Here is a 115,343-nt window from a genome sequence, read left to right on the forward strand (position 1 = left end):
GCAAATGGTCGTGGTACGCACGAATACCATAACGTGATGGATCGTATCGATATCATTACAGGTACGCTAGGTAAAGCAATGGGCGGTGCATCAGGCGGTTACACAGCAGGTAAAAAAGAGGTGATTGACTGGTTACGTCAGCGTTCACGTCCGTACTTGTTCTCTAACTCAGTCGCACCTGCCATTGTGTCTGCGTCTAACCGTGTTATCGATCTATTAGCAGAAAGCGGTGAGCTTCGTGATCGCCTATGGGAAAACTCAGCACACTTCCGTAAACGTATGACAGAAGCTGGCTTTACCATGGCAGGCGCTGATCATGCGATCATTCCAATCATGCTAGGTGATGCAAAAGTCGCAGCAGAATTTGCTGAACGTGCGCTTGCTAAAGGTATTTACGTGATTGGTTTCTCTTTCCCTGTGGTACCAAAAGGTCAAGCACGTATTCGTACTCAAATGTCTGCGGCACATTCTCTTGAGCAACTTGATAAAGCTATCGATGCATTTATCGAAGTGGGCAAAGAGATGGGCATCATCTAATTAATTTAGATTTCACGCTCTTTGCTCGTTAAAACAGACAAAGGTTATATCGCTACCACTGCATGGGTGAACACCAAAATAACAAATCTCAGTGGTAGCTAGGACGCTGAAAAGCACGTTGTATCCAAAGAAAAAAGCGAATGACATAATGAAAATTAAAGCTCTTTCTAAACTAAAGCCTGAACAAGGCATCTGGATGACTGAAGTAGACAAGCCTGAAATGGGTCACAATGATCTACTTATTCGTATTAAGAAAACCGCTATTTGTGGTACTGACGTTCATATCTATAACTGGGACGAATGGTCACAAAAAACGATTCCTGTACCTATGGTTGTAGGTCATGAGTACGTAGGTGAAGTGGTTGATATGGGTCAGGAAGTGCGTGGCTTTAATGTTGGCGATCGCGTTTCTGGTGAAGGTCATATTACCTGTGGTCACTGCCGTAACTGTCGTGGTGGTCGTACTCACTTATGTCGTAACACTATCGGTGTGGGTGTAAACCGTGAAGGTGCATTTGCGGAATACCTTGTGATCCCAGCATTTAACGCCTTCAAAATTCCTGATGATATTTCAGATGATGTCGCGTCTATTTTCGACCCGTTTGGTAATGCAGTACACACAGCACTTTCATTCGATTTAGTGGGTGAAGATGTATTGATCACAGGTGCTGGCCCAATTGGTATTATGGCTGCGGCTGTAGCAAAACACGTGGGTGCACGTCACGTAGTGATCACGGATGTGAACGAATACCGCTTAGATCTTGCCCGTGAAATGGGTGTAACTCGTGCTGTTAACGTTTCAAAAGAAAATCTTACCGATGTTATGGCAGAGCTTGGCATGAAAGAAGGCTTTGATGTTGGTATGGAAATGTCGGGTAATCCGGCTGCCTTCAACAGCATGCTATCAAGCATGAATCACGGCGGTAAAATTGCACTGTTAGGTATTCCACCATCAGACATGGCAATTGATTGGAACCAAGTGATCTTCAAAGGTTTGATCATCAAGGGCATCTATGGCCGTGAAATGTTTGAAACTTGGTACAAGATGGCAACATTGATCCAATCAGGTTTAGATCTTACACCAATTATCACTCACCACTACAAGATTGATGACTTCCAACAGGGCTTTGATGTAATGCGCTCAGGACAGTCAGGCAAAGTGATCCTTGATTGGGAATAATAGCCTAGCCATTTTGCTCGCTTTCTAAAATAGCGAGACATAAACGAAAAAAAGCTGCACAGCCATGTGCAGCTTAAATCGAACATCGAATATACGTCATTATTATTTATCAGCTTATTTTTTATAAGCTTGGAATTGGATCCGGATTGCCATCAGGATCGTTGTTTACGTAACCACTCACGTAATAGCTATTGATGATTGCTAAACCACAGAAGTGTGGTGCAGCCATTGACGTCCCGCTAAGCGTTGTTGTACCACCGCCTGTTTTGGTTGATAAAATACTTACACCTGGAAGAGCAAACTCAACGACAGAACCGTAATTAGAGAAGGTCGCAAAATTGTTGTAACGGTCAAACGCTGAAATGGTGTAAACGTTAGGGTGGGTTGTACTTGCTGGGGTATAGTTTTGCGCATCATCGGCACTGTTACCAGCTGCAATAGCGAAGATTATACCTTTACTTGCTGCTGCTTTAATTGCTGAATCTAAAGCACTTGAGAAACCTTGAGCACCTAAACTCATGTTGGCACAATCACCGTAGTTACCATGTTGGTAAACATGATCGACACCTGCAATCACACCTTCGATAGTACCGCTACCTGTATCTGAAAGAACTTTAATTGGTACAACCGTAGCACCTGCTGCTACGCCAACAACATCATAACCATCCAGTTTTGCAGCAATCGTACCTGCGACATGAGTACCATGTCCGTTACCGTCTTCAGTTGTATTGGTACCAACAAAACTTGCACCACGAGATACATCAACATTTAAGTCAGGGTGCGTGCTATCAATACCTGTATCAATGACCCATGCAGTACCGTAATCAACAACTTGGTGACCGACACGCTGTACACCCCAAGGCACGACTTCAGGATCACGTACTGGTTCCGGCTCGGTGGCTCTGGTTCAGGGGTTGGTTCTGGCTCCGGCTCAGGTGTTGTACCACCGTCTTTATTTTTCCCGCCTTTACCATAACCACCTTTTTCTTTGTCAGGGCCTTTTGGTTTATCAGGACGAGCAACAAGAGAGACAGGAAGATTTTTTTCGATATGAGATATATCAGGGAAGCGTTCTTGTAATTGTTTTAGTGCTGCTTCTGGAAGATTAATCGACATACCTTTAATAGCATGTGTGTAATTATGGCGAATTTTACCTTTACTGCTCAGTATAGCTTTTGCAATCTCTGAACGTTTGTGCTCAGTAATATTGTCATCAAATTGGATGATGTATTGGTTATGAGTAGAAACAGAAATAGGGTTGGCTGATAGAGGTGCTGAAATTGAAGCGACTAATGCAGCTGTAAATACAGTGATACGATTCATTTTTCATTGTCCAGTAAAATTAATATTGTGAAGCTCATCACAGTAGACCGAGGGTGTTTAAATTTAATTTCAAAAAAACGGAAAAAATTAGAAAAAAAAGTTATTTTTTGTAGGTGGCTGAATTAAAAACAGAATAAATCGTAAGTTTTTTGAAATAAATTCGATTTTAAAGCCAATTTCAAACATGAATGTTGTTTTAAATCTGAGAATAAAATGCTAGGTGTGGTTAGAGTATGTGGGTTGAGCCATGAGGGCGAACTGCTGCGTTGTAAAGGGCGGTAAAGCGATCAGCTAGCCGCTGTGTCGATTAATAAAACCGCATAAAATAGCGAATGAAGTAAATTGTTTATCAGTTATTGAAGCCTGCCTTTATACTTATAGCAATCCCATAAATCTCCGTTAGGAATGCTAATGCAAGAACAACAACAGAATGCTCAACCTGCTAAAAAAGAAAAAGAATTAACCCTAGAGCAACGACTATTACAGAACAACCCACTTCATGGTTTAAGCCTAGAGAAAATGCTAACTGAGCTTGTTGAACACTATGGTTGGGAGATCTTAGACACGGCAATGCGTTTTAACTGCTTCAATACCAAACCATCGATTGCCAGCAGTGTGAAATACCTGAAAAAAACACAGTGGGCGAGAGAGAAATTAGAGGCATTCTACCTTTCTCGTTTCAAACGCATGCCGCGACCAACAGCAGCAGAACGTGAAATTCCGCCTCGTATGCGTACTTTTGCTGATGGTATTGTGCCACGTGAACCAATGGAATTAACCGTTGATTCTATTCTAGCTTCTCAAGCAAAAGCAGCGTCAGCATACAAAGAGCGTGCATCCCGAGGTCGCAGTAATAGTCGTGGTGGTCATCAACGTAGTGGTAGCCGTCCACCACGTCGATAATCGACGTACAAAACAGTAAGTTTGTTTGAATAAAGAAAACGCCTTATTACTTTGATAATAAAATCAGTAATAAGGCGTTGTTGTATTTATTAGTAACGTTTAAAACAAATGACCGTTTAAATTAATCGTTTGTTAATACGGTTGCGATGCGAGAACAAACAGGAATATTAGTGGCATCTAAGCCTGGTTCAGTGTTGTGGAAATCAAATGCCAATTTCACATCAGGACCAAACACAAGACAGTGAGTAGAGCCACCAAAGTGGAACATACCTAATTCATCACCTTTATCTAGGTGTTGACCTTCTTTAACCGTGATTTCGCAAGATGATACTTCAGCCATACCCACAGCGATAAAGCACATTAAACCAATATTAGGATTATCAGATTCAATGAAGATAATCGCACGTGTTGCCACAGCGGTTAAAAATGGTTGTGAATTGTTTGGTGCACTGTCATCGGCACCATCAGGGTTACCAAAACCTTGGTACTGGTTACCCAAGTAGTAAGAGCCATTCACAATGTAGGCTTTTTTCACAGTACCGCTTATAGGACTATTCCAGCGGTGATAGCTCAATGCACTTAAGAATGCTTGATATACCGTACCACCAACAAATTGCTTCGCGAGTGGATCAAAGTCCATTATGTTTTGTAGTGAATAAGGTTGACCTTTAAGCCAGAACTCTGCACTTTCAGCCACATTCTCGACCACTTGAAGTGGGGCAGATTCACAGGCGTTAGCAATAATATTGTCGCCTTCAGCAATGGGACGAACACCTTTTACGAATTCACGAGTGAAAAAGTCATCCCAAGATTTAAAGCCATAATACTTATCACTAGGATCACATTGGAAAAAGTGCTCAAACGGCAATGCTTTTAATGCAGGATCGGAGGTTGCTTGGCAAGCGACACCAACCATTTCACGTTGCGCAGTAGGATTTAACCAGCCCAATACCTTAGGCGTACGGTTTAAATCATCGGTAACCAATACATAACGAGAATCTTGGCTTTCCAAGAATGTTGACCAGTAAGTTAGGATCTTCTTAATTTGTTGATTAACTAACGTATTAGAAAAGAAAGTATAACCGGCAGGTGTAGCCATTGGCCAATCGAGCAGGGCATTGATCGGAAAACCAATTAAACCACATGGGTTAAGCTCACCGGTTTGCGGATCAGTGTACTCAGTGCATTCAGGTGCTTGAGTCATAATTGCGTTTAGCAGCACAATAAACTCATCAAACGATAGCACTTCAGGTGTGCCTAATGGGGTGAACTCTTTTTGGTTGCCAGCGTAGCTAAACATTCGCTCTGCAAGCTCTTTGAGTGTTTCATCGTTATCAACCAGATCTTTAAACTCTTGAACAGGTTTAACAAGATCAGTCGGATTTTGAGTGGCGTGTGCTTTCAAATGCTGAATCCAAGCATTTACATGTGCTTTGCTTTTTGGAAGCCAATTGCCGAAAGAATGCATATCCATAATAACTCTTTATTTATTCATCAATGTGATGCGATTGACTATACGCTTCGGCCTAAGTTAATCATCATACAAATATTTGAAATCAAATTGCATTAATCCATACTCTGAATTTTTGAACCTAACGGAAGCAATTAGTTAACCTGAAACTGGTTACAATTTAGTTAGTAATTAGAGGTGATGTAAGTCACGGAATCTGATATACTCCGCGCCAATTTAGAGGAAAGTCGCTTGTAGTAAGCGGCTTTTTTAATGCTTGATATCTACATCAAAATTGGAACAGTACATTGATTTCAACAGCTAACATCACAATGCAATTTGGCGACAAGCCATTGTTTGAAAACATCTCAGTTAAATTCGGTGAAGGTAACCGTTACGGTCTTATCGGCGCGAATGGCTGCGGTAAGTCGACATTCATGAAAATTCTGGGTGGCGAATTAGAACAGTCTGCAGGTACTGTTTCAAAAGATCCTAACGAGCGCATGGCGAAACTAGGTCAGGATCAGTTCGCATTTGAAGAGTACACAGTTGTTGATACCGTTATCATGGGTCACAAAGAACTGTGGAAAGTAAAAGAAGAGCGTGACCGCATTTACGCTATGCCAGAAATGTCTGAAGAAGACGGCATGCGTGTTGCTGATCTAGAAGTAGAATTTGCAGAAATGGACGGCTACTCAGCAGAAGCACGTGCAGGTGAATTACTACTAGGTCTTGGTATTCCTGAAGAGCAACACTTCGGTCTAATGAGCGCTGTTGCACCGGGTCTTAAAGTACGTGTTCTTCTTGCACAGGTACTGTTCGCTGATCCAGACATCATGCTACTTGACGAACCGACGAACAACTTGGACATTCACACCATTGCATGGCTTGAGCAAGTTCTACTTGAGCGCAACTGTACAATGATCATCATCTCGCACGACCGTCACTTCCTAAACAGCGTATGTACTCACATGGCTGACTTGGACTACGGTGCGCTTCGTCTATTCCCAGGTAACTACGACGAATACATGATGGCAGCAGAAGCTGCGCGTGAACGTCTACTTGCAGACAATGCGAAGAAGAAAGCACAAATGGCTGAACTACAAACGTTCGTAAGCCGCTTCTCTGCAAACGCATCAAAAGCAAAACAAGCGACATCTCGTCAGAAGCAACTTGATAAGATCCAGCTAGAAGAAGTGAAAGCATCTAGCCGTCAATCTCCATTCATTCGTTTCGATCAGGAAAAAGAACTGTTCCGTAACGCACTTGAAGTGGAAGGTCTAAAACAAGGTTACGGTGAAAACATCCTGATCAACGGTGTTAACCTGCTTGTTGAAGTGGGTGAGCGCATTGCGATCATCGGTGAGAACGGTATCGGTAAATCAACATTCCTAAACACCCTAGCAGGTGCAATGGAGCCGATGGCGGGTATGGTTAAGTGGTCTGAAAACAATAACATTGGTTTCTACGCACAGGATCACAGCGCTGATTTCGCAGAAGACATGACACTACTAGACTGGATGGGTCAGTGGAAGAAAGATGGCGACGACGAGCAAGTTGTTCGCGGTATCTTAGGTCGTATGTTGTTCTCTCAAAACGACATCAAGAAGTCTGTAAAAGTGATTTCTGGTGGTGAGCAAGGTCGTATGCTGTTTGGTAAGCTAATCATGCAACGTCCTAACATCCTACTAATGGATGAGCCAACCAACCACATGGATATGGAATCTATCGAATCACTTAACCTTGCACTAGAAAACTTCAAGGGTACATTGATGTTCGTATCTCACGACCGTCAGTTCGTATCTTCGATTGCAACACGCATTATCGAAATCACCAAAGACGGTGTTGAAGATTTCCGTGGTACTTACGACGAGTACATTGCGAAGAAAGGCCTAGTGGGATAAGGTCGTTGATTCAACGAGCTAACGCTTAAAAGATAATGAAAAGCCGCCTTCACATAGGGCGGCTTTTTTACAGATAATGCCGAGCTAAACAGCCAATAAAAATTAGGTTAATAGCAATAAGGAAATACGATGAAAATTTGGGTTGATGCTGATGCTTGCCCTAACGTGGTAAAAGAAATCTTATTTCGTGCCGCAGACAGAACCAAAGTAAATGTTACGCTGGTGGCAAACCAATATATTCGAGTACCGCCATCACCGTTTATTCGCTCGACACAAGTAGAGCAAGGCTTTGATGTGGCAGATAACTACATCGTACAACAAGCCGAAGCAGGGGATTTAATCATTACCGCCGATATTCCACTGGCTGATGAAGTGATCACCAAAGGCGCACATGCCTTAAACCCTCGTGGTGAAATGTATACCAAAGATACCATTAAGCAGCGCTTACAAATGCGTGACTTCATGGAAACCATGCGCAGCAGTGGGGTACAAACAGGTGGCCCTGCACCACTTAGCCAAGCGGATCGCCAAAACTTCGCTAACAAACTGGATGCGTTTTTAGCCAAGAACCACAAGCCACAATAATCCTTAAAAATGGAGATGAACGCTGTTTTTTCTCCATTTTTTATTCTCCATTTCCTTTCTTTACTACACCTGTTATTTCTATTTCAATTTAGGCGAAATGCTTTTGTTTGCTGGTAATGAAATTGACTGTGTATTTATCCAGTTATAATGGAAAGCGTAAATTTTGCCGATTAAGTCTCGTTTTTAATCAGAAAATTTTCTTAATTATCTCAGCAGGTGTTTTTAACCTATTGATATTAAATAGCCAATTTTGTTGTTTGTGTATTTAATCCGACGGACAAAATACCATTCTTACTTTTACCAAAGAAAACATATCGATTGAATGTGATTTTTTGCGACTAACACTATGAAACGTAGTGCTTTTATTTGGTAAAATGTTGAATATTTACAGTATTAATAAAGCGTAAAAGTAAGAATGCTTATTAATATACTGTTAGAAAGTTTAGGAAAATATGGTGTTAGAATTAAGAAAGTCGGTGATATCAGAAGCCAGGGCTTTTGTTGAAATGGAGTGTTCTTATGATACAAAAGGCTTTGTTATTCCTTATTCACTAGAAAAGCACGCAAGTCTAATAGAGAGCAATGACGTAATTTATCTGTCTTTGTACTACGAAAACGAGTTGTCAGGCTTCATAATTTTGTCGCAAGAAAGCCAAGATGTCGTTGAGTTCAGGAGAATTGTTGTTGCTTCCAAAGGAAAGGGTCTTGGTCAACTCGCAATTAAAGAGATGGAACAGTATTGTGCGGAAAACTTAAACTGTTCAAAAGTCTGGTTAGATGTATTCGAATCAAACTCAAGAGGAATATATATTTATAAAAAGCTGGGCTATACGCAATTTAAAGAAGCGTTCTATGAAGGTAAGAAATTGTTATTCATGGAAAAAACGTTCTAACAAAGCGTTTAAGGCAGATTCGCAACGCATGGCATTCTCAGTTCAAATTGAGTTTTGTGTTTACGGCATAATGGGTAAGGCTATGTGGAGGCGTTGCTCACTACTTAACGCGGCGTTAGAAGCCTAAGGAAATTTATGTCTTCATCTGAAATAATGGATCTCTTAAAGAAAACACAAGAGATCGCACAAGAAAAATATGGTATCACAAATATTCTACAGCCCGGAGTAATAAAAGAGCTGATAATGGCTGAGATCCTTGGTCACAACTTAGTTCCTCAAAAAGATCTCCCAGATGCTCAAGATTGCGAGGGGGGTTATTACGAGTATTTAGCTAGTATTCGTCGTGTTAATGTAAAAACGAATAGAGGTTGTAGCTTTCAAATGGATAGAGTTACAAGTGACAATCTAAAGCGGGTTACTCGAAACGAAGCGTTTTACTTTGGAATATTCAAAACGCATTTAGAGATAGAGCAGGTATGGCGTGTTGAGATTCCTGTCGTATTGACTGAAGTTAAGCGTCAACTCAATAACTGCAAGAATAATATTGCACATATTAATTTTTTACTTAAATGGCTAGAAGCTAACGGTTCGCTAGTATACCCATCGGCTTCTAACAAATTGCTTAAGAGTGACGGCTAACTTTTGGCATTTTTGGTTCGGTTAGCTTCAGTGATTACGGTGGCTTTACTTTGGTTTCGTAGCGTTAGCCGCACCTTAGCAAGGCGTTAGAAGTATGGGGAAATTATGCAACTTAAAGATACAGTGCGAGATTGGGGCGGTTTTGAAGAACTCGTTGAAGATTTACACAAATCGGAAGGTTTGAATGTGCAGCGAGATGTGACCTTAACTGGTAAATCTGGTGCGACACGTCAAATTGATGTTCTAATCGAACATAAGCAAGGCCCTTACGAATATCGTACTCTTGTCGAGTGCAAATATTGGAACAAAAAAGTTGAACGAGCCAATATCGATGTACTCTATGCGGGGATGCAGGATCTAAATGCAGCCAAAGGCGTCTTTTTTACGACAGTTGGTTATCAGTCAGGAGCAGAAACTTATGCAAAGTCGATGGGAATATCGATCTTTGTTGTTCGAGAATTAACTGACGAGGAGTGGGGCCTACCAGGAAAAGTAATAGATTTTTATTTACAGGTAGTCAGGAAATCTATTGTTAAAATTGAGCCTTTTGAAACTAAAGTTTCATTTGCAGAATTCTGCGTAGACAGAAGTAATCCCGGTATATCGCTTGAATTTACCGAGAATAATGACCGTTCTAAAAATGTTTTAATATCGAAGCACAAAGAGAAACATAAAACCTTTGAATCTCTCATGGAGCATGTAGCAGAAGAAGCCGTCCATAGATACCAAAAGGAGCCCTTACTCATAAATGGCGGTGAAGAGTGCACTAGATACATAATGACGAAAGTGAATGTTCCATTCTCTGATGAACTTCAGGTGTTCAATAAGGATAAGATCTTTTTCTTACCTAAACTAGAAATGGATGTTGCATTAAAAGTGACGCAGTCACAAATTCAAATAGATCGCAGTTCAAATTATCGTTACGCACTTGCTGTAGTGGATTGTGTAAATGAACAAGCTTTTTATGCAACCCGAGCACAGGATTCGGAATTTTCGGATTGGAGGCAACTGAAAACAGCTTCTGAACCTAGTTCTGAACATCTTGTAAATGGGAGCATAATGACTGTAGCAATAAAAGGCTTTTTCCCACCAGATGAAGTGAGTCAATTAGTGCCCACGCAGGTAAACTTCTAACAAATAAGGATATGTGTCGCGAAGCCGACACCTATCCGAAGTGTTGGACAAGCCCAAGCCACCTTATATAAGTAAATATTGGAAATAGCATGAAGGGTGATGACAAAAAGCAGTCGAGCGTTATCCTTGGTGTGAACCAATAACTTTAATACTCTGATTTATAATAAAATCCTCTTTAGTTCTGCAGCGTGAAAGCCATTATCCTTATTATTGAACGTCGATTATCTGGGTCGAAATATTCCCGTTAATTGCATGACATGTTGGCAGCAGGAGCAAAAGGGTTGGGCTTTTATACATACCGTTTTATTTGTTGAGGGCAACGTCAGTTGCCCGGCTAACATGAACATAAATTGGATAGCTTGAAGCCGCTTCTTTTCATGTCCTCGCAACAAACCATAATCACGTACTCGTCGAAACCCTTTTGGTAACACATGCTGCAATATCTACTGCCAATAACCTTGAAGGATACGCTTAAAGAAAAACTGTAAGCCATTGCGATCAATTTTCACGGTACTACATGGATGTGTTGAGTTGTTGGACAAAATACCTTTTCTGAAGGTCGGTAGTTAACGTGTCTGATGATGTATCCGGCTGCTGAGTAATGCGATGTACAGCACGACTATAAGCATCAATCATAGCGGGACATTTACCTTGCAAGGTGAGATAGGTAAGGTGTTGTTCATAAGAATAATCTGAACGATGTATATATGATAAATATTTTTAGAAAGTTGTATTTACAATAGTTTAAGGTGTGTTTTTTCACTTTACTGCACAGTAGCTTCATTTTATAAACTATTTCACAGGGACTTTTAATACTTGGTTATTTGTATGCAAATCGGTTTTAGTGTTTAAGGTAAAAATTTTTAGTTAAGTGGTATAGCGTTATCGCCCGTTAGCAAAGCGTTATGTATTTATCGAAATTTCAAAAGAGGTGAAAATTGAACTTAGTTGAGTCTAGTACTGAAGTCATAGAAAATGCGCGAGAATTTAATAAGATAGCTAAAGGGAATTGCATTGCTTATGACCGTTTTTCTCAGTTCTTCCATTGGTATTATTTTCCAGAACTTGGCTTATTTGCTCCAAGTAAATTTATTGGATACAAAAATACAACAGTTTCGAACTACGTTGGTAAAGGGCATGGTGGAGAGACTCAAGCTGTCTTGAATAAGTGGTTTTCTAAGTTAGATGAGACATCGGAAGAGTACAAATTTGCTTCTGATGAACTACAAAAGTTTTCTGCTAAAATTGGAAAAAAGTTATCAGCAAAAGTGTTTAATGGAACTGGTGGTATTTATTTACTTTCCAGCCATATTAATCTTTCTTTATATCCAGATGAGACTAATGATGCTGAATACAAAGAGGGTAAGGTAAAGCAAGTTACTATTAATGCTATCGAACGTAATCCCGAAGCTCGTCGGAAATGCATTGAATATTATGGCGCCGTGTGTAACTCATGTGGTTTTAACTTTTCGAAAAAATACGGGGCAGAGTTAGGTTCAGGTTTTATCCATGTTCATCACGTATTGGATTTAGCTCTTGTTGGGAAAGAGTATATCGTTGATCCTATAAATGATCTTCGTCCACTTTGCCCGAATTGTCACGCAATGGTTCATAGAACAAAGCCAGCAATGCACCCAGATCAGTTAAGAGAAATTATCAAAAATCAAATAACAAATAACAAATAACAAATAACAAATAAGGATATGTGTTGCGTAGCCGAGAACTATCGAAGTGTTGGATAAGCCCAAGCCACCTTATATAAGTAAATATTGGAAATATCATGAAGGTTGATGCCAAAAAGAAGTCGAGCGTTATTATTGTGGTGAACTAATAATATTAACGTTATGATTTATAATAAAATCTTCTTTAATTCTGAAGAGTGAATGCCATATCATTTTACGTCAGTTATCTGGGGCGAAAAATTTCTACTAATTGCATGATATGTTGATACTATGGATAAAATTATTTTCTTTATTATTGATTTCACAAAGAAAAAACTATTTTTTGCTAAGTTGGGACTGATGCTTTTATTTTGAGTCATGCTATTTGCCTGCATATTGATTTAATACATCAAGCATGGCTAAGACCATGCGATGAGGTAGAGGGAGACCATTTCATCATCTTGATGCAGTTTTATGTAAACCAGTAAACCAAGGAGAGGCTTAAATTGAATATAGTAGAAAAATACCTAGTTAGTTCAGTATTAGAACATTTTGAGTTATGGGATATTGATACACAAAATAAGTTGTCTTCATTACTATTAAGTATTGAACAAAAAGGACTTGAATCTGGCGTGGGTATTGATGCTAGAGTTGGCCAAAATGCACATTCAGCACAATTGAAGTTTGGTAAATATGTACCAAAGAAGCAGGGAAGATGGTTTTTTTCAATAAATACGACTCCTAAGTCATTTAATATATCAATCCCTGACCGAAGTGATTTAACGATAGATTTTCATGAGGATTTTAAATTAGATATTTTAAGTGGTAAAACAGGAAGCCATATAGTAATTGCCTCTACAGATGCTGCACTTCAACCTGTAGATATTTATCTTAGTGTGATCTCTGAATTCTTGAATTGGGTAGAACAATCAATTATTCAAGGGAAAATCAAACTTGATAAGCGATACCCATATTATCCTCAGTATAATCCGCAATAGCTTTACATCGAAAGGATGCATTCATCTGGTTGAGCAATATAGTTTAGAAGCTTACTTCGAGGTAATTTTTTACGGCTAATATTCTTTCCTTTATGATTGATTTCAAAAAGAAAGAAAATACTTTTTGCTAAGTCGATACCGATGATTTTATTCTGAGCCATGGTCTTTACCTGCACATTGATTGAATATATCAAGCATGGCTCAAGACCATGCGAAGAGGTAGAGGGAGACCATCTCATCACCTTAATGCGGCGTTAGGTTTGCCAAATTACTTCTGAACTCAAACTTTTTAAAAAGTTGTACATTGCTTTATGTTGTACTTGCACATAACTTTCTACAGAAAAGGAATTTAAATTGGCGACACAATTACCACTGAAAATGGCATATCCATACCTACAAAGGCATGGCGTAAATATTAATTATATTAAAGAACTTAACACAGACGCTTGGACTAAAAAAAGTTATTCCTCATCTGTAAGACGTGGTTACGTTATTCGAGAGTTAGTCAAACTACACATGCTAGAACAATTTATATCAGAGCACTGGAATCAGGATTCAAGTAAAACAGTACGTTCAAGTGTTGAGCGATATCTAAGAATAGCAAATGAATTTGATGGCATTAAAAAGTAACAAACCTAACAAATAAGGATATGTGTCGCGAAGCCGACACCTATCCGAAGTGTTGGACAAGCCCAAGCCACCTTATATAAGTAAATATTGGAAATAGCATGAAGGGTGATGACAAAAAGCAGTCGAGCGTTATCCTTGGTGTGAACCAATAACTTTAACACTCTGATTTGTAATAAAATCCTCTTTATTTCTGAAGCGTGAAAGTTATTATCCTTATTATTGAACGGTAGCGGGACGTTTACCTTGCAAGGTGAAATGGATAAGGTGTTGTTCATAAAGATAATATGAACAATGTTGCTGTGCTTTATTCATGATAAATACTCCTTTTGGGAAAGGTGTATTTACCGTAGTTGAGGTTATGGGTTTTAATCTGAATTTGCCAAAAGTAATCCATTGGCTTACACTTCAACTATGCATACAATCGTTGAATTACCCGAATATAAGAAACGAGTTGAGAAACTCCTTTCTGAAGACGAGAACAAACAAATCATCAGCTACTTAGCTGAGCACCCGAAAGCAGGTGTGCTAATGCAAGGTACAGGTGGAGTTCGTAAGCTAAGGTGGGCAAAAGAGGGCGGTGGTAAAAGTGGTGGTGTGAGAGTTATTTATTACTACCATAGTGAAGAAATTCCACTGTTCATGCTTTCTCTATTTGGTAAAAATGAGAAAGCAAACCTATCTAAAGCTGAATGTAATGTTCTTAGTAAACTAACAAAAATACTTGCAGACAGTTACAGGAGGCAATCATGACTAATGCATTTGAAAGTATCCAGCAAGGTCTAATGGAAGCCATAGAATTTGCCGATGGTGAAACTAAAGAGGCTACTGTTCATAAGTTTGCCCCTGTTGACGTTAAAGCTGTACGTAATAATGTCGCAATGACACAAGCTGAGTTTGCATCTACTTTTGGTATCAGTCTTGGCACATTACGTCATTGGGAACGAGGAGACAGAACTCCAAGAGGTCCAGCATTAGTGCTACTTAATGTGCTAGCTAAAGACCCTCAAGCAGTGATCAGGGCTCTTGCGTAACCAAATACTGTCGCGAAGCCGACACCTATCCGAAGTGTTGGACAACCCCAAGCCACCTATTGGCATGATATATCAAATAAAAAAGCAGCAATGAATAATCCTCATTGCTGCTTTTTTGTTTTCAACATATTAGCTTGTTTATTCGCTACAATTCTTTTTTGGAATTTTCACTAACACTTGAAACTGTCCATTGGCTAATTGGTTTATTGATAGTTCGTATTCGTTAATTTTGCAGATGTTATCAACGATAGATAAACCTAAACCATAGCGATCGTTATTGGAGCGAGAATTGTCATGCTGAAATAACGGTTGCACCAGTTTATTCACTTCGTGCTCAGAGTAATTAACAGGGGATTGATTGGTGATAGTGAACATTACATGTTGAGTATCATCATTAATCGCAATATTAATAGCAGTACTTGGCACACTGTAAAAAAGTGCGTTATCTAATAAATTAGTGATAATGGTTTTTAAACAAAATTCGTCCGCAATAATAGGTTGCTGAAGTGTATTATTTAAAACTACACGCTGTTTAATATCGTCATATTTAAAGTTTAAATCGTGAATCACGGTACTTAATAAGGTTGTGATTTCAATCGGTACTTTATAAATAGAAAGCGAATGAGAAGTGCGTTGTAGTAATAATAGGTTCTCTACAATGACTTTCATTCGGTTCGATATTTGGAGAATGTCCGAAGTGAAGGTTTTTGCTAATCGTTCATCATCAGGAAAACGTTGATGTACTTCGGTAAGGGTGATGATTTCAGCAATAGGGGTTTTAATTTCATGGGCGATATCTGAGGTGATACGCTTTTCGTTATCGACCATGTTACGGTTGGTTTCGAGGAAATTATTAAGCTCGTTGCGGATCAAATCCACTTCAATATAAGAAGATGCTGATTGTTTAAAGCTGAATGTTTTACTTTGGCGTTGTTGTTTATCTTCGTTAAAGACTTTGATTTGATTGTTTAGGTTCTCAAGAGGATCAAGCCCTTTATTAACAATCGTTTTAGCTACCACTCGCATAATGATCATGGAAAGTAAAAAACTACCAACCAGCAAAATATCAAGAATGCCTGTGACTTTATCAAGCCCTGTCGTGGATGCATAAATAGTTAAATAAATAGGAGTTGGCTTTTGATCTTTAGGTTTTGCTAAGTATGAATATAAGAATGCCTTGCCGACTTCTCGGTTAGGTAAGGTTACATCGACAATTTGATAGCTATTTAGTGGTAACTTCTTATGCAGCAAATTGATATTGGGATAATCACTCAGGGAGTTGGAGCGATAAATAACGTCATCATTTTTCCAGATCTGATAATAAGCGTAATCTTTATCGCTGCTAATGGCATCAGCAAAGGCTTGGATATTGGTGATGGTTTTAAATTGCCCTGCTTGCTCTTGGATCTCTAACTCAAATTGCTCTTGTACCCAATTATCGACACTAAAATCAACAAAGGTAAAAACAATAATAATAAACAAGCCAAATACCGCACTGATGGCGTTAATAAGGTTGTTTTTAATTGAACGTGTTTTTGTCATGTTTAATTCTCGATGTAGTAACCAAAACCACGTTTGTTTTTGATCGGCAGTACCGCATCAATTTTCTTGGCTTTTTTTCGCATGGTGGAGATATGCACTTCGATAGTATTCTTCGCAATGTAATCGAAGTTATTCGCAATATTATCGCTTATCATGCTGGTAGTGAGGATTTGACCTCGATGAGTAAACAAGTAATCGACAATCTTGAACTCATTGGGCGTTAGCTCTAAATCATGGCTACCGTAGAACAGGGTTTTCTTATTGGGATCTAAGATAAAACCATCAATTTCAATGGTATTGGTGATATTAATGGCTTGGCAACGACGTGAAATCGCCAGTACACGGGCATGGAGTTCGTCAAAGGAAAACGGCTTGGTAACGTAGTCGTCAGCGCCTTGCAGTAAGCCATCAATCCGATCTTGGCTGTGGGTTTTCGCAGAAAGAATAATAATGCGGGTTTCAATGCCTGTTTGACGGAGTTTATTTAAGATCGTCATACCATCAACGCCCGGTAGCATCAGATCTAAAATAATAATGTCGTATTGATTATTTAACGCTAGGCTGAGCCCCTCATCGCCATTTTCAGCTTCATCGGTAGTAAAACCTAAATTATTAAAACCTACTGCTAAGCTGCGACGTAATGCCGATGAATCTTCGATAATTAATATCTTCATGGAGAGCTCAAAAAAAATGTATACCTATAAGAGATTATAAGTATACATTAATTTCGATTGTTAATTCAGGTGTTTATGCTGCAACTTGACAGCTTGTCGTGATGTCTAGCTTAGGATTGATCACTTTTGATTTCACACCGTACAAGCTGAGTAGGCTAGGGAACAGGTTATCCTGTGATAGCTCTGGTTGATTTTCTTTCTTCTCTAAACACGTTTTGTTGATCCCTTTTGCTTGAGCGTATTGGTTTGGTAACCATAATAGCCAAGGTACGTGTTTTTGCTCTTTAGGCGCAATTGAGAAAGGGGCTCCATGAAGGTAGAAACCGTTCTCGCCTAATGATTCACCGTGATCCGACATATATAACAAGGCAACGTTATATTTATCTTTTTTGGCTTTCAGCATTTTGATCATTTGCTCTGTTACGTAGTCGGTGTACAGAATGGTGTTGTCGTACACGTTTTTAATTTCTTTATCGCTACAGTTTTCAATGTCACTACGGTTACAAGACGGTTTAAATTTGTCGAATGCAGCAGGGTAGCGTTTGAAATACGTTGGGCCATGGCTGCCAATTAAATGCAGTACTAAGAGCTTATTTTTATCGTCTTTGTTTATGAAGGCTTGGGCTTTATCTAACATTACGCCATCGTAACAGCTAGTGCCATTACAGAACTTGTTATGCTGTGATGGATCTGTCGCCTCATAATTAACACGATCAGCCACGCCTTTAGAGCCGCCATCGTTATCAAGCCATAACACTTCAGCACCTGCACGATGAATAATATCAACCGCATTATCCTGTGAGTACGCACGCTCTTGGTTGTAGTGTGCTCGGGTTAAATTAGAGAACATACAAGGCACTGAAAGCGCAGTGTAAGTACCGCAAGATTCGACGTTTTTAAACGATATGATGCCTTCATTTTTGGTGTACGGATTGGTATCACGATCGTAGCCGTTATAAGCATAGTTATAGGTACGTGCGGTTTCACCTAACAGCATAACGAATAAGGTCGGTTTATTATTCTCTGTTGGTTTTAGCTTGGCATCCAAACCTTGTTGTTTAAACGGTAGTGGCTTGTAGATGAACTTTTTATATAAGTATTTACCACTCGCATATACATGGCCGGGAATGATCATACGGTTTAAGAAGTGGTTGTTTCGACCAACTGCCGCATAGGTTTTAAAGGTGGTTAAACCCACAAGCAAAATAGCTGTGCAAGCGATACCTAATAACGCAATACGAGAAACGATATCTTTAACAAAAGAATCTCGTTTGTTGATTTTTACCATGGCAATCCAAATGCTTGGCACGATACCAAAGAAAATCACATACATGATGGAAGTGGCATTGAGGTAAGAAAATGCTTCATCTGAATTAGTTTCAAAAATACTTTCAATGACCGCATTGTTAAACAGAGTGTGGTAATTCACTTCTGCATATAACGCCATGGATGAGGTAATGGTTAAGAAAATCATTACAGGCTTAAAAATATATGGCCAGCACAGTGCAGTAAAGATAATGATGAACGCTGCCATCAATACAATTGGTGCTGTGTAAGGGAATAACACATTAGATACTGACTGGCTTAAATCGAAAATTTTAGCCAAGATCGGGTAGTTAAAACATAGGGTGAAGTAGGCTGACATCACCAAGATGAAGGTGGTCATCTTAATTTGAAAAATCTGGCGCATTATTGGCTCTTCTTAGGTATTGAATAGCCATATCATCGGGTTTGTAACTTAAGGCTTACTTAAGATCCCTAATAATATTGTTATTAGGAATAGAAATATTAAACCAGCTATTCAACAAAACTGATTATGAACGCACTGGCGTTTTTCATATGATTAAAGAAAAAAGCAGTATAACTATGAACATCTATCTTGTTGAACAAAGCTCACTCACCATGCCTCTTTATGACTTTTTAGACGGAGTTTCTGACAAGTTACGTTTGGCGATTTTTAATAAATTCACCTCATATCAAACTCACGGTGATGTGTACCACTGCAAGCATTTGAAGATGCTCAATGCTAGAATTTGGAAATATAAAGGGGCGATTTTTAAACTGCGTGTTGATAGTGGAAATGAATCAGCGAGAGTGCTGTTTATTAAACACAATCACGATCTTGTGATCTTACATGCCTTTTTAAAATCTACCCGAAAAACACCAAAGAAAGATGCTCACCAAGCCATTGCCGTCCTCCAACAAGTGGATGAATTAAACAAAGTGGTTTGGTTTATCTAAGCTGTTTCTTTGTGAGAATATTCTCTTTATTTAATGCTCAGTGGTAACTCAAGGCTATGATAATCATCTAGTTTGTTGTGGTTATTCATGTTATACAAGAGTCAGATTAGATAAACGAGTAAAGGGATCACGAAGTTATGTCTAGTAAGAAAATGGATACCGCATTAGTGAGTGCAGGACGAAAGAAAAAATATACTCACGGTGCGGTCAATAGCGTTATTCAACGTGCATCATCCTTGGTTTTCGACACGGTTGCAGATAAAAAACACGCCATTAAGAACCGTGCCAAAGGGGAATTGTTTTATGGTCGTCGTGGCACGTTAACTCACTTTGCGCTTCAAGATGCGATGGTCGAACTCGAAGGTGGTGCTGGCTGTTATTTATACCCATGTGGTGCGGCGGCAGTATCTAACAGTATTTTAGCCTTTGTTGCATCGGGCGATCATGTCTTGATGACAGGTGCTGCGTATGAGCCTACTCAAGATTTTTGTAACGTGGTACTAAAAGGCTTAGGTGTCAGCACCACTTATTACGATCCGTTGATTGGTGAGGGGATTGCGGCACTGGTTCAGCCGAATACCAAGGTGGTTTTCCTTGAATCACCAAGCTCTATCACGATGGAAGTGCAAGACATTCCTGCGATTGTAAAAGCAGTACGCGCGGTGAATCCTGATGCTGTGATCATCATGGATAACACATGGGCGGCAGGGGTGTTATTTAAAGCACTCGATCATGGTGTTGATATTTCTGTTCAAGCAGGTACGAAATACATTGTAGGTCATTCAGATGCCATGATTGGTACTGCGGTAAGTAATGAACGCTGTTGGGATCAACTACGTGAACGTTCATACTTAATGGGGCAAATGGTGGATGCGGATACTGCTTATGTAGCGGCTCGTGGTTTACGTACTATGGGTGTTCGTTTAAAACAGCATCATGAAAGCAGCATTAAAATCGCCCAATGGTTAGCTGAACGCCCAGAAGTGGCACAAGTTAATCACCCTGCATTACCTAGCTGTAAAGGGCATGAATTCTTTGTTCGTGATTTTGCGGGTAGCTGTGGCTTGTTTTCGTTTGTCTTGAATAAACGTTTATCGAATGAAGAGGTTGCGAGCTTCCTCGATCATTTTGAGCATTTCAGTATGGCGTATTCATGGGGCGGTTATGAGTCTCTGATATTGGCAAGCCAGCCTGAAGAGCTAAACCGTATTCGCCCAGCAGGCAAAGTTGATTTTGATGGTACGCTTATTCGTGTTCATATTGGCTTAGAAGATTGTGATGATCTTATTGAAGATCTTGCTAACGGGCTTAGCCGAATTGCGTAATTAATTGGGCTACTTGTTTGGTTTAAAGAAATAGCGCCTCTCAATAAGGGAGGCGCTATTTTTTATTAGTTATTCAACATTATACAGCTCATAATCACCCATTTGAACGATGCCATAACCTTTACACATGGTGCGTATTTGAGAATCATCCATCCATGGAGCATCAAATTCATAAATCACACAATCAGTTAATGTCTCACCTTTAAAATCGTAAGTTGTTTTTGCAAGTAATGTGAAATAAGTGACTGTTTTTATATCACTTTCTGAATTGGTTAGATTACTATCACTATGTTCAGTATATTTTCTTTTTACGACACTAAAATCAGAAAGTACTTGTCCAATTTTTGCTGAGTTTGATGTATTGAGAACTATGGTATCGGTCGCTTTATAAGATGTTGGTACATCGCCCCAATAGTTTTCGCTTTCTGTGGTTTTTTGATTATCTTTGGTTTCGCTCCATTTAATAAAAAACTTTAATGCACCATTTTTATATTCGTCTTCTTGGTACTCTCGACCTGTTTCATCGTAGTGAAAACTAAATATAAAGTCGTCTGTTGCGTATTTATGTTTTAGTTGAACAAGCTTTTTTTCGGTTGGTTGATAGGCTTTATAGTTAATTAGATCATCATCTTGTGTAACAAACTTCCCCGTATTATCAATAACGGTTTTGCCGTTTATTTTTATATCACCATACACATCTAATGATGCAGCTGATAGGTTAAATGAAGCGACTGTAATTAATGAAGAGATAGCCAAAGTTAACGTTGTTTTAAACATAATGATTTCCTCATTTAATAATTAGATTGCCTTTAATGGTCAGATCTTTATTTAAAACAAATGTTTCTCCGTCACCGATATCTAAGGTATAGGTTTGACCTTCCTCGATAACTGGGGTTTGTTCGATTGCTTTAATAAAATCTTCTGCCGAAGTGAATGTTTTTTCTGGGGCATCTTTATCAGTGGGTTCGGTATTAACATCAGAGGAATCTGAACCGTTACAACCCAGTAATAAGAGGGCGGAGCTAAGTAGTATGGTCTTGAGATATTTCATATTAACCTCTCGTATTTTACTTAGAGGTCAAACCATATTCCCTTATAAATAATATGGAATAGTTATAATGGGTGAGCGATATATCGCTTCCATAATTACTATTAATCTATATGGTAATTGCAATAAAATGCTTTTATTGATCTCATTTTATCTTAAATAGATCACTAGTTATTTTAATATTGAGAGTAATTAGTATTAGCAATATTTAGTGTTCACAATTAGCTAATAGAGCGAACACTAAATAATTAATAAGAATGGAATGATTAAGACGAACAACTAATTTCTAGCTCTTTGCCCCATTTAGGCGGTAGATCAGCAAGATCCTCAAAGTCAGGATGTTCATCAAATGGATCATGTAAAATTGTTAATAGATTCTCCACTAATGTGAAATCACCTTGCTCTGCGCTATCAATAGCGAGTTGGGCTAAATAATTACGAAGAATGTATTTAGGGTTACTTTTGAGCATTAATGCCAACCTTTGTTTATCATCGATATTTTCAACCCGCTTTTTATAAGCTTGCAGCCACTTATCGACGGCAGTTGTATTTGTGGTGAGGTTTGAAAAGCGCACTGCTGAGGTAGGTAATTCTGCTTGCGCAATCGTTGAAAGAGTGCGGAAGAATAGGGTGTAATCCATGCCGTTTTGTTTCAGTAAATCAAATAACTGTTGGAACAGTTCAGTATCTTGTTCTTGGCTATCAAACAGCCCTAATTTATTACGCATTAACTTGCTATAGCTAATTTGTAATTGATGTTGATAAATTTCCAACGCATTTTCTATATCGGCTTTATCAATAATAGGTACTAGGGCATAGCCTAATGCGGATAAGTTCCATAACCCAATTGATGGCTGTTGGTTAAAAGCGTAACGTCCTGAATAATCTGAATGGTTACAAATAAAGCCGGGGTTGTAGTCGTCTAAGAACCCATAAGGCCCGTAATCAAAGGTTAAGCCTAAAATAGACATGTTGTCGGTATTCATAACCCCATGCGCAAATCCAACCGCTTGCCAATGAGCAATCATCTCTGAGGTGTTACTACAGATCTGCTCAAACATCGCAGCATACGGCTTTTCAGCTTGTTGTAATTCTGGGAAGTGATGTTGAATCACATAATCGGCAAGTAATGTAAGTTGTTCATGTTGCTGGGTATAGAACAGATATTCAAAGTGTCCAAAACGTAAATGGCTTTCTGCTACCCGAATAAGAGTCGCACTGAACTCTTGTTTTTCTCGATAAACAGGGGTGTCGCTACCTATCACGGCAAGGGCATAAGTAGTAGGGATGCCTAAACCTGCCATAGCGGCACTGGCTAAATATTCTCGAATACTTGAACGAATCACCGCACGTCCATCACCCATGCGTGAATAAGGGGTCAGTCCTGAACCTTTTAAATGCAAATCCCACTTTTTTCCTTGGCTGGTTTGTACTTCACCTAATAATAAGCCTCGACCATCACCTAAATCTGGGTTGTATTGTCCGAATTGATGCCCTGTGTATTTCATCGCAATCGGAGCAAACCCAGCTAGCGTGTCATTACCACTAAAGATATTAATAAAATCGCTATGGTTAAGGATATTAACATCGAGCTCTAACTGTTTAGCGACATCAGGGTTAATGCTGATCAAATAAGGGTTCGTTAGTGGTTGTGGGGTAACAAAGGTGCCAAATAAACGTGGAAGTTGGCTATAGGTGTTATTAAAGACAAGCTGATCTAGGGATTTCATAGCAATCGTATCTGATGGGTTTACGGAATATTATAGAGTGGCTCAACGATTATAGTTAAGTACTTACATGACTTACATTGTTAAGCATGAACTGCATCGAGTGACGCTATCGCTCAATAGAATAGTAAGTTGCTAACTAATATGATTCCTCGTTCATTTATACCGATTGAATATTGAAAGGGATCATGATGATTAGCACAAGGAACATGCTTTTATTGAGTACCTCATTAGCCATGTTTGGCTGTGGTGGTGGCGATGGTGGAGACTCGAAGCCTCAAGCTAAAGCGGCAGATGATATATATACTTATGCAAATAAGAGTGTGGTTATCTCGTCATATCATCTGGATCCTAATGGTGACATCGTTGATGTTGTTTGGCAGCAATCGCCAAGTGATAACACGGCTGTTGAACTAAAGAAAGTGAACAGCAGTGCTATTTTTACTGTGCCTGATATTCAAGATGATGAAGTGTTTAACTTCACCGTAACGGTAACCGATAACGATGGTGAAACCGCATCCGATTCAATTAGTGTTTATGCTAAACCTGCCGAAAAATCTTTATCTCTCTCTTTTGTTGGCTTAGGTGATACAAAGAAAGTCACTAATCAAAAAACCGTTACGCTAACTGGTAATGTTGTATCTGATCATGAAATTAAACAGATCCTAGTAACAAACGGGAGAACTAGTTTATCGACCAATGCTGAAATTGATGAGATGTGGTCAGCTACCCTTGATTTAGATGAAGGTAAAAACGAAATCACGGTAATGGCATTAACAGCGGATGAAGCACAGGTTGAGATTGTATCAACGATCAATTATCACCCTGCAATGGACTTCACTACGCCGTTAACATTAAGCCAAAGTTCTTTTGTATTAAATGAAGATGCCGCTACGGTTTATGCTCAGATTGGTACCTCAAATGATAAAGATCCTCAGATCACCTTGCTCGGTGCAGGGACTAATTTAGATGAAAGTGCCGATGGCATTGATGATGATGGTATTTATGCAGGCTCTTTTACTTTTAATCCAACCAAGGAAGGTAAGTTCTGTTATCAAGCACAAGTGTCTGATAGCGAAGGTAATGAATATACATCTGAACCTGCTTGTATTTGGGTGTCTGAAAAATATACCTCAGAGCAGGTAACGAAATCAGTTGATATTGCAGACAGCGTTGAAAGTTGGCTAGATGCCCAACTTGCGCAAGGTAAAGATATTCATGCTTCTGCAAAAGAGGTAGTTGAGCAACTCAACGTTCATAAAGATGTGGGTGCTGCGGGTTATACCTATGAAGGTGGCATTTGGTGGGTAAATGAAGACGGTATTTTAGGACTACATAATCCATTGGTTGAAGATTCAAAATCAGCAGGTCGTGGCGGTGTTATCGCACCAACGCCTGTGGTGAAAGCGTCGTTTGAAACTCGCTATTATGATGATGTGATCAACAATCAGCCATCGGCTTATTCCTCTGTATCTGAACCAAACCGCATTCAAAGTTCAAAAGCGGTGATCATCAGCCCATTTATCAATAATCCTGACGTATCTGAGTTTAATAACTTCTTTAATACGGATGATTACTATGGGGTTTGGAAAACCATTAAAGATAGCCAGTCTTGTAAATTATCGCCAGACAGTGAGTTTGTGAATAATGAAACGGTTGGAGTATCGCTAGATAGCTTTAAAGATTTCAGTACCTTTGGTTATATTCATTTTTCTACTCACGGCAATAATTACTTTAATGGTTTATTTAAAATCTGGGATGAAAAGTGGGGACCAAGTGATTTCTTAAAAGGGTATTTATCGGTATCTGGTTTATATACTGGGATTGTTTTACCTAAAAATGAAGATGGCACTTATAACTTAGAAGGTTATGAAAGCGATCTTTACATGAAACGTTTAGCGATTGGTGCTGGTGGTTCGTTAATTATTCTTCCTTCGTTCTTTGAGCATTATCTTACAACGATGCCTAAGAGCTTAGTGGTGCTGTCTGCTTGTCGCTCTGTTTATAACAACTCATTAGCTAATGTCTTTTTATCTAAAGGCGCAGGTGCTGTGATTGGTTATGATGATTATGTGTTATCAAGCTATGCTAAAAATACTACCAACGCCATTATTAAAGATATGCTTGATAATGACTCAACCCTTAAACAAGCCTTTGATACAGCAGTGAATAAACACGGTAAGAGTGATAACAGTGACGATGAAGCATTTCTGCGTATGCGTGGCGCAGAAGATTTGAAACTATCGAGTGGTTCATTCGAAAACCTGAGTTTTGAACAAGGTCAATTAAATGCGTGGGCGAAAAAAGGCGATGGTCGCATTATTACCAACCTTGGTGGCACAACACCCCTTGATGGTAAATTTGTTGGTGTAGTATCAACAGGCTTAGGTTACACCACTGAGCTTGGTAGTATCGAACAATCAGCGTGTATTGATAAAAACGTTACGACTTTAAGCTTTGATTGGAAGTTCTATTCTGAAGAATTTTTAGAGTTTTGTAATACGGGCTATGACGACTCATTCACCTTAACCTTGTGTGAGTCGGGTACTGATAACTGTTCAAGGTTTGAAACCAGTGTAAATAAATTGTGTGAGAATAAAGATGCGCTGATTGAATCAGATGTGACGTTTGATAAAGGCGGTGTTTATAATACGCAGTGGATCAAAGAGCAGTTAGATATTTCAGCCCTTGCCAATAAACGTGTAAATCTAAAAATTGAGGCAGTCGATAAGGGTGATGAAATTTATGATAGTGCAATATTGATTGATAACATCGTTGTTGAATAACGAAATGTAGGTGCGCTGATGTTGAAAGTGTTTTCTGCAAGCGCACCATTATTATTTTTATTGATGCTGACCTACGGTTGTAATGTGAAATCTGATGTGGTTTACCAGTCAGATCATGTTGGTAAAGTCACGTATCATTATAAAGATAATGATGGTTGTGACTTAAAAGAAGTCGATAAGAATATTGCGCTGTTTTATCAACAAATAGAGCGTAGAGAATTAGTGCCATTGAAGGCGATTTACCAAGAGGATGATCCCTTTATTCAAGAATTGACTACATTGCCATCGATTAGTATTCATAAAGATAAAGCTGAATGGTATATCCCGTTAGCACCATCGAGTAAATGGATCTACGTTAAATCGAAAGGCACTATCAATGTGTTTGCTTACCCTGAGAGTTTGAAAACACTCTGTAAATAAAAAAATGTCGTTAGTGGAAATAATTACCACTAACGACATTTTTATTTAGCTAAACATTTAATTAAAAACAACGTCTTCTGTTTTGGTGATGTGTACACCTAACCGTGCCATTTTCTCGATAAATGCTTTTGCTTGCTGCTCGAAACCAGCAACAGGGCTGGTGGTATCAACTAACAGCGTAAGCTTTCTGAACTCATCTTGGGTTAACTTCTCAACCATTTGCTCAACAGTGCTAGCAACACAGTGTGATAACGCTTGTCCTGAAATCAATACGTGATCGTTTTGTTTAACCAACTCAACTAGTTGTGGATCAAACTGGGTATTCTTATCATCAGCAAGTGGGTATTCTGCTTCACAGCCACCATAGTGCTCAGTGTGTGGGTTTTCGCCTTTTGAAATACTGATATGTTGCGTATTTGTCTGTCGTTCCCAGCTTTGAATCGCAGTCTGAATGGGTTCAACAATATTGTGTCCAGCTGTGCCCATTACACAGTGGGTTGGCCAAATAATAAGGCTGTATTTACCAGCTTGCTCTAGAGATTGGGTGTAAGCAAGCACATGATCACGAAGCTCTGGCTTTGTTGGTTGCCATACATCATCAACAATGTCTTGGTGGCTAATTAAGGTGAAAGGTGCTGGGTGTTCGCCAGCTTGATTCTGCCAATAAATGCCATGAGCAATGTCGTATTCGTTATGACTATCTAGCGTTACTACAATCGAATTGATGTGCTGTTGATGTTTTTTGATAAAGTTTGCCAGTCTTTGAGCATCATTCCATGCGCCAGGGACAGGCAGAGCAGGGGCGATAGTCTTTTCTGGTTGTTCTGAACCTAAGGTGAATTGTTCGTTAACTGGAACATCATAGAAGTCATATTGCGGATCAATGATGAGTAACGACGTCATTGGTTGACGCATTGCATGCTCCTTTATGCTTTGGGGACTTGACACAATAATGAATAAATCATGAGAAAGAATTGCGCTAAATATACGTGGATGAGCGTTAATTGAAAAGAATTATCATCAACATCATAATCAATAAACGTAACTATTTAATTCAGTAATATTTAATCTATTAGTTATTGATACTATTAACTAAAAATTATTTTTTAAAATTCTATCTTGTTAATAAAAATCTAAAAAGGCAATTTGTCATACAAATATTTTCAAGGTATTAGAAATGAAAAATGACCAAATTTTCCAAAACATTTTAGATTTTGCTGATGTGAAAATTAATGGTGATCGACCATGGGATATCCAAATTCACAATGAAGCTGTTTTCGATCGGGTATTAAAAGATGGCTCATTAGGCTTTGGTGAAAGCTACATGGACGGTTTGTGGGATTGTGATGCGATTGATGAAATGATCTCCCGTGTTTTACATGCTGGTATTGAAGATAAGCTGGCAACCACCACTAAAATTCAGCTGGGTTTGAAGGCAGGGGCATCAAAGCTAAAGCATCTGTTTAACCCACAAAGTGTTGAGCGTGTTACGAAAGATGTGCCTTTCCACTACGACTTAGGTAATGATTTGTTTGAAGCTATGCTTGATCCTCGAATGACATATACCTGTGCTTACTGGAAAGACAGCGATGATCTTAAATCAGCACAAGAAGCTAAGTTAGATTTAGTCTGCCGTAAAATGGGCTTGCAACCGGGTATGCGATTATTAGATATCGGTTGTGGCTGGGGCAGTTTCATGATGTTTGCTGCTGAAAAATACGGTGTAATTTGTGATGGTTTAACACTATCAAAAGAGCAAGCCGCATTAGGTCAAGCTCGCGCTGATGAAAAAGGCTTACCGGTTAACTTTATTCTTCAAGACTACCGTTTATATAATCCAGTACAGCCTTATGATCGTGTGGTATCAATCGGTATGATGGAGCATGTAGGCCCTGAAAACTATGAAGATTATTTTAAAGCTGCTTATAGCTTCTTAGCCGACGACGGTATTTTTCTACTCCATACCATTGGTAGTCCAAAATCAAAATCTGCTACCGATCCATGGATTGATAAGTACATTTTCCCGAATGGTGTGATCCCATCAATGGCGCAAATTGGTGCATCAGCAGAAGATTATTTCAACATTGAAGATGTACAAAATATTGGTCCTGATTACGACAAAACGTTAGTGGCGTGGAACGAGAATTTTGAGGCGGCTTGGCCTAAATTAGCGGATAAATATGGTGAGCGTTTCTATCGTATGTGGCGTTACTATTTATTATCTTGCGCTGGGGCATTCCGTTGTCGTGATTTGAATGTATGGCAGTTTGGTTTAACTAAAAAAGGAGCTGAGTTACCTGTTTCTGTTCGTGCTGCTTAATTTAGTTGAATAGGTAAGTTAATTTAATCATCATAAAATCAGTTACATAAGTAAAATAAAAAGCTCACCGTTACAACAAGATAACGGTGAGCTTTTTGCTATGCGGTTTTCGCCGGAGGTGGGGTATCAACAATCACTTTCTTGCTCGATGATGATTTCTTTTCTTGTGGCAGAATAGGCTCAATATCAACGATTTTTGAACGGCTCATGATAATCTTCCAACGTTGAATACGTACGGTTTTATCTTCGTCGGTTTCTTTGGTGATCAAGTTAATTAAATGACGTTTTTCAACTGACTCTTTAGTGACTTGACCATCATTGAGTTGATACAAACGTTGCGAGCCTTTTTCCATTAATGCCGCGACGTTACGTAAATCTAAAATGATAGACTCACGAGTTTGTTCATAACCACTTAAAAACTTGGTTGGCGACATACGGGTTGTGCTCTTGTAATGAAGAATCGTTTCTTCACGGTGAGACACCTTGTGCTTACGAGTTTTACGAATATCAGGCGGTAAACTGTCGTAACTGATGTATTCCAGCCATTCCAATTGGCGACCAATTAAATGGCTGGTGTTAGCATCAAAGAACTGCTTACGCCAACGGGCTTTGCCTTTACGCAGCCAACGCCATAACATACTTTTTAAGTCGTCTTTAAACACTTCACGAGCAGCGTAGATCAGTGATAGCACCAAGATAAAGGATGCGGTGATATCACCTAGCATACCGCGTGCTTTGATCAGCATTAATGTCACGAAAATCATCACGATACCCGCTGCTGCACCGGTTACGATTTTGCGTGTACTTTTACCCAATTCAATGGTCTTTTCACTCATGGTGACAGGGTATTCAATCAAGCGACGTAATAAGCGCATCTTGTTCGACATACGCGTGGGATCTTCCATCGCCTTTGCCGAATTATAGTTGTGCTTTATACGATGCTGAGATTCTGATTCACAGATCTCTAATAGCATCGCTTTGATGGCGTTGTAGTCGTTACCACGAGGTAGGTGAGCCACAAGCTGTAAAAAACGTTGCTCAGTAAACCAAGATAGGTAGTTATCAATGTTTTCGTAGTATTTAAGAAGCTTCTTATCACTTGGAATATTTCGGCGTAAACGCTTTAAAATGCGCACCGAAATATTGGCTGATTCTTCAATATCTTCAAACGAAAGATCACCATTTTGGTTCAACAGATCCTGAGTGGTTTTCTCAAGTGCTAACGCATACTGATAAGCATATAAGCTCAAACTTAAACGATACTGTTCAATGGATAGTTTGCCACGGCTGGCGAGTCGACTATGAACTAGTGGTAGGTGGTTTACATCACTGAAATAAGTACGCTTTCCTTGAATGGCACTATGATAGAACTCTTCTTCAGAGATGATATTGGCGTTTAAACCAAGTTCACCTGGGATGAAGATATACATATCGAGCTGCCGATTGGTTGTTTCTTGAATAACATGGGATATTTTGAGTTTATGCCCATCTTTTTTATCGACAGTGATCACTTTAGCGATGTCCTCCACAGGATCTTGCAGTTACTAGGTATAAAAGCGTGTTTTTATTAATTTTAGAATATATGTGCAATAAATATTACTGTTAACGATGCAACTGAGCATTGATAGCATGAAAAATCGTCAAATAAATGCAGATAGGTCAGGCGTTGTGAATCAACATCACGTATAATGCAGCCATCTAAGCATAATGCGTGCATTATAGCTTATTGATTAGTTAGATATAGTTAATTAATCGTCATAGCTAGAAAATTGATTGATAAAGATATTGAACCAGCAACACCTTGTACGTGTTGTTGCCTATGCAGAGAGTACCTGATACATGATTAGAATTGGACAATACAACACACTAGAAGTCGTCAAGCTAGTAGACTTTGGCGTATTTCTTGATGGTGGTGAAGACTTCGGTAATATCCTATTACCAAAGAACTCTGTTCCAGCAGGTACTGAGTTAGGCGACAAGCTAAACGTATTTATCTACTTCGATTCAAACGATGAAATCATCGCAACAACGGATGAACCTTACGCAAAAGTGGGTGATTTCGCTAAACTGCGTGTTGTTGGTGTAACTAACATTGGTGCGTTCGTGGATTGGGGTTTAAGCAAAGATTTGCTTATTCCATTTAGTGAACAACGTCGTCGTTTAGAAGAAGGCCAAGAAGTGGTTATTCACGTTTACACCGATAAAGCATCGGGTCGTATCGTGGGTACAACCAAGTTCAACCGTTTCCTAGACAAAACACCGGCGACTTACAAAGTTGGCGAAGAAGTTAAAGTGATCATCGCTGAAATCACCGATCTTGGTTACAAGGCAGTGGTTAACGGTAAGCACTGGGGCTTATTATTCAAAACTGAATCTTTCGGTAAGCTATTTATCGGTAAAGAGCTAAAAGCTTACATTAAAGAAATTCGTCCAGATGGCAAAATCAACTTATCACTTCAGAAGAAGGGTAAAGAGCGTGTTGACGATCTAGCCGACAAGATCCTAACGTCACTAGAGCGCAAAGGCGGTTTCATTCCTGTAAGTGACAAGTCTAGCCCAGACGAGATCTTCCAAGTGTTCCGTACTAGTAAGGCGACCTTTAAGAAAACGATTGGTGGCTTGTACAAGAAAGGTCTGATCGTGATTGAGCGTGAAGGTATCCGCTTAAACGACAACGACTAATATTAGCTTGATAATCTTGAGTTAAAGAAAAACCGACACACGCTGTCGGTTTTTTTATATCTAAACGGATAGAGAAAGGGTAAACCAAGAGGGAAAATAGCAGATTAGTCTTTCGACTTTAATGCTTTTTCAAACTTAGTCATGTTCCAGCCAATTAATACCTGATCACCCACACGTAATACAGGCACAGAGCGTGCGCCTGTACTGTTAAATTCCTTTCTTCCTTTTGGGGAACTTATATCCACTAAGCGGTAGTTATAGCCCTTGCTTGCCATATATTGTTGAGCATCTTTACAGTTTGAGCAGCTTTTTTGACTGAATAAGACAATACGTTTCATTGGGTTGTTTCTTTTATTTTAATATTTGCCGTAACTCTAACATAAATGAGATGGAAGATAGTAATGACAGAACAGTAGTTACAAGCGGACTAAATTAAACAAGTTTTGAAGCCAGTTTACTTTTTCTTATCAGCAATAAAGAGGTGATACGGCAAAGGAATAGGTGAAAACCTCGTAAGTTATAGATTGTTTTGCAAATGCGTATGTCATTTTGCTTAAAATGGCAGCACTTGCGTGCTCGTTTAATATCCGTATTTTTGCGATTTTATTGCTTTAAAGCAAATTATTATTTTTATATGGAAATTATTATAGGTAATTTATTACTATCTTATTGATATTTAATGCGTGTGTTTTGTTTTTAGCTCAAATTACTTAGGTTGTAAGATTAAGTTGTAACAACTGCGCTACAAGGTGATATTGATTGGATTTTTTATGTAAATACAATGCAACCCTCTTTTGGGTAACAACAAAATTTCATTCAATGATTGCTCTATTAGGTATATTTGTTCTACTTCTTATCGCGTTTCTTATTTCAACAGATAAAAAGCGTATCCCTGTAAAGATGGTTAGCATTGCATTTGCACTGCAAGTGCTATTTGCGTTGATCGTGCTTTACATTCCTGCTGGTAAGTCAGCACTACAAGCAGTAAGTAACGGTGTTACTTATGTCACTGATTACGGTAAAGATGGCTTATCATTTTTATTCGGTGGCTTAGCAACAGGCAGTATCGGTTTTGTATTTGCTGTTAACGTACTAGGTATTATCATCTTCTTCTCTGCACTGATTTCTATGCTGTATCACGTAGGTATTATGCAGAAAGTGGTAAATGTGTTCGGTGGCGGCTTACAACGTATTCTAGGTACAGGTCGTGCAGAATCACTATCAGCAGGGGCGAACATCTTTGTTGGTATGTCAGAAGTGCCACTAGTGATCAAACCGTACCTAAAATCAATGGATGATTCTCAACTGTTTGCTGTGATGACATGTGGCTTAGCCTCGGTTGCAGGCTCTACTATGGTCGGTTACGCAGCAGTAGGTGTAGATTTGAATTACCTGATTGCAGCAGCATTTATGTCAGCACCAGCAGGCTTATTGATGTCGAAAATCATTATGCCACCAAGCGACAAAAAGCTATCTGCTGATGAAATCACTAGCGTTGAGATTCCTAAAGCAACCAACGTAGTAGAAGCGTTAGCTGATGGTGCGATGTCAGGTCTACGTATGGCTGTGACTATCGGTGCAACCTTGATTGCATTCATTAGTGTGATTGCACTGTTTAATGGTCTATTAGGTGATATCGGTGAGTTCTTTGGCATTCAAGGTTTAACATTCCAAATGCTAATTGGTTACCTGTTTGCACCTGTTGCATTATTGCTGGGTATTCCAATGAGTGAGGCGGTAACGGCTGGCTCATTGATTGGTCAGAAAGTTGTAATGAACGAATTTGTAGCTTTCATTGACATGATGAAAGTAAAAGATGCGCTATCACCACATTCATTAGCTGTTGTTACTTTTGCACTGTGTGGTTTTGCTAACATCACGACACTAGCAATTCTAATTGGTGGTATGGGAAGCCTAATTCCTGAGCGCCGTCCATTCATTGCGAAATACGGTATCCGTGCCGTTGCTGCTGGTGTACTAGCAAACCTAATGAGCGCAGCGATCGTTAGCATTATCTTGTTAATGTAATAACGTTTCACTGAACATAAAAAAGAAAGCCGACTGAGCACTTAGTGACAGTCGGCTTTTTGCTATTTAGATTTCGCCAGATTTTATTTTAGATTGAGCTTGCGAGACCGTTTCTTTACCAAATAACAGCTCTAACATGGTATTGATAAGATTACTTAATACCTTCTTCTTTAAATCGTTTGGTTATACGTTGTTGAATTTTAGGACCCAGTTTCTTACCAAATTCCTGTCCAACTAACATGCCTTCTTGATTGATAAGTGGCATTACTCGAATTAACTTTTTACCAAATTCTGTATCGTTAATTTCAATCATTTTTCGCAGTTCATCTTCTGTAAAATGCTTACTGTAGATTGGGTACATCATGGTTCTAAAACTGTCGTTAATGACAAACTCCTCATCCATGATGGTGCTGATCTCTTCCTCTACAATATCAAACGCTTTGGGATTAATGTCGGGCTTAGATTGTTTTAAGATCACCGTCATTTGTTGAGTAAACAGATCGGAGTATTGCTTACCAACAGCAACGGCTGATTGTCCTGTTTGCGCGAGTAGCTTATCAATCAGTAGCTTTTTCGATACTGGAATGTCGTCTGTGGTAGCGGAGACATTAAATGACAGCGCAAGTAAGGTTGCTGCTATGATCTTTTTACTAAACATGTTCATCCCTTGATTTCTATTTGAATTAGGATGTTGTAGCAAAAAAACACTCGAGATATAAATTTGGGACTGAGTTGTGTGAATCAGATCGGCTGGGGATGTAAAGTGCGGGTAGGTAAGTGGTGACGAATAAAAAGAATGACCGCTGTATATACTACTTAGTCGTATATACAGCGGGAAATATCAGTTAGCGCAAACAGAACAACTTGGTTGCTTCATTAGCTTCATTTCACGCCAGCTCATTGATAACGCATCTAGCATTAACAGTTTGCCTGTGAGTGGTGTACCCATGTTAGCTATGACTTTAATTGCTTCCATCGCTTGTACTGCACCAACAATACCAACTACTGGTGACATAATGCCAGCTTCAACACAGCTTAAGGTTTGTTGACCAAATAGGGCACTTAAACACTGATAACAAGGCTCGTTATCTTGGTACGCATATACACTGATTTGACCTTCCATACGGATCGCAGCACCAGAGATCAGTGGTGTTTTGGTTTTAAAACATAGGCGGTTAAGTTGATTACGGGTATCAACGTTATCGCTACAATCCAAAACAATATCGTGGCTTTCAATCAGTGGCAGCAGTTCTTCATCAGATAAGCGTTTAGCAATGGTATCAACCGAAATATAAGGGTTGATACGGCATAATGCTGCTTTGGCTGAATCGACCTTTAACATGCCAACGGTCGCATCGTGATGAAGCACTTGGCGTTGAAGGTTTGAAACCTCAACCTTGTCATCATCAATTAAGGTTAATTTACCTACACCAGCGGCTGCTAAATATTGGGTTGAAGCACAACCTAAGCCGCCAGCACCAAGTACCAACATCGATGAGGCTTTTAACGCTTCTTGGCCGTCAAAATCAAACTGACGCAAAATGATCTGGCGGTTATAACGCAGCATTTCATCATCAGTCAGTTCAACGTTATTCGTATTATCTGTTGTCATCTGAAATACCGCTTCTTAGTACAGCGTGTGGTTGAAGATTTCGATAGTCACATCTTCACCTGCTTGTACACGACCACGTTCTTGCTCTAATACCACAAAACAGTTTGCTAGGTGCATGGAACTAAACGCACCAGAGCCTTGATTACCTGTAGTAGCCACTTCAAATTGACCTTCAGCGTTAATGCTGTAAATACCACGTTGGAAATCAGTACGACCCGGACGTTTCTTAAATAGGGTAGTCGCTTTGGCTTTTACACGTACTGGTGGTTGGTATTGGCTGTTACCAGCAAGTTTTGCCAACATTGGCTGTACTAATTGATATAACGTTAGCATTGCAGAGACAGGGTTGCCCGGTAGACCACAGAACCATGCGTTGTTGATTTTACCAAACGCAAAAGGTTTACCCGGTTTCATCGCAATCTTCCAGAAACCGATTTGACCTTCTTGATCTAAAATATCTTTGGTGTAATCCGCTTCACCTACGCTCACGCCACCAGAAGTGATTAATACATCAGCTTCTGTTGAACCTTTAAGGAAAGCGTCACGCAGTTTTTCAGGGCAATCAGGAATAATGCCAAGATCGAGTACTTCACAGCCGAACTTTTCCAATAGCGCACGAATACCGTAACGGTTGCTGTCGTAGATCTGACCTGCTTCTAATGTTTCACCAACAGGACGTAATTCATCACCTGTTGAGAAGAACGCCACTTTTGGTCGGTGAAATGCTTCAACGTGTGCAATACCCAATGATGCTAACAGCGGCATTTCACGAGCAGTTAAACGTGTACCTGTTACTAGCACTGTTTCACCAAGGCTGACATCGTCACCAATAGGGCGTACGTTATCGTTCGCTTTTGGTTTGATATTAAACGTGACGTTATCGCCATCAACAGCCGTTTCTTCTTGCATAATCACGGTATCAGTACCTGCTGGCATTTCAGCACCGGTCATAATACGAATACATTGGCCAGCTTGGCATTCACCTTCAAATGGAATACCTGCAAAAGATTTACCTGCTAACACTAGCGTATCTGTGCTTGCTAAATCTTCAGCACGTAGGGCGTAACCATCCATTGCGGAGTTAGCGAAAGGCGGCACATTAATTGGTGAAAGAATATCTTGTGCTAGCACTAATCCCATCGCATCTGCTAATGCAACCGTTGACGTTTTAGTTAAAGGTGAAACTTGCTCAAGAATGTTATTAATTGCAGTTTCAACGGGCATAAGGCCTGGTACGTCGCAGCATCCCATAGTGGTATCCATCTTTTTATAGTTGAATCATAGTGGCTCTGGATTACTATCAATAGTCATAGATAGAAATATTAATAATACTTCAGAGCCCAGAGAAAATAGTATCTTTCATTATATTACCCTTTCTTACTAAGGGCTGTAAGAGATTGATTATGCCAAAATTAGACCAATTGGACTAATCCCTATTAAATGGGAGGTGTAATTATTTCCATTTGGGGGTATTCTTCGTATGTTTTTAGCGCTGGCGAGCGAAAACAGGCTTGTTTTATGGCATTTCAGCCTGTGCCAGTTGGAGGAAAAGAATGACAGCATTAAGTGAATCTGCAGTACTAGTCCGTGATGCATTAGCAGCCCGTGGTCTTGAAACCCCAATGGTTGAACAGGTTGTTAGCCGCGAAGAGAAAAAAGAAAAGATTGAATACCACATGCGTGAGATCTTATCGTTACTCGCACTAGATCTGACGGATGATAGCTTGGTTGAAACCCCGCACCGTATTGCGAAAATGTACGTTGATGAAGTGTTTTCTGGCCTAGATTACGCAAACTTTCCAAAAATCACGGTTATTGAAAATAAAATGAACTGTGATGAGATGGTGCGTGTTAAAGATATTACGCTAACCAGTACTTGTGAACACCACTTAGTAACTATAGATGGTAAAGCAACCGTTGCTTATATTCCTCGTGGTAAGATCATCGGTCTATCTAAAATCAACCGTATTGTTCGCTTCTTTGCGCAGCGTCCACAGGTTCAAGAGCGTTTAACACAGCAAGTATTAGTTGCGTTGCAAACCTTACTTGAAAGCGATGACGTTGCTGTCACCATTGATGCAACGCATTACTGCGTGAAAGCGCGCGGTGTTATGGATGCAACCAGTGTAACAACAACGACGGCACTGGGTGGTATTTTTAAGAAGAACCCAGCGACACGTGCTGAGTTTTTAAATGGAATTCGTTAATTACTAATTTGAAATGAATGAGTTGTTGAATTTTAAAACAAAAATAGACAATTTTATTAGTAATTAAGTAAAAATGCTGGTCGATGATTGACTGGCATTTTTTTTATCTCATACTGAGGCTGCCGTCATCTTTTTGACTTGATTAATAAAGGTCGCACATGGATTTAATTAAGCTTTCCCGTATTAGCATGAAACATTTAATCACCTTACATGTGATGCTAGATACTTTAAGTGTGACAGCCTGTGCAGAGCGACTCTGTGTCAGCCCATCTTCGGTGAGTAAAACTCTAAGTCAATTGCGTGATAACTTAAATGATGAGTTATTTTATCGTCATGGTAATAAGTTGATCTCAACGCCATTAGCACGTCGGTTAGGCCCAACGGTGCATCAAATGATCAGTGATATGAACCAGATCATGACTAAAGAAGCGTTTCAGCCTGAAGACTATGAGGGGAGTTTTTCACTGGCGATGCGTGAAAGTACCTTTGAGCTCATTGCTCGCGGTTTGCATTCCCATGTTTTAAAACAAGCACCAAATGTACGATTAGATATTTGGTCTAAAGACAGCATTGGTTTTGATGGCTTAACGAAAGGGATGCTGGATTTTGTGATTCTTCCCCATGATTTAAGCCAGCCGCCGTTAATGCAAAATAATTTGGTATGGCAAACCCTGTTTACTGATGAAATGATTTGTTTGATGGCACACGATCATCCGTTGGTGGATAAAGAGCTAACGGTAGAAGATTACTTAAATTGTGGTCATATCGGGATTTTAGATAGCGACTTGAGTGTGCCATTTTTTGAAATGCAATTAGCTCAACAACATAGAAAACGTAAAGTTGTTGTCAATGTGGCTGACTTTGGTGGGGCAGCAACTATGTGCCATAACAGTGATTTATTGTTTACTTGTTCCCACCGTTGGGCAAATACGGCATTGCAATCGAAAGCACTGATTCAAAAAACGTTACCATTTAACTATGGCAAAGTAGCATATAGCCTTGTTTGGCATCAGCCGAGTATGAATGATCCTGCTGTGCGTTGGCTGCATCAACAGATCCTCGACTTTTGTGGTGTAGTACCTGATGTGGAAATGAACACGCAATAAGCTTACGAAGTTATCACGCTCTACTGACAATCACTTTTTTGCGGTCATTATCCTTTAGCAAATCGCAAGGAGGAAATAACCGTGAAGGGATTGAGTTTCTTACTGTTAATAGGGCTGATAACAAGCACGAATAGTTACGCAATATCAAAATTCACATTTGCCCAGCAGACATGGATGAACCGATCATTGTTTTGTTTACAGCAAATAAATGGTTATCTTGAAGGTAAGGAAAGGTTAGATCCTATGGTGGCATACGCGGTGCGTGATTTTGATAAAGAGCGGCAAAATATCATGTTATTGCGGAAAATTTTGCATACACCTTCCGCTGAATCCCTTCGGCAATATTGTGAATACCATCAGCAGGTAGATTATCCATCGTCTTAATCGCTGATAATTTAGTATGTTGCTGTATATAAAAAGTCGCAGTATGAGGCTATCCATACCGCGACTCTCGAAAAGACAATTGTTATTAGTACATCGCAGGTAATACGATATTTTTTACTCCGTGTTGTGCTAACTTATTGTGGAAATTATCGATTTCTTCTTTGCTACATTCATCCCAGCTAAGTGCCTCACCTGTAACACCATGGTGTCTAAATGCGTTAAGCTTTATTTTTACGCTGCCCGAAAATGGGCGTAAGTAATGAGACACTTGCTCGATATGTTCGAGGAAATCCGTTTTATCTGGAATATGAAGCAACCTTATCTCATGTAATTTATTATGAGAATGCAGGAAGTTGATGGCTTCAAATACACGATGGTTACTTCTGTTCGTTAACCAATGATGGGTTTCATCATGCCATGCTTTGAGATCAATCATCGCCCCATCTAAATAAGGTAATAAGTGTTTCCAGCCAGTTGTGCCTAAACTACCATTACTGTCGATCATACAGGTTAAGTGTTTTAATGAAGCTGTAGTTTTAACCAATCTAAACAGTGCGACAATAAAGGGTAAGTTCAGCGATGCTTCACCACCTGAGACCGTAATACCATTAATGAAAAGTCGATTTTCTTGGATCTTTTCAATTAGCTGCGAAACTGAAATAGATTCTGTTTTAGGGCTTGCTTGTTTAGGGCATACCTCAATGCATTTATCGCATTCTGTACATGCTGCTTTATTCCAGATCACTTTCGGTTTGTTATCAATGTACTTTGTTTGAAGTGCCTGTGTAGGGCAGTGTTCTACACAGGCAGTACAATGATTACATACCCCAATGGTTTGAGGATTATGACAGTTTTTACAGTTGTAATTACATCCTTGAAAAAAGATAACCATTCGGTTGCCAGGTCCATCTACGCATGAAAAATTTAGAATTTTACTGATAGAGGCTGAAATCATTGTTTAAACTCTTACTTATTACCGACTAGTTGTTCAAATTTCGGCATTTGCTCGTGGCTTAATACCCTTGGCAGGCGCTGTAAAATGGCGGTTTGCTCACTGGCTTCTGAACCTAACCATGTGGTGTTGGTTCGTGAGCCTTGTTGTTTAAGTTTGGCGACATCTGAAAGTTTGATCATATAGCCTGTCACACGTACTAAATCATTGGAATGCACGTTGGCCGTAAACTCTCTAAAGCCCATATTTAATGCACCTTGGCATAATGCAACCATGGCTTGCGGGTTTTGTTTTACTGTTTCATCAATGGTCAGAATGTCACTGATCCCTGATAGGTAGTATTTATGGTGTGCTGCCAGTGCTTTTACGTGAGTGACTGGATCAGGCTCACTGCCATAAGGGATACGAATACCTGGGGTCACGTCTTGATCGCAGCTAATTCCACCTTGTGAATGCAGTAATGCACGTTGTTTATAACCGTATTTCACTGGTGTATTCGTCACAATGTCACTTAGTAATTCGGTAATTGCTAATGCTAACGTGTTTGCTGCTGCACTATGACCATATTGTTCAGTTGAACCTGACTTTTCTAATAGCAGGTTAACGGCTTCAGCCATGCCATAAATACCAAACATTGGAGCAAAACGGGCTTCTTCAATTAAACCTTCTTGTACTAAGAAGCTATTAAAGAAATTCGATTCTTCATGTAAGAAAGCTGAACGAGCGTCAATAAGGCCAAAGGTTAATTGGCAGTAGTGAGGCAGCACTTGCGTTAAGAAATCATCTACATCCAATGCTTTTTTCGCTGCTTCTTTTAAATTCAAACGTACTAATGTATTCGCGCCACCAGCAAGAGGAAGTGAGTTATAACAACTCACAATGCCAAACCCTTGCTCACCAAAGGTATCTTTAAACATTGGATAATTTGCAATGTGTGGCTTGCTGCATTCACAAATGTTTTTACAAGCTTGCTCTAGTAATGATGCAGGTGTGATGTCTGCGTCATACATAAAGGTCAAATTTGGTGCGACTTGTTTAAGTTCAGCATCAATTTTTAAAATTGTACGACAGATAATATTGTCAGTAGGACCAATATTGGCATGCATGAAGGCATCAGGTAGGGTGCGATCAAGCATGATCCAGAAGTTTCTTAATTTCTTATAAATGCTTGCTTCATCTTCATTGTTAACAAATGGTAACAATAAATCATCAAGCTGCCCGATATAGACAGGATAATTAGTGACTGACGGAACATGGTGATAAATAATTGTCAGTGCATTTAATGCGTCGTCCAAATCTTTTGCAGGCTCTAGCTCTAAATAGCTCGAACCATGCTGAAGGTATTTTGCATAGTCTGGTAGCACGTAACGAGGTTTGAAAGGAGCGTTACTTTCAAACATGTCACAGATAATGCCTTCATCTTTAGCTAGCAAAATTTCGTCACTTACAGACATATAGTCTACAATTGCTTCAGCTTCTAAGGAGAGAAACAGGTTTTTTTGTTTAGGACTCAATGTAGGTGAAGTAATAATCTGTTTGATTTTTAATTGTGATGACATTGCTCGTAACCGTACTTGTTATTGTATGGCGGCACTTTAGTCGAGATATGTTATTTCCAGAAGTGAAAAAGAATTAATATAGCTTTTCCAAAAAGGAAAACATAAGTAGAAGGATAATTAGTATGAAAAAGTGGGCATTATTATTATCAGTTGTTGGTATGACGGCAGCGTTAGCTGGCTGTAATAAAGAAGAACCAAAACAGCCGGAGCAACCAAAAAAAGAAGCCGTTGGTATGGCGAATCCAGCTTCTGTTTACTGTGAAAAGCAGGGTGGCAAACTTGAGATTAAAAAAGAAGAAAAAGGTGAGGTAGGGTATTGTCATCTTGCTGATGGTAAAGTGGTTGAAGAGTGGGAATACTACCGCGAAAACAACAAGTAAGTTCGTTTTTTGAACAATGCTGAAAGTAAGCTCTCGATAAAACGTCGAATAACTCGCAGTATTTAATATTTTAGATAAATGGTGTTTTTATGAACACCATTTTTAATCGTTATGTTTTATCTTTAAAAATCAATGTTTTATTTTTTATGATTTGAGCTCATTCAACATAAAAAATCTTGATACGGGATAATTAATATTTAAAGTTGCGTTATTTGAATTGTATCGAAATCAAAAATTTGTCTAAATATACAGTTATCGGCTTTATTAAAGACGATATCGTTTATGTACCGTATGTATGAGCGTTACTTGTCAATGTGCGTTTGGTTATTGAAATACGGATATCAGTCTTCTTTTATTAGATAAGGATCGCTTTGAAGATGTTAAATCCTCAGCGTGTTGGCACTCAACGCTTAAGTAAGCTTCTTGCTTTATCTCTGATTCTTCCAGGTAGTGCATATGCAGTTGAATTGGCAACACCTGTAGCACCACATAACTATGTTCAAGTTACTGGACCAGAAGCAGACTCAGTAGTACTTCCTCCTGTAAATGATAGAGAGGCTCCTGTTAGTGCAGGCACTGTTGATTGGTCTTCTTTGAATAACCAAAGTGTATTAAGTACAAGAACGCTATGTGCTGATGCGGTAAGCAAAGTGTGTTTCAAGCCACAAATTGAGCAAGCTTATGCTGAAAATAAGTTCTACCCAATTTGGCATGATAAAGCGCTACGCGATGAATTTGAGCTACAACTAAAAGCGGTTGCTGATACAAAGATGCTACCTGGTTTAGCACAGCGTATCTCTGAAATGGATAAGCTAGAAAGCGAGCATAACGATCAAGCTTACGATCTGTTAGCGACTGATACTTACTATGTGTATCGTGCATTTCAAAACTACATTGCGACCCACCGTAATGTATTGTTCCTATCAAAACCTGTGCAAATGAGCAGGGTGATGACAGATTACGCAACAGGCGTAGATGCTTACCCAATGTCTATGGGTAAGCTTGAACAATTCCGTCCTGGTTACATTTCATTTAAACCAACGATGGAAATGATCGCTAAGTTCCAAAGCCTTCCTGCACATACATTAAAAGCATCTGACTTTACTCGAGTTTACCGTAAAGGTGACACAATGCCTCATGGTCACGAGTTGGTGAAAGTGCTTTATACGTTAGGTGATATGGATCAAGCGCACTATGAACACTTATCTCATCAAGCGAAAATCACCAATACTGGGGCTGTTTTTGAAAGCTTAAAGGCATTCCAAAAGCGTCACGGTTTAGCAAGTGATGGTATTATTGGTTCTGCAACTGTTCAGCAGTTAGTGATGCCATATAACGAGATCGCTCGTCGATTAGCTTTAAACACATTACGTGTGGCGACGTTAAACAAACATGTAGAAGGTCGTCCTCATATTTGGGTAAACATTCCTAACTACAAGCTAGAAGTGTACGATAAAGGCAACGTTGTATTTGAATCTAAAGTGATTGTTGGTCGTGACACTCGCCCAACAAACTTATTCTCATCTTCAATCACAACGATGGTGGTGAACCCTTACTGGAACGTACCAATTACGATCAAACAGCATGATGTGATCCCTAAGGTTAAACGTAATATTAGTTATTTAAAGCAGCATAATATGCAGATCTTAAATAGCTGGCGTGATCGCACAGTGATTAATCCAACTAGCATTAATTGGTTAGCAGTTAATCCAAAAACGTTCCCACATGAGTTCCAGCAAGGCCCTGGTCCACACAACTCATTAGGTCGTGTTAAGTTCTTAATGCCTAACGATTACGCTATTTTCCTACATGATACGCCAGCTCGTGGTCTATTTAGTAAAACTAAGCGTGATTTAAGCTCTGGCTGTGTGCGTGTTGAGCGAGCTTATGACTTAGCAAACTATGTGATTGACTACCAAAACCGTGGCAATATTCCACCGTTTAAGAAAATGCTAGATGCAGAAAAACAAAAGACGATCAGCTTATCTAAGCGCATTGATGTAGATTTTGTTTATCTAACAGCTTGGGTTGATCATGATGGTATGGTGCAAATGCGCGAAGATATTTACGGTTATGATTCACCAAGCCCAAAACCAATTAAAAACAAATTCATCACAATGAAAGACTTTAAACATTAATTTGTTGAAGTAGTAAGAAGCCAGCACTAGATTGCTGGCTTTTTTGTATACAAAATCAGTGATATTCGTCAATCCGCGTAATTTATTTTACGTTTAAACTATTTATCATAAGGTTTGCTAGGTACTATTGAGCTGCCTGTAATCGATAACAAAGAAGGTGAATGTGTTAAAAGCTATTTTTCTTGATATGGATGAAACTTTATGTGCCACTTCTTTGGCTGATAAACATGCCGTAGCACAATTAAAGTTATATGTTGCGGATTTATACCCACAGTTAGATGCTGATCTTTTCTTAGAACGTTACGTTGCAGGGGTATATAAAAAGTTAAATGATGAATTACCGCAGCTAGTTCCGCTTTTAAATGATGAATTGTATTTCCGTCAGAATTTGATCATTGTATTGTTTAAAGAGCAGGGTATTGATTTACCTTTTGACTCTGCTGTTGCGATCCAAGCGTGTTTTGATGAGACAAGAATGGCAGGGTTTGATTTCTTCCCTGGTATGAAAGACGCGCTGGTGGCACTACGTAAAACATATAAGCTGGTAGTGATCACTAATGGTCCAGTGTTCTCGCAGCATCCTAAGCTAGCGACGACAGAAATGCAGCAGTATGTCGATCATATCATTGTGGGTGGGGAAGAGCCTGAAGAGAAACCGGCATTAAGTATTTTTGAGAAAGCGCTAGACTTAGTGGGATGTAAACCTCATGAAGCGATCCATATGGGCGACTCATTAGCCGCTGACATTGCCGGTGCAAATAATGCAGGTATTAAGAGTATTTGGGTTGATACGCAAAAAGAAGCGGATCACCAGCAGCTAACTTACGTTAAGCCTGATTTTATTGTTAGTAACCCTGTTGAGTTAACAGAGATTGTTGCTTCATTAGCTTAATTCAGCGTTCAGCCTAGAGATACAAAAACGCCACAGTGAACTGTGGCGTTTTTTTATGGCTGATTAGTTTTGATGATCAGCACTTGGTTCTTCATCATTACGTGTTTTCCATAATGATGCACCAATAGCGATTGAGATAGTCAGAACAATCACACATAGTGAAACCGCTGTTGGGATCGCCCATGCAGTGCCTACCAATAGCATTTTCAAACCAATGAAGCTTAGAATGAATGCTAGTGCTACACGTAGGTAGCAGAAGCGCGTTAGCATACCTTCAAGAACGAAGTACAGTGAACGTAAGCCAAGTAGGGCAAACACGTTAGCTGTAAATACTAAGAACGGTTCACGAGTAACTGCAAAGATTGCTGGGATAGAGTCTAAAGCAAACATTACGTCGGTTAATGCAATAACAGCAACAACAACTAATAGTGGTGTTGCTAACCAGCCTTTATCACTTTTCACGAACATTTTATGATCGTGGTAATCATCAGTGACCTTGAAGAAACGCTTAACGATACGTACAGGAAGTGCATCAGAGAAATCTTCTTGCTCTTCTTCGTCTTCTTTCCATAGTTTAAAGCCAGTGTATAAAAGGAATGCTGCGAAGATGTACATCACCCAGTGGAAGTCTTCAAGTAGCTGTGCACCCACAGCAATCATACCGCCACGAAGCAATAGCGCACCAACAACACCCAGCATTAATACGCGTGGACGTAGACGCTCTGGTACCATGAATTGACCAAAGATCAGCGCAAATACAAATAAGTTATCAACACTTAATGATTTCTCTAATAGATAACCCGTTACAAAAGCGGTTGCCGCTTTAGTGTTGCTGTAAGTGCTTTCTGGCGCCATTAATTGCCAGTTGAAGTAAATAAACACAGCAAATAAGAAGGCGAGTAGAACCCAAAATACACTCCAAATTGCTGCTTTCTTTATTGATACTTTGCCGCCACGGGTTTGATATAGATCTAATGCAAACATTAACACTGTTAAAACAGCGAACCCTTCGTAACTAAAAAGGCTCATAGAATTTCTCCTAAAAATCGACCTTGGGTAATAACCTTTGCAGTACAACACAAACTGTATTGGTGATTTATGAATATGATCGATACACCAATAGCAAGAGGATGATATAGCTTTACAACAAAGGTTATCGCATAGGGATTAAAAACGCGGAAGGCATGGTAAAAGGGTGTTTCACAATAAACCTCACGCGCATTAAAAAACTCAAGCAAGGTGCTTGAGTCTATTTACACTTACAGTGCAAGCGATAATGGCATTGGTCTCGTCAAAATGGTGCATTGAATATAAATACAAATCCATTCACGGCTGCCGGAAGCGTTGACTTCGAGATGACGACAGGCGAACAATTGTGACTACTCCCCAAAACGTGGCAATTCTAGACCTCTAGAGACAAACTTTCCAGTCGTTTTTTTAAAATAATACTTTCTAAAGCAGTTATATATAAATACAACGTTTTTAATTTATTTTATGTTATTAATAAATTTATAAATGCGTTTTATTCTTAATAAATAGAGCAGATTGCGAAAAATTGTTTAAGGGATATTTTTGATTGTTAAAACGGGAGAGTTTCCTTGCTAGGAATAAAACTATATAAGTTATGCATAATAGCAATTTTACGTGATAAATATTGGTTTTAATTCTGTTAATTAATTGTTTTTTATCTGTTTTTTGTAATGTTAAAACAGAAAAATGGTGTGACATTCTTCACAAATGCAATTGCGATTATTTAGCTTGATAGAAAACTAGACGTATAGTCGTAACGACAAGGATTAATGATTGATGTTACGTTCCTACCTAAGGATAGTTATGGAAACAGTACTTAATACATCAGAGCAAGAACTAATCATATTTGATTATACGCATTTTCTCTCTCTTCTATGCCGCCAGAAATGGACGTTTATTGATTTTATTCAAAGCCTTGTGCCGTCTTTTGAGATGAATATCACTACCAATATTTCATCGAAAATAAGCCCAGCAGAAAAGCTACATAAAGAAGCGTTAAAGGTACTTTCAAGTAGCGCAAGTGATACACAGAATATTATTCGTTTATTATTTTTATCACGAAATGAAGGTATCCAATGTTTTGTGCTGCTATTACCATTCGCCTTGGAATCTGAGCAGATCAATTTAATTGAAAGAAAAGGGAAATGTACAATAGAAAAACAAAATGAAAATGGAGAAAGATTACTCATTAAACTTGAATGAGTGTATTTACAAAGAAGGTGCAAGAATACACCTTCTTTGCTCACAATTAATTACCAGAATAGCCAAGCAAACAGTGTTAAGAACACAATACATAGAATATTTAAGTAAATACCAATTCGCATCATTTCCTGCTGCTTGATATGTCCGGTACTAAATACGATCGCATTTGGTGGTGTCGCAACGGGTAGCATAAATGCACACGATGCCGCGATTGCAATTAATGCCGATAAAATCACAGGCGATACTCCTAGCGCTTCTGCAACGGTTGCAAAAACAGGAATAAGTAGCGCAGCACTTGCGGTGTTACTAGCAAACTCAGTTAAGAAAACCACAAAGATAGCTACTATAAAGATAGTCAGCAATAACCCTGCTTGGTTGAGAAATCCACTCAGTTCTTGAGCGAGAAAAACACTGGTGCCTGTCGCTTTTAATACGTTACTTAAACAAATACCCCCACCAAATAAGATAAGTACACCCCAGTCGGTTGATTTTTGAATATCTTTCCATTCCACGACTCGTGAAGCACACAATAATACAATGGCACTTAGCGCAACAACGCTGTCAAACTTTGCAAAGCCACCTAAATAAGCATTAATTGGTTTACTGAAGATCCAACATGTAACGGTCAATAAAAAGATAGCGAGTGTAAGTAGTTTGCCGTTTGTCCATGTAATAGGGGTATGATCGATTTCAAACTGATGGTCTAGGTTGGGTTTTAATAATACATATAATAATCCAACGGTAAGAGGTAACAGTAGTAAGCTAACAGGTACACCAAATGCCATCCATTCAGTAAAGTTAAGTCCAGCTTCTGCTGCTGCAATTGCATTGGGTGGACTACCGACAATCGTTGCAATACCGCCAATACTGGCACAGTAAGCAATACCCAATAAGGTAAAGACATAAGTACTATGTCCTGTTTTATTGTTTACTTTACTTAATACGCCAAGCACTAATGGCAACATCATCGCTGTTGTGGCGGTATTGCTGATCCACATTGAAAGGCCAGCAGTAACACCAAATAACATTAAGACTGCAACTGACATTTTTCCTTTAGCTGCAACTAGTACTTTATCTGCAATTACTTGATCTAATTGTTGTTTATGCAGAGCTGCAGCGAGTGCAAATCCACCTAAAAATAGAAAAATAATAGGGTTAGAGAAATTCGCTAATGCTTGCGGTGTTTTAAAAATACCAAAAAATATCGCGAGTAATGGAACAAGAATGGCGGTTACGCTGACGTGCAATGCTTCAGTTAACCAAAGTACGGCGATAAAGCTCAGAATACTGAGCCCGAGATTGATATTTTCCTCAAAAGGTAGGGTGTTAAGTAGGGTAGCAAACAAGAGTATGTCTGCGATGATAATGAGACTGTTACGATTTAAGAGCCATTGCCTTATTGTTATTGTTAGTGCAGTCATAGCCTTTCTCCGATAGTAAAAAGCATTTTAAAATGAGCATCAAATTGCGTAAACACTATAAGAGTAAGTGGTTAATAAGTGTGTGATTAATGTATATAAATGGTTAATTTTTGTTGAGAAATAAAAGTGTAATGGTTATGCCGATTGATGTTGAGATATAGCATTTAAACCAATGGATAATAATAAAATTATTATCTTATTAATGCATATTTACGATACATGCTCATTTTCTACTTTGATCTTTAAAATAAATCACTACGTAACTTATTAACTTATTGTTATTAATGGTAATAAGTTAACCCTGTAAAAATTCGCAGTGCAAATAAAGTTTTATTACCCTAGTTGAATATGATACTGTTTAGTGACAAAAAGTTGACGTTAAAGTCTCGTAAAAATGGCGTTAAGAATATGGCTGGGAAGCAAACAATCAGTAAAAGTGTAAAGCTTAATAAGAAAATTAAAGCAGATGCATTGCAGCATATAAAAACGGTTAAAAATCGGTTTATATCGACAATGAACACGAAAAAGGAATAGTAAAAAGCCAGCACTAAGCTGGCTTTGTTATGTTATGGGGAATTTAATTTTGGCTTGGTGTTGCGCTAGAAGTACTGCTACTGGCTGATGGTGCTAATGGAGCAACTGAGGTGATTGATGATGTTGGCTCAGAAACATTCTCAACTGGATCTTCAGGCTTCACAATGGGTACTTTGGGGCCTAAGAACTTTGGCTGAACATTTAGAATAAACAGATCACTCATCGCTTTTACTCGAGCCAGTACTTCTCGAATACGGATCTTTAGCTGGGCTGTACCGTTAGGTTCATGAACAGCTAGGCATATCGCTTTAATTTTGTAACTGTCAGCAATAAACAGCGCACGTTCGCAATGAAATTGTTGAGTAATAATTGTGAAGTTATCGGCATCAAATACTTCTTTTGCACGCACAACAGAATCAAGCGTACGAAAGCCTGCATAATCTAATGCGATTTTATCATCAGGAATACCTGCTTTTAATAAGTCACGTTTCATTGTCCATGGCTCGTTATATGAGCGATGGGCGTTATCGCCACTTAATAAGAAGTAATCAATTTTACCTTGTTTGTATAAATCAAGGGCTGCCGTAATACGGTATTCATAATACGGGTTTAATGTTTTAGCTATATATTTACTTGTTCCAAGAACCAAGCCGACAGAATGCTTAGGTACCGCAGAGATATCATGATAAATACGATCGGATGTACGGGCTGATATCCAGCGATCTAATAACAGTAGTGATGAGACAAATAAGATACAGATAACTGCAGAGATACGGATCAAATTTAGCAGTTTCATAATCATCCAAAAAATACAAAGTTCCTGATATTTATCTTACCTTAATCAATCAATAAAATGTCTATTAATTAAGAGTCTAATGTCTGCGTTTTGTCATTTTATAGTGCTGTCGTTTAAATAATATTCAACGAAAACAAGTAATAAAACGCATCGCTGTTTTTATAGTCAAAAAAAGAGGTACCGATATCGGCACCTCTTAATTATTACGAACGATAAATTAGAATGATGTACGTTTATAGCGACGGTATTCTGATTTCCAGAAATTCGCGTCAATCTTCTCACGAATACGCTCATCTGAATTTTTCGGTGCTTTATGTTGCTCTACTGCCTTTTTCGCAACAGCAAAAGCAATCTTACGTGATACTTTCTGAATATCTTCTAATGGTGGAAGAAGAGGGCCGTGACCGTGAATTGCAAGTGGTGAACATTCAGCAAGTGCACGACTACTTTCCATTAGCATTTCGTTGGTTACACGACGCGCATTAATAGAAAGTACGCCCAAACCAATACCTGGGAAAATGTAGCTGTTATTACATTGCGCGATTGGGTAAGTTTTGCCTTCGTAAATAACAGGGTCAAATGGTGAACCAGTTGCTACGAGTGCATTACCATCTGTCCAGCGGATCAAATCAAACGGTGTTGCTTCAACACGACTAGTTGGGTTTGATAGTGGGAAAATGATCGGACGCTCACAGTGTGCGTACATTTCACGGATCACTTCTTCGCTGAATAATCCTGGAACGCCAGAAACACCAATTAAGATGGTTGGCTTAGCATTACGCATAACATCAAGCAGTGAAATGTTATTGTCAGCCACATCCCATTCAGCTAGTTGTTCTTTCTTCTGAACCAGTGCCTGCTGGAAGTTAAGTAGATTTGGCATTTCATCGATCAATAAGCCCCAACGGTCAACCATGAAGACTTGGCTGCGTGCTTGTGCATCAGAAATACCTTCAGACACCATTTGGGCAATGATTGCTTCTGCAATACCACAACCTGCAGAGCCTGCGCCAAGGAAAGTGACTCGCTGTTCAGACAGTTTGCTGCCTGCCGCTTTACATGCTGCAAGTAGAGAGCCAACAGTTACTGCTGCTGTACCTTGAATGTCATCGTTAAAGCAACATACTTTGTCTTTGTAACGCTCTAGCAATGGCATTGCGTTCTTTTGGGCAAAGTCTTCAAATTGAATTAACGCTTCAGGCCAACGCTGTTTAACCGCTTGGATAAAGTCATCGACAAACGCATCATATTCTTTACCGGTAATACGAGTATGACGCCAGCCCATGTACATAGGATCAGAAAGACGTTGTGGGTTGTTGGTACCTACATCAAGCACAACAGGTAAAGTGTAAGCAGGGCTAATACCACCACAAGCGGTGTATAGCGATAGCTTACCAATTGGAATACCCATACCACCGATACCTTGGTCACCTAAACCAAGAATACGTTCGCCATCTGTGACAACGATAACTTTAACGTTTTGACGAGATGCATTGTTTAGCATGTCTTCAATACGATCACGGTTCGGGTAAGAGATAAACAGACCACGACCACGACGGTAGATATTTGAGAAATCTTCACATGCAGAGCCAACCGTTGGCGTGTAGATAATTGGCATCATTTCAGTGATGTGGTTTTCAACTAAACGGTAGAACAGTGTTTCGTTAGTATCTTGGATATTACGTAGATAGATGTGCTTATCCATGTCGTTATCAAACTTAAGGTATTGTTGATAAGCACGTTCAGTTTGTTCTTCGATTGATTCAATAGCTTCAGGAAGAAGCCCTTCAAGGTTAAAGAACATACGTTCTTCGACAGAGAATGCACTACCTTTGTTGAGAAGTGGTGTTTCAAGCAGTGCAGGACCTGCATAGGGGATATATAAAGGTCTTTTATCGTTGTTCATGCAAATAACTCTGTAGCTAGAAGGATAAAGGAGAAAACAAGCGATGGTTTTCAATCAGGTGCTAATGCTAGAACTTCGAGGATAAGAATACAAAGGGTATGATCACTTATTTAGATAAAGCGGCAGAATTTTTTTAGTATTTTTTGATTATTGGCTTATCGTTCGAGTTATTTACTGGAAATGATTACAACGGTTAGTGTTTCGTTTTTATATCAGTTGTCTGGTAGGTATTAAAAAGCCATGCGGTATAACACAGCATGGCTTTGTAAAATTGAGCTAAAAATAAACAAATAGTCGTTATTCGTTTATTTTAAATTAATAGTGCCAAGGGAACTTACTGAAGTCTTGGTCACGTTTTTCTAGGAATGCATCACGACCTTCTTGTGCTTCGGCTGTACCGTAAGCTAGGCGAGTGGCTTCACCAGCAAACAGTTGCTGACCAACCAAACCATCATCTGGTAAGTTGAAACCGTACTTCAGCATACGCATTGCTGTTGGTGACTTACTGTTGATTTCTTTACCCCAACGAAGCGCTTCTTCTTCTAGTTCAAAGTGATCAACAACCTTGTTTACCATGCCCATTTCGTAAGCTTCTTGTGCGCTGTAGTTAAAACCACAGAAGAAGATTTCACGAGCACGTTTTTGGCCGATCATTTTCGCTAGGTATGCAGAGCCGTAACCTGAGTCGAATGATGCAACATCAGGATCGGTTTGCTTAAATACCGCATGCTCTTTTGATGCAAGAGTTAAATCACACACAACGTGTAGGCTATGACCACCACCAACAGCCCAACCAGGCACGACTGCGATAACCACTTTAGGCATGAAGCGGATCAGTCGTTGAACTTCAAGAATATGAAGACGACCCATACGTGCAACATCAGCAGTACCAGCTTCTTCACCTTCATATTTGTAACCATCTTTACCACGGATACGCTGATCACCACCTGATGAGAATGACCATTGACCTTTGTGAGAAGGACCATTACCTGTTAACAGTACACAACCTACATCAGACCATTGGCGTGCGTGATCTAATGCAGTGAATAGCTCGTCAACTGTTTTAGGGCGAAATGCATTTAAGCAGTCAGGACGATTAATCGCGATACGTACTGTTGGCTGATTTTTCGCGCGGTGGTAAGTAATATCTTCGAAATCAAAGCCTTCAACTTCGTCCCAAAGCTCAGGATTAAAAATGGTTTTCGTTGTCATGTGGCGTAGCCTCCATAAGTTAATGATGTAAGGCTAGGGCGTTATATCAAAAAGTCAATTTTTCGATGAAATAACCTTAACTAACTATCGAAAAATAACGTAAGTTGGTGACAGATTAGGCAATTATAAAACTTGTGTTATTTCATCATTGATCAAATGGCTTTTTCTCCTGACAACAAAACAAAACCTTGCCACAATGAACCCGAATTCACTACTCACAGACGCATTATGTTGAAAGTATTACCAATCGATAGTATCGAGCAGCCATTTAAAACCTTATTACGTAACGATCATATTGTGGTTGAAGCAGAAACGGGCTCGGGAAAGTCAACACGCTTACCATTATGGGCATCATCCCAAGGTAAAGTGCTGGTGGTTGAGCCTCGTCGTGTGGCTTGTACTTCATTGGCTGAATATTTAGCAACAGATGAAGCGAATCCTGAACAGATATCAGTGGGTTATGCGATTCGTTTTGAGCAGCATTTTGATGAAAATACCCAAATTATTTTTGCAACACCCGGTGTGGCGCTGCGTTGGTTAAGTGAAGGGGTGTTAGCTGTGTTCGCTACAGTGATCATTGATGAATTCCATGAACGACGTTGGGATACTGACTTGTTACTGGCACTACTTAAACAGCAACAATCGCATCGTTTGGTGATCACCTCTGCAACCATTGATAGTCAGCGATTAGTTGATTATTTATCGGCAAAGCATCTGCACGCGAAAGGGCGTAACTTTGCCGTTACTGTGATTAATCAATCTGCAGACAGTCGTGATATGCCAGATATTATGAATATCGACAAGCGCATTTCTCGTTTAGTGAGTGAGCATATTGATACTCAGCAAGATATTTTGATTTTCTTACCGGGGCGAAAAGAAATTTCAGCCACGCAAAGTGCGTTGAAACAAACGTTTAGTGATCAAGTTACTGCTGGGCTGTTAGATATTATTCCATTGCATGCGTCAGTAACCGATGATGAACGTAAACGGGCTTTAACCGAAAGTGATAAGCAACGCATTATTGTTGCGACCAATGTCGCTGAAACGTCAGTGACGATTCCCGGTGTTACGTTGATCATTGATTCTGGATTAGAGCGCCGCACCCACCAGCGTAATGGACGCACGGTTTTAGCTCTGCATGCGATTTCCAAAGCGAGTTCAGAGCAGCGAAAAGGGCGAGCTGGGCGTGTCACTGACGGAATGTGCATTCGTCTGTATGGCAAAGCTGCTGCTCTTGAGTTAATTACTCCGCCTGAACTTCAACGTGAAGAGTTGGTGGAAGCCTATCTCGCCTCACTTTGCTGTGGGGCTAAATTTAGCCAATTGCCATTTATTGATCCATTGCCAGAGAAAACCCTTACTGCTGCAAAACAAGCGTTATTAGCAATGCGAGCTATGACAGAAGATGAGGTTATTACGGATTATGGGCGTTGTTTATACCAGTTACCAATAGATACCTTGTTTGCCCATTTAATAACGGCAATGACAACACGAACTGATAAAGAAGCGATGGTGGATTTAGCGGCTGCGCTGTCTATTCCGCAGCGTTTATGGCAGCCGCCACGTAATGAAGAAACACTTGAAAAGTTATATCAATGGTTGGGTAATAGCTTTTGTGATGCGACAGCCTTAGTCAAAATGGTGAGAGCTGATGAGTTACCGGAATGGTTAACGGTTGATGACAATATGCTTGCCGAAGCACGATTGTTGTCAGTACAAATGCGTGAAATTTTAGACTTACCAGAGCTTTCAGTCACAAGTCGATTTAAGCGTGAGCAATGGCAAAATGCCGTCATTCAGGCAGTACCAGAACTGGTTTTTGTTCGTCGGGAAAAACGTCAGCAAGCCATGAGCAACGGTATAGTGGAAGTGAGTAGTGCGAAAGATTCCCTGATTGATTGTAAAGTCGAAGATAGTCAGTTATCGCAAGCCATGCTGGTATTTGATCAATTTGCTTTGCCGGGGCGAGGGGTAAAACAAAACCGTATTTTAGCAACATGTAACTCTCCCGTGACAATGTCACAAATAATCACTGCTGAACTAGGTGACATCGTCCAAGGGGATACAGTTGAGCAAAGTGACGGTACATTTAAAACGGCAATGCATCGTATTTATGCTGGACGCGTTATTGATGTTCAATGGACACAACCCGAAGGGCAGTCTGCACGATCAGCGATTGTGGACATGTTACTTGCTGGTGAAGTCATGCCTGAATTAGCTCCTCGTATTATTGCTGATATTTCACAGTGGAATTTGTATTTGGCACTAGGGTTATATAACGCTGATTTTGTGAAGCGTCAGCCTGAGCCTGTTGATATTACTCAGTGGTTAACAGATCAAATTGATGATTTAGGCATTGAGCAGATTGATGACTTAGCGTTATTCGAGCCTAGTGACTTTCTCTTTGATGGGATCCCTGAGTGGGAGAGACAAGAGTTTGATGAGCTGTACCCAAGGGAAGTCAAACTGACAGATTTAGTGATGGCGATTGAATACGATATTCTACGCAAGTTGGTAGTAGCTAATCATATTCAAGGAAGTCGTAAAGCGGATCCGAAACGCTGGGAGTTGCCACGTTGGCAAGGCTGGCGGATCAAATATAAAAAAGCCAGTCGTGTGATTGATATTAAATAAGTTAATCCGTAATGATGATGCCATCGGGTGTGGTTGCGACAATTGTTTGATAGAACAACAGGTTGGCATTATTGTCGTACGCTTGGATCAAAATATGTTTCATTGTGCCTGTGACTCTAATGGTGCCGTTAAAATTTCCATTTAGTATGCTGCCTGAGACTAACAAACTGCCTGCTATCGGTGAAATATCACCATTTTCAAACTCGGTAAAGTCAGAGTAGATCGTGAGCTTTAGGATAGCTTTTGTTGTTAAGTCGATTTTGATGCTCATATCGTAAGAGGTATTTAAATCAAAATCGTCAGGAATATCGAGATCACCAAAGTCATTATCGTTGTTGTCATCTGAACGTGGTGGTGTAGGATTTTCAGGTTCAGGTTCAGGTTCAGGTTCAGGTTCAGGTTCAGGTTCAGGTTCAGGTTCAGGTTCAGGTTCAGGTTCAGGTTCAGGTTCAGGCGGAATAACGGGATCTTGAGTCTCCGGAACTACAATGACTACTTCGTCTTCGATGTTTGCCTGTGAGCTGTTAGAGCTGTCATTAGTTTCTGAATCAGTATCTGGAATAGAAGGTAGCTGAACAGGGGATTCTGATATTTCAGCGCCATTAGTATTATCTGGTTGAACAAGGTCTGTAGTCTGAGGCTGATTTGTTTGTGTTGAATCGCTTTTACAGCCAAGTAAAAGTATGTTGAAAGTTAAGCTAATAGTCAGAAGCGTAATGGTTTTCATAGTTAAAAGAAAATCGGCTTATTACTGATTCTTTCTAATTGAAAGTGTATAAGCCGATTTCTATTATTTCCTGTTAGTTGCTAATAGTAATACCGTCGGCATTAACGCTCACAACTGTTTGGAAAGGTTCTTTATTTGGGTCTTGGTACCATGCCTCAATCAGTACATTTTTCAATGTCCCTGTTGCTGCAATGACGCCATTAAAGTCGCCATTAGCGATTTGCCCTGAGATGATCTTACTACCTGCAATCGGTGTAATAGAGCCATCATCCGCTACTGTAAAGTCACCGTATACGCTTAAGCTCATTGGTTCAGTGGTATCCAGATCAATACTGATAGGCATATCGTAAGTTGTACTTAAGTCGAAATCATCAGGGATAACTAAATCCTCAAATTTCGCTGTGCTGTCACCTGCATCTCCAGTACCACCTGTTACCTGATCATCGACATTTTGATCAGGATTAGGCACGGCTTGCTGTGGTGTGTCTGTGTTGGTGTTGCCATCATCACCACCGCCACCACCACAACCTAATAATAGAGCGGCAGTAAAAAGTGTTAGGTATAAACTTTTCATTTTTAATACTCCTCTCCATTATTCAAAGAGTTTGCTGACAACGGCATTTGCACGTAGATACCAGTCGGTATTACTTACACCACCAGATGTTGCGAAAGTTTCAAGATCAGGGTAAGCCGTTAGGATATTAGTACCTTCATTTGGGTGATCCCATGGGGTATCAACTACAATGGCCCAAGGAACACCGTTAGCGTTGTGGTAAGTGTCACAGTTAACTCCCGGACAATCACCATCTACGTAAACAGATGTGTCATCGTCAGTACCAAAGTAGGTGGTATTGGCTTTACTAGTGACATCATAGTTTTTCAAGTGGATTTCAACTGCACGACCATCTGTTGCTCGCGTACCGTCACCATGGTCGATTCCTGGTGTACCGAAGATAAATGGATTCAACGGCATGCTTGGCGCACTTGCTGAAGTAATAGGCGTGGTGAATGGAATACTTGCTTCAAATTGGAATTGATCGACTGCGTCGCTTGAACAGCCTGTCCATACACGATAGTACGCACCTAAACCACCTGAACAAGCAGGTGCTGAAATCTCATTTTTTAGGTTTTCAGAAATAATCACTACGGCATCAGTCGTACCGGATTCTAGAATTTGCGTAAAATGTTTAGTTACGCCGTTAACGACGAGTTTTGTTCTTGATGAATCTACAGCACCGGTTGCTATACCATCAATTTTCACGGCAAAGCCGTTAGCGAAGTCCGCACCATATGCACGTAAATTACCGTAGATATCGTAACGTAATATATCACCATTGGTATCTGTAACTTTATCTACACGGTAGTACATCGCAACATCGTTGAAGTCGAAGTCACCTTGTTGTGGCCAGTCATCTTCATACACTAGGGTTACCCAAGAGTTGGATGATGGGTACCAGTTATGCGTTACTGCTTGCGCATCGACTGTGATCTGATGATCCTCTACCTCACCGTAGGAAACACCACCATAAGAGAGTGCTCCAGCATCTTTTGCTATACGGAAACGCGCCCAAATTTGTCCTGTAGTTGCATCATCAGGTACACGAACTTTAAGCATATGCGTTGCTGGTGTTACACCGTCACCACCATTGAGTAGAAGATCCGTAATAGTATGCTCGGTAGATTCATCAAACACACCATTGTTATTCCAGTCAATCCAGACATTGACATAACCAGGGGCAGAACCACCGACTAGAACTTGAATTAGTGCATCTGAACCTTGTTTGAAGTTCGCTGGGAATGAAATACCATCCTCATCATTTGGTGTGCCATCGGCATCATCCGAACTTGGTGAAACTAAAGCATCACCTTCTGTATCGATTTCACTACCGAAGAAGTAGTTGACTTCTGATACGTTGTAGTGACGCGCACCATTGGCTGCAAGAGAAGTTTTATAGGTATCAGGTGCATCACCAAAGTCAGTGTTTGCTGCCAGAATAGGTGCATTAGCACAACGAGCACCATCATTGGTGCCAGAAACTGGACCTGCTGAATATTGAACTGCGGTAGCATCAATACTTGCTAGGTTACTGATATCAATTTGGAACACTAAACCATCTTGGTTTCGGCTGAGGTACAAATAACCATTGGCATCAAAATATTGTGCACCGAAGGTTGAAGAGCCGGTAATGCCTGTGTCACCAATTTCAGTGAAGGTTGCTGACGAGTTATAGTTGCTGATCTCATAGAGTTTCTTAGTACTATTATCAACAGCAAATAATCGACCAGAACCATCTGGATGGAACGCCATATCAGTAAGGCCGAGAGATGCATTACCACCAGTCATCACTTGGGTTGCCACCAGGGTGGTTAAGTCGATCTCGTACATACCTGTACCAGATTTGTAGACGTAGTATTTGTTATTGAATACATCACCCGTTGGGAAGGTGGTTGAGCCGGGTAGACCTGTAACGGAGACGTTTTCATGTTGGAAAAGTTGATTGACACGAACAACTGTAAAGTTGGTGTTATCAAAACCATAAATGTAGTCATCTGTTTCGTTATAACCTACCGCATTAATAGAGGAGGTCATTGGATCAGAAGCTTGATAGAAACCAGATGATAAATCTACTTTATATACCGTTGATGGATTACCTTGGAATAGGAATGCATCACTAGGACACCCACCATTATCGGTAAATGGGTGCGGTATTATGCTGTATGCCGAGGTAGAAACTAAGGCTAACGAGCATGCTAGTAAAGAGTGTCGTAAACACTTCATATCTTTGCCTCACTCAGTTAAAAATACTCATGGACATTCATTGCGTCGTTCATCATTGACAAAATGTACAAGTTTCAAGCCAACAAATATTTAATAAGGCAGTAATGTAAGTGTTTATAACTATATGAATAATCAATGAATTGATAAATATATTATTTCAGCGATTGTTGCATATAGCTATATCTATAAAAATAAGAATGATATTAAAAATAATTGTTAGACAGGTATGTCAGTATTTTCATGCCTATCTCAAATACAATAAAGGCACACGTAACGGAATATGTTACAGGTGCCTCCTTGTTTATAGTCTTCATATGTAACAAGACTATTTAAAATTGCCTATTAAATGATTGCTCTATTTGTCTAGTAAAATATATAGGTGCGTATATTAGTATATGGTTTAGCTTGCACTCTATATAAAGAGTAGGTGCAGATATTAGATCTATCAAGAAACTTAGAGAAAAGAAAAGAGCTAAAAATTAGCTCTTTTAAGTGATTAAATCATGGCGTCTTTAGCGGTAATTTTTGCTTTAATAAATGCGGAATGGTCCAGATATATCAACTCTGATACTTGGCGTATTACTGCTTCTTCTTGTGGATCAATGACACCATCAGCATAGGCAACTTTCCACATTGCTTCAATAAGTTGATAGCGTTCAGACTGCTCAAGTGATCGTAGTTTGTTCGTAAAATCGTACAAAGAAACAGAAGAATCACTTTGTTGTTGCGCCTTGGTTAATAAGTCACTTGCAGCGACCTCGTTAATATCGAGCAATTTCATTAACAAGTGTTGTTTAGCTATCTCTTCTCTTGGATCTTGTTCATGATCGGCACTGGCAACTTCACATAATAAAGAAGCCATTGCTAAGTGCAGGGTTGGGGTATCAACAGCATCACCGCAACTTGTATCGTTTACTAATTGTCGGAATAGTGTCCGTAAAGATTTGAACATTATTAGCCTTATTATTTTAGTTATTTCTACATTAATAATTTAATAATATTTTTATTTAATCAAGTATGAAATTGACAATATTGAATTACATAAGTGTGATTTATTTAATTGTCATTATTAATTTATATCCATTTTTTCGATAAAAAAGCACTAGTTGCAAAATTAACACACCAAATAATAGGCCACAGAAAATAAAAAATGCCCAATGATATTGTGCGCCAGGAATTCCGCCTAAGTTAACGCCTAATAATCCTGTTAGAAAGCCTAACGGTAGGAATATTGTGGTAATTAATGAGAGAAAATATAATCGCTGATTCAAGGCTTCAGATTGTAAACTCATTAGTTCTTCTTGTGTCACGTTCGCACGTTCACGAATGGCATTTAAGTCATCTAAGACATGGATGAGCTTTTCATTCACTTCATGGATTTTCTGTTTATCAGAAAGACTTAACAATGGGGTATCAATGGTAAGCAGTTTAGCAATAGCATCACGTTGCGGGGTGACATAACGGCGAAGATAAACCGTTTCACGTCGAAGCACGGCAATGTTATTACGTAAATTTTCGTCACTGTTGTTCATCACTTGATCTTCAAGTGCCGTCAGTCTGTCATCTAATGTGTCGATGACTTCCATCTTATTGCTGGTTAAGTGATCACATAGGCATAAGATGAATGCCCCAATGGTTTTTGGTCCAAAGCCGCCAACGATATGTGCAGAGACACGATCTAAAGCGCGAACAGGGCGATCAGATGTCGTGATAATCATATTCTTGGTGTAGTAACCACGAATGGAAACCATTTCTGCTGGTACGTCAGAAGGTGTATTAGATTCGATATCGATCCCACGTAATGAAAGAAAGAAGCCTTCTTTGGTTTGATTTAGGCGTGGGCGAATACGGCGTGTAGTGAGTGCATCTTTTTCGATGTCAGGTAGAGCACTGCTTTGGATCCACGCAAGGGCATCTGGGTCGGTATAGTTGAGATGTAACCACAGCAAGCCATCATTACTACTCCATTGATTAATGTGTTCTAGCGTTAAAGGCTTTGATGCTTTGGTGGCATCAAGTTGGTAACTATAGATAAAGCCGTTTTTCATAGATCACCTGTTCCTCTAACAATATACGTGTAAGCAATAACTATCTAATGGTTATTAGCTTAACTGATATAAGCCTTTGTTAGAAAAAAATTCTAATAATCTGCTTGTTTTTACAGGTTTTGTTTACTTTTTAGACTGAAATTGACCACGGAACTGTCGAGGTGTAAAGCGACTCCACGCTTTAAAGCGAGTACTAAAGTTGGTGGGGTTAGGGTAGCCACATAAATCACTGATATGTTGAATAGACCAGTTTGTAGTGGTTAATAAACCTGCTGCATGCTCCATTCTAATTTGTGTTAAATGTGCGATCGGGCTTTGCTGAAAATATTGCTGACATAAACGATGAAAGTGAGGTTCAGAACAAGGGTACATTTTTGCTAAGTCACTTACTTGCCAAGGATGGTGAAGCTGACTTTTGGTTTGTTGAAAGACATGCTCTAAGCGAGTGAGGGCTTTAGGGGCATATGATGTAGAACGATTTTCTACCAATAAGCAAATTTGTTCCGTAATACTTCGGCATAATGCATCCCCTAAAGGATAACGAAAGCTTAAGGCATCATTTAAACAGGTGATAGTTTTAAATAGTAAATCACAAGATTGTGATTCATTGTAATAAATATCATGAGGCAAGCTTTTATCCCAATGACTATTACTTTCAAGCATTACCCATGCAACATCCCATTCTAATGCTTCGTTATCTTCTGGATTGATAATAAAGCAGTTCTCTTGTGCTGGTGGAATATAAATAACACTGCCAGCTTCAAGTGGCCACTCTTTCTCTGGGGTTTTTATTAACCCTTTTCCTTTTGTGGTATAGAGCAACATATACATTTCAGGATTGCGTCGGTAAATACTGAACGCTTCTTTGCCGTAATTTATGCCACATTGAAGGATTTTGTGTCTTTCCAATTCGATTGATTGGAGCTGATCAATAATGATGGATTGGCATAATGGCGAAATTGTAAAAGTTTCTATATTACCCATAGTCAGCCTGTTAAATAAAAAGTTGATAGTTTGGCAAAGGTTTTTGATGGCTTAGAATAAACGTCTTTTAACAAGGCTAGGTATGATCACTCTCACACTAAAACAAATACATAGGTGGCGATCATGCAACAGTGGCGAAGCTCAGTAGATAAAACATTTTGGCAAAAAACATGGCGTTTAGCTTTGCCTGTATCGTTACAGTCAATGTTATTTGCAGTTCTTGGTTTAGTAGACGTTATTATGGTGTCACAACTGGGTGAGGCACAGGTAGCAGCGGTCGGTATTGGTAACCGAATTGTATTTTTCAATTTCCTATTGATTGTGGGTGTTAGCGGTGCTGTAGGTGTATTAGCTGCGCAATATTTTGGCGCAGGAAAAATGGAAGGGGTAAGACGTACCTTGTTGCAATCTTGGGTATGCGCCATTTTATTAACTTTACCTTTTGCCGTTGTGTATCGTGTCTTTCCAGAGCAGATTGTCTCACTGGTCAGTGATGATCCAAGCTTTGTGAAACACGCCCATGATTATTTATACATATCGGGCTGGACAATTGTTTTTGTTGCCATTGTTGTTCCGTTGGAATCTGCATTACGTGCCATCGGTGAGGCTAAGATGCCTACTTATGTTGGGCTGTTGGCAGTGGTTGTTAATGCTGTTTTAAATGCATTACTTATCTTTGGGTTATACGGTTTTCCTGAAATGGGGTTAGCAGGGGCTGCATTAGGTACAACTATTTCACGTGCAGCACAAACAGCGGTTTTACTTGTGATCACCTATATCAGTTATAAAAAAGTATTACCTAAAGCTGAAGATATTGAGCCAGCACGAACACCTAAAGCACGAAAACGTTATTTTACTGTAGCCTGGCCAATGATCATTCATGATGGTGCGTGGGCAATGGGTGTGCTGGTGTATAGCATTATCTTTGCCAAATTAGGAGTGACAGAGCTGGCAATTATCAGTTTGTTATCTCCAATCGAAGGAGTCTTGATTTCTGCTTTCTTTGGTTTTTCAGTGGCAGCAGCAACCATTCTTGGTCATGAGTTAGGGGCGGAAAACTATCAACGGGCGTTTCATCAATCATGGTCATTTCTCGTTATCAGTGTATCGATAGCGTTCATTATGGGCGTTTCGATTTGGTTCTCTAGTGGGCTGGTGGGAGAGTGGTTAGCAAAAGCCAATACACCTAATTTGGATCTGTCACTCAATGTGACGTTGGTTTTAGCATTAGGCATGTTTTTAAAAGTGTTTAATATGGTAGGCATTGGTGGTGTATTGCGTAGCGGTGGCGACATTAAATACAGCATCTTTATCGATATATTTGGTCAATGGGGCATTGGTATTCCTTTAGCGATATTAACTGGGCTGGTGCTTGGGTGGCCATTACACTGGGTTCTAATCTCAATTTTAGCTGAAGAAGTGGTAAAAGTAGGGCTCACAACCTATCGTATCTATGGTCGAAAGTGGTTGAAGAACTTAGTCAATGAGGATGAAGAAGCAATAGCGGCTTAACATTAATTGTTCTGAAATTTGCTCACATATTGAGGCCTCGAACTTGTTATTTATTGACTAAGTTTGAGGCTTTCACCTCTTTACTTACCATAATTAGCGTAAATTTATCCATTCTTTTCCATCTTGGACTTAATGCCCATCATTACACCCTAGTAATTGTCTTTTAAGCTGCTCTCACACCGTTTCAATTGTGATAGAATTAACAAAAATTTCGAATTGCCAAGTGATACTGAGCAAGTTTTCATCATGATGTTCTCGGTATCCATTAGTCATTGAAAAGACAGGAATTACATTGAGTCAGTCGAATAATACTCAAGCAGACGTGTTGAATAATGAAAAAACATTAAAGTCTGCGATAAAAGATTGCATGATGCGCGATCAGTTTCGTCTACACAAACGTGTACAGGGCGCATCAAAGATTAAAAATGAAAAATCCAAGCATGCGGTATTTGATGAGATTGCAGTAGATATTGCGAAATCAATGCAAACCGTTGAGCGTCGTCGCACCCAGCGTCCAAAAATCATTTACCCAGCACAGCTGCCAGTAAGCCAAAAGAAAGATGAAATTGCACAAGCGATTTTAAATAACCAAGTGGTGATCGTGGCGGGTGAAACAGGTTCTGGTAAAACGACCCAGTTACCTAAAATCTGTTTAGAGATCGGTCGTGGTACCCACGGCATGATTGGTCATACTCAGCCTCGTCGTCTTGCTGCACGCTCTGTTGCTTCTCGTATTGCAGAAGAAATGGAATGTGAAATGGGTTCACACGTAGGTTATAAAGTACGATTTAACGATCAAGTTTCAGAGCATAGCCATGTGAAGTTGATGACAGACGGTATTCTGCTGGCTGAAATTCAACACGATCGCTACTTAAATCAGTACGATACCATTATTATCGATGAAGCCCACGAACGTAGCCTAAACATCGATTTCATCATGGGTTACTTGCGTGAGTTATTACCGAAGCGCCCTGATTTAAAAGTTATCATTACTTCGGCAACCATCGATCCTGAGCGTTTCTCAAAACACTTTAACAATGCGCCCATTATTGAAGTGTCTGGCCGTACTTACCCTGTAGAAGTACGTTACCGCCCAGTGGTTGAAGACGGTGATGATACCGATCGTGACCAATTAGATGCGATTTTTGATGCGGTTGATGAACTGTGCGATGAAGGTGAAGGCGATATCCTGATCTTCATGAACGGTGAGCGTGAAATTCGTGATACAGCAGATGCGTTAGAAAAACGTAAGCTGCGTAATACTGAAATTTTGCCACTGTACGCACGTTTGTCGGCAGGTGAGCAGAATAGGGTATTCCAATCGCACTCAGGTCGTCGCATTGTCCTTTCGACTAACGTGGCTGAAACCTCGCTTACAGTTCCGGGTATTAAATACGTTATCGATCCGGGTACGGCACGTATTAGCCGTTATAGCTACCGTACAAAAGTACAGCGTCTTCCTATTGAGCCGATTTCACAAGCAAGTGCTAATCAGCGTATGGGGCGTTGTGGTCGTGTTCAAGAAGGTATCTGTATTCGTCTTTACTCTGAGGAAGATTTCTTATCGCGCCCAGAGTTTACTGATCCTGAAATTCTGCGTACCAACCTTGCGTCTGTTATTTTACAAATGACCTCCATTGGCTTGGGTGATATCCAAGCCTTTCCATTTGTAGAAGCACCGGATAACCGTAACATTCAAGATGGTATTCGCCTGCTTGAAGAGTTGGGAGCCATTAACCCGAAAGCGACGGATCCACGTAAGCGTCTATCGCCAATGGGTCGACAGCTAGCACGTTTACCGATTGATCCTCGTTTAGCACGTATGGTGTTAGAAGCACCTAAGCATGGTGCGTTACGTGAAGTGATGATCATTGCGGCAGGTTTGTCGATCCAAGATCCCCGTGAGCGTCCATCTGATAAGCAACAACAATCGGATGAGAAGCACCGTCGTTTTAATGACAAAGACTCTGATTTTATTGCGTTTGTAAACCTATGGGATTACATCCAAGAGCAGCAAAAAGAGCTGTCAAATAATCAGTTCCGCCGTTTGTGTAAGAAAGATTACCTAAACTACTTACGTATCCGTGAATGGCAAGATATCTACTTCCAAATCAACCAAGTGATCAAAGAGCTTGAGTTGAAACTCAACGGTAACGAAGCTGGTTACGACAGTATTCATATTTCGCTACTAAGCGGTTTGCTTTCTCACATTGGTATGAAAGACCAAGAGAAAAACGAATACCAAGGCGCACGTAATGCACGTTTTAACATCTTCCCTGGATCGGGCATTTTCAAGAAACAACCGAAATGGGTGATGGCTGCTGAGCTGGTGGAAACATCACGTTTATGGGCACGTGTTGCAGCGAAAATCCAACCTGAGTGGGTTGAGCCATTAGCGGGTCACTTGATCAAACGTAGTTATAGCGAACCGCATTGGGAGAAAAAATCCGCTGCTGTTCATGCGTTTGAAAAAGTAACCCTATACGGGATTCCAGTCGTTGCTAAACGTAAAGTGAATTACGGCAGTATTGATCCAACCTTATCTCGTGAGATCTTTATCCGATCTGCATTGGTAGAAGGAGATTGGGAGACACGCCATAAGTTCTATCATCAAAACCGTAAACTATTGCGTGAAGTCGAAGAGTTAGAGCATAAATCCCGTCGTCGTGACATTCTGATCGATGATGATGAGTTGTTTAACTTCTACGATCAGCGTATTGGCTTAAAAGCAACGTCAGGCCGCCACTTTGATACGTGGTGGAAACAAGCATCAAAAGAAAACCCAGAGTTATTAAACTTTGAGCGTGAAATGCTGTTCCGTGGTGATGCAAGCCATGTTACTGATTTGGATTATCCAAACTTCTGGTATCAAGGTAACTTGAAGCTAAAACTAAGCTACCAGTTTGAACCGGGTGAAGATAACGATGGTGTGACCGTACATGTACCATTGGCTATTTTGAACCAAGTTCAGCCTGATGGTTTTGATTGGCAGATCCCAGGGTTACGTCATGAACTGATTGTGGCACTGATCAAATCATTACCAAAGCCGTTACGTCGTAACTTTGTGCCAGCACCAAACTACGCCGATGCGTTCTTAGCACGTGTTAAGCCAATGGAAGCGCCATTGCTAGATTCCTTAGAAAAAGAATTAAAGCGCATGAGTGGCGTGACAATTGTGCGTGAAGATTGGAACTTAGATCAGATCCCTGATCACTTGCGCATTACTTATCGTGCAGTGGATCACCGTAATCGTAAGTTACGTGAAAGCAAAGATATCTATGGCCTGAAAGATAACTTGAAAGAGAAGGTTCAAGAGACGTTATCGCAAGTTGCTGATGATGATATCGAGCAAGATGGTTTGAAAACGTGGAGCTTTGGTGCGCTACCTGAGCGTTACCAACAGAAACGTGGTGGCTTTGAAGTTAAAGCGTATCCTGCGCTGGTGGATAATAAAGACTCTGTTGGTATCAAACTGTTTGAAACCGAAGAGCAGCAACATAATGCGATGCAAGCCGGTCAACGTCGTTTGATTCTGCTTAATGTACCATCGCCTATTAAGTATCTGCATTCAAACTTACCGAACAAATCGAAACTAGGTTTGTACTTCAACCCGTATGGTCGTGTACTGGATCTTATCGATGACTGTATTGCTTGCGGTGTTGATAAGCTGATTGAAGAAAAAGGCGGTTTAGCATGGCAGCCTGAGTCATTTGAAGCACTGAAAGAGTTTGTTCGTGCAGAGCTTGGCGACACGGTAGTAGATATTGCTAAACAAGTTGAAGCGATTTTAACAACGGCATTTAATATCAGTAAGCGTTTGAAAGGTCGTATTGATTTGAATATGGCGTTTGCGATGTCAGATATCAAAGCGCAAATTGAAGGTTTGATCTTCAAAGGCTTTGCCACGGAATGTGGTTGGAAACGTCTGCCAGACATTCTTCGTTACATGCGTGCTATTGAGCGTCGAATGGAAAAACTGCCAATCGATCCAAACAAAGACCGTGTGCATATCCTGAAGATTGAATCAGTGGTGAATGACTACAAAGAGCTACTGAATAAGATCCCGAAAGGGCAACCAGTGCCAGATAAGGTAAAAGAGATCCGTTGGATGATTGAAGAGCTTCGTGTGAGCTACTTTGCGCAACAATTGGGTACGCCATATCCAGTATCTGATAAGCGTGTGCGCAACGCGATTAATGAGTGTTAACTAGTACGCATTAAATCAATGAAAGCCGACAGTGTGAAAGCACTGTCGGCTTTTTTATACATTAAATTTAGTAATTGCTGTTTTTATTATAAATATTTCATATAACAGCTTGAGGTGGTGACAAAAAAATGACACTATAACCATTGTTAGCTTTATGTGAATTTTAGGTTCTAGATTTGTTTTGATAAAGAGATTTAAAAGCTATAGAAATCACATTTTTTTGTTTTTTGAACTAAACAGGGACTGTTTCTTCAATGAAATCTATTGTTGTCACTAATGTAAGTAAAATACTGTCAATTTCTGGTCATGTTGAATTACATAAAGATACGGGGAACACTCCAGTTACAGAGTTGCAAATGCTCTCTGTTGGGGATGTCTTAATATTTAGTGACAATGCAATACTATCGATTGAACATTTGGATGGCACGATTGCTCAGCTACCTAGCTTAGAATTAGAACTAGCAGATGATCAAGTAGACGCGGAAATAGCGAGCTTACAATCGTTGATTGCATCTGGTGAAGATCCTACACAAGTTGCAGAAGCATCAGCTGCTGGTATCTCAATTAGTGGCAATAGTGGTGGCTTTGGTTTTACAAGCGTTGAGCGAAATGCCAAAGAAGTTATCGCTCAAGCTGGATATGATACAACTGAGCTTAATCAACGCCCAGCAGCTGCATCATTCGAAAAAACGACAAATTATTCATTATCTTCTCCTTCCGCCCCTCAATCTCCTAAAGATAAAAATGACAGTAAAGTCAATAAATTGCCTAATGCCGTTAACGATCAAGTGAAAGTTGATGAAGACGGACGTATCACACTCGATCTTACTAAAAATGATAATGATGCTGATGGCAGTTTTAAAATCACAGCCATTGCAAGTATTGAGCTTACAGGGAAAGAGCAAATAATTTCTATTGATAATGGGCAAATTGAAATATCAGCAGAAGGTAATATTGTTTTTGTACCAGACACAAATTTTAACGGCGATGTGAGTTTTGACTACACCATTACTGACGATGATGGTGCAAGTGCGACAGCAACCGTGGCGATAACTGTAAAACCTGTCAATGATGCGCCTGAATTTATAGATGATAACAACAATCCTGCTAGTGGAAATATCACAGCAGAGACCGAAGAAGATATTCCTGTTAGTGGTCAGCTAATGGCAACAGATGCCGATGGTGATGAGCTTAACTTTGCACTTGCAGATGATTCTCTACCAAGTAATGGCTTAGTCAATGTGAACAAGGATGGGTCTTGGGAATACACACCTACTACAGACTTTAATGGTGAAGATAGCTTCGATGTAATAGTGAATGACGGCAAGGGTGGTACCGATACCATCACTGTCAATATCACGGTCAAGCCCGCAAATGTTGATCCTGTAATTGTTGATAACAACGGTGCGCCATTGGGTGACAGCATTACTGTGACCACAGATGAAGACGTTAAAGTGGGTGGCAAGTTATCAGCTACCGATGCCGATGGTGATACGTTGACCTTTACTCAATCAACGGATCCAAAAGATGGCACCGTGACGGTAGATGCCAACGGCAACTGGACATACGATCCGAACACGAACTTTAATGGTGATGACAGCTTTACTGTCACCGTGAGTGATGGCAAAGGTGGTACCGATACCATCAGCGTGAATATCACGGTTAATCCTATTAATGATGCGCCAGTATTGGTTGATGCGAACAATCAACCATTGGGTGAAAGCATTGCGGTCACTACCGATGAAGAAGTCAAAGTGGGTGGCAAGTTATCAGCCACTGATGCCGATGGTGATACGTTGACCTTTACTCAATCAACGGATCCAAAAGATGGCAAAGTCACCGTAGATAGCAATGGTAACTGGGCATACGACCCGAACCCCGATTTCCACGGTAATGACAGCTTTACTGTCACCGTGAGTGATGGCAAAGGTGGTACCGATACTATCACCGTGAATATCACGGTTAATCCTGCGAACGATAACCCTGTGATTGTTGATAACAACGGTGCACCATTGGGTGAAAGCATTGCGGTTACCACCGATGAAGAAGTCAAAGTGGGTGGCAAGTTATCAGCCACTGATGCCGATGGCGATGAACTGACATTTACTCAATCGAGTGATCCAAAAAATGGCACCGTAACAGTAGATGCCAATGGCAACTGGACATACGATCCGAACACGAACTTTAATGGTGATGACAGCTTTACCGTCACCGTGAGTGATGGCAAAGGTGGTACCGATACTATCACCGTGAATATCACGGTTAATCCTGCGAACGATAACCCTGTGATTGTTGATAACAACGGTGCACCATTGGGTGACAGCATTACTGTGACCACAGATGAAGAAGTCACAGTGGGTGGCAAGTTATCAGCCACTGATGCCGATGGCGATGAACTGACGTTTACTCAATCAACGGATCCAAAAGATGGCAAAGTCACCGTAGATAGCAATGGTAACTGGACATACGACCCGAATCCCGATTTCCACGGTAGTGACAGCTTTACTGTCACCGTGAGTGATGGCAAAGGTGGTACCGATACTATCACCGTGAATATCACGGTTAATCCTGCGAACGATAACCCTGTGATTGTTGATAACAACGGTGCACCATTGGGTGACAGCATTGCGGTTACCACCGATGAAGAAGTCAAAGTGGGTGGCAAGTTATCAGCCACTGATGCCGATGGCGATGAACTGACATTTACTCAATCGAGTGATCCAAAAAATGGCACCGTAACAGTAGATGCCAATGGCAACTGGACATACGATCCGAACACGAACTTTAATGGTGATGACAGCTTTACTGTCACCGTGAGTGATGGCAAAGGTGGTACCGATACCATCAGCGTGAATATCACGGTTAATCCTATTAATGATGCGCCAGTATTGGTTGATGCGAACAATCAACCATTGGGTGAAAGCATTGCGGTCACTACCTATGAAGAAGTCAAAGTGGGTGGCAAGTTATCAGCCACTGATGCCGATGGTGATACGTTGACCTTTACTCAATCAACGGATCCAAAAGATGGCAAAGTCACCGTAGATAGCAATGGTAACTGGGCATACGACCCGAACCCCGATTTCCACGGTAATGACAGCTTTACTGTCACCGTGAGTGATGGCAAAGGTGGTACCGATACTATCACCGTGAATATCACGGTTAATCCTGCGAACGATAACCCTGTGATTGTTGATAACAACGGTGCACCATTGGGTGAAAGCATTGCGGTTACCACCGATGAAGAAGTCAAAGTGGGTGGCAAGTTATCAGCCACTGATGCCGATGGCGATGAACTGACATTTACTCAATCGAGTGATCCAAAAAATGGCACCGTAACAGTAGATGCCAATGGCAACTGGACATACGATCCGAACACGAACTTTAATGGTGATGACAGCTTTACCGTCACCGTGAGTGATGGCAAAGGTGGTACCGATACTATCACCGTGAATATCACGGTGACTCCTATTAACGATAACCCTGTGATTGTTGATAACAGCGAGAATAAGACGCCGCTGGGTGACAGCATTACTGTGACCACAGATGAAGAAGTCACAGTGGGTGGCAAGTTATCAGCCACTGATGCCGATGGTGATGCGTTGACGTTTACTCAATCAACGGATCCAAAAGATGGCAAAGTCACCGTAGATAGCAATGGTAACTGGACATACGACCCGAATCCCGATTTCCACGGTAATGACAAATTTGATGTTATCGTCAGTGATGGCAAAGGTGGTACCGATACCATCACCGTCAATATCACGGTGAATCCTGTTAATGATGCGCCAGTATTGGTTTATGCGAACAATCAACCATTGGGTGACAGCATTGCGGTCACTACCGATGAAGACGTTAAAGTGAGTGGCAAGTTATCAGCCACAGATGCCGATGGCGATGAACTGACATTTACTCAATCAACGGATCCAAAAGATGGCAAAGTCACCGTAGATAGCAATGGTAACTGGACATACGACCCGACCCCCGATTTCCACGGTAATGATAAATTTGATGTTATCGTCAGTGATGGCAAAGGTGGTACCGATACCATCACCGTCAATATCACGGTGAATCCTGTTAATGATGCGCCAGTATTGGTTGATGCGAACAATCAACCATTGGGTGAAAGCATTGCGGTCACTACCGATGAAGAAGTCAAAGTGGGTGGCAAGTTATCAGCCACTGATGCCGATGGCGATGAACTGACATTTACTCAATCGAGTGATCCAAAAAATGGCACCGTAACAGTAGATGCCAATGGCAACTGGACATACGATCCGAACACGAACTTTAATGGTGATGACAGCTTTACCGTCACCGTGAGTGATGGCAAAGGTGGTACCGATACTATCACCGTGAATATCACGGTTAATCCTGCGAACGATAACCCTGTGATTGTTGATAACAGCGAGAATAAGACACCGCTGGGTGACAGCATTACTGTGACCACAGATGAAGAAGTCACAGTGGGTGGCAAGTTATCAGCTACTGATGCCGATGGCGATACGTTGACGTTTACTCAATCAAGTGATCCCAAAAATGGCACCGTGACGGTAGATGCCAACGGCAACTGGGCATACACCCCGAACACGAGCTTTAATGGTGATGACAGCTTTACCGTCACAGTGAATGACGGCAAGGGTGGTACCGATACCATCACCGTCAATATCACGGTGAATCCTGTTAATGATGCGCCAGTATTGGTTGATGCGAACAATCAACCATTGGGTGAAAGCATTGCGGTTACCACCGATGAAGAAGTCAAAGTGGGTGGCAAGTTATCAGCCACTGATGCCGATGGCGATGAACTGACATTTACTCAATCGAGTGATCCAAAAAATGGCACCGTAACAGTAGATGCCAATGGCAACTGGACATACGACCCGAACCCCGATTTCCACGGTAATGACAAATTTGATGTTATCGTCAGTGATGGCAAAGGTGGTACCGATACTATCACCGTGAATATCACGGTTAATCCTGCGAACGATAACCCTGTGATTGTTGATAACAACGGTGCGCCATTGGGTGAAAGCATTGTGGTTACCACCGATGAAGAAGTCAAAGTGGGCGGCAAGTTATCAGCCACTGATGCCGATGGCGATACGTTGACATTTACTCAATCAACGGATCCAAAAGATGGCAAAGTCACCGTAGATAGCAATGGTAACTGGACATACGACCCGACCCCCGATTTCCACGGTAATGATAAATTTGATGTTATCGTCAGTGATGGCAAAGGTGGTACCGATACCATCACCGTCAATATCACGGTGAATCCTATTAATGATGCGCCAGTGATTGTTGATAACAACGGTGCGCCATTGGGTGAAAGCATTGTGGTTACCACCGATGAAGAAGTCAAAGTGGGCGGCAAGTTATCAGCCACTGATGCCGATGGCGATACGTTGACATTTACTCAATCAACGGATCCAAAAGATGGCAAAGTCACCGTAGATAGCAATGGCAACTGGACATACGATCCGAACACGAACTTTAATGGTGATGACAGCTTTACTGTCACCGTGAGTGATGGCAAAGGTGGTACCGATACCATCACCGTCAATATCACGGTGAATCCTATTAATGATGCGCCAGTGATTGTTGATAACAGCGAGAATAAGACGCCGCTGGGTGACAGCATTGCGGTCACTACAGATGAAGACGTTAAAGTGAGTGGCAAGTTATCAGCCACTGATGCCGATGGTGATACGTTGACCTTTACTCAATCAACGGATCCAAAAGATGGCAAAGTCACCGTAGATAGCAATGGTAACTGGACATACGACCCGAATCCCGATTTCCACGGTAATGACAAATTTGATGTTATCGTCAGTGATGGCAAAGGTGGGACAGATACCATCACTGTCAATATCACGGTGAATCCTATTAACGATAACCCTGTGATTGTTGATAACAGCGAGAATAAGACGCCGCTGGGTGACAGCATTGCGGTCACTACAGATGAAGACGTTAAAGTGAGTGGTAAGTTATCAGCCACTGATGCCGATGGTGATACGTTGACCTTTACTCAATCAACGGATCCAAAAGATGGCAAAGTCACCGTAGATAGCAATGGTAACTGGACATACGACCCGAACCCCGATTTCCACGGTAATGATAAATTTGATGTTATCGTCAGTGATGGCAAAGGTGGGACAGATACCATCACCGTCAATATCACGGTGAATCCTATTAATGATGCGCCAGTGATTGTTGATAACAACGGTGCGCCATTGGGTGAAAGCATTGTGGTTACCACCGATGAAGAAGTCAAAGTGGGCGGCAAGTTATCAGCCACTGATGCCGATGGCGATGAACTGACATTTACTCAATCGAGTGATCCAAAAAATGGCACCGTAACAGTAGATGCCAATGGCAACTGGACATACGATCCGAACACGAACTTTAATGGTGATGACAGCTTTACCGTCACCGTGAGTGATGGCAAGGGTGGTACCGATATCATCACTGTCAATATCACGGTGAATCCTATTAATGATAGCCCTGTGATTGTTGATAACAGCGAGAATAAGACGCCGCTGGGTGACAGCATTACTGTGACCACAGATGAAGAAGTCACAGTGGGTGGCAAGTTATCAGCTACCGATGCCGATGGCGATACGTTGACGTTTACTCAATCAACGGATCCAAAAGATGGCAAAGTCACCGTAGATAGCAATGGTAACTGGACATATGACCCGAACCCCGATTTCCACGGTAATGATAAATTTGATGTTATCGTCAGTGATGGCAAAGGTGGTACAGATACCATCACGATTAATGTGGTAGTCATAGCTGTAGCCGATCCAATTCTTGTATCAGTAAATATATCGTCTGAACCAATCTATAGTTCAGGTGGTAAATATGAAGATGGAAAGGATTATATTGATTGGGGAACAGTTGAAAAAGAGTATGGCGATAATGCCAAAACATTAACTGATACTACTGATGACCCTTTTAAGAATACTTTAGATACTGGAAGTTATGCTTATCGTGGAATGGAAGGATCTGATAGCATTAGGATAACTTCACAAGGTGATAATGTTTTAGTTGGTGAAGATGGGATTATCGGTAATTCAACAATTGATGGTAGTCCGATGACTGGTCTAGTTAACGATACATTAACAGCCGGAGCTGGTAACGATATTTTAATGGGTGAGCAAGGCGATGATTCATTATACGGTGCAGCAGGAGTAGATACTGCGGTTTATGCTGGAAATTTCGCTGATTACGATATTACTAAGCCTATAGAAACACCAGGATCATCGATATTTTTTGAAGTAACAGATAAACGAATAACAAGTGGCGAAAATGTATATGCACGTGAAGGTTCTGATGATCTCTACAATATAGAACGCCTCCAATTTGCAGATGGGACATATTATTGGGATGGTGGTAGCTGGGTTAAAGAGCAACCAACATATACCTATTCAATCGATATTAATGTCCGACTAACTGATCTTGATGGCAGTGAAACGATTACTCAAATCGTACTATCAGGCTTACCACAAGGTAGTGTGTTATCTGGTCTTCCTGATGGCGTCCAAATATATGATGCTGATGCGAATGTCATAAATGCTGTTGGTGCTGATGGCGTAATTGTATTAACTCGTGAGTCAGGATTATGGAACGCTTCAGATACACAGGTCTCGCTTTCAGGTGTACAAATTAAAGTACCAGCAGAGCTGGCTAACGACATTGAATTAAAAGTAACCACAACGGGTGAGGAAAGCAGTAATCAGAGTCAAAGTTCAGGCTTTGATAGCGTAACCATTGATCCAAGTATTAATGTTGTTAGTGGAACAGAAACTGATAATAACCTTCAAGGTAAAATTGGTCTTGATATTTTAAAAGGGTTATCAGGCAATGATGCATTATTCGGTAGTGACGGTAACGATACCTTAAATGGCGGCGAAGGAAATGATCTACTGATTGGTGGTCAAGGAAATGATGTATTAATTGGTGGATCTGGTGTTGATACGTTTGCTTGGGATCTAAGCGAGTCTATTAATGATATTGATACTATTCAAGATTTTAATTTAACCGAAGATAAATTAAATCTCAGTGATTTATTAAAAGATGCTACAGCAGAGACATTAGATGATTATTTATCTATTTCACAAAATGGTGAAGATAGTGTGATCTCGATAAAAACAAATACAGAAGATTCCGTTAATATTATTCTTGAAAATATTGACTCAGGGAATTTAAAGAATAACTTTGGTATTATTACGAATAATTTAATAAATAATGATAATGGTAAAATCATCTTAGATGATCAGTTATCAAATAATATTCCAATAGATAAACCAATGGTTATTCAATCTCAACAAGAAGAAACTAACGGATAATATAAAATAGGAATAAAGGATATTCCTGTTAATTATAATAAAAATAACAAGGATGTATAACACGTGATATCCACACCTGATGAAAAGCAGGAATACTGGCGTATTCCTGCTTCAGTTAAAACAATAGAAGATCCTTTATTAGATAGTCTCGTTATATTATCGGAATATTATGGTAATCCTTGTTCTGGCGAGGCATTAACGGCAGGTTTACCTCTCGATAGCGCGTGGTTAACGCCTGAAATATTTCCTCAGGCCGCTGCGCGTGCAGGTTTAACTGCCAAGTTACTACGTAAGTCACTATTTGAGATGACATCGTTAGTATTACCTTGTGTTTTATTATTGAGAGATAAACGTGCTTGTATTTTGCGGGAAATAGATGAAGTCAATAATCGTGCAGTGATCCAATTTCCAGAGCATAGTGGTGAGTTGGAAGTTGCATTAGAAGAATTAGATGCAAACTACACGGGTTATTGTTTCTTTATAAAAAAGCAATATCGAGGTGATAGTAGCATTGATGTTCATCAGCATGTTAACCATGGTCATTGGCTCTGGAACATGGTTAAAGATGCGAGTCCGATTTATCGTGATGTGCTGATAGCATCGATATTAGTTAATATCTTTGCACTCATATCTCCATTATTTATGATGAATGTGTACGATAAAATTGTACCGAATTTAGCTTTTGAATCACTATGGGTATTAGCCAGTGGAGCATCTCTGGCTTTTTGTTTTGATTTTCTTATGCGTCATATTCGAGGTTATTTAATCGATTTGGCAGGCAAGAAAATTGATATTGTTATTTCTTCTAGGTTATTTGAAAAAGCAATTGGTATCCCGTTATCAAAACGCGCACCTTCCGTTGGAGGCATGGCCAAACAATTAGGTGAGTTTGATAGTATTCGAGATATGCTTACTTCCGCAACGATCACGACATTAATCGATTTGCCGTTTGCGTTATTATTCTTAGTGATTATTTATTTTGTCGCTGGTGATCTTGCTCTTATTCCACTGTTTTTTGGATTATTAATTATTGGCTATACCTTAATAGTACAACCTAAATTAAAAGTAGCAGTGGAAGAGTCAAATAAGTTCGCTGCTTTAAAACATGGCCATTTAATAGAAAGTTTAGCTGCGATAGAAGCGATTAAATCAAACAGTGCTGAAGGGATAATGCAACGTCATTGGCAGCAGATGATCGCACATACGGCTAATTGGCAATTAAAAGTGAAAAAGATAGCTAACTCTGTTTCTTATTTCGCTACTTTTATGACTCAATTAACAGCAATTGGCGTGGTGATTTTAGGCGTATATCGTGTTTCTACTGTTGATATCTCGATGGGTGGGATTATTGCGGCTGTGATGTTATCAAGCCGTGTAGTGTCTCCAATGGCACAGCTAGCGAATTTATTAACACGGACCAATCAAACAGTAAGCGCACTGCGACAGCTTGATCAGTTGATGAAGGAAGAAGGTGAGTTTGAAGATAAAGCGCACTTGATCAGCCGTCATCGATTAAAAGGAGCGATTAAAGCTGAAAATTTACAATTTACTTATCCTAATCAAAAAAAGCTGACGATTTCTCCAACAAATTTTTCAATTAAGCCGGGCGAGAAAATTGCGATCCTTGGTAAAAATGGTTCAGGTAAAACCTCATTAGCGAAATTGTTAGCGGGTTTATATCAACCTACTGAGGGGAACTTACGCTTTGATGGTGTTGATAGTGGGCAGATCCACCCTGCTGATTTACGAAGAAATATTGGCTATATGCCACAAGATATTACCCTGATCCATGGCACCATCCGTGACAATATCATGTTTGGCACGCGTCAAGTTACTGAGCATCAATTACTACGCGCTGTGCAGTTTTCTGGTGTGAGTCATTTTACTGACCGTGATAGTGAAGGTTTAGATAAACAGGTGGGGGAATCTGGACATTCTTTATCCCGTGGTCAGCGTCAAGCTGTCGCATTAGCACAAGCAATTTTAAATGATCCTCCTATTTTATTAATGGATGAGCCAACGGCTAGCATGGATGCCCATGCTGAAAATCGTTTTATCCAGTCGATGCAGCGCGTTGCTCAAAATCGTACGTTATTGTTGATCACCCACAAAATGTCATTACTGCCATTAGTTGATCGCATAATTGTCGTTGATAACGGTCAGATCATTTTAGATGGAAAGCGCGATAAGGTTTTGAATCAACTACGCCAAGGTGTATCGGGAGGGCAAAATGAGTAAGCCGTTTTCCAAGCATGATCAAGACATGATGGATGATGTCTACAGTGCAATGATGATCGATTCACCAGCTAAACATCGTTACATGGTTTGGGCGCTATTTTTGATGGTGGTGTGCTTCATTGTGTGGGCGTGTTTTGCACAATTGGAGCAAGTCACTCGTGGCTCAGGCAAGGTGATCCCTTCCTCACAAGTGCAAGTGATCCAAAGCTATGACGGTGGCATGTTACAAGCATTATATGTTGAAGAGGGAATGACGGTAACGAAAGGTCAGCCATTAGTCCGTATTGATGATACTCGATTTCGTTCTGATCTTGCGCAGCAAGAAGATGAAGAGGATAGCTTAAATGCCAATATCATACGCTTTCGTCATGAACTCAAAAGCATTGAAATTGGCGATGAAACTAAGGATTGGAAAAAACAGGTAAGGATCAATATTACACCTCTGACTTTTACTACTGAATTAGAGCAAAAAGAACCAGAGTTGATTGTTCGTCAGAAAGCGGAATATCAAGGGCGTTTAGAAGAGCTAGATAATCAATTAGCGATCTTAGCTCGTCAGATAGTGCAAAAACAACAGGAAAGTCATTCATTAGTTTCTCGCATTAGTACCTTAAAAAGCAGCTTAAGGTTGATTAATAAAGAAATGGTCATGACTAAGCCGTTGGCTAAAAAAGGGATTGTATCGGAAGTCGATTTATTACAACTAGAGCGCAAGGTAAACGAAACGAAAGGTGAACTTTCTGCGCTATACGCTGAACAGCCAAAAGTAAAAGCCGCTTTGGATGAAGCGATTTTAAAACGTCGTGAAGCGGTATTGAATTACAACAAAGATGTACGTGCGCAATTAAATGAAATGACAGCTAGATTATCTCGCCTCACTGAAGCACAGGTAGGTTCGCAAGATAAAGTAGATAAAGCGGTATTACATTCGCCAGTAAATGGCACGATCAAAACCATCAATATCACCACGATAGGTGGAGTAGTGAAGCCGGGTGAAGCGATTTTAGACATTGTACCAACAGAAGATAATTTGTTGATTGAAGCTAAAGTTCAGCCGAAAGACATTGCCTTTTTGCATCCCGGTTTACCGGCGATCGTGAAAGTCACCGCTTACGATTTTACACGTTATGGTGGTTTAGATGGGACGGTAGTGAATATCAGTGCTGATACATCACAAGATGAGGAAGGTAATAGTTACTACTTAGTAAAAGTAAGAACATCACATTCCTATTTAACTAAATCAGATCAGACTCAAATGCCGATTATACCCGGGATGTTGACGTCTGTTGATGTCATAACCGGTAAACGAACCGTACTGGAATACATATTAAACCCGATTTTAAGGGCTAAAGAAATGGCGCTAAGAGAGCGCTAATTAATGATAAAGAGAGGGAGACTCGTTCATGCGTAATGGGCTAGGCAATAGTATTAAGAGAAGTTTAGTGGCAGCAGTCGTTGTTTCGACGTTATATCCAGCAGTGGCGATGAGCCAAACATTGGAACAAGCGGTTGCAACTACACTTGATACTAATCCTGAGTTACAACAAGCATTGAGCCGTTTTAAAGTTCGTGAAGAGCAGGCAAATCAGGTATTTGGTGATTATTTACCGACGGTTGATTTAACGGCTGGCTATGGTTGGAAACAAAGTTCCACACCGCAAAGTCGGTTACAAAAAGATGGTATGGTGGATTCAGAAGTACCTGAAGTTGGTTTGAGTATTCGACAAACATTATTTAATGGCTTTGCAACAGGAAACGAGTTGTCACGTTTAAACCATGAAGCCCAAGCTGAGCAATGGAAATTGTTTGGAACAGCTGAAGATATTGCGCTCTCAGTGGTGAAAGTTTACATCAATTATTTAGTTGAAGAACAAATTGTGGTGTTAGCTCAAAAGAATGTAGATAAGCATCAAATCTTGTTTGATCAAATTAAAGAGAAAACCGAGTCAGGTTTGGGATCAACCGCAGATCTCTCACAAAGTAAAGGTCGACTAGCTCGCGCTTATTCAAATTTGATGTCAGCTGAAAATAATGCTGCTGATGCTCGAAGTGAATTTATTCGTGTAGTAAATGAAGCACCAGTGGATGTGATAGCCCCTATGGTCGATCACGATATGATCCCGCCAACGTTGGAACAAGCCATTACGATTGCTGAGAAAAATCATCCAATCATCAAATCAGCCAATAGCGATATAGATGCGGCTCGTTCTGAACGAAAAGCAGCTAAGTCCAATTACTATCCTGAAATCACATTAGAGCTCGGTGGGCAATGGTCTGATGAAAAGTTTGATTATACCAATGCGTTAGAAGGAGAGGATAAAGAGTTACAAGCAGCAATTCAGATGCGTTATAACCTGTTTAATGGTGGTAAGGATGCCTCACGTGTTCGTGAAGCTGCCTATAAAATTAACGAAGCGAAAGGGGTACAACAAAATACTTTTCGTGACGTTAAAGATGGCACAACACTCGCTTGGAATGCTAATTCATTCCTAGGTAAACAAAAAGACTATATTCGAACCCATGTCGAGGCATCAAAAGAGACTCAATCTGCTTATGAGCATCAATTTAGACTTGGTCAACGTTCATTACTTGATTTGTTGGACTCTGAAAATGAATTATTTGAGGCACGTAAAAGCTATTTACGTACAGAATTTGATGAGTTGCTTTCACAATATCGTATTTTACATGCGACAGGTCAGCTACTTTCTTCGTTACGTGTAACTACGCCAGAAAGTTGGAATGTTGGTTCGGATAGCCAAGGAGAGGCAAAATAATGAAAACCATAGTGACGCTAAGTACATTAATTTTGGTATCTACGGTGCTGACCGGATGTGCGACACCAGAAAGCCCAACATCTGTTATTACAGAGCAGAAATACGATCTTCGTGATCTTGATGGTGATGGTGTTATTGAAGCCCGTGATCAATGTCCAAATAGTATTGCTGGCTCTAAAGTGAATAATGTGGGTTGTGGACAGGAGAAAGAAATCGCACAACGCATTGAGCTGAAATTAAACTTCGCTAATAACTCAGCAGTGATTGAACCTAAATATGAATCAGAAATTGAAGCAATTGCTGACTTTATGCACCAACATCCAGATTCCGCTGTGACGATTGAAGGACATAGCAGCAAGGTTGGGAGTTATGAGTTGAATATGGCTTTATCACAAAATCGAGCAGAAGCAGTCGTGAATATGTTAACAGAAACATTTTCAGTTGATGCAAATCGTTTAAAGGCAGTAGGTTATGGATATTCACGTCCGATTGATGATAGTGAAAGTGAGTTAGCTGCAGAACGAAATAGGCGTGTCATTGCAGCTGTTTCAGGAACAGATAAAACCATTGATATGAAGTGGGATATCTATTCAGTACCTGAGCAATAAAAATAAAAAGGAGCTAATTAGCTCCTTTTTTAATGTGGTTACAACGAGAATTAACGTTCCCAGTATGCTTCTTCTAAGCAGTCTTCACGCTCTGGTAGGCCATGAGATAGGCGCGGAGCATGTTGGATCAACACTTCGTAACTTACACGGTTTGAGTACTGACAAATCTGTGAGAAAGACGAGTACGATAAGAAGTTCGCTGTATGCTTCGCAGAGTTCGGTACATTGATCTTATGGAAGCGGTTAGCTGACATATCGTGTAGTAGGGCAGAAAGAGCGGCATCACCTGCACCGTTAGTGTTTTTGATCTCAACTGGGCCACCAAGGTATGGTGCAATGTGAGAGTAAACACGGATTGGGTTTTCACACTCGTTTTTCGCCATCGGACGGCTGAATTCGTATTTGTTGAATTCAGGGATCTTACCTGGAAGTAAAGGCAGAGTAGATTCACGTTTAAGTTCATCTTCTGTGTAACCTGCCATATATAGACCAGCAGGGCCAGCAGTACAAAGCACCATATCAACCCAATCAAGCGCTTTATCAGCAGCTGTTAGTGGGTCTTTTTCACCTGTTAATGCTTCCGCTTCTTCTTCGTTCATCGCAACACACGTTACGTGTTCTTTTAGAAACTCAATCCACCATTCGCGCTTATCTTCGATAACGTATTTAGTACCCATAGTCAGTACCACTGGCACATTGTATTTTTTCGCGTATTCGATAGCTTTAAGTGCAGCATCTTTCATTGGGTCTGTTGGTTTACCACGAACGAGGTAAGTTGACAGCACAAGTGCAGAGGCTTTTTTGAATGCAGATTCAGGAATACTTTCAGGGCGAAGTTGGTTCATTTGACCTTCGTTAATTGCGAAAGTACGTTCACCATCAGCACTGATCAGTGTGTAGCAACGACCGATAGGGCCATTGACTGGTTGTAGGTAATCTAAATCCATACGGCTAGAGGTGTTACATAAATAGCGGTATGCGTATGAACCGATTTTTAGATCTTGGCTCATTACACCAAGAAGAATAGATTTGTCATCGGCTAATACAGAGTAGTTGTGCAATGTATTACCAATGGTATCGCCAGGGTATTCGTGGCTGATCAGTTTGCGATCTTTCAGTTCTTTATAAAGCAACTCGGCTTTATCTTCATCGAGAACAACTGATTGTCCCTTAGTGAGCGCATGTCTGGCTAAGAAGTCATCGTCAACGCGTGCTTCAATATCAACAATGGTTTGACCTACGCCAATTAGGTGCGATTTCGCTAATGGGTTGTCTTGTTGAATTTGTGCAACTAATGGATCACGGGCATTGACAGGAAAGTAATGTTTTGACTTACGTTGACCAGGAAATTTCATGTCTTGATGGCTATGGAATTAAGGGATTTTGATTCATTCTAACATAAAAACGAGACTGGAATCTCATTTCTTTGAAATATACTGATTATAAGTGTTCTTTTGCTGTTTTTTTGAACGAGTCAAATAAAGTTAAGGAAAAAGAGGTTAATAACTATGCTCTTAAGCAATACGGCTAGCTTTTATAGTGAAATAAAAACAGTAGGATTTAATACAAGTCTAACCTAATTGATGGTTTATGAATCATTAAGTTATGAAAAAAGCCGCATTGGCGACTTTTTTTATAGTAATGGGATAAAAGCGAAATTAGATAGCTTAATTTAGACGCTTTAATTCTTCTTGTGATGTTGTACCACCAACAGGGCGATTCACTGAAATAGAGCGGCCTTTCTTCATGCCTTTTTCGTAATCATCAGTTAGGGCTTTCATCGCTTCTTGAAGCTGCTTTTTAAAGGTTTCACGATCAAGGTTTTCAAACTGTTTATCAATATAGTTCGCCATACGCTGATCATGATCATCGTCAGTTGTTAGCTCTGGCAGTTTTTCCAATGCACCTTCAATCCAACCCGCTAAGAATGAATTAACACGGCGAGTTACTTCTTGTGTGCTGGTACCTGTGCCAGCGAAGCTATTTCTAAATTGTCCCGTTTGTTGGTTCATTTCACGGTAAACAATATCGAAAGCGAAGGCTGCAAAAATTGCACGTTCAGCCATCCCGATAAATTCAGCTTGTTTTAGACCTTTGTAGTTTGTCAGTACACATTCCACTCCGAAACGACGGTTGATACCACGGATGATCTTTAGAATCTGTGCACTAATATCACTTGGTAATAAGGTCTTAGACTTTGTTTTACCCATTTTTATGAATTCAATATCGTCTTTCTCAAGACCATATTTGAGCATGAGGCGATGGGCCATACGAATAGCTTGTGCGGCTTCATTGACGTTTGCCGAGTTACCTAATTCAAGGCATTTTGCTATTTTTTTCAGTGCCTTTCGCTTTTGTTCTGACATTCAACATACTCACGATTTAAAACAGGGCGCATATTTTACCGCTTTAGCTAAGACTACATCAAGGGTAACTAGTGATAAGGTGAAAAATATCATTGTTGTTTGCTTGCTGTTACCTTGTATAAATGATGAGGGGTTAGCATAATGCGGATAGTTTAAGCCGATGTTGAAGCCCAATGACTACTTCTTATTTATCTATTGATGTGCCCTTTGAATTTCGCCATACCTGTTGGTTTTGTGGTGAACCGTATTATGAAAGCCACGCCTTTATGGCTAAGCCTAACTATGATGGGCAATCTGAGCCGATTATGGTGCCGTGCTGCCAAGAATGCTTTTCGTTTTCTAATGATATTAAAGTTAGTAGCTTAGATATTCTTCGAGATAAGGTGAAAGAGAAGCTACATAAGAAGTATCAAAAACATCTACAAATTGGTGTCAACTGGACTAAAGAAGAGTTGGAAGACTCTGAATTCGAAGGTAAAGCGTTAGAAGGCTTTCGTGAAAGTGGCTGGAAGATGTTTGAGATTGCTAAAGAGCGAGTGAACTACCGAGGTTGGGCTGTCAGTATTGACGGGATCCCGGTTGAGGGATTGACCACGGCGTTTCAATTTGAGTTTGATGGCATTGTTTATACCAGTTTAAATCATGCCGTGACGCAATTAGCCACAGCGTATGCGATTCCACAACCTTACCTTGAACAAGTCATTGAGTTGGTGGGGCGAGACAAAATGGCTTATGCATTACGTTTTTGTAAAACGAGTTATGGCTATTCTGCGGCAGAAAGAGAGGCGAGTTTAGCCAGTCTTCGTGCGTTGTTAGCTGAAGAAAAAGCCAATAAGTTAGAAGAGAAAAAGGTGAGTAAGCGAGGTAGAAAAGTACCGATTTCTGAGATCAAAGAATTGATCTTATTTCGTACTATGATTTCACCTTATGCAATCCAATGGGCGTTGGAGCATGGGGCAACCACCTTGCATACCTTGGCTCAACAAGAAGATGCTTTCTTTGAGCATTTTAATCAAGAATCTGAATTAACCGCTTTTACTTATTTTAATGGTTTGCAGGTCTATTTAGAGCAACGTGAAAACGATCATGAATGGGCGGAGACTTCAGATCCGAATAAACATTTATTTTAAGTAGTACGCTTTATCTCACGTATAAATATCGTGGTGTTTTCTACGATATTTCAGAAATATGATGTTTACTCCCTCTACATTGTTAATTATTAGCATAGTAGTTGGGAGTTAATGTATTTCTCTAACCACCTCTCATGCTAATAGTATTTATATTTGTGTGTTTCATTACCAATATTGTGACTTATCGCATTTTAAGTGTTCGAATTTGAAGCACTGATGAGTCAGTTGTACATTGGACTCATTCAGTGTTTTTATCTTTATTTTCACTGTGATTTATAAGATTTATTTATAATTATCTTACTAAGTAGGTTAATTATAACTTTATAGATAATAAAGAAAATCGAATCTTAATCTGAGCATTAGGATTAACGTTAGCTGTATTAGTCAACAAAGATATATAAATATCATCTCTGGTTTGTCACCTTAATATTTTTTGAATTTATAAAATTGTTAAGTGTGAATATATAAATAACAGAATAAACAATAGTTAAACTTTTAATTTAATTGCCTGCTGTTGCTTAAATCTGACTAAGCAATATATGTTAAAACGAATGCCATTGGAGGGCTTGTGAAATACTGGTTATTTTTAGTCTTATTATTGAGTGCCAATGTACATAGTGCTGAAAATGCACTTTTCTTTGTTGATAAGCCTCGAGCAATTAGTATTGCGGAATCAGCACTGACGGAAAAATATGGGGCAGAGGTAGCAACGTTTGATGCCCCCATGACTGTTCAGCATTACTTTAAGAGTAATGAGATGGAATCGGAGCATTTACAAGTTAGATTTACTAAGCTGGAATCGGTAGAGCAGTTGGCTAACGGTTATGAAAAAGTGACAAATAACAATTACACCGTGAAGTTGACTAAAAATGGTGAGGTCATTAGCATCAAAAAAGGCGTGTCGATGATGACATCAAAGGAAAAATCCTAGCACCATAAGACTAATTTATTGTTTTAAATGATATTAAGCCCGTCAGTTGACGGGCTTAATATTTGCAAAATCAGTGTTGGGTTATTGGTTATGGCGAGACCAAACCATGGTTTTCCCATCTTTATCAAATGCTAATACTTCATAAGCATCTTTTTGATCGCCGTATTCCATACCAGGTGAGCCCATTGGCATACCACCAACAGCAAGACCGATCATACGCTCAGGCTTTTTCGCCAAAAAGCGCTTAATTTCAGCAGCAGGGATATGGCCTTCAAAAGTGTAACCTTCAATTTGTGCTGTGTGGCATGAAGCATATTCCGGACGTAGACCAAGCTTAATTTTGATCGGTGTTAGATCTTCTTCATACACCATATCTAGCTTAAAGCCGTTATCTTCCATGTGCTTTACCCATTCTTTACAGCAACCACAGTAAGGTGATTGGTAGTTAGTGCCTTTGATTGGCGCAACTTCTTCTGCATGAGAGAAAGCACTAACAACTAATAGAGCTGAAGCAAAAAGGCGTGACATTTTCATAACTAAAATCCTAGTAATCATACGAGCATGGTTAATCCATTGCTCGCAAAAATAAATTAAATACATAGTGCCAATACGGCGAATTAATACGTGTTTAATTTATACGAGAGGAGGTTTTAGTCTTGATTCGTGATAGCGAACCGGAGAGGTAACTTTGTTACTAAATAACTCACGCTCTGGTGCGATGGCTGAAAATGAAAAGAGAGTCAGCAATGCCGCTTGTGTCTGTTTGGTTTTGCAATCGTCATCACCACAACATGAAGATGATGATTTAGCACTGTGATCGCTATCGCTTATCATAGTGCCGCAAGTAACCGTATTTTTAATAACGACTGGCGCTAACGCATTGTTACAGCAATCGTCAGATGATAATGCTGGTGAGTGCGATTCTGTCATTTGTAAGCAATGTGATAGGAAAGGTTGGCTATTTGTCACGGTGTGTGCAATCACAGCGTTAGTAAAAACACTGACTATTACGAATATCGTAAAGATTGAACGAACTAAAACTTTAACCATAAAAATAGTTAACACCCTATATATAACATTAGCTTATAACAATTTGCTGCCATATAAGTATATATAAACTTGGCTTATGCACAAATGGGATCATGTAACGAGTTGTGAAAATGGAGCAGAGCTTAACGTTATTCTGACATTTACTACTCGTTAGTCAGCGTAAACTATTCTAACCAGAGGGAATAACTCTGTATTTAAAATAAAAATTATGCGCTATTAGGGTTAATTATGTTGTACACCGAAAAAGATCGCCAAATCCTGCATGACACATGGATGAGTTATAAAGCAAAAATGCGCATTACTCAGATTGAGATGGCAAAAAAGCTAGGTTTAACGCAATTAGAATTTTCTGACATATTGCGCGGTTCTAAACCAATTGAGCAGCAATTTGTGAATGAGTTTTGTGGGGCATTAGGCGTTGATCCTATTTTGATCCTACCATCATTACGTGAGCGTATGGCAACGGCATCATCAGAAACAACGTCGGTTAAGAATACATTTATCTTTGATGGTAACATTACCAATGTAACGTATTCAGGTAATCAACTTGTTGTTGAATATGAACATCGAAACGCTACAGCACAGTGATACGTAGACTCAAGAACGTAGATAGAAAAGAGGGCTCTTAATGAGCCCTTTCTTTATATTTAATGGTCTATTTGCAGTACTAGTTCTCTGAATCTACTTTCCACTCAGGGATAAATAAGTACAGCACTGCAGCCGCTAGGATAGAACCCATGACATCAGTTGGGAAATGCATACCTAGCCATAAACGGCTAATACCTACACCTACCGCCCACGTGATCAAGCCACCAGCCAGAATATAGTGGCGAGTTCGTAGTAAGAAACCACCCCAGAATAGAATACAAATTGCCGCAAAAATAGTATGACCTGATGGGAATGAGTAGTTTGTTTCACCTTCCCAGTGACGGATACGCCATGTACTGATGTACGCTGATGCCTTTTTCACCACGTTATCTTTTTCTACTTTATTTAATTGATAAAAGTCTTCAGGAGAAGGGATAAGGTTTAAGCGTTGTAACTCGTAAGTGTATGGGCGAGGGATAGCTGTTTCGTGCTTAAGAATCGTTTTCGCACCAAAGCTTAGTACTAATAAGATACCGAATTGAATCCATAACTTAATGATCTGCTTTTTTGGTAAACGGAAAAATACTGGCAGTAAGCAGAGTAGTACTGTCGTGATAAGGAAGAATGGTTTACCTGCTGTATCTGTTAATAGCGTGAAAGATAAACCAGCAGCATCGCTGATTGGATCACTTAGTAGTGGCACTGGGAAAATAGAAATAGCGACAAATAAAGACAAAGCAAAAAGCGCTAAAGCTAAGTAATTAATAAGTTTTTGGGAGATAAAAGACATCATGATAAAGGTCTACGCGTGTTAAGGATGTAACGTTGACCTCAAATTCTACTGAAAGTGCCATACTTTTGTCACATTAATTTGGGTTTTATGCTTTTAGCGCTTTAAAATATAGCGCTGAACACTGCATCTTGAGGTTGCTTGGGTATATCTAAATAGGCGAATTTATAAAACTGTGATAGCCATCACTCAGAATTGTGCTTTTAGAAGCAAACATTAAGAATCCTTAATCTTTTGCTTAATTCCAATTAAGAATCAAAGAGTATCCTTAAGTTATTAAAACAATTTACTTTAATTTTAACTTTTTACGTGGAGAAGAATATGAGTATTCTCGGGCATTTCCAAAAACTAGGGAACGCGATTATGTTTCCTATCGCAGTATTGCCGATTGCCGGTATTTTGCTGCGTATTGGTCAACCTGATCTATTAAACATCCCATTTATTGCAGCGGGTGGTCAGGCGGTATTTACTAACCTTGCACTATTATTTGCAATGGGTGTGGGTGCTGGATTTTCGAAAGACAACTCGGCAGCAGCAGCAATCGCATCAGCTGTAGGTTACTTTATCCTTATGGCTGCACTTAAAACACTAAATCCAGATGTGGATCCAGGCGTTGCCGGCGGTATTATTATTGGTGTGTGTGCAGGTCTTCTTTACAACCGCTTTAACGCAATCAAACTACCTGAGTTCCTAGGTTTCTTCGGTGGTAAGCGTTTCGTACCAATTGTGACTGGTCTTGTTGCACTTATTCTTGCGTACGCATTTAGCATCATTTGGCCTCCAATCCAAGACGGTATTAACCACCTTGGTCAATGGATCCTAACAAGTGGTATGCCAGGTGAGTTCGTATACGGTGTTGCTAACCGTCTACTTATCCCGCTAGGTCTTCACCATATCCTAAACAGCATGGTGTGGTTCGTATTCGGTAGCTACACAGCGGCTGACGGTCATGTTGTAACGGGTGAAATTTCTCGTTTCTTCGCAGGTGACCCAACAGCAGGACAAATCTTAAGTGGTTTCTTCCCTGTAGTAATGTTTGGTCTACCAAGTGCTGCACTTGCTTTCTACGTAACAGCGAAGAAAGAAAACAAGAAAGTAGTAGGTGGTATGCTATTAAGTGTTGCATTAACTGCATTCTTAACTGGTATCACAGAGCCAATCGAATTCATGTTCATGTTCCTAGCTCCTGCACTATACGTAGTACACGCTATCCTAATGGGTATCAGTATCGTAGTTGCTTCTCAGCTAGATATTCACATGGCATTTAGCTTCTCATCAGGCTTGATTGACTATATCTTGAACTACAATGCTCCTGCGGCGCATAACTCTTGGGAAATCATCCCAATGGGCTTAGTAGTTGGCGCAATTTATTTTGTTGTGTTCGTTGCTGTAATCAAAGCTTTCAACCTGAAGACTCCGGGTCGTGAAGATGCACCAGCAGAAAACTCAAATCCAGAAGACGATGCTGCAAGCAAAGTGGATTTAGCGAAGTCTTACTTAGAAGCGCTAGGTGGTAAAGATAACTTAACTGATATCTCTGCATGTATCACTCGTTTACGTTTAGGTATTGTTGACCGTTCAATCATCGACGATGCGAAACTAAAACAACTGGGTGCTAAAGGTGTCGTAAATGTAGGTTCTAATAACCTTCAAGTTATCCTTGGCCCACAAGCTGAAATTATTGCGAACCAAATGAAGTCGCTATAAGACAATCAGCTAACGAGTTAGCGATTCCATAATTTTCCCCCTATGGTCGCTACAAACGGTCTGCCTCTCTTGGTAGGCCGTTTTTTTATGGTTAGAGAAAATGAAAACAAAGTAATTTAACAAATATAAGTGGATTAAAACTATGCCTGTTTTATGGTTATCGGAAAATAAGATCGATTATGGTTATAATGCTTTAATTAAATAATAGATAAGACAAGCAATTAGGTTCTGAATGAAAGTACTCGTCATAGAAGATGATATTACGACTCGTGAGTTTATCGCACAGGGCTTACGCGAGCATGGCTTTGTTGTTGATGAAGCAGAAGACGGTCATCAAGGGTTAATGATGGCAACAAGCTGTGATTATCAACTTATTATTCTTGATCGCATGTTACCTATGCTTGATGGTTTAAAAGTCCTTGCTGCATTGCGAGCGACTGAAAACCAAACACCGATCCTTATTTTAAGTGCAATGGACAGTGTTGAAGATCGTGTTGCTGGCTTAACCGCTGGTAGTGATGATTATTTAACAAAACCTTTTGCATTAGCAGAGTTAGTGGCGCGCGCTAAAATCTTGGTCAAACGTAATCAAGCGTCAACAACCATATCGTCTGAATATATTTATGATGATCTACGTTTAGATATTAAATCTCATCGTGTATGGCGTGGCTCTCGTATGTTGAACCTACAGCAAAAAGAGTTTTTATTGCTGCAATATCTCATGGAGCACGCTGAGAGTGTTGTTTCACGTATGAGCTTGTTTGAATCAGTGTGGAGCTACCATTTTGATCCTAAAACAAACGTGATTGATGTTCATATCGCTAACTTAAGAAAGAAATTAGAAGAAGGTGGAGAGCCAAGCCTTATCCATACGGTAAGAGGGGCGGGCTATGTCTTACGCCGGATCTGATAAGCTTTCTCGATCCAGTATTTTTAAAGTTCTGCTGTATTTTATCTCTTGTGTGTCTTTGATGTTTATCTTATTTATCAATCAGGTATTCGTTGGCTCAGAGAGTTTTTATCAGAATCAGTTAGAGCAAGATTTAAACAATGAAGTGTCGCTGTTTGAGAGAATGCTGGATAAAGGCGATTATCAGGCTGTGATAGAAGCCGTTGATGAGCATGATAAGTTAAATAATGCTTTTGAATACCGTATTACATCATCACTTAATACCGATAATAGTATTACCTATCCAGCAGTTTTTTCACAAACACGGTTACAGTCCACTAAATTGGAGCGTGTTTTAGATTTTCCCGATAACAAACAACTCATTATCGGCGTTAATCCAAAGTTAATGCATGCTTATCGTGATTCCATGATCCCAGTATTAGTCACAGGTATTGTTGTTCCGGTGATCTTGATGTTAGCAGGGGCCTTGTTATTTGCGATTTCTATTTTGAAAAAGCTTGAACGTGTTAATCATGGTATGAATCGCGTTATTTTGGGTGAGAAAGGGGTAAAACTGCCCATTAGTGCTAATGATGACGAATTTGATGTACTGACGATCCATCTTAATTTTTTGATTGAACAAGTTGAGAAAAAAGAAGAATCTCTAAAAGAGCTCTCTGTGGGTATGGCGCACGATTTACGAACGCCCATCGCACGTATGAAACTTCGGCTTGAAGATCTATTAACGAAAGATACAGCACCATTTACAAAAGATTTAGAAGCTTGCCATGATGATCTTGAAGTTTTATTGGGGATGTTCAATGGTATGCTTGAAATCGCCAATATTAACAGTGGCAAACATAAGATAGATAAGCAGTGGGTGGATTTATCAACAGTGTGTCAAGATGTGGTTGAATTTCTATTACCTATCTCTGATGAAAAGCAGCAAGTATTATCATTTCGTGAAGATGAACCCTACAAACTGCAAGGTGAGCCAAGCTTAGTGTTTAGAGCAATCTATAACGTGGTTGAAAATGCGATTAAGTACACACCAGAGCAAGGTAATATAGAAGTGGTCGTTGATCACTTTGGGGTAGTGGTAATTGATAATGGTTTAGGTGTATCAGACGAAGATAAAGGTCGCATTAAAGAGCCGATGTACCGTGCAGATAAGAGTCGCACCCATCAGGGGTTCGGTTTAGGTTTATCATTAGTTGAAGCTGTCATGAAAAGCCATGGTGGTGATTTAGCGTTCAGTGATAATAATCCGGGTTTACGCACCCGTTTGTATTTCCCATTAAAACCGCAGCAGAATCGTCAGTCAGAAATCGAGTTATGATTGATGCTGTAAAAACAAAGCCGAGGGAAAACCTCGGCTTTTTTATCTTTGTAGTCAGTGGTTATACCGCTTCTGCGTATAGGTTGTTGTAATGCTCTTTCTTGGCATTAAAACGATAAACTAAATCGTCAATCCCTTCTTGGCAGTATGGTTTTAAGCCACTCATTACCATACGCTTACGACCAGTACCAACCACTTCACCATTTTCTTTAAAGCAGAACTTCAATGTTACGCTACCACGTTTACCATCAACATCAATATCAGAGGCTGTTAGCTCAACGTGAGGGCACTTAAGATCAAGACGAGTAAACTCAAGCTCCATGCTTTCGTAAACAACTAGAGGGCGGGTAGGGTTGATCATAATGTCTTTAGATTTCATTAAAGGCACCATGATGTGTGGAAAGTTCATGCCTGAAAACTGCACATAACTTTTGGTGATTTGTGCAATCAGATCTTGATTGTGAGTGGTGTCGCCTGTACGTGATAAGTGCAAATATTCTTTGCCGCCATCATCAACCATTGATAGTTCTGATTCTGATTCTGATTTGGTCGCGATACTTAGCTCAGTTGTTTCGTTGATCATGCCAGCAAATGACACTCGCATTTTTTGACTAATACCAACGTTTGCAAGTAGTACAGAAAAAAGGAGATCACCAGGTACGCAAAAACGCTTGTTATCTTCGTCATGAATTGGATTAAAGTCGCCTGCGATACGTTTTGCAAAATCACTCGCTTGTTCACGAGTAAAAGAAAATTTGCCACTTTTGTCTGAATAATATGTATCTAAAAACATGTTACGTATGAATACCTGAAATAGAAACTGCCGCTATTCTACAACATAAATTTCATTTAAATGGTCTAGCCAGATGAAAACGGTTTGATATGAAATTATGTGATAACGCAAGTCTTTCCATTCATAATTAACTGGTCTGACTTTTTTATTAGATCAAGATCACACTTGCTGTATTGGTCAATAAAATGAAGCTAGATTTGAATATTTTCAATAAAACTCAAACATTGATTCATATTGGTTATTAACTGTTCTGAAAATGTTTTTTTTTTCTGAATAATCAGAAAAATCGATTTTTGACGTGTAGATCGATAAATTATTCTGTATCATCATGCGCACTAAGCATATGGAAATCTTTTGTTACATATTTTAATAAAATGAAAGATTCAAATGACTTCTAAACGTGTAGAAGACTGGAACAAAATAAGTAGCATGGAAGCTGCAAAAAATAAAAAAAGCCAAGCTAAATCATTTAGCTTGGCTTAATTATTTGTCAAATCGATAGGTTTATCGATAAGTGTTATACACGTACATCAAGTGGGATAATCGTAACTTTATCACCAATCTCTGCATTTTCTTGCTCTGGTAATATTTCAATTAAGCAGTTTGCTTCACTCATTGAACGTAGAATTCCCGAACCTTGCGAACCTGTACTTTGCACCACTAATCGACCATTAGCATCGAAACTGGATATACCACGAGTATATTCAGTACGACCTGGGCGAGAGCGTAGCTTCTCTGTCGCAATCGCTTGATGGGTTTTAGGTTGCCAATCAACAATCCCTTGTTGTTTACGAATAGCAGGCTCGACAAATTGTAAAAACGCCACCATCACAGCAACTGGGTTACCCGGTAAACCAAAGAAAGGCACATCACCAATAGTACCAAAGGCAAGTGGTCGACCTGGGCGCATATTAATACGCCAGAAGTTGATTTGACCTAACTTATCAAGAACAGTTTTGATGTAATCCGCATCACCGACTGATACGCCACCTGATGATAAGATCAAATCGGCTTGGCTGCTTGCCTGTTGTAAGGTTTTTTCAAGAGATGCTTCGTTATCATCAATAATACCAAGATCGACCACGTCACAGCCTAACTTGGTTAGTAGGGCGTACAATGTGTAGCGGTTTGAATCGTAAATACAGTTAGGCTTTTGTTGCTCACCCGGTTGCTGCACTTCATCGCCAGTTGAGAAAATCGCAACACGAATAGGTTTGTTGATGGTGATTTTATCGATACCTAATGAGGCAACCATGCCAAGCTCTGGTGCTGTAATTGTTGTACCAGCCGCCACTGCAACTTGACCTAATGCTAAATCTTCACCAGCTTGACGCACGTTTTGACCAGCTTTGATTTTACCCATTGCAAGGTTAAACGTGACCGCGTCACCTTCTTGGTTTGCTTGCTCACGCATAATGACTGTATCGGCACCTTGTGGCACGGGAGCACCTGTCATAATGCGTACTGCTTCACCTGCTTGTAGGGTGTTATCATAGCTATGGCCTGCTAACACTTGACCAACCACATGGTAGCTTTCACGATCGAGATCATCACCACGAATGGCGTAACCATCCATCGCTGAATTAGTATGTTGTGGCACGTTAACTGGCGATAAAATGTCTTGTGCGACAATTTGTCCCAATGCTTGATGAAGGCTAACGGACTCGCTGTTGTTTAATGGTTTGATTTGCTCAAGAATTCTTTCACGACCTTGAGCGACCGATAACATGCCTGTTGGATTGATATCGCTGCAGCTTAATGTTTGCGCTTCAGGATTAGCAGTGCTGTGAGCGTAATCAATAACAAAATCTGTAATTTGGTCAAGATTGTTAATATCCATTTGTGGCAAGGCACTATCAGCAGGGATATTGGCAGCAATGGCAATAATATTAGCGTCTTCTGGATGTAACCAAGGTTTACCGATTTCTTCTCGGTGTAGTTCAATTTTAGGGAAATCGAGCTTTTTAAAACCTTCCACCAAAATCAGATCTAATTGGGTTTGATCCAATTGGCTCAGTAAATAGGGAAGTTGGGCTTCTTCTTCTGGCGTTTCTGTTACTAATGCACGACGGTAACGGGAAGAGATCAACATTTGGCTTGCACCCGCTTTACGTAAGCGGTAACTGTCTTTGCCTTCTTGGTCGATATCAAAATTATGGTGGGCATGTTTAACCACGGCTACACGCAATCCACGCTCGACCAACTTAGGTAACATGGCTTCAAGTAAGGTGGTTTTTCCGGTTCCACTGAAAGCGGCAAAGCCTAATAGAGGTAGCGAGGCGTTAATTTGACTCATGTAGCACTCCAAATTGAGAGAGTTCTTCAGGGGTATTTAGGTTAACGAAGGCATTAGGTTGATCACTAAAATCCACCGTTATCATGTTGCATTGGCGGTAAAGTAAGATGATTTTACGATCGCCATTGGCAAGAAAGGCTTCAAGCTTGGGTAAGATCCGACGATGCATTAATGTTACAACGGGCTGAATATGCTCACCATTGTGGGCTACGGCAATATCTGTATTTTCATCACAGGCATTTGCCATGCGCTTAACTAAATCATGGGGCAGTTGTGGGCAGTCACAAGGGACGAAACCAATCCAATCATTATCAATGGTAGATAAGGCGGCATGCATACCGCCTAATGGACCGGGATAGTCTTTAATTGTATCACCAAACACGTTACCAAATTGGGCGTAACGTTCTTGGTTACGATTAGCGTTAATGGTGATATGCGAGGTTTGTGGCTTCAGCGTTTCGATAACATGTTGAATTAAAGGCTTATTAGCCAGCTCTATTAACCCTTTATCATTGCCTCCCATGCGGCTGGCTTGGCCACCCGCTAAGATGACCCAATGGGTTTGTTCAGGCGTAGGCATAGTTATTCTTGCTATCCTTATCTTGTTTAACAAGCTGCAAATCTGCACGCTCAATCAATTTTGTGTCATTAATTGTCCACTGGCGACGGCATAACGCAGTTAGTTCATTATGCTGGTGGCTAGTGATCACAAGGCTTGAGCCTCGTTCTAATAAATCTTTTGCCAGTACGACTTGGCGACTGATGGATTCTTTATCCATGCTTGCACTGGATTCATCCATCAAGAGGACACTTGGCTTTAATACCCATGCACGTGCCATCGCAACACGTTGGCGTTCACCGCCAGATAAAACAGAAACGTGTTCATCTGCAAGGGTCTCTAATCCTACCATTCTTAAGGCGTTAATGGCTTCATTTCGACGCTGTTGGCGATCACGAACGATGTATTTTAAACCATAACAAACATTATCAAATACTGTGCCATCAAACATATACGGTGTTTGATGCATGTAGATAATCCCGTTTTGGTAACAACCACCAAACATGCGACTTAACCAATGCTGTTGAGTGTTGAGTTTTCCTGTTGTCGGTTTTTGTAACCCAGCAAGCACTTTTAAAAGGGTAGTTTTACCTACACCATTATCACCGGTTAAATACACCGCATCCTGTGGCTCAAGCTTTAACTGAGGAATATGAAAAAGTAAGCGATGTTTAAAACGAACTGAAAGATCCGTCGCTTCGATTGAAATATGCGTCATATCAATGCCCCAGCTTAGTTGGTACGCAAGTGGGCTTTGCCACGAGAGATTGATAAAATAAAGTTTAGACCGAGAGCGAGAATTAATAAGACCATTCCCAAGGCGACACCTTGTGCAAACGCACCTTTAGAGCTTTCCAATGCAATGGCTGTCGGAATATTTCGTGTTGAATTTAAGATGTTGCCACCAACCATCATTGAACAACCCACTTCTGTAATAATGCGGCTGAACGAAGCGACAATGGCGGCTAATAATGGAAAACGGCTTTCCCACATTAGGCTCATTAATGCGCGTGGATAACTTGCGCCTAAAGAAATCGCGGTTTCCCATGCTCGACGATCGCTGTTTTGAAACGCAGCGTGCATCATCGAAATTAAAATAGGTAAACAAATTAAGATTTGTCCTAACACCATGGCTCGTTGGGTAAATAGCATTTGCCAATCACCTAATGGACCAGAACGAGAGAGCAACATATAAAGCAATAAGCCAATAACGACTGTGGGTACAGATTGCAGTGTATTGATGAATGAAAGGGTGAGCCAACGGCCAGGGAATTTGCCATAGGCAAGGGCGAAGGCAATCAGTAAAGAGGGGATCAATACAATCGCAATAGCTAAAAGAGAGACAGAAAAAGAGACACCCACAATGCCCCATAGCGCACTATCACCACTAAAGAGAAGTTGAACTGCTTGTTGCGTTGTCTGCCAAATATTCATTCTAATTTTTATCTATTAATTAACGGGTTACGCCGAACACATCCTAAGTTAATTATAACAGAAGTCATAACTAGGCAGGATAGTGTTCGGCGTAAAGTACTACAAATCCGAATTAACGGAATGAATTACTGTGTGATTGCATCGGCAACGAATAGTTGCTGACCATGACGTTGGTAATCGTTGATCATGGTTTGTGCTTTAGGATTAACTAACCAGTCGCTGAATGTTTTTGCACCTTGGTAGTTAATATTTGGGTAACGGCTTGGGTTAACCAGAATCACTTGGTAAGGGTTGAATAGACGCTTGTCACCTTGCACCATCATTTCTAGGTTTAGTTTGTTCTCGTAAGCAAGCCATGTACCACGATCTGTTAGTGTGTAACCTTGTAATTCAGATGCCATGTTTAGCGTAGGGCCCATGCCTTGACCTACTGCTTTGTAACCACCGAAGTTTGGTTCCATTTTAGTTTGTGCCCAAAGGTTCAGCTCTTTCTTATTTGTACCTGAATCATCACCACGAGAAATGAAGACTGAATCGGTTTCAGCAATTTTTACTAATGCATCAGCAACATCTTTGTCGCCTTTGATTTTTGCTGGATCGCTTTTAGGGCCAACAACAATGAAATCGTTATGCATTAATTTACGAGGAAGCACACCGAAACCACCTTCAACAAATTTCGCTTCAGCTTTTGGCGCGTGAGTCATCACTAAATCGACATCACCGTTTTCACCCATGCGTAAGGCTTTACCTGTACCAGCTGCTAACACTTCAACAGTGTAACCCGTGTCTTTTTTAAACGCAGGAAGCAGGTAATCAAGCAAACCTGAGTGATAGGTGCTAGTTGTTGTAGCTAGACGGATAGTTTTATTTTCGTTGTTATCAGCTGCATGACAAAGACTTGCTGTTGCAAGACCTAGGATAACTAAACTTGTTTTTAAAAAGTTCATAAGGTGTTAGACCCAAAAATGTAAGTAAAAAATAGGTGGGATATTTTGCTCCCTAAAAGCTTATGCGCTTATAAGCAAATAAAATGCCAGTTTGATTAGTATTTGTGTTATCTATTTATGATTTTTATAATTTATTGATTATTAAGTGTTATCTCGGGTTTTTGGCTTAATATTAATAATCATGCTGAAATCTACTTTGACTTTATTGTCTAGGGTGAGACAAAATGTCGCATCTTTATTATGGGTAATAATGTCTCTATATGTCTGATCTTGAATTAAATGCGCCGTGGACAGCTGTTTCTGTACTAGTTGTTGATGATGAACCGGGTATGCGCGCCATCCTAAAAAAAGCCTTAAGTAAAAAATTCGCTCAAGTGGATACGGCTGGCAGTGTAGAAGAAGCAGAAGAAATTCGTAAACGTTGCCATTTTGATTTATTGATCGTTGATATTAATTTACCGGGGCGTTCCGGTATTGATTGGCATGAAGCGTTTGATCCTACGACACGCCGTAGTGATGTGATCTTTATGACAGGTTATGCCGATTTAGAAATGGCAATCCAAGCGCTACGAGCAGGTGCTTCTGATTTTATTTTAAAACCGTTCAATCTAGAGCAAATGATGCAATCGGTGAGTCGTTGTATTGAGCGTCGCTTGGTTGAGCGCCAAAACTTTGCTTTGCAACGCGATGTTGAGCGTAGCTATCCTGTCGATATCATCGGCGATGCTGAAAGCACTCAGCGAATGAAAAAGATGATTGCCCAAGTTGCACCTTCTGTTGCTGCGGTATTAGTGGAAGGTGAATCAGGTACTGGTAAAGAGCTGGTGGCACGTGCACTTCACCAACTGAGTAAACGTACAGGTCCTTTTGTTCCTCTTAACTGTGGTGCGATTGCCCCTGATTTGTTGGAAAGTGAATTATTTGGTCACGTTTCTGGTGCGTTTACTGGTGCTAAGAAAGGTCGTGATGGTTTATTCCGTGTTGCTAATAACGGCACACTGTTTTTAGATGAAATTGGTGAAATGCCATTATCTATGCAGTCATCACTGTTACGTGCATTAGAGCAAAAAGCGATTCGTCCCGTTGGTGCTGAACGTGAAGTGCAAGTAGATGTCCGTATTGTGGCGGCAACAAATCGAAATCTTAAAAAAGAAGTGGAAGAAGGGCGTTTTCGCCAAGATCTGTATTACCGTCTTAACGTGTTAACCATTGAACTACCAGCGTTACGTGAACGTGTTGAAGATATTCCCGCACTTGCGCATCATTTTACTCAACAGCTTTCTAAAGATTTAGGCATGAAGCCTATTAACTGGACCCATGAAGATATCCTTGCCATGCAAGCGTATCAGTGGCCGGGTAATATTCGTGAGCTACGTAATATGATGGAACGTTGCATTCTGTTGGGTAAAGCGCCTGCGCAATATTGGCAAGAAATTAATGGTGAATTACCCGATGCGGTTGCCAATGCCGTTTCATCAGCTTCTGCGTCTAATGTGGATGGTGATGATAAACGTCCCTGTCAGTGTCATGAAAATGGACAAGATCAATATTGTTACCCAACCGATTGGACCCTTAAAGATGTTGAGAAAGCGCATATCATGCAGGTAGTTGACTCTCATGAAGGCAATAAATCAGCGGCAGCCCGTCAGTTAGGTGTGGCTCGTAAAACATTAGAGCGTAAATACAAAGAATGGGCTGAAGAGTCTGCATCATGCGAATAACCAAAGCCTTCACTCATCCTAAAGCCTTTATCTTATTGTGGCTGCGGCGATTTCGTACCATGGTGCGTTATCGTCTGTTGGTGCTGACATCGGTTCCTATCGTTATTACGTTGTTTGCCTTGATCGGCTTAACGTTTTATTGGACGGTGACTTACACTTGGCAAAACGCCTTAATGAATGTACGTGCCGATTTAGCGGTGGCTCATCATAGTATGGAGCTATTGCAGAAAGAGCAGCGTATGGAACTGCATTCAATGGCATCTTCCTATGATTTTCAGTATCGATTACGTTTTGATGAATCAGCATTAAGCAGTTGGGTACGTACTGAAACGAAACAATATAAGTTGGATTTCATTGTTCTCCATCCAGCATCTGCGTTAGGTGAATTTTCTAAGCAAGAACGTCATTTATTGTTAGAAGGGAAAGAGCAAACCTTCTTTCAAGTGCTAGATAGCCAAGAGCTGAATACCTTAAATTCCGATCTACCAGCTCGTGCTCAAGTTCCTTTATTAAAAGAACATAAAATTGAGCGTAAAGGCTTAGTTAGTCGTAGTTTAATCCCAATTTTTAATCAAGAAGGACAACTACAGTGGATCCTTGATGGGGGGATTCTGCTCAATAACAGTACATCGCTGGTGGATCGCATTCGTGATCTAGTGTTTGCTGAAAATACGTTGCCTGATGGCAGTATCGGTACTGTTACTATCTTTATGAATGATATTCGTATTAGTACGAACGTGCCGCTTGATAGTAAAAATCGTGCAGGTCGTGCAATTGGTACCCGTGTGTCACAAGAAGTCAGTAATGAGGTACTGAAGTTTGGTAAAACATGGGTTGATCGGGCTTATGTTTATGATAGCTGGTATGTCTCAGCTTATGAGCCTCTACATGATAATAACGGTCATGTCATTGGTATGTTGTATGCGGGTTATTTGCAATGGCCACTGATCAAGACCTTCTTAACTAACATTATTGAGTTAGGTGTCGGTATTGTCTTAGTGCTATTGATTTCGGGTATTTTGGTTTATCGAGGATCTCGTGATTTGTTTCTTCCGATTGAGAAGATTTACTATGTTGCGAAATCAGTACAAATGGGGCTCGATCGCCGTGTTGGGCAATTAGATGTTTGTTCTGATCACGAACTGCAAATTCTCGGTAATCAGTTTGATACCATGCTAGATCAGTTAGAACAGCGTAACCAAGTGATAAAACAAGCGGCATTAGAGCTTGAAGAGAAAGTCGAGCAACGGACGCATAGCTTACATCAGAAAACTGAAGAACTTGAGCAACATATTAAGTTATTAAATCAAGCTCGCTCTAAGCTGGTGGTTAGTGAGAAACTTGCCGCACTAGGTGAACTCACAGCAGGGATTGCCCATGAAATTAATAACCCACTGGGTGTAATTTTAGGTAACGTCGAGCTGATCCAATTTGAACTTGGTGATAATAAGGTTCAGGTGCAAGAAGAATTAGATGCGATCCATGCGCAGATTGATCGTATTCGTAATATCACTCGAAGCTTGTTGCAATATAGTCGCCAAGGCGGAGTACAAAACGAAGTAACATGGCATCACCTTAACCAGATTGTAGAAGAGAGCCTAACGCTGGTACGTTCTGGTACCAAAAAGATGGATGTGGAATTTGATGTAGACCTGCAAGCGAAATGTAGTGTAGAGGTCAATCGCCATCAACTGTTACAAGTGTTAGTTAATCTACAAATGAATGGTATTCATGCGATGGACGATCAAGGACGTTTAAGTATTAAAACGCAGGATTGGCTTGATGATACGAACAAAGTGCAAGGTGCGATAGTGAAAATCATTGATCATGGTTGTGGTATTCCTCAAGAGAACTTAGAACGTATCTTCGATCCATTTTTTACCACTCGTCGTTCTGGTACAGGGCTTGGGTTATCCGTTAGCCAAAGCTTGATTGAAGACATTGGTGGCGAGATTGAAGTAGATTCAGAAGTCGGCAAAGGTACAACGTTTACCGTTTACTTGAGACAAAAAGTCCCGGCTAATCACGATCTTGAATTGATGATGATGTCTTAAACTTGTATTTGAGCTTGAATGTAAAAGCCCCTTGGTATTTTCTTATATTAGTGAAATACCAAGGGGCTTTTTTATGGTTAGAACATAACAGAAAAGATTACATGATAGATAAGCCAACAATGAGGAAGGCTGTTGCGATGAGAGAGACACGGGTAATTAAACCTAAATGGGTAGGGTTGATCATTTCTTGATGCTGCATAGGCGCTCCTTATCATTTACTGTCATTTAAGCATAGCTTAGGTGAATAAATATTGGTGTTTTATTGTTATAAAATAAGACTCTATACCTCTTTTTAAGAAGAAAGTGAGCTAAAGATCAAATTTAAACGTTTGTGGGATAAATAGATCTCTTTATATGCACATATTGATATGTTTTTGATTTAGTTGTGTGAGCGATGGAGGACGAGTGGTTTTATTTTCGATCTTTCAGAAACAAAAAAACCAGCAATGGGATGCTGGCTTTTTCGCTTTCATAACTAACAACAATTATTGCGTTAATTCTTTCAGTTTTTTCTGTTGGTAGTACTTAGCATCAGCATTGATTGGCTTACTCTTACCAGTCAATAGCCATTGCTTAATGCGGCCTGCATCACCGATTGGCGTTAGCTTACCTTGAGAGTCAAGCATCACCATCAGGATTTTCTTACCATCAATAGTCGTTACCATACCTAGACAACGACCAGCTTCATCAAGGTAGCCTGTCTTAGTAACGTTGATTGTCCACTTTTTACCACGTGCTAATGCGTTGGTGTTGGTGTAACCCAGTTTATAGTTAGGCTTACCAAAATACGCTGTATGTACTGGAGATGTACTGTACTTACGAATTTCAGGGTATTTGTAAGCAGCACGCACCATTTTAGCTACGTCAGAAGCGGTAGAACGGTTGTGTGGATCAAGACCTGAACTGTCAACGAAATGTGTATTCGTCATACCCAGAGATTTCGCTTTACGGTTCATCGCTTTGATAAACGCTTTGTAACCACCAGGGTAGTTACCTGCTAGGGTCGCAGCGGCAAGGTTTTCAGAAGACATTAGCGCAATGTGAATAGTTTCACCACGGCTTAATGTTGAACCCATACGGATACGCGTGTAAGTGTTGTACATACGTGCTTTGTCAGTAGGGGTAAAAGTCAGTTTTTCATTTAGAGGCAATTTTGCATCTAGCGTCACCATTGCTGTCATCAATTTAGTTAAAGACGCAATCGGCATTTTTACATTGGCATTCTTCTTGTACAGCGTTTTGCCTGTACTTAAGTCAATTACATAATTACTTACTGACGCTGTTTGTAACTTGTTAGGATCCAGCTTACTGGTATTGATGCTAGCCACGGAAGAAAAACTAATGCTAGCAAGGGTGAAAAACAGAATGAAAGCGTTACGCACAACGGCTCCTTGGTAATGCTTAGGGGTAATAATAACAGTATTGTTAGTTTACGTATTGTCAGCTTAACAGTGGCTGTTAAGCAAGTCATGTTTATGTAAATACAGCATTTATTTGTTTTATAAATCGCCACTTGAACGATTTACTGAAAGAAACATTATTCAATAAATATATTAATAGTAAGAACAATAAGTACAGTTCTTAAGAAAGTATAAATGAGTTTGAGATATTTAAGATAAAACCGGCTGTTTTGAACCAAAGTAATGATTGCATTTGGTTGTTATCTGATTGCTTCATTATGACTAATGATAGATTTATATATTGGTGAAATAACGGATAACAAATTATTTTGATAGCAAAGCTGTATGTTTATACAAGGGTTAATCAATAAAGAAAACAAAAGGGTTTAGGGGCGTACGATATTGCCATACCGTGTAAAGTGATATCACCTTACGATTTAGAGCTCCTTTTTAAGTGATTTACAAATTCAATGAAATGAGCAATGAAATTAAGCTGGGTAATCCCATTTAACATTATGTATTTAAATTTTTAGCAAAACAAAGTACAATTGCTTGCTTTACAGACAAAAAGCAGAGTAAATATGTCAATACGACCAGCATTGTTAGTTCTTGCGTCTTTACTGTCGTTCTCATCACATGCATTGAACTTCCATGATAAAGATCCTAATGATGAGCTTAATGATATTAAGCAGAGCATAGAACAAGCACAGAATACCTTGAACTATGAGAGAACCGTAAATGGTGCTGGTCATGCCCCTATGCCGAAAGGCAATAGTGAGAAGCCGTCACGTAGTTATTTCGAGATTGTCTCTTATGATATTTATACTAGCCAAAGTGGAAAACGTGTCATTCAAGCTATGGTGACTAACCATTCTGGTGGCGGTATTTTATTAAAACCTCAGCAAATTAAAGCCTTTTTAAGTGATAACACTTATGTGGAGCCTGTACGTATTGAGCAAGAAGGGCGATTTACACAGGACGAAACTAAGGCTGTGACATTACATTTTGCTGATACCCAAGCATCAATACTGGGTTTAGTACTTCGCTCATACTAGCGATAAAGAAAAAGTAGTTAGCAGACAAAGAAAAGCCCAGATAAAACAATTATCTGGGCTTTATTGTATTGATGTATGTTAGCGCGCTGGTGGCTTAGTTAGCACTCCAGACTTGTTTACCTGTTCGGGCAAAGTTGTAGCCGCCTAATTCATGACCATGAGCTTGAACGTCTTCATCAGAAAGGGCTTGCAACAATTGTTGTTGTAGCGTTCTAAAGTAGATGTTCTTAGGGATCACCAATTCAAATGCTTCTGTACAGAGTGGAATGAAGCCTAAACCAAATTCACCTGCAGTACTTTGGCTGGCGCAACCTACATCTGCTTGTCCACGGGCGATAGATGAAGCCAACTCACGTTCGCTATTACACACATCGGATTGATTAAGCATAGAAAGGTTATAAGCGTGACCGTGTAACCATTCTTCTAATGCGCGCATACTGCCAGCACCCTCTTGACGTAATGCCCAGCGCCAGCGTGAAGAAAGTAATTCAGGTAATTGAATTGATTTTGAATTGACTGCTTCAGCTAAATCTTTACTCACCACTAAACCTTGTTGGCGTTCAAAGGCATGCACCAATACCCAGTTTTTATGACCTTGGTATTGTTGTAATAGTGCAGGGTGTCGAAGGCTTGCTTCTTCTGCATTACCCCAGTGAATAGCACACATATCAACATGACCTTTGCTTAACATGGCTAAGCCTTGGCGTGTACCTGTGGAGGTATAACCGACAAGGGCGGTACTGCCTAATTGGTTTGCCATTTTACCCACCACCATTTGTAACAGTGGATCGTCTGAGCCTGCAATTAATAAGCGATCGGTTAATACACCATTATGGCAAGATTCTAATAGCCACTTATCAAGCATGGCTTTAGGGAATAACCATTTGCCTGTGACTTTAGTCGCTGGAAGTAAACCATCATTGGCAAGGGCATAAACTTTCTTTTCATTAAGATCTAAATATTCCGCAACTAGCTTTGCGTTCATAAATTCTGGAAAGTCTGCCATTTAGTTTTGCTCTTTATTAGAAGATGGTTGTGATGTTGCGTTATTACTTTCTTGTTGTGATACAGCATCTGCGCCTTTTACATCAAGAATAAGATTCTGACCGCCGTTGTAGACTTGGAAACGATGACCTTTAGCGCGGGCAATCATGGTAATACCAAGCTTTTGAGCGAGTTCATAGCCCATTTGTGTCGCACCCGATCGTGATAGCAACACCGGAATACCCATTTGCGCCACTTTAATCACCATCTCTGAGGTTAAACGGCCTGTGGTATAGAAGATCTTATCTTCCCCTGTTTCGCCTTTAAGCCACATTTCACCAGCGAGGGTATCAACCGCATTGTGACGACCTACATCTTCGACAAAAGAAAGGATCTCTGTTCCTCGACAAATCGCACAGCCATGAACTGCGCCAGCGGCTTTATAGGTTTCGTTATGATGGGTTAACGCTTCAAGTAAACCATACAGCATAGATTGCTTTACTTTCACTTGCGGTAGCGTAACGTTTTCGAGCTTCTTCATGACGTTGCCGTACATGGTGCCTTGACCACAGCCAGAGGTAACGGTTTTCTTTTCTAATTTTTTCTCTAAACCATCGGTATTTTCACGGGTAATAACAGCGGCAGAGTTGGTATCCCAATCAATGATCAATGATTCAATCGCATCAATATCTTCGATAAAACCTTGGTTCTTAAGATAGCCGAGCACAAGCGCAGAAGGGCGTTCACCTAATGTCATTAAGGTCACGATTTCAATCCAGTTTAAATACACTGTTAGCGGGTGTTCGCACGCAATTTCTTTAGTCTGAAGATCACCGTATTCATCCATGATTTCCACAGACATCGTCTGCTTAACGGCGGATTTTGTTTTTATGATTTTAGGCAGTTGGCTCATTAGGGTATCCACTGGTTGCAAGGAACGTATCGAGAGTTCAAATAAGTCCGTCAAATGACACACAATGATACTAAGCTCAATAAGGAGCGTTTTATTGTCTGTATTAAGGCAAATAAGTTTGTCTCACGCTCGTTAAAGCAAATATTGTTCCATATTTATCTAAACATGCATTGCTGGTGGCTGATCAAGGTTGTGATGACGATATTTTGATATGTTATGCCTAATTGGTCTGAATTTTGCTTTATAGGGGCAAGTATTCTCAACCTATCGCTGTAAATGCGTACGGTAAAAGCAAGATGTAAGGGGTAATTGTGCCAGAACAAGCAAAACAAGAACTACATAAAGACGAAAATGTTTGGCCTATTTATTTTCGACTTCAAGCCGAAGAGAGGAAAGTCGGTCGTTGGACAACATTAGCTTGGTCTATTGAAGATCTGTGTTTAAACGAAAAAGATCGTCCAGAGGTTGAATTGGCGGAAATGGGTGAAGGGTATTACATGATGCCTTTAGAGCTTTTCCGTGACGAACGTATGGAATATCGCTTTAACCTAAACGCACAAGATCCGCATTTATTCTTTGTATGTGCGGAAGAAGATGAGCAATTAAAACCGGTATTAATGACCGCAGCTCAAGGTGTTGCAGCACGTTACATGGATGGCGACTATGTTGTATTACATATTCAAATTCCATTACCTATCCAAGTATGGATGGAAGCCTACCTAGGACGTCATGGCGAATTAGAAGAATGTAAACGTCGCGGTGGCGGAAAAGGCAAGAAACAAAAAGGGCGTTCAAGTGGCAACTAATTTTTTTCAACGTTGGTCTAATCGAAAACTAACAAAAAAAGAAGAAAATGAAACAGTTAGTGAAGAACTTACTACGACAACAACGAATGATGATTCAGCGGTTGTTGAAGCTAGTGATGCTCTTCAAACTGCAAGTGTTCAAGAAGAAAATGCCATAGAGCAAACTGAACGCGTTCAACCACAAGAGACAATAGAAGATACTGTATTAACGCATGATGATGCAGATGCCGTAACTTATGACTCTGGTGTCGCTTCTTTTATGAAAGGTTCGGTTGAGAAATCGGTGAAAAAAGCCGCTTTAAGAAAGCTATTTCATTCTGAAGAATTTAATTATATCAGTGACATGGATGACTGTACTGAAGATTATACAAGCATTAAAACACTTGATCCTGCTATTGCCGCACAAATGCGTGGTTGGGCAAATAAAGCATTAGAAAAAGTGACTGATATGGTTGAGAACTTAGATAGTGATGCCACAACGAATTCATCTGAGATCGCAGATAAATCATCAGATAGCACGAATAACGGTGATAAAGCACTATCTAACACACCTCAATCGTTAGCGGATCAAGGTTTGTTAACGACTCAAGATACTCTCCAAGCAACACAAGAAAGTGTAGTTGTTGAGCAAGATAAAGAAGAACCATTCCCTACAACGACTTCTTCTGAAAAAAACTCTGCGCAAAACAGTTAATTTTATTGTGTGAGACAAAAAGGGAACTAAAACCTTATTAATCGTTGGGACATTTTGGCGCATTGGGTCTTTTCTACTGCGTCAAAATGTCCTAATGCGGGTGGGTTGAATTATCCATCTCCGACTTTAGTTCCTTTTAGGTCATTTTATTCCGTGAAAAGTTGGATCGGTTATTGCTCTATAAGGGCGAGAAGAAAACGTTAGTTATATTTTATGACTGTTAGGTATTAAGACGTAACTACGTAGCTTCTTCAATCGGCACTGACTAGCGGTGACGGGCAAACAGGAATAAGAATGTTAAAAAGTACACTAGAAGCATTTTCTGATACAAACGGTAAAGCAAGAGCAGCGGCGATTAATGGCACTGTGGAGCTAACAAATTTAATTCCACCTACGGTGACATATGAGAGCCGTGGGGATTTGTTGATCGTGGGTGCTCAGGAAAACATTACTGCACTTGCTGAACAATTTTCAGAACTGCACAGTGTTACCTTATTGGCGACAGATGCAACTGAAGCGAAAGCAGGATTATCAAATCTTTACTTTAGCCAAGATGTATCAGCAAAAGGTTACCTTGGTGCCTTTGAGGTGACATGTCAGGTTGCAGGTCAACTAACAAAAGCAAACCTAGCGAAAGTGGCTATTGGTCGTGATTGTTTTGACTTGATCCTAGATATGACTGAAATCGGCATTATGTCGCTAGAAATTCCTGCTCCGGGTTATTACGCAGTAGGTAGTCGTAAAGATAAACTGGCTCAGCTGGTGGAAGATTTACCGGCTATGATGGGTACTTTTGATAAACCTAAATACTTTCGTTTAAACCCAGATCTATGTGCACACTCATCTCGTGGTGTTGAAGGTTGTGATCGTTGTTTAGATGCTTGTCCTGCAGGCGCACTAAGCAGTGATGGGGTAGAAATTGCGATTGATCCTTATCTTTGTCAGGGTGTTGGCACGTGTGCTACAGCTTGTCCGACAGAAGCGATCACTTATGCATTACCTGATCCTCAAAATACACAAAACTTTGTTCATCGTGTGATCACTCGTTATAAGCAAGAGGGTGGTGAAAAACCAACACTTCTTTTTTATGGCAATCGTGATGAGAAAGCAGTGACTCAGGCACTAGCGACTTTGCCTTCTTCTGTTATTGCAATTGCACTAGAAGAATTAGCAACAGTGGGTGTGGATACTTGGTTTAGTGCATTAGTTTATGGTGCGCATCAAGTTCTTTTAGCGACAAACACTAACTATATTCCTGCAACGATTGATCGCGTTTTATCTAATGAGCTAGCAATGGCTCAACGTTTCTTAACTGAAATGGGTTATGACGCCGATCGTATTTGTCTGTTTGATTTTAGCGCTGTTGAAACTTACGTTCCTTATCAAGAAGCATTAGTTGCGCCTGTTTCAGAAGCTTTAACTGGCTCGAAACGTGAAAAACTATTTACTTCACTTGAAATGCTTTACACCGACGCGAGTACAAAACCAGAACAATCTTCTGTTGTAGAAAAAGCGCCTTATGGTTCTGTTTCCTGTGAGACTAAAGATTGTACGTTATGTATGAGTTGTGTGGCTGTTTGTCCAACACGTGCATTACATGCTATTGGCGATCGTCCTGGTCTTCTATTTATTGAAGAAGATTGTGTTCAATGTGGCATGTGTGAAAAAGCTTGTCCTGAAAAAGTGATTTCACTAGAACCTCGCTTTAATTGGGATTGGCAAGCACGTAAAGAAGCCAAACTTGTTCATGAAGAACCAGCGGCTTGTTGTATTAGCTGTGGTAAAGCATTTGCGCCTGCCTCTATGGTGAAAATGTTAACTGAAAAGCTTCAAGGGCATTCTCACTTCCAAGGTGATGCAATTCGTCGAATTTCCATGTGTGAAGATTGTCGTGTGCGCGATATTTTCGAACAAATGGAAAAAGATCCAGCAAGTCAGGCACGAGTGTAAGGAACAAAGATGGAAACTGTGGCTATGAATCCAGCTCAAACGTCATTGAATGAAGACGCAGTACTACGTATTGAAATCTATAACATGCTTGCACATTTATTCCGTCAGGCTCCTGATCAGAATGTGCTGACTTTTTTAGCTGATATTGATGTTGATACGGCAAGTAACCCTCAACAATCTACTATGGCTGCTGCTTGGCCTTTACTAAAACTGGCAGCAGAGAAAAGCACACCACTTGCGGTTGAAGAAGAATATCAAGATCTCTTCATTGGTATTGGTCGCGGTGAAGTTGTGCCTTTTGGCTCATGGTATTTAACAGGGTCATTAATGGAAATGCCTCTGGCTTATCTGCGTCGTGATCTTAAGCAATTAGGATTTGAACGCGATGAGTCAGTTAAAGAACCGGAAGATCATATTGCGGCTTTGCTTGAAGTGATGGCAATGCTAGTAGAAGGCGGCGATGCCCACCTTCAAAAAACGTTCTTTAATCGCCACCTTGCAGAGTGGTGTGAAAAGTTCTGTACCGATGTTAAAGCGGCTAACAGTGCAGTTTTCTACACTGCGGTTGGCGAGCTTGCTCTGCAGTTTTTAACTGTTGAGAAAACATGCTTTTTAGAATCGAAATAACCCTATACGTTGCCTGCAACGGTTTCGATTTAAGGCAATAAAATTAAGGCAAAAACCCATCGTTAACGGTTATAAGTTAATGATAAAGGAGCAAACTTTATGAGTGAGCAAAAAACCAATGAAAGCCGTCGCCAGTTGTTAAAAAACATTGGCTTAACTGTGGCTGCTGGTGCTGTTGCTGCGGGTACGACAACAGCGGTACAAGCTGCTGACAAGTCAGAAGAGAAAAAAACAAAAACAACTAAAGGTTATCACGAGACGCAACACATTCGTGATTACTACAACACTTTGTAAGACGGGGCTCTAAATGAAACTTACTAAACGTTCCGATAAAGTGAGCAAAGAAGAAAACCAACTAGGTATTTCTCGTCGTTCTTTTATTCGTAATACATCTTTAGCTGCTGCTGGTGGCGTTGCAGGTGCAAGCATGTTTGCACCAGGTATGATGAAGAAAGCGCAAGCTGCTTCTGAAGATGTGTATGACGCACCTAAAGTTGTTAAACGTACTATTTGTTCACACTGTTCAGTGGGTTGTGGTATTTACGCAGAAACGCAAGACGGTGTATGGACTCACCAGGAACCCGCTTTCGATCACCCTTTCAATGCTGGTGGACACTGTGCGAAAGGCGCAGCACTTCGTGAACATGGTCACGGTGCACGTCGCGTTAAATACCCAATGAAACTTGTTAACGGCAAGTGGAAGAAACTGAGCTGGGAACAAGCTTTAGATGAAGTTAGCCAGCAAGTGCTTAAGATCCGTGAAGAGTCAGGCCCAGATTCTGTTTACTTCCTAGGTTCTGCAAAGCACAACAACGAACAGGCTTACATGTTCCGTAAAATGGTGTCAATGTGGGGCTCTAACAACGTTGACCACCAAGCGCGTATTTGTCACTCAACAACAGTGGCAGGTGTAGCGAACACTTGGGGTTACGGTGCAATGACCAACTCACTGAACGACATGCACAACTGTAAGTCGATTCTGTTCATTGGTTCAAACCCAGCAGAAGCTCACCCAGTAGCAATGCAGCACATTCTTATCGCGAAAGAAACAAACAGCTGTAAGATCGTTGTTGTTGACCCGCGTCGTACACGTACTGCTGCAAAAGCTGATCACTACGTTTCTCTACGTCCAGGTACTGACGTTGCTTTCGTTTGGGGTGTGCTATACCACATCTTCCAAAACGGTTGGGAAGACAAAGAATTCATCCGTCAACGTGTTTACGGCATGGACGAAGTTCGTGCAGAAGTGGCGAAGTGGAATCCAAAAGAAGTTGAGCGCGTTACAGGTGTGCCTGAAGATCAGGTTTACCAAACAGCGAAAATGCTATCTGAAAACCGTCCAGGCTGTGTAGTTTGGTGTATGGGTGGTACTCAGCATACTACGGGTAACAACAACACACGTGCTTACTGTATCCTTGAACTTGCACTTGGCAACATGGGGAAATCAGGCGGCGGTGCAAACATCTTCCGTGGTCACGATAACGTACAGGGTGCAACTGACTTTGGCGTGCTTTCTGACAACCTACCAGGCTACTACGGTCTATCTGAAGGTGCTTGGAAACACTGGGCGCAAGTTTGGGATGTAGACTACTCATGGCTACAAGGTCGCTTCGACCAAAACACTTACAACGGTAAGAAGCCAATGAACAGTGCAGGTATTCCTGTATCTCGTTGGATCGACGGTGTTTTAGAAAACAAAGATAAGATTGAACAGCGCGATAACATCCGTGCAATGTTCTACTGGGGTCACGCTGTAAACTCACAGACTCGTGGTCCTGAAATGAAAACTGCAATGGAAAAACTGGATATGATGGTTATCGTTGACCCATACCCAGGTGTTGCTGCTGTAATGAATGGTCGTACAGACAATGTATACCTATTCCCAGCAACTACGCAGTTTGAAACATACGGTTCTGTAACCGCAACTAACCGTTCTATTCAATGGCGTGATCAAGTTATTGAGCCGCTATTTGAAGCAAAACCTGACCATGAAATCATGTACTTGCTATCTAAGCGTCTTGGTTTTGCTGATCAACTATTCAAGAACATTAAAGTTGAAAACAACCGCCCACACATTGAAGACATTACTCGTGAATTCAACAAAGGTATGTGGACGATTGGTTACACAGGTCAAAGCCCTGAGCGTCTAAAAGAGCACCAACAAAACTGGCATACATTCAACCGTACTTCTCTTGAAGCGATTGGTGGCCCAGCGAACGGTGAAACTTATGGTCTACCTTGGCCATGTTGGGGTACGCCTGAGATGAAGCACCCAGGTACGCACATTCTTTACGATACATCTAAGACTGTGGCACAGGGTGGCGGTAACTTCCGTGCTCGTTTCGGTGTTGAACACAATGGTGTAAGCCTATTGGCTGACGATAGCTACTCACTAGGTTGTGAGCTAGAAGACGGTTACCCAGAGTTCACTTCTAAGATGCTGAAGCAACTTGGTTGGTGGGACGATCTAACAGCAGAAGAGAAAGTAGCTGCTGAAGGTAAGAACTGGAAAACTGACCTGTCTGGTGGTATTCAACGTGTGGCTATTAAGCACGGCTGTATCCCTTACGGTAACGCAAAAGCACGTACTGTGGTTTGGACGTTCCCAGATGCTGTACCTGTTCACCGTGAGCCACTATACACGCCACGTCGTGATCTACTTCCTGAGTACCAAACTTGGGATGATAAGGCGCACTTGTTCCGTCTACCAACACTATACCGCTCAATCCAAGAGAAAGACGTATCGAAAGAATACCCAATTATTCTAACGTCTGGTCGTCTGGTTGAGTACGAGGGTGGTGGTGAAGAAACACGTTCAAACCCATGGCTTGCAGAACTACAACAAGAAATGTTCGTAGAAATTAACCTGAAAGATGCGAACGATCGCGGCATTAAAGATGGCGAGATGGTTTGGGTTGAAGGCGCAGAAAAAGGCCGTATTAAAGTGAAAGCGATGGTAACGCCACGTGTTCGCGAAGGCTTAGCATTCTTGCCATTCCACTTCGGTGGTGAATTCGAAGGTGAAAGCCTACGTAGTCACTACCCAGAAGGTTGTGCTCCATACGTTTCTGGCGAAGCAGCAAACACTGCGACAACGTACGGTTACGATCCAGTGACCCAAATGCAAGAAACTAAAACAACTCTTTGTAACATTACTAAGGCTTAAGGAGCTGACCCATGGCACGTCTAAAATTTCTATGTGACACAAAACGTTGCATCGAGTGTAACGGCTGTGTGACAGCTTGTAAAAACGCAAACTCTGAAGCTGTTGGCTGGGGTATTCAACGTCGTCGCGTTGTTACTTTAAACGATGGTCTACCAGGTGAAACATCGATCTCAGTTGCTTGTATGCACTGTAGCGATGCACCTTGTATGGCGGTTTGTCCTGCTGACTGTTTCAGCCACACAGAAGACGGTATTGTTCAACATAACAAAGATCTATGTATCGGTTGTGGTTACTGTCTGTTTGCTTGTCCGTTTGGTGCGCCTCAGTTCCCTAAACAGGAAGCGTTCGCAGAGCGTGGCAAAATGGACAAATGTACTTACTGTTCAGGCGGCCCTAATACTGAACCTGGTTCAGAAAAAGAGCGCGTACTTTATGGTGCAAACCGTATCGCAGAAGGTAAGCTACCTATGTGTGCATCTATGTGTTCTACCAAATCACTACTTGCAGGTGATGCTGAGAAGATTTCTGAAATCTTCAGCAAGCGTGTTGCTGCTCGTGGTGCAAAAGATGCAGGTTGGGCAAGTACTGAAGATCTAGCGTACGACGCTGCAAAAGTACAAAAAGCTTAATCGTCTATTGTTGGGCTCAAGCATGATTTGAGCCCAATTTTAGATCTCGTAGTAACAAAATCTCTGCTCCATTGGGGCAGGCAGGAGCTTTAATGACTAAGCGAATTCAACGCTGGTTAACAGTCTTCGTTACCGCATTAATGATGGCTTTCTCTGTGCAAGTAATGGCAGGTGAAGCTACAGCGAATAACGAACAACTAGGCGAATCTGTGGTTAAGAAAGAAGTCATAGGTTTTGCTGGTGCGGATTATTGGCGTGCGGTCAAGGATGGTCAAAAAGGGTATACAACATCAGGTTGGCCTGAGCATGATGTATTGATCAGTGTACCGGGTCAAACATGGTATATCTTAAAAGAAAAATGGATGTCACCACTGGGTGCAATGGCTATTTTCGGTAGCCTATTAATGGTGACATTTGCGTACTTTGTTGTTGGTCCGCTTAAATTAAGTAAGCCAAAAACAGGTCGTAAAATTCAGCGTTGGAGCCGTATGGATCGTGCTCTACACTGGAGTTTAGCATTCACATTCCTAACGTTAGGTTTTAGCGGTTTAACTCTTGTTTACGGTAAACATTTTATTAAGCCTATCGTACCTACAGAAGTGTGGGGCTGGATCATCTACATTGCTAAGCAGTACCACAACTACATGGGTCCATTGTTCGCAATCATT

Annotated in this window: 93 protein-coding genes and 2 pseudogenes (2 of these 95 cut by a window edge); 51 read left to right on the forward strand and 44 right to left on the reverse strand. The window is 40.3% G+C overall.

Features of this window, described 5'->3' with window-relative positions:
• Both Q7657_RS15765 and tdh read left to right on the forward strand, forming a co-directional pair.
• Positions 1–537: the final stretch of a glycine C-acetyltransferase gene (locus Q7657_RS15765; protein ID WP_107165193.1), read on the forward strand. The gene continues 657 nt to the left of window position 1, outside the view; 537 of the gene's 1,194 nt are visible here — the last part of the coding sequence; the start codon falls outside the window, past its left edge; the stop codon is at positions 535–537.
• 148 nt (positions 538–685) lie between these two features.
• Positions 686–1,717 (forward strand): L-threonine 3-dehydrogenase, encoded by a 1,032-nt coding sequence (gene tdh / locus Q7657_RS15770; protein ID WP_008986940.1) that lies wholly within the window; start codon positions 686–688, stop codon positions 1,715–1,717.
• Between the two features lie 121 nt (positions 1,718–1,838).
• On the opposite strand, the gene Q7657_RS15775 is transcribed toward tdh, so the two are convergent.
• Together Q7657_RS15775 and Q7657_RS15780 are read right to left on the reverse strand one after the other, a co-directional pair.
• Positions 1,839–2,582 (reverse strand): S8 family serine peptidase, encoded by a 744-nt coding sequence (locus tag Q7657_RS15775; RefSeq protein ID WP_498827364.1) that lies wholly within the window; start codon positions 2,580–2,582, stop codon positions 1,839–1,841.
• Positions 2,486–3,040 carry a protease inhibitor I9 family protein gene (locus Q7657_RS15780; protein ID WP_498827365.1) on the reverse strand — a complete coding sequence of 185 codons (555 nt, stop codon included), beginning with the start codon at positions 3,038–3,040 and terminating at the stop codon, positions 2,486–2,488. The genes Q7657_RS15775 and Q7657_RS15780 overlap by 97 nt, the downstream gene beginning before the upstream one ends.
• Positions 3,041–3,451: 411 nt before the next feature.
• Between Q7657_RS15780 and Q7657_RS15785 the strand changes: the two genes are divergently transcribed.
• Entirely contained in the window at positions 3,452–3,943 is a 492-nt protein-coding gene (locus Q7657_RS15785) for a VF530 family protein (protein WP_107165195.1), read from the forward strand.
• Between the two features lie 121 nt (positions 3,944–4,064).
• Here the strand turns inward: Q7657_RS15785 and Q7657_RS15790 are convergent, their stop codons facing one another.
• Positions 4,065–5,417 (reverse strand): phosphatidylserine decarboxylase family protein, encoded by a 1,353-nt coding sequence (locus Q7657_RS15790; protein ID WP_107165196.1) that lies wholly within the window; start codon positions 5,415–5,417, stop codon positions 4,065–4,067.
• A gap of 284 nt (positions 5,418–5,701) precedes the next feature.
• Here Q7657_RS15790 and Q7657_RS15795 point away from each other — a divergent pair, with 284 nt between their 5' ends.
• The 5 genes from Q7657_RS15795 to Q7657_RS15815 all read left to right on the forward strand — a co-directional run bounded on the left by Q7657_RS15795 (position 5,702) and on the right by Q7657_RS15815 (position 10,548).
• Positions 5,702–7,297: an ABC-F family ATPase gene (locus tag Q7657_RS15795; RefSeq protein ID WP_107165197.1), complete on the forward strand. Its 1,596-nt coding sequence runs from the start codon at positions 5,702–5,704 to the stop codon at positions 7,295–7,297.
• A gap of 129 nt (positions 7,298–7,426) precedes the next feature.
• Positions 7,427–7,882, forward strand: coding sequence for a YaiI/YqxD family protein (locus tag Q7657_RS15800; RefSeq protein ID WP_045062951.1), 456 nt, complete (start codon positions 7,427–7,429; stop codon positions 7,880–7,882).
• Between the two features lie 452 nt (positions 7,883–8,334).
• A complete protein-coding gene (locus tag Q7657_RS15805) occupies positions 8,335–8,775 on the forward strand; it encodes a GNAT family N-acetyltransferase (RefSeq protein WP_107167513.1) in 441 nt (146 codons plus the stop codon).
• Positions 8,776–8,910: 135 nt separating this feature from the next.
• Positions 8,911–9,414 (forward strand): PDDEXK family nuclease, encoded by a 504-nt coding sequence (locus tag Q7657_RS15810; RefSeq protein ID WP_107167381.1) that lies wholly within the window; start codon positions 8,911–8,913, stop codon positions 9,412–9,414.
• A gap of 105 nt (positions 9,415–9,519) precedes the next feature.
• Positions 9,520–10,548 (forward strand): restriction endonuclease, encoded by a 1,029-nt coding sequence (locus Q7657_RS15815; protein ID WP_107167380.1) that lies wholly within the window; start codon positions 9,520–9,522, stop codon positions 10,546–10,548.
• Between the two features lie 221 nt (positions 10,549–10,769).
• On the opposite strand, the pseudogene Q7657_RS15820 reads toward Q7657_RS15815, so the two are convergent.
• A pseudogene (locus Q7657_RS15820) lies at positions 10,770–10,991 on the reverse strand (transposase); the annotation flags it as partial.
• A gap of 495 nt (positions 10,992–11,486) precedes the next feature.
• On the opposite strand from Q7657_RS15820, the gene Q7657_RS15825 reads away from it, so the two are divergent.
• Positions 11,487–12,233: an HNH endonuclease gene (locus tag Q7657_RS15825; protein WP_107167379.1), complete on the forward strand. Its 747-nt coding sequence runs from the start codon at positions 11,487–11,489 to the stop codon at positions 12,231–12,233.
• A gap of 482 nt (positions 12,234–12,715) precedes the next feature.
• Complete coding sequence (locus Q7657_RS15830; RefSeq protein WP_107167378.1) at positions 12,716–13,207, forward strand: hypothetical protein; 492 nt, start codon at positions 12,716–12,718, stop codon at positions 13,205–13,207.
• Positions 13,208–13,212: 5 nt separating this feature from the next.
• Here the strand turns inward: Q7657_RS15830 and Q7657_RS15835 are convergent.
• Positions 13,213–13,368 (reverse strand): annotated as a pseudogene (locus tag Q7657_RS15835) (IS110 family transposase); the annotation flags it as partial.
• Positions 13,369–13,561: 193 nt separating this feature from the next.
• On the opposite strand from Q7657_RS15835, the gene Q7657_RS15840 reads away from it, so the two are divergent.
• The 3 genes from Q7657_RS15840 (at position 13,562) to nadS (ending at position 14,868) form a co-directional block, all read left to right on the forward strand.
• Positions 13,562–13,837 carry a hypothetical protein gene (locus Q7657_RS15840; protein ID WP_107167377.1) on the forward strand — a complete coding sequence of 92 codons (276 nt, stop codon included), beginning with the start codon at positions 13,562–13,564 and terminating at the stop codon, positions 13,835–13,837.
• Between the two features lie 411 nt (positions 13,838–14,248).
• Positions 14,249–14,587: a type II toxin-antitoxin system RelE/ParE family toxin gene (locus Q7657_RS15845; protein WP_053988129.1), complete on the forward strand. Its 339-nt coding sequence runs from the start codon at positions 14,249–14,251 to the stop codon at positions 14,585–14,587.
• A complete protein-coding gene (gene nadS / locus Q7657_RS15850) occupies positions 14,584–14,868 on the forward strand; it encodes a NadS family protein (protein WP_107167376.1) in 285 nt (94 codons plus the stop codon). Before Q7657_RS15845 ends, nadS begins: the two co-directional genes overlap by 4 nt.
• 138 nt (positions 14,869–15,006) lie before the next feature.
• On the opposite strand, the gene Q7657_RS15855 is transcribed toward nadS, so the two are convergent.
• From Q7657_RS15855 to Q7657_RS15865, 3 genes are all read right to left on the reverse strand, one after another.
• On the reverse strand, positions 15,007–16,410 hold the full coding sequence (locus Q7657_RS15855) for a sensor histidine kinase (RefSeq protein WP_107167375.1): 1,404 nt from the start codon (positions 16,408–16,410) through the stop codon (positions 15,007–15,009).
• A 2-nt stretch (positions 16,411–16,412) separates the two neighbouring features.
• Entirely contained in the window at positions 16,413–17,084 is a 672-nt protein-coding gene (locus Q7657_RS15860) for a response regulator transcription factor (protein ID WP_053988126.1), read from the reverse strand.
• A 73-nt stretch (positions 17,085–17,157) separates the two neighbouring features.
• On the reverse strand, positions 17,158–18,774 hold the full coding sequence (locus Q7657_RS15865; protein WP_107167374.1) for a phosphoethanolamine transferase: 1,617 nt from the start codon (positions 18,772–18,774) through the stop codon (positions 17,158–17,160).
• Between the two features lie 149 nt (positions 18,775–18,923).
• On the opposite strand from Q7657_RS15865, the gene Q7657_RS15870 reads away from it, so the two are divergent.
• Both Q7657_RS15870 and metC read left to right on the forward strand, forming a co-directional pair.
• On the forward strand, positions 18,924–19,325 hold the full coding sequence (locus tag Q7657_RS15870; protein WP_258178302.1) for a type II toxin-antitoxin system RelE/ParE family toxin: 402 nt from the start codon (positions 18,924–18,926) through the stop codon (positions 19,323–19,325).
• A gap of 137 nt (positions 19,326–19,462) precedes the next feature.
• Complete coding sequence (metC, locus tag Q7657_RS15875; protein ID WP_107167373.1) at positions 19,463–20,650, forward strand: cystathionine beta-lyase; 1,188 nt, start codon at positions 19,463–19,465, stop codon at positions 20,648–20,650.
• Positions 20,651–20,719: 69 nt separating this feature from the next.
• Here metC and Q7657_RS15880 read toward each other — a convergent pair whose 3' ends face one another.
• The 3 genes from Q7657_RS15880 to Q7657_RS15890 all read right to left on the reverse strand — a co-directional run bounded on the left by Q7657_RS15880 (position 20,720) and on the right by Q7657_RS15890 (position 23,428).
• Positions 20,720–21,427 carry a hypothetical protein gene (locus Q7657_RS15880; RefSeq protein ID WP_107167372.1) on the reverse strand — a complete coding sequence of 236 codons (708 nt, stop codon included), beginning with the start codon at positions 21,425–21,427 and terminating at the stop codon, positions 20,720–20,722.
• Between the two features lie 10 nt (positions 21,428–21,437).
• The gene (locus Q7657_RS15885) at positions 21,438–21,701 is read right to left on the reverse strand and encodes a hypothetical protein (RefSeq protein WP_053988123.1); all 264 of its coding nucleotides are present in this window, start codon (positions 21,699–21,701) and stop codon (positions 21,438–21,440) included.
• A 263-nt stretch (positions 21,702–21,964) separates the two neighbouring features.
• On the reverse strand, positions 21,965–23,428 hold the full coding sequence (locus Q7657_RS15890) for a protein adenylyltransferase SelO (RefSeq protein ID WP_107167371.1): 1,464 nt from the start codon (positions 23,426–23,428) through the stop codon (positions 21,965–21,967).
• Between the two features lie 206 nt (positions 23,429–23,634).
• Between Q7657_RS15890 and Q7657_RS15895 the strand changes: the two genes are divergently transcribed.
• Positions 23,635–26,211, forward strand: coding sequence for a PKD domain-containing protein (locus Q7657_RS15895; RefSeq protein WP_258178304.1), 2,577 nt, complete (start codon positions 23,635–23,637; stop codon positions 26,209–26,211).
• Between the two features lie 18 nt (positions 26,212–26,229).
• The gene (locus Q7657_RS15900; RefSeq protein WP_107167369.1) at positions 26,230–26,631 is read left to right on the forward strand and encodes a hypothetical protein; all 402 of its coding nucleotides are present in this window, start codon (positions 26,230–26,232) and stop codon (positions 26,629–26,631) included.
• A gap of 57 nt (positions 26,632–26,688) precedes the next feature.
• Here Q7657_RS15900 and Q7657_RS15905 read toward each other — a convergent pair whose 3' ends face one another.
• Positions 26,689–27,546 (reverse strand): cysteine hydrolase family protein, encoded by an 858-nt coding sequence (locus Q7657_RS15905; protein WP_107167368.1) that lies wholly within the window; start codon positions 27,544–27,546, stop codon positions 26,689–26,691.
• A gap of 262 nt (positions 27,547–27,808) precedes the next feature.
• Between Q7657_RS15905 and cfa the strand changes: the two genes are divergently transcribed.
• Entirely contained in the window at positions 27,809–28,951 is a 1,143-nt protein-coding gene (gene cfa / locus Q7657_RS15910; RefSeq protein ID WP_107167367.1) for a cyclopropane fatty acyl phospholipid synthase, read from the forward strand.
• Positions 28,952–29,049: 98 nt separating this feature from the next.
• Here cfa and Q7657_RS15915 read toward each other — a convergent pair whose 3' ends face one another.
• Positions 29,050–30,462 carry a hypothetical protein gene (locus Q7657_RS15915; RefSeq protein ID WP_107167366.1) on the reverse strand — a complete coding sequence of 471 codons (1,413 nt, stop codon included), beginning with the start codon at positions 30,460–30,462 and terminating at the stop codon, positions 29,050–29,052.
• A 328-nt stretch (positions 30,463–30,790) separates the two neighbouring features.
• Between Q7657_RS15915 and Q7657_RS15920 the strand changes: the two genes are divergently transcribed.
• Positions 30,791–31,633 (forward strand): CvfB family protein, encoded by an 843-nt coding sequence (locus tag Q7657_RS15920; RefSeq protein ID WP_008986961.1) that lies wholly within the window; start codon positions 30,791–30,793, stop codon positions 31,631–31,633.
• Positions 31,634–31,737: 104 nt separating this feature from the next.
• Here the strand turns inward: Q7657_RS15920 and Q7657_RS15925 are convergent, their stop codons facing one another.
• Complete coding sequence (locus Q7657_RS15925; protein ID WP_023932420.1) at positions 31,738–31,971, reverse strand: glutaredoxin family protein; 234 nt, start codon at positions 31,969–31,971, stop codon at positions 31,738–31,740.
• A gap of 481 nt (positions 31,972–32,452) precedes the next feature.
• Between Q7657_RS15925 and Q7657_RS15930 the strand changes: the two genes are divergently transcribed.
• Positions 32,453–33,661 (forward strand): NupC/NupG family nucleoside CNT transporter, encoded by a 1,209-nt coding sequence (locus tag Q7657_RS15930; protein WP_107167384.1) that lies wholly within the window; start codon positions 32,453–32,455, stop codon positions 33,659–33,661.
• A 151-nt stretch (positions 33,662–33,812) separates the two neighbouring features.
• Here Q7657_RS15930 and Q7657_RS15935 read toward each other — a convergent pair whose 3' ends face one another.
• From Q7657_RS15935 to moeA, 3 genes are all read right to left on the reverse strand, one after another.
• Positions 33,813–34,319 (reverse strand): DUF2059 domain-containing protein, encoded by a 507-nt coding sequence (locus Q7657_RS15935; protein WP_053988116.1) that lies wholly within the window; start codon positions 34,317–34,319, stop codon positions 33,813–33,815.
• Positions 34,320–34,502: 183 nt separating this feature from the next.
• Positions 34,503–35,273 carry a molybdopterin-synthase adenylyltransferase MoeB gene (gene moeB, locus Q7657_RS15940; protein WP_107167365.1) on the reverse strand — a complete coding sequence of 257 codons (771 nt, stop codon included), beginning with the start codon at positions 35,271–35,273 and terminating at the stop codon, positions 34,503–34,505.
• 15 nt (positions 35,274–35,288) lie between these two features.
• Positions 35,289–36,524: a molybdopterin molybdotransferase MoeA gene (moeA, locus tag Q7657_RS15945; protein ID WP_107167364.1), complete on the reverse strand. Its 1,236-nt coding sequence runs from the start codon at positions 36,522–36,524 to the stop codon at positions 35,289–35,291.
• A 302-nt stretch (positions 36,525–36,826) separates the two neighbouring features.
• Between moeA and folE the strand changes: the two genes are divergently transcribed.
• The gene (folE, locus tag Q7657_RS15950) at positions 36,827–37,480 is read left to right on the forward strand and encodes a GTP cyclohydrolase I FolE (RefSeq protein ID WP_023932413.1); all 654 of its coding nucleotides are present in this window, start codon (positions 36,827–36,829) and stop codon (positions 37,478–37,480) included.
• A 158-nt stretch (positions 37,481–37,638) separates the two neighbouring features.
• Complete coding sequence (locus tag Q7657_RS15955; protein WP_107167363.1) at positions 37,639–38,586, forward strand: LysR family transcriptional regulator; 948 nt, start codon at positions 37,639–37,641, stop codon at positions 38,584–38,586.
• Between the two features lie 469 nt (positions 38,587–39,055).
• On the opposite strand, the gene Q7657_RS15960 is transcribed toward Q7657_RS15955, so the two are convergent.
• Positions 39,056–39,925, reverse strand: a complete 870-nt coding sequence (locus Q7657_RS15960; RefSeq protein WP_181319904.1) for a YjjW family glycine radical enzyme activase — start codon at positions 39,923–39,925, stop codon at positions 39,056–39,058.
• Positions 39,926–39,936: 11 nt separating this feature from the next.
• On the reverse strand, positions 39,937–41,481 hold the full coding sequence (locus tag Q7657_RS15965) for a YjjI family glycine radical enzyme (protein ID WP_107167361.1): 1,545 nt from the start codon (positions 41,479–41,481) through the stop codon (positions 39,937–39,939).
• A 122-nt stretch (positions 41,482–41,603) separates the two neighbouring features.
• Here Q7657_RS15965 and Q7657_RS15970 point away from each other — a divergent pair, with 122 nt between their 5' ends.
• From Q7657_RS15970 to Q7657_RS15980, 3 genes are all read left to right on the forward strand, one after another.
• Positions 41,604–41,861, forward strand: a complete 258-nt coding sequence (locus tag Q7657_RS15970; RefSeq protein WP_053988109.1) for a putative hemolysin — start codon at positions 41,604–41,606, stop codon at positions 41,859–41,861.
• A 377-nt stretch (positions 41,862–42,238) separates the two neighbouring features.
• Entirely contained in the window at positions 42,239–43,999 is a 1,761-nt protein-coding gene (locus Q7657_RS15975; protein WP_107167360.1) for a L,D-transpeptidase family protein, read from the forward strand.
• Positions 44,000–44,162: 163 nt separating this feature from the next.
• Positions 44,163–44,891, forward strand: a complete 729-nt coding sequence (locus Q7657_RS15980; protein ID WP_107167359.1) for an HAD family hydrolase — start codon at positions 44,163–44,165, stop codon at positions 44,889–44,891.
• Between the two features lie 63 nt (positions 44,892–44,954).
• Here Q7657_RS15980 and Q7657_RS15985 read toward each other — a convergent pair whose 3' ends face one another.
• Positions 44,955–45,920, reverse strand: coding sequence for a TerC family protein (locus Q7657_RS15985; protein WP_053988106.1), 966 nt, complete (start codon positions 45,918–45,920; stop codon positions 44,955–44,957).
• An 804-nt stretch (positions 45,921–46,724) separates the two neighbouring features.
• On the opposite strand from Q7657_RS15985, the gene Q7657_RS15990 reads away from it, so the two are divergent.
• Positions 46,725–47,123, forward strand: a complete 399-nt coding sequence (locus Q7657_RS15990; protein ID WP_053988105.1) for a hypothetical protein — start codon at positions 46,725–46,727, stop codon at positions 47,121–47,123.
• A gap of 50 nt (positions 47,124–47,173) precedes the next feature.
• Here the strand turns inward: Q7657_RS15990 and Q7657_RS15995 are convergent, their stop codons facing one another.
• The 4 genes from Q7657_RS15995 to Q7657_RS16010 form a co-directional block, all read right to left on the reverse strand.
• Positions 47,174–48,544 carry an SLC13 family permease gene (locus Q7657_RS15995; protein WP_107167358.1) on the reverse strand — a complete coding sequence of 457 codons (1,371 nt, stop codon included), beginning with the start codon at positions 48,542–48,544 and terminating at the stop codon, positions 47,174–47,176.
• A gap of 577 nt (positions 48,545–49,121) precedes the next feature.
• The gene (locus tag Q7657_RS16000; RefSeq protein WP_107167382.1) at positions 49,122–49,874 is read right to left on the reverse strand and encodes a SanA/YdcF family protein; all 753 of its coding nucleotides are present in this window, start codon (positions 49,872–49,874) and stop codon (positions 49,122–49,124) included.
• Positions 49,875–50,091: 217 nt separating this feature from the next.
• On the reverse strand, positions 50,092–51,780 hold the full coding sequence (locus Q7657_RS16005; RefSeq protein WP_107167356.1) for an NAD-dependent malic enzyme: 1,689 nt from the start codon (positions 51,778–51,780) through the stop codon (positions 50,092–50,094).
• 315 nt (positions 51,781–52,095) lie between these two features.
• Entirely contained in the window at positions 52,096–52,992 is an 897-nt protein-coding gene (locus Q7657_RS16010; RefSeq protein ID WP_008986980.1) for a 1,4-dihydroxy-2-naphthoyl-CoA synthase, read from the reverse strand.
• A 228-nt stretch (positions 52,993–53,220) separates the two neighbouring features.
• Here Q7657_RS16010 and Q7657_RS16015 point away from each other — a divergent pair, with 228 nt between their 5' ends.
• Complete coding sequence (locus Q7657_RS16015; RefSeq protein ID WP_107167355.1) at positions 53,221–55,626, forward strand: helicase-related protein; 2,406 nt, start codon at positions 53,221–53,223, stop codon at positions 55,624–55,626.
• A gap of 1 nt (position 55,627) precedes the next feature.
• Here Q7657_RS16015 and Q7657_RS16020 read toward each other — a convergent pair whose 3' ends face one another.
• From Q7657_RS16020 to Q7657_RS16045, 6 genes are all read right to left on the reverse strand, one after another.
• The gene (locus Q7657_RS16020; protein WP_181319903.1) at positions 55,628–56,353 is read right to left on the reverse strand and encodes a RodZ family helix-turn-helix domain-containing protein; all 726 of its coding nucleotides are present in this window, start codon (positions 56,351–56,353) and stop codon (positions 55,628–55,630) included.
• Between the two features lie 73 nt (positions 56,354–56,426).
• Complete coding sequence (locus tag Q7657_RS16025; protein WP_107167353.1) at positions 56,427–56,927, reverse strand: hypothetical protein; 501 nt, start codon at positions 56,925–56,927, stop codon at positions 56,427–56,429.
• Between the two features lie 18 nt (positions 56,928–56,945).
• Positions 56,946–59,132 (reverse strand): LruC domain-containing protein, encoded by a 2,187-nt coding sequence (locus Q7657_RS16030; RefSeq protein WP_107167352.1) that lies wholly within the window; start codon positions 59,130–59,132, stop codon positions 56,946–56,948.
• A 496-nt stretch (positions 59,133–59,628) separates the two neighbouring features.
• Entirely contained in the window at positions 59,629–60,084 is a 456-nt protein-coding gene (locus Q7657_RS16035) for a tellurite resistance TerB family protein (RefSeq protein WP_107167351.1), read from the reverse strand.
• A gap of 100 nt (positions 60,085–60,184) precedes the next feature.
• Positions 60,185–61,180 carry a zinc transporter ZntB gene (locus Q7657_RS16040; protein WP_498827366.1) on the reverse strand — a complete coding sequence of 332 codons (996 nt, stop codon included), beginning with the start codon at positions 61,178–61,180 and terminating at the stop codon, positions 60,185–60,187.
• Between the two features lie 123 nt (positions 61,181–61,303).
• Positions 61,304–62,164 (reverse strand): AraC family transcriptional regulator, encoded by an 861-nt coding sequence (locus Q7657_RS16045; protein WP_107167349.1) that lies wholly within the window; start codon positions 62,162–62,164, stop codon positions 61,304–61,306.
• A 123-nt stretch (positions 62,165–62,287) separates the two neighbouring features.
• Between Q7657_RS16045 and Q7657_RS16050 the strand changes: the two genes are divergently transcribed.
• From Q7657_RS16050 to Q7657_RS16080, 7 genes are all read left to right on the forward strand, one after another.
• Complete coding sequence (locus Q7657_RS16050; RefSeq protein WP_107167348.1) at positions 62,288–63,676, forward strand: MATE family efflux transporter; 1,389 nt, start codon at positions 62,288–62,290, stop codon at positions 63,674–63,676.
• Between the two features lie 292 nt (positions 63,677–63,968).
• Entirely contained in the window at positions 63,969–67,883 is a 3,915-nt protein-coding gene (gene hrpA, locus Q7657_RS16055; protein ID WP_107167347.1) for an ATP-dependent RNA helicase HrpA, read from the forward strand.
• Between the two features lie 254 nt (positions 67,884–68,137).
• Positions 68,138–76,237 (forward strand): tandem-95 repeat protein, encoded by an 8,100-nt coding sequence (locus tag Q7657_RS16060; protein ID WP_498827367.1) that lies wholly within the window; start codon positions 68,138–68,140, stop codon positions 76,235–76,237.
• Positions 76,238–76,300: 63 nt separating this feature from the next.
• Positions 76,301–78,475 carry a type I secretion system permease/ATPase gene (locus tag Q7657_RS16065; protein WP_107167012.1) on the forward strand — a complete coding sequence of 725 codons (2,175 nt, stop codon included), beginning with the start codon at positions 76,301–76,303 and terminating at the stop codon, positions 78,473–78,475.
• Positions 78,468–79,850 carry an HlyD family type I secretion periplasmic adaptor subunit gene (locus Q7657_RS16070; protein WP_053989785.1) on the forward strand — a complete coding sequence of 461 codons (1,383 nt, stop codon included), beginning with the start codon at positions 78,468–78,470 and terminating at the stop codon, positions 79,848–79,850. The genes Q7657_RS16065 and Q7657_RS16070 overlap by 8 nt, the downstream gene beginning before the upstream one ends.
• Positions 79,851–79,878: 28 nt before the next feature.
• Positions 79,879–81,249 (forward strand): TolC family outer membrane protein, encoded by a 1,371-nt coding sequence (locus tag Q7657_RS16075; RefSeq protein WP_107167011.1) that lies wholly within the window; start codon positions 79,879–79,881, stop codon positions 81,247–81,249.
• Complete coding sequence (locus Q7657_RS16080; RefSeq protein ID WP_181319888.1) at positions 81,249–81,857, forward strand: OmpA family protein; 609 nt, start codon at positions 81,249–81,251, stop codon at positions 81,855–81,857. Before Q7657_RS16075 ends, Q7657_RS16080 begins: the two co-directional genes overlap by 1 nt.
• Positions 81,858–81,907: 50 nt before the next feature.
• On the opposite strand, the gene Q7657_RS16085 is transcribed toward Q7657_RS16080, so the two are convergent.
• Both Q7657_RS16085 and Q7657_RS16090 read right to left on the reverse strand, forming a co-directional pair.
• Positions 81,908–83,212 (reverse strand): inosine/guanosine kinase, encoded by a 1,305-nt coding sequence (locus tag Q7657_RS16085; RefSeq protein ID WP_107167010.1) that lies wholly within the window; start codon positions 83,210–83,212, stop codon positions 81,908–81,910.
• A 312-nt stretch (positions 83,213–83,524) separates the two neighbouring features.
• Entirely contained in the window at positions 83,525–84,223 is a 699-nt protein-coding gene (locus Q7657_RS16090; RefSeq protein WP_053989781.1) for a DUF2786 domain-containing protein, read from the reverse strand.
• Between the two features lie 173 nt (positions 84,224–84,396).
• Between Q7657_RS16090 and Q7657_RS16095 the strand changes: the two genes are divergently transcribed.
• Positions 84,397–85,353 (forward strand): hypothetical protein, encoded by a 957-nt coding sequence (locus Q7657_RS16095; RefSeq protein ID WP_107167009.1) that lies wholly within the window; start codon positions 84,397–84,399, stop codon positions 85,351–85,353.
• Between the two features lie 568 nt (positions 85,354–85,921).
• Positions 85,922–86,284: a hypothetical protein gene (locus Q7657_RS16100; protein WP_107167008.1), complete on the forward strand. Its 363-nt coding sequence runs from the start codon at positions 85,922–85,924 to the stop codon at positions 86,282–86,284.
• An 81-nt stretch (positions 86,285–86,365) separates the two neighbouring features.
• On the opposite strand, the gene Q7657_RS16105 is transcribed toward Q7657_RS16100, so the two are convergent.
• Both Q7657_RS16105 and Q7657_RS16110 read right to left on the reverse strand, forming a co-directional pair.
• Entirely contained in the window at positions 86,366–86,818 is a 453-nt protein-coding gene (locus Q7657_RS16105) for a DUF411 domain-containing protein (protein ID WP_107167007.1), read from the reverse strand.
• A 99-nt stretch (positions 86,819–86,917) separates the two neighbouring features.
• Entirely contained in the window at positions 86,918–87,334 is a 417-nt protein-coding gene (locus Q7657_RS16110) for a hypothetical protein (RefSeq protein WP_107167006.1), read from the reverse strand.
• A 228-nt stretch (positions 87,335–87,562) separates the two neighbouring features.
• Between Q7657_RS16110 and Q7657_RS16115 the strand changes: the two genes are divergently transcribed.
• Complete coding sequence (locus tag Q7657_RS16115) at positions 87,563–87,922, forward strand: helix-turn-helix domain-containing protein (protein WP_053989777.1); 360 nt, start codon at positions 87,563–87,565, stop codon at positions 87,920–87,922.
• Between the two features lie 79 nt (positions 87,923–88,001).
• Here the strand turns inward: Q7657_RS16115 and Q7657_RS16120 are convergent, their stop codons facing one another.
• On the reverse strand, positions 88,002–88,715 hold the full coding sequence (locus Q7657_RS16120) for a phosphatase PAP2 family protein (protein WP_107167005.1): 714 nt from the start codon (positions 88,713–88,715) through the stop codon (positions 88,002–88,004).
• A gap of 318 nt (positions 88,716–89,033) precedes the next feature.
• Here Q7657_RS16120 and nagE point away from each other — a divergent pair, with 318 nt between their 5' ends.
• From nagE to Q7657_RS16135, 3 genes are all read left to right on the forward strand, one after another.
• Positions 89,034–90,419 carry an N-acetylglucosamine-specific PTS transporter subunit IIBC gene (nagE, locus tag Q7657_RS16125; RefSeq protein WP_107167004.1) on the forward strand — a complete coding sequence of 462 codons (1,386 nt, stop codon included), beginning with the start codon at positions 89,034–89,036 and terminating at the stop codon, positions 90,417–90,419.
• Positions 90,420–90,651: 232 nt separating this feature from the next.
• Positions 90,652–91,329, forward strand: a complete 678-nt coding sequence (locus tag Q7657_RS16130; RefSeq protein WP_053989774.1) for a winged helix-turn-helix domain-containing protein — start codon at positions 90,652–90,654, stop codon at positions 91,327–91,329.
• On the forward strand, positions 91,310–92,647 hold the full coding sequence (locus Q7657_RS16135; RefSeq protein WP_107167003.1) for a sensor histidine kinase: 1,338 nt from the start codon (positions 91,310–91,312) through the stop codon (positions 92,645–92,647). Before Q7657_RS16130 ends, Q7657_RS16135 begins: the two co-directional genes overlap by 20 nt.
• A gap of 61 nt (positions 92,648–92,708) precedes the next feature.
• On the opposite strand, the gene Q7657_RS16140 is transcribed toward Q7657_RS16135, so the two are convergent.
• The 6 genes from Q7657_RS16140 to Q7657_RS16165 form a co-directional block, all read right to left on the reverse strand.
• Positions 92,709–93,440 carry a DUF3581 domain-containing protein gene (locus Q7657_RS16140; protein WP_107167002.1) on the reverse strand — a complete coding sequence of 244 codons (732 nt, stop codon included), beginning with the start codon at positions 93,438–93,440 and terminating at the stop codon, positions 92,709–92,711.
• A gap of 517 nt (positions 93,441–93,957) precedes the next feature.
• Complete coding sequence (locus Q7657_RS16145) at positions 93,958–95,736, reverse strand: bifunctional molybdopterin-guanine dinucleotide biosynthesis adaptor protein MobB/molybdopterin molybdotransferase MoeA (protein ID WP_107167001.1); 1,779 nt, start codon at positions 95,734–95,736, stop codon at positions 93,958–93,960.
• A complete protein-coding gene (mobA, locus tag Q7657_RS16150; RefSeq protein WP_023932370.1) occupies positions 95,723–96,316 on the reverse strand; it encodes a molybdenum cofactor guanylyltransferase MobA in 594 nt (197 codons plus the stop codon). Before mobA ends, Q7657_RS16145 begins: the two co-directional genes overlap by 14 nt.
• Positions 96,303–97,013 carry an ATP-binding cassette domain-containing protein gene (locus Q7657_RS16155; protein WP_107167000.1) on the reverse strand — a complete coding sequence of 237 codons (711 nt, stop codon included), beginning with the start codon at positions 97,011–97,013 and terminating at the stop codon, positions 96,303–96,305. The genes mobA and Q7657_RS16155 overlap by 14 nt, the downstream gene beginning before the upstream one ends.
• Positions 97,014–97,027: 14 nt before the next feature.
• Positions 97,028–97,729, reverse strand: coding sequence for an ABC transporter permease (locus tag Q7657_RS16160; RefSeq protein ID WP_008987008.1), 702 nt, complete (start codon positions 97,727–97,729; stop codon positions 97,028–97,030).
• Positions 97,730–97,854: 125 nt separating this feature from the next.
• On the reverse strand, positions 97,855–98,676 hold the full coding sequence (locus tag Q7657_RS16165) for an ABC transporter substrate-binding protein (RefSeq protein WP_107166999.1): 822 nt from the start codon (positions 98,674–98,676) through the stop codon (positions 97,855–97,857).
• Positions 98,677–98,936: 260 nt separating this feature from the next.
• Between Q7657_RS16165 and Q7657_RS16170 the strand changes: the two genes are divergently transcribed.
• Complete coding sequence (locus Q7657_RS16170) at positions 98,937–100,397, forward strand: sigma-54-dependent transcriptional regulator (RefSeq protein WP_107166998.1); 1,461 nt, start codon at positions 98,937–98,939, stop codon at positions 100,395–100,397.
• A 59-nt stretch (positions 100,398–100,456) separates the two neighbouring features.
• On the forward strand, positions 100,457–102,451 hold the full coding sequence (locus tag Q7657_RS16175) for a sensor histidine kinase (protein WP_107167016.1): 1,995 nt from the start codon (positions 100,457–100,459) through the stop codon (positions 102,449–102,451).
• A gap of 485 nt (positions 102,452–102,936) precedes the next feature.
• Here the strand turns inward: Q7657_RS16175 and pbpG are convergent, their stop codons facing one another.
• Positions 102,937–103,833, reverse strand: a complete 897-nt coding sequence (gene pbpG, locus Q7657_RS16180; protein ID WP_053989766.1) for a D-alanyl-D-alanine endopeptidase — start codon at positions 103,831–103,833, stop codon at positions 102,937–102,939.
• A gap of 599 nt (positions 103,834–104,432) precedes the next feature.
• Here pbpG and Q7657_RS16185 point away from each other — a divergent pair.
• Positions 104,433–104,906, forward strand: a complete 474-nt coding sequence (locus tag Q7657_RS16185; RefSeq protein WP_107166997.1) for a hypothetical protein — start codon at positions 104,433–104,435, stop codon at positions 104,904–104,906.
• Between the two features lie 94 nt (positions 104,907–105,000).
• On the opposite strand, the gene Q7657_RS16190 is transcribed toward Q7657_RS16185, so the two are convergent.
• Together Q7657_RS16190 and fdhD are read right to left on the reverse strand one after the other, a co-directional pair.
• Positions 105,001–105,912: a substrate-binding domain-containing protein gene (locus Q7657_RS16190; protein WP_053989764.1), complete on the reverse strand. Its 912-nt coding sequence runs from the start codon at positions 105,910–105,912 to the stop codon at positions 105,001–105,003.
• Positions 105,913–106,803 carry a formate dehydrogenase accessory sulfurtransferase FdhD gene (fdhD, locus tag Q7657_RS16195; RefSeq protein ID WP_107166996.1) on the reverse strand — a complete coding sequence of 297 codons (891 nt, stop codon included), beginning with the start codon at positions 106,801–106,803 and terminating at the stop codon, positions 105,913–105,915. It abuts the gene before it with no gap.
• 311 nt (positions 106,804–107,114) lie between these two features.
• Here fdhD and Q7657_RS16200 point away from each other — a divergent pair, with 311 nt between their 5' ends.
• The 8 genes from Q7657_RS16200 to Q7657_RS16235 form a co-directional block, all read left to right on the forward strand.
• On the forward strand, positions 107,115–107,609 hold the full coding sequence (locus Q7657_RS16200; RefSeq protein WP_008987016.1) for a DUF3305 domain-containing protein: 495 nt from the start codon (positions 107,115–107,117) through the stop codon (positions 107,607–107,609).
• Positions 107,599–108,303 (forward strand): DUF3306 domain-containing protein, encoded by a 705-nt coding sequence (locus Q7657_RS16205; RefSeq protein WP_107166995.1) that lies wholly within the window; start codon positions 107,599–107,601, stop codon positions 108,301–108,303. The genes Q7657_RS16200 and Q7657_RS16205 overlap by 11 nt, the downstream gene beginning before the upstream one ends.
• Positions 108,304–108,597: 294 nt before the next feature.
• Positions 108,598–110,253 (forward strand): 4Fe-4S binding protein, encoded by a 1,656-nt coding sequence (locus Q7657_RS16210; RefSeq protein WP_107166994.1) that lies wholly within the window; start codon positions 108,598–108,600, stop codon positions 110,251–110,253.
• Positions 110,254–110,262: 9 nt separating this feature from the next.
• Positions 110,263–110,880, forward strand: coding sequence for a TorD/DmsD family molecular chaperone (locus Q7657_RS16215; RefSeq protein WP_107166993.1), 618 nt, complete (start codon positions 110,263–110,265; stop codon positions 110,878–110,880).
• Between the two features lie 99 nt (positions 110,881–110,979).
• Entirely contained in the window at positions 110,980–111,174 is a 195-nt protein-coding gene (locus Q7657_RS16220; RefSeq protein ID WP_008987020.1) for a twin-arginine translocation signal domain-containing protein, read from the forward strand.
• Positions 111,175–111,187: 13 nt separating this feature from the next.
• Positions 111,188–114,046 carry a formate dehydrogenase subunit alpha gene (locus Q7657_RS16225; RefSeq protein ID WP_107166992.1) on the forward strand — a complete coding sequence of 953 codons (2,859 nt, stop codon included), beginning with the start codon at positions 111,188–111,190 and terminating at the stop codon, positions 114,044–114,046.
• Positions 114,047–114,057: 11 nt separating this feature from the next.
• Complete coding sequence (gene fdh3B, locus Q7657_RS16230; RefSeq protein ID WP_053989758.1) at positions 114,058–114,675, forward strand: formate dehydrogenase FDH3 subunit beta; 618 nt, start codon at positions 114,058–114,060, stop codon at positions 114,673–114,675.
• Between the two features lie 92 nt (positions 114,676–114,767).
• A protein-coding gene (locus tag Q7657_RS16235) for a formate dehydrogenase subunit gamma (protein ID WP_053989757.1) crosses the window boundary here: on the forward strand, positions 114,768–115,343 show its 5' portion. It continues 480 nt past the right edge of the window; the window shows 576 of its 1,056 coding nt (coding positions 1–576); the start codon lies at positions 114,768–114,770; its stop codon lies off the right edge, out of view.

Origin of the sequence: Candidatus Photobacterium acropomis (genome assembly GCF_030685555.1) — a bacterium.
GTDB lineage: Bacteria > Pseudomonadota > Gammaproteobacteria > Enterobacterales > Vibrionaceae > Photobacterium > Photobacterium lucens.

Coding starts and splice junctions, on each gene's coding strand:
- tdh (WP_008986940.1), top strand. CDS start 686: ATGAAAATTAAAGCTCTTTCTAAACTAAAGCCTGAACAAGGCATCTGG.
- Q7657_RS15780 (WP_498827365.1), bottom strand. CDS start 3,040: ATGAATCGTATCACTGTATTTACAGCTGCATTAGTCGCTTCAATTTCA.
- Q7657_RS15785 (WP_107165195.1), top strand. CDS start 3,452: ATGCAAGAACAACAACAGAATGCTCAACCTGCTAAAAAAGAAAAAGAA.
- Q7657_RS15790 (WP_107165196.1), bottom strand. CDS start 5,417: ATGGATATGCATTCTTTCGGCAATTGGCTTCCAAAAAGCAAAGCACAT.
- Q7657_RS15800 (WP_045062951.1), top strand. CDS start 7,427: ATGAAAATTTGGGTTGATGCTGATGCTTGCCCTAACGTGGTAAAAGAA.
- Q7657_RS15805 (WP_107167513.1), top strand. CDS start 8,335: ATGGTGTTAGAATTAAGAAAGTCGGTGATATCAGAAGCCAGGGCTTTT.
- Q7657_RS15810 (WP_107167381.1), top strand. CDS start 8,911: ATGTCTTCATCTGAAATAATGGATCTCTTAAAGAAAACACAAGAGATC.
- Q7657_RS15815 (WP_107167380.1), top strand. CDS start 9,520: ATGCAACTTAAAGATACAGTGCGAGATTGGGGCGGTTTTGAAGAACTC.
- Q7657_RS15845 (WP_053988129.1), top strand. CDS start 14,249: ATGCATACAATCGTTGAATTACCCGAATATAAGAAACGAGTTGAGAAA.
- nadS (WP_107167376.1), top strand. CDS start 14,584: ATGACTAATGCATTTGAAAGTATCCAGCAAGGTCTAATGGAAGCCATA.
- Q7657_RS15855 (WP_107167375.1), bottom strand. CDS start 16,410: ATGACAAAAACACGTTCAATTAAAAACAACCTTATTAACGCCATCAGT.
- Q7657_RS15860 (WP_053988126.1), bottom strand. CDS start 17,084: ATGAAGATATTAATTATCGAAGATTCATCGGCATTACGTCGCAGCTTA.
- Q7657_RS15865 (WP_107167374.1), bottom strand. CDS start 18,774: ATGCGCCAGATTTTTCAAATTAAGATGACCACCTTCATCTTGGTGATG.
- Q7657_RS15870 (WP_258178302.1), top strand. CDS start 18,924: ATGATTAAAGAAAAAAGCAGTATAACTATGAACATCTATCTTGTTGAA.
- metC (WP_107167373.1), top strand. CDS start 19,463: ATGTCTAGTAAGAAAATGGATACCGCATTAGTGAGTGCAGGACGAAAG.
- Q7657_RS15880 (WP_107167372.1), bottom strand. CDS start 21,427: ATGTTTAAAACAACGTTAACTTTGGCTATCTCTTCATTAATTACAGTC.
- Q7657_RS15885 (WP_053988123.1), bottom strand. CDS start 21,701: ATGAAATATCTCAAGACCATACTACTTAGCTCCGCCCTCTTATTACTG.
- Q7657_RS15890 (WP_107167371.1), bottom strand. CDS start 23,428: ATGAAATCCCTAGATCAGCTTGTCTTTAATAACACCTATAGCCAACTT.
- Q7657_RS15895 (WP_258178304.1), top strand. CDS start 23,635: ATGCTTTTATTGAGTACCTCATTAGCCATGTTTGGCTGTGGTGGTGGC.
- Q7657_RS15900 (WP_107167369.1), top strand. CDS start 26,230: ATGTTGAAAGTGTTTTCTGCAAGCGCACCATTATTATTTTTATTGATG.
- Q7657_RS15905 (WP_107167368.1), bottom strand. CDS start 27,546: ATGCGTCAACCAATGACGTCGTTACTCATCATTGATCCGCAATATGAC.
- cfa (WP_107167367.1), top strand. CDS start 27,809: ATGAAAAATGACCAAATTTTCCAAAACATTTTAGATTTTGCTGATGTG.
- Q7657_RS15920 (WP_008986961.1), top strand. CDS start 30,791: ATGATTAGAATTGGACAATACAACACACTAGAAGTCGTCAAGCTAGTA.
- Q7657_RS15925 (WP_023932420.1), bottom strand. CDS start 31,971: ATGAAACGTATTGTCTTATTCAGTCAAAAAAGCTGCTCAAACTGTAAA.
- Q7657_RS15930 (WP_107167384.1), top strand. CDS start 32,453: ATGATTGCTCTATTAGGTATATTTGTTCTACTTCTTATCGCGTTTCTT.
- Q7657_RS15935 (WP_053988116.1), bottom strand. CDS start 34,319: ATGTTTAGTAAAAAGATCATAGCAGCAACCTTACTTGCGCTGTCATTT.
- moeB (WP_107167365.1), bottom strand. CDS start 35,273: ATGACAACAGATAATACGAATAACGTTGAACTGACTGATGATGAAATG.
- moeA (WP_107167364.1), bottom strand. CDS start 36,524: ATGGGATGCTGCGACGTACCAGGCCTTATGCCCGTTGAAACTGCAATT.
- folE (WP_023932413.1), top strand. CDS start 36,827: ATGACAGCATTAAGTGAATCTGCAGTACTAGTCCGTGATGCATTAGCA.
- Q7657_RS15955 (WP_107167363.1), top strand. CDS start 37,639: ATGGATTTAATTAAGCTTTCCCGTATTAGCATGAAACATTTAATCACC.
- Q7657_RS15960 (WP_181319904.1), bottom strand. CDS start 39,925: ATGATTTCAGCCTCTATCAGTAAAATTCTAAATTTTTCATGCGTAGAT.
- Q7657_RS15965 (WP_107167361.1), bottom strand. CDS start 41,481: ATGTCATCACAATTAAAAATCAAACAGATTATTACTTCACCTACATTG.
- Q7657_RS15970 (WP_053988109.1), top strand. CDS start 41,604: ATGAAAAAGTGGGCATTATTATTATCAGTTGTTGGTATGACGGCAGCG.
- Q7657_RS15975 (WP_107167360.1), top strand. CDS start 42,239: ATGTTAAATCCTCAGCGTGTTGGCACTCAACGCTTAAGTAAGCTTCTT.
- Q7657_RS15985 (WP_053988106.1), bottom strand. CDS start 45,920: ATGAGCCTTTTTAGTTACGAAGGGTTCGCTGTTTTAACAGTGTTAATG.
- Q7657_RS15990 (WP_053988105.1), top strand. CDS start 46,725: ATGGAAACAGTACTTAATACATCAGAGCAAGAACTAATCATATTTGAT.
- Q7657_RS15995 (WP_107167358.1), bottom strand. CDS start 48,544: ATGACTGCACTAACAATAACAATAAGGCAATGGCTCTTAAATCGTAAC.
- Q7657_RS16000 (WP_107167382.1), bottom strand. CDS start 49,874: ATGAAACTGCTAAATTTGATCCGTATCTCTGCAGTTATCTGTATCTTA.
- Q7657_RS16005 (WP_107167356.1), bottom strand. CDS start 51,780: ATGAACAACGATAAAAGACCTTTATATATCCCCTATGCAGGTCCTGCA.
- Q7657_RS16010 (WP_008986980.1), bottom strand. CDS start 52,992: ATGACAACGAAAACCATTTTTAATCCTGAGCTTTGGGACGAAGTTGAA.
- Q7657_RS16015 (WP_107167355.1), top strand. CDS start 53,221: ATGTTGAAAGTATTACCAATCGATAGTATCGAGCAGCCATTTAAAACC.
- Q7657_RS16020 (WP_181319903.1), bottom strand. CDS start 56,353: ATGAAAACCATTACGCTTCTGACTATTAGCTTAACTTTCAACATACTT.
- Q7657_RS16025 (WP_107167353.1), bottom strand. CDS start 56,927: ATGAAAAGTTTATACCTAACACTTTTTACTGCCGCTCTATTATTAGGT.
- Q7657_RS16030 (WP_107167352.1), bottom strand. CDS start 59,132: ATGAAGTGTTTACGACACTCTTTACTAGCATGCTCGTTAGCCTTAGTT.
- Q7657_RS16035 (WP_107167351.1), bottom strand. CDS start 60,084: ATGTTCAAATCTTTACGGACACTATTCCGACAATTAGTAAACGATACA.
- Q7657_RS16040 (WP_498827366.1), bottom strand. CDS start 61,180: ATGAAAAACGGCTTTATCTATAGTTACCAACTTGATGCCACCAAAGCA.
- Q7657_RS16045 (WP_107167349.1), bottom strand. CDS start 62,164: ATGGGTAATATAGAAACTTTTACAATTTCGCCATTATGCCAATCCATC.
- Q7657_RS16050 (WP_107167348.1), top strand. CDS start 62,288: ATGCAACAGTGGCGAAGCTCAGTAGATAAAACATTTTGGCAAAAAACA.
- Q7657_RS16060 (WP_498827367.1), top strand. CDS start 68,138: ATGAAATCTATTGTTGTCACTAATGTAAGTAAAATACTGTCAATTTCT.
- Q7657_RS16070 (WP_053989785.1), top strand. CDS start 78,468: ATGAGTAAGCCGTTTTCCAAGCATGATCAAGACATGATGGATGATGTC.
- Q7657_RS16075 (WP_107167011.1), top strand. CDS start 79,879: ATGCGTAATGGGCTAGGCAATAGTATTAAGAGAAGTTTAGTGGCAGCA.
- Q7657_RS16080 (WP_181319888.1), top strand. CDS start 81,249: ATGAAAACCATAGTGACGCTAAGTACATTAATTTTGGTATCTACGGTG.
- Q7657_RS16085 (WP_107167010.1), bottom strand. CDS start 83,212: ATGAAATTTCCTGGTCAACGTAAGTCAAAACATTACTTTCCTGTCAAT.
- Q7657_RS16090 (WP_053989781.1), bottom strand. CDS start 84,223: ATGTCAGAACAAAAGCGAAAGGCACTGAAAAAAATAGCAAAATGCCTT.
- Q7657_RS16095 (WP_107167009.1), top strand. CDS start 84,397: ATGACTACTTCTTATTTATCTATTGATGTGCCCTTTGAATTTCGCCAT.
- Q7657_RS16105 (WP_107167007.1), bottom strand. CDS start 86,818: ATGAAAATGTCACGCCTTTTTGCTTCAGCTCTATTAGTTGTTAGTGCT.
- Q7657_RS16110 (WP_107167006.1), bottom strand. CDS start 87,334: ATGGTTAAAGTTTTAGTTCGTTCAATCTTTACGATATTCGTAATAGTC.
- Q7657_RS16115 (WP_053989777.1), top strand. CDS start 87,563: ATGTTGTACACCGAAAAAGATCGCCAAATCCTGCATGACACATGGATG.
- Q7657_RS16120 (WP_107167005.1), bottom strand. CDS start 88,715: ATGATGTCTTTTATCTCCCAAAAACTTATTAATTACTTAGCTTTAGCG.
- nagE (WP_107167004.1), top strand. CDS start 89,034: ATGAGTATTCTCGGGCATTTCCAAAAACTAGGGAACGCGATTATGTTT.
- Q7657_RS16130 (WP_053989774.1), top strand. CDS start 90,652: ATGAAAGTACTCGTCATAGAAGATGATATTACGACTCGTGAGTTTATC.
- Q7657_RS16135 (WP_107167003.1), top strand. CDS start 91,310: ATGTCTTACGCCGGATCTGATAAGCTTTCTCGATCCAGTATTTTTAAA.
- Q7657_RS16140 (WP_107167002.1), bottom strand. CDS start 93,440: ATGTTTTTAGATACATATTATTCAGACAAAAGTGGCAAATTTTCTTTT.
- Q7657_RS16145 (WP_107167001.1), bottom strand. CDS start 95,736: ATGAGTCAAATTAACGCCTCGCTACCTCTATTAGGCTTTGCCGCTTTC.
- mobA (WP_023932370.1), bottom strand. CDS start 96,316: ATGCCTACGCCTGAACAAACCCATTGGGTCATCTTAGCGGGTGGCCAA.
- Q7657_RS16155 (WP_107167000.1), bottom strand. CDS start 97,013: ATGACGCATATTTCAATCGAAGCGACGGATCTTTCAGTTCGTTTTAAA.
- Q7657_RS16160 (WP_008987008.1), bottom strand. CDS start 97,729: ATGAATATTTGGCAGACAACGCAACAAGCAGTTCAACTTCTCTTTAGT.
- Q7657_RS16165 (WP_107166999.1), bottom strand. CDS start 98,676: ATGAACTTTTTAAAAACAAGTTTAGTTATCCTAGGTCTTGCAACAGCA.
- Q7657_RS16170 (WP_107166998.1), top strand. CDS start 98,937: ATGTCTGATCTTGAATTAAATGCGCCGTGGACAGCTGTTTCTGTACTA.
- Q7657_RS16175 (WP_107167016.1), top strand. CDS start 100,457: ATGGTGCGTTATCGTCTGTTGGTGCTGACATCGGTTCCTATCGTTATT.
- Q7657_RS16185 (WP_107166997.1), top strand. CDS start 104,433: ATGTCAATACGACCAGCATTGTTAGTTCTTGCGTCTTTACTGTCGTTC.
- Q7657_RS16190 (WP_053989764.1), bottom strand. CDS start 105,912: ATGGCAGACTTTCCAGAATTTATGAACGCAAAGCTAGTTGCGGAATAT.
- fdhD (WP_107166996.1), bottom strand. CDS start 106,803: ATGAGCCAACTGCCTAAAATCATAAAAACAAAATCCGCCGTTAAGCAG.
- Q7657_RS16210 (WP_107166994.1), top strand. CDS start 108,598: ATGTTAAAAAGTACACTAGAAGCATTTTCTGATACAAACGGTAAAGCA.
- Q7657_RS16215 (WP_107166993.1), top strand. CDS start 110,263: ATGGAAACTGTGGCTATGAATCCAGCTCAAACGTCATTGAATGAAGAC.
- Q7657_RS16220 (WP_008987020.1), top strand. CDS start 110,980: ATGAGTGAGCAAAAAACCAATGAAAGCCGTCGCCAGTTGTTAAAAAAC.
- Q7657_RS16225 (WP_107166992.1), top strand. CDS start 111,188: ATGAAACTTACTAAACGTTCCGATAAAGTGAGCAAAGAAGAAAACCAA.
- fdh3B (WP_053989758.1), top strand. CDS start 114,058: ATGGCACGTCTAAAATTTCTATGTGACACAAAACGTTGCATCGAGTGT.